Source organism: Streptomyces sp. NPDC101227 (assembly GCF_044767545.1).
Lineage (GTDB): Bacteria > Actinomycetota > Actinomycetes > Streptomycetales > Streptomycetaceae > Streptomyces.
The window spans coordinates 458,599-569,410 of record NZ_JBIWOD010000005.1; the positions used below are offsets into that span (position 1 = coordinate 458,599).

Here is a 110,812-nt window from a genome sequence, read left to right on the forward strand (position 1 = left end):
TCCCCCCGCTTTGTGTGTTTGGGGGGGGGGCGGGGCTAGGGCCCCCCCCCCCATTAATCCTAACTCCCCCCCCCACACCCCGCCCCCGCGCCCCGCCCCCCCCCCCCGGGCCCGATGATGTTTCCGGGGTCAGGTAATTCCACCGGGGAGTCTGGGCAGTGTGGGCAGGCCCGGGAGATCGGGGGCCGGCAGCCCGCCGAGGGTAATGCTGGCGATGACGTTCACCAGTGCGGTGACGCTGTTCGCCGCCGCACTGGTGATGGTGGCCGGGTCGCCCGCCGAAATCGCGTTGAGCAGGGCATCGGCCTTTGTCTGGAGCCCGGTCAGGGACTCGGCCCGCAGATCGGCGGCCGTCTTTCCGGTGCCGGATCGCGAACCGTTGTCGGGCTGTGAGACGGACGGCGTCGAGGGAGTTGCGGCGGAGGCCTGCTGGGCGGCGCTGATGGCATTCCTGATGGCCGTGGTGTGGGTGCTGAGGAGATCCGCGGGCAGCTTTCCGCCGTCGGCGGCCGCCAGGACGTCATTGATCAGGTCGGTCACCGGCTTGAGCACTCCGGCGATATCGTCCAGGTTTTTGACCTGGTCCTTGAGGGCATCGGTGTTCGGCAGCGGAGCCCGGTGCGCGCGGGCGACGTCGGAACGGTGCGGGGCGTCGCCCATGGATGCGATGGCCTCTCCCGCGGCACCCAGGGCGAGGGCTCCGCACGCGGCGGCGGAGATGAGCAGACCGGCCTTTCGGGAGATACGCATGGCGGGTTCCTTTCCCGTGGTGTGCGCAGGAGCCGAGCGGTGCGCGGGTCTCAGCGTCACCCTGCGAAGGGTTTTGACGGTCTGCAAGATCTGCTGCGGCAGATGGGCGAGCCGCCATCGCAATGAATCCGGGGGCCCGGGTGACGGGGTGACGCCTTATGGGCCGGAGCAATTCCATCTGTTCGGGTGATGGTGCGGAACTCGCGCCCGTTTGGCGGGTTGGTCGAAGAGGGCTCCCGTATCGGGAGTTCCTGCTCCCGAAGGGTAATTGCGCGATGAAGAGGATGAGGGCGGGCGCCGCCGTGGCGTCGGCGCCGGTCGGGATCTCCGAGGCGGCCGCGCCGCAGACGGTGGCGAGCGGTGACCGGCACCGCAACCACTGACGGTCACGCGGCGCCGCCGGGGTTCGGCGGCCGGCCGAGCGGGTCCGGCGGGCCGCTCGGCCTGGGCCGCCCGGCCAGGCGGTCGCCGGCAGCGCCGGACGACTCGGCCGCGCGCCGTCGTCTCCGCGTCGCCGGGCGGACTGCGGCTGGAAGCCGCCCGGCGGTCGTACGACGGGTCGTGTGGATCAACGGAGGAAACCCGTGTCCGGCACGGGAAGGATCGTTCTTTCGCCCGTTGGTGGAGACCCTTCCGCCCGGGGGTTCGACGTGGCCTTGGGGTGCGGTTCGGGTGCGGTGGGTGATCCGGGAGCCCGTACGGCCCGAAGCTGGCAAAATTACATAAAGGGCGTAAATAGCATCCGCAATGGGAAGCCGCAAAGGCAGGCCGTGAAGGCGAAGAAGGCAAAGCCGCAACGAAGGCAAGCCGCAACGGCAAGCCGCAAAGCCGACTGATCGGTGAGGTGTGGGCCATGCGTATCGCACTGGCGCAGACGGACTGCGTGCTGGGTGAGGTGCCGGAGAATCTCGACATCGCCCAGGAGCAGATCAAGCAGGCGGCGGACCAGGGCGCCGATCTCGTCGTCTTTCCCGAACTGAGCCTGCACGGCTACCACTTGGGTGTGCTCAAGCGCGATACCTCCATCGAAGCGCGCGATTCCCGGCTGCTGGAGCTGAGCATTCTCGGGCCCGATGTGCTGGTCGGCCTGCATGAACACACCAGCCTGCGGGCGTACAACACCTCGGCGTACTACGCGGACGGTGCGCTGGTGCATGCGCACCGCAAGCTCTACCTGCCCAATTACCTTGCGTGGGAGGAGCGCAAGCATGTCAGCCCGGGGCAGTCGATGCGTGCGTACGACCTGACGAAGTCGCCGAGCGGTGGGCGGGGCGCCACCCTGGTGTGCAATGACGCGTGGCAGCCGGTGCTGCCGTGGCTGGCGGTGCAGGACGGCGCCGAGGTGCTGTTCGTGCCGACCAACAGCGCGGCGAGTCTGGATCCGGAGGCGATGGACACCATCGCGTACTGGGACACCCTGCTCGCCTATACGGCCAAGATGCTGCAGTGCTGGGTGGTGTTCGTGAACCGGGTGGGGAACGAGCACGGCGCCACGTTCTGGGGCGGTTCGCGGGTGGTGGATCCTCGGGGGACGGTGGTGGCGCAGGCGCCCAGATGGGAGCCCGGGCTGGTCACCGTCGAAATCGATCCCTCCGAGGCGCGCCGGCAGCGGCGCGCGGTGCCGCTGGTGGCCGAGGCCCGGCTGGGGCTGGTCGACCGCGAGGTGCGGCGGCTGATCGACGAGGGCGGGGACCACTAGGTCGTGTCCGATGGGTCATGGCCGGGCGCGCGGTCGGCGCCCGCGGTCCGTCAGTGGCCGGGGGCGGATTCCGGGCGGGGCGTTTCGGCCGGGCGCTCGTCCTTGAGGGCCTTGGCCTCGGACTTGAGGATGCGCATCGACCGGCCGAGGCCGCGCGCCATGTCGGGTAGCTTCTTCGAGCCGAAGAGCAGCACGAGGGCCGCGATGATCAGGAAGAGGTGCCAGGGCTCGAAGGCGTTGCGGAGCATGCGGCGCTCGCTTTCGTCGGGGGTGCCTGGGGCGGTCTGCCCAGTATGACCCGAACGGCCCGGCCGCCCGGTCCAGGGTGCGCACCTGGGTCCGGACGGCCGGTCGCGGCTACCAGCTGGACTTGCGCACGCCCGGCAGGTAGCCCTGGTGAGCCTGTTCCCGCAGGCGTACGCGAGAGAGCCCGAAGGCGCGGAAGTAGCCGCGCGGGCGGCCGTCGACGCTGTCGCGGTTACGGACCCGGGTGGCGCTGGCGTCCCGCGGCTGGCGGGAGAGCTCGCGCCGGGCGGCGAGGCGCTCCTCCTGGGGCGTCCGCGGATTGCGGATGAGGGCCTTGAGGAGGGCCCGCCGGGCGGCGTAGCGGGCGACCGTGGCGCGTCGCTTCTCGTTCTTGGCGATCTTGCTCTGCTTGGCCATCAGACCTTCTCCCCCCGGGCGCGGATCCGGGCGACGGCCGCTTCGATCCCGATCGTGTCGACGGTCTTGACGGCCCGTGCGCTGAGCGTGAGCCGGATGTGCCGGCCCTCGCTCTCCAGCCAGTAGCGCTTGCGCTGGATGTTGGGGTCGAAGCGGCGCGAGGTGCGGCGGTGTGAGTGGGAGATGGAGTTGCCGAAGCCGGGCTTGCGGCCGGTCAGCTGGCAGTGGGCGGACAAGGTGCGTTCCCTCCGGTGGTCGGGGCCCCCGCTGGGGCCTTATTGAAAATGGAAACCATTTACGTATACTACCTGGCATGGCCCGCAACGAACTACGCCCGGTCGTCAAGCTCCGCTCCACCGCCGGCACCGGCTACACCTACGTCACCCGCAAGAACCGCCGTAACGACCCCGACCGGCTGGAGCTGCGCAAGTACGACCCGGTCGCCGGGCGTCACGTGACCTTCCGAGAGGAGCGCTGAGGACCGCCATGAAGCCTGGAATCCACCCCGCCTACGGGCCCGTCGTCTTCCGCGACCGGGCCGCCGACTACGCCTTTCTGACGAGCTCGACGGCGACCAGTGACAAGACGGTCGTGTGGGAGGACGGGAACACCTACCCCGTCATCGACGTCGAGATCTCCTCGGCGAGCCACCCCTTCTACACGGGCACCGCCAAGGTCCTGGACACCGCGGGCCGCGTGGAGCGGTTCGAGCGCCGCTACGGCGTCACCGGCAAGCGCGGGGCCCGCTGATGGAACCGCTCAACGTCGTGCTGGTGGGCGGCCTGCACTCGGACGCGCGGCGGGCCGCCGTCGAGCGCCTGCTGCGCGCCGTGCCCGGCAGCGTCGCCCTCCACCACGACCTCGCCTCGGCGGCGGACGGCACCGTCCGCCGCACCGTCCGCGACGCCGGCGGCACGCTCGGCACCGGCGAGGCGCCGCTGGTCAACGACTGCGCCTGCTGCGCGCTGCGCGAGGACCTGGTGCCCGAGCTGGAGCGGCTGGCCGGGGGCGGGACCTGCCGGCTGGCGATCGTGGAGCTGTGGGACTCGGTCGAGCCGAAGGCGATGGCCGAGGTGGTCACCGCCTGCGGCAGCGAGAACCTCGCGCTGACGGGGGTGATCACGGCCGTCGACCCGGCGCTGCTGCTCCCGTACCTGGGGTGCGGCGACGACCTCGCCGAGGCGGGGCTCGCGGCCGCCGCCTCCGACCGGCGCACCGTAGCCGACACCTGGGCGCGGCAGCTGGAGTACGCGCCGGTGCTGGCGATCGCCGAGGGGGAGGAGCCGGCCGAGCCCGTGGACCTCGCCCTGCTGGCGCAGCTGCATCCCACGGTGCGCCAAGTGGCCGTCGAGTCAGGAGAGTTGGCGGCCGTTGCGATGGCCGGATTCGATGTGGAGGCGGCCGCCGCGCGGCAGCACCCGGCCTGTGCGCTGCTGCCGCAGGAGGCCGACGCGCAGGGCGTCGGCACGCTCGTATGGCAGCACACCCGGCCGTTCCACCCCGGGCGGCTCTACGCCGCGCTGGAGGACCTGACCTGTGCGGCGGCGCGCAGCCGGGGCCGGTTCTGGCTGGCCGACCGGCCGGACAGCCTGCTGTCCTGGGACGCGGCGGGCGGCGCGCTGTGCCTGGAGAACGCCGGGCCGTGGCTGGCCTCGCTCCCGGACGCGGCCTGGGAGATGGTGCCGCCGGTGCGCCGGGCCGCCGCCGCGCTGGACTGGCACCCCGAGAACGGCGACCGCGCCCAGCATCTGGTCTTCACCTCGCCCGGACTGGACCGCGAGGGGCTGACGTCCCTGCTGGAATCCTGCCTGCTGACCGACGCCGAGTACGCGGGCGGTCCGCCGGCCTGGAAGAGCCTGCCGGCCGCCTTCGACGAGCTGCTCGACCCGGTCTCGTAGGGCGGGCCGGAAACCGAAACCGGCCGTAGTTCCGTACGGATCCGGTCCCGCGGGAGCTGTGACGCGCCCGCACCGCCCGGGCGGTCCGCAGAGCCGGTGAAGCCCCGGCTGCCCGTGTAGCCCCGGCTGCCCGTGAAGCCCTCGCCCACTACCCGTGAATCCCGCAGCACCCATGAAGGAATCCCCCATGCCCCGTCGGCCCGACCCCCGCCGCAAGACCACGCCCCGCCCCAATCCGCTGGACGCGGCGGGCATCACCTACATCGACTACAAGGACACCGATCTGCTGCGGAAGTTCCTCTCCGACCGCGGCAAGATCCGCAGCCGCCGGGTCACCCGGGTCACCGCGCAGCAGCAGCGCCGGCTGGCCCGCGCGATCAAGAACGCCCGGGAGATGGCGCTGCTGCCGTACGCCTCCCGGTGACCTGGCCCGGGCGGCGTCGCGCGGCTTCCGTGTCGTGCGGGAGGGGCTGACCAACGGGTCCGCCACGTGGGCACGGGGAGTTGCCGGGGGCGTGGGCGAGGGCGGCCGATCGCGGACTTCGCCGCACGCCCCGCGCCCGCCGCGGAACGCTCTCCGCGGCCGGTCGAGGGCATTGCCGAGTGGGAACGGGACGTGCCACCGCGTCATGCGGAACGGCCGCCGGTCGATTGTGACGGAGGGTTCGGGGAAGGCGCTCGACGAGCTGTGACCGGGGCGGCACGCGCTGTCGTGCACGTGCATCTGCGCATGCATCTGCATGTGAACACAGCTATGATCCCCGGCAGTTGACGCCCTTTCTCACTGGGAGAGCCCTGTGCCCCACGCATACAACGGCATGGCCGCAACGGATCTCCGCGATGTGGCCTGGCAGAAGAGCCGGCACAGCAATTCCCAGGGTTCCTGCGTGGAATTCGCGAAGCTTCCCGGCGGTGAGATCGCGGTACGCAACTCCCGCTTCCCGGACGGCCCGGCGCTCATCTACACGCCGGCCGAGATCGCGGCGATGCTGCTCGGCGTCAAGGACGGGGAATTCGACCACCTCGTCAGCGAATAGGCGCGCACGACAAAGGCCCCGTCCGGGCTGGGCGCCTTCAGGGGCCGCCGGGCAGGGCCTTGCATGCGTGCACCGGGGTGCGGTTCTCCGCTCTCGCCGGTCTCTCGAGTTCTCCCGTTCCGGTTCCGGCGCTACGGCAGCCGGAACTGGGCCCACACGATCTTGCCGTGCATCGCGCCGGTGAGCCGGTGCCAGCCCCAGCTGTCGCTGAAGGATTCCACCAGGTAGAGCCCGCGCCCCGATTCCGCGGCCGAGTCGGCCTCTCCGGCGACCGGTGACGCGTCGCTGGGGTCGCGTACGGCACAGATGAGCCGGGAGGACCAGCGCATCAGGTGCAGCCGGGCGGGCGCGGCGCCGCCGCCGGCCTCCGGCATGCGGGGCTCCGGGACCCGGGCCTCCGGGGCGAGTGGCTCCGTGGCGAGGATCGCATGCCGCAGGGCGTTGGTGACGAGCTCGGAGACGACCAGGGCGACCCCGTCGAAGAGTTCGTCCAGATCCCAGTCCTGGAGGGTGTCGCGAGTGAACTTCCGTGCACCGCCGACCGATTCGTACCGCGGCGGGAGCGTGCAGGACACGGATCCGGAGACGGACAAGGGGTCGACGGGAGGAAGGCCCTGCCATAACGGCTCGAGCATGGTCAAAACCCTGGTCCCCATGCGAGGCACTCCTGGCGTTCGCGGACGTCATGATCCTGGCCGGTCAGCCGGATCTGGCGGATCTTTCACGAGCGAGCATGCGTGCGACGCCTATCGTTCCCAATGGTCACGACAGATGCAAGGGCAGATGCACGTGCACGCGCGGTAATTGCGTAGAACCGGGCGGTATCGGGCCGATTTTTTCTCCGACGCGGTGTGGAGGCCTTGCGGGGAAGTCACATATCAGTAACCGCACGAGCACTCAACGAAGCGCGAACGTGGCAGACTGCGGCGCACCATTGGACGGGGTGGGGTCACAGGAGGGTCTGAGAGGTGTCCGAAGGTGAGTCGAGCGGGTCGGTGGTGCGGCGCATCCTGCTGGGGGCGCAGCTCCGCAGGCTTCGTGAATCGCGCGGCATAACCCGTGAGGCGGCCGGCTACTCGATCCGTGCGTCGGAATCCAAGATCAGTCGCATGGAATTGGGGCGGGTGAGCTTCAAGGCGCGGGATGTGGAGGATCTGCTCTCGCTGTACGGGGTCGGGGACGAGCAGGAGCGCGATGCGCTGCTCTCCCTCGCCCGGGAGGCCAATGCGACGGGCTGGTGGCACAGTTACACCGATGTGCTGCCCGGCTGGTTCCAGACATATGTCGGCCTGGAGGGTTCGACGTCCGTCATTCGCAACTACGAAGTCCAGTTCGTACATGGGCTGTTGCAGACGGAGGGGTATGCGCATGCGGTCGTCAAGAGCGGCATGCCCGGCGCCGGCACCGCCGAGATAGAACGGCGCGTCGCGCTGCGGCTGGAGCGGCAGAAGCTGCTGGTGGCCGAGCAGCCGGCGGAATTCCACTGTGTGCTGGACGAGGCGGCGCTGCGTCGCCCGTACGGTGACCGCGCGGTCATGCGGGACCAGTTGCGGCATCTGATCGATCTGTCCGAGCGGCCGAATGTGCACCTCCAGGTCATGCCGTTCAGCTTCGGCGGGCATGCGGCGGAGAGCGGCGCGTTCACCATGCTCGGATTCCCGGAGTCGGGTCTGCCGGACGTCGTCTATCTGGAACAGCTGACCAGCGCGCTGTACGTGGACAAGCCGGAGGAAGTGGCGCAGTACGCGCGGGCGATGGACCGCCTCCAGGGAGACGGGCCGAATCCGGCCGAGACCCGCGACCTGTTGCGTGGTCTACTCCAACTCATGTGACGCGTGAGTAGGATGAAAAACCATCAGGAGTCAGCACCCCACAATGCGGCGCCCTGAGCGCCCTGTTCTCCAGATCGGGATGGCATGTCCTACTTCGACGAGTTGGCGTATCAGTTCATCGACGGCGAGTGGCGCTCGGGCAGCGGCTCTTGGGACATCGTCGATTTCAATCCCTACAACGGCGAAAAGCTGTCCTCCATAACCGTCGCCACGGTCGAGGAAGTCGATCAGGCGTATCGCGCCGCCGAGCGCGCCCAGCGGGAATGGGGCACGACCAATCCCTACACCCGGCGGCTGGTCTTCGAGCGGGCGCTGCGGATCATCGACGACCGCGAGGAAGAGCTGGGCGCGGCGATCGCCGCGGAGGTCGGCGGGACCCTGGCCAAGGTGGGCTTCGAGCTGCATCTCGTACGGGAATTCCTGCGCGAGGCGATGCAGCTGGCGCTGCGCGCCGAGGGCCGGATTCTGCCCTCGCCCATTGACGGCAAGGAGAACCGTCTCTACCGGCTTCCGGTCGGTGTCGTGGGTGTCATCTCGCCCTTCAACTTCCCGTTCCTCCTGTCGATCAAGTCCGTCGCGCCGGCCCTCGCGCTGGGGAACGCCGTTGTCCTCAAGCCGCACCAGAACACCCCGATCTGCGGCGGCGGGCTGGTCGCGAGGATCTTCGAGGAGGCCGGGCTGCCGGCCGGGCTGCTGAATGTCGTGGTCACCGACATCGCGGAGATCGGGGACGCGCTGATCGAGCACCCGGTGCCCAAGACCATCTCCTTCACCGGCTCGGAGAAGGTCGGCCGCCATGTCGCGACGGTCGCCGCCGCCAACTTCAAGCACTCGATCCTGGAACTGGGTGGCAACAGCGCGCTGGTCGTCCTGGACGACGCCGATATCGACTACGCCGTGGACGCCGCCGTCTTCAGCCGCTTCGTTCACCAGGGCCAGGTCTGCATGGCCGCCAACCGCGTGCTGGTGGACCGCGCCGTGGAGCGGGAGTTCACCGAGAAGTTCGTCGCCAAGGTCGCGTCCCTGAAGGTGGGCGACCCGACGGATCCGGGGACCCACATCGGGCCGCTGATCAACGAGGGCCAGGCCGAGGCCATCGCCGCCCTGGTGGACCGGGCGGTCGCCGACGGCGCCGCCGCGCTCGTTCACGGTGAGACCCGGGGCACGCTGGTGGGACCGAGCGTGCTCAGCGGTCTGCCCGAGGACTCCCCGCTCCTCACCCAGGAGATCTTCGGCCCGGTCGTCCTGCTGATTCCCTTCGACGGTGACGACGAGGCCGTACGGCTCACCAACGCCACGCCGTACGGGCTCAGCGGCGCCGTGCACACCGCGGACATCGAGCGCGGGGTGCGGTTCGCCAAGCGCATCGACACCGGGATGATCCACATCAACGACGGCACGGTGCACGACGAGCCGATCGTGCCGTTCGGCGGCGAGAAGAGTTCCGGGGTGGGGCGGCTGAACGGCGACGCGATGGTGGAGGCGTTCACGACGACGAAGTGGATCTCCATTCAGCACGGCCGGTCGCAATTCCCGTTCTGAGTCCGGCTTTTGAGCGTCTAGGACGTGAACCGTCCTAGACGCTCCCTAGTGTGTGGGGTGTCGGAAGGCGGGCGGCAGGAGGCCACCCGCCGGTGGACGCCACGAAAGGCGGCTTCATGCCCACTTACGTTCCTGCCGAGGCCGACGGTGACGAGCGCGGCGCACTGCTGGGCTTTCTGGAGGCGCAGCGCGGCGGACTGCGGCGGGCGGTCCTGGGGGTCGGCGATGAGCAGGCGACCCAGCGGCCGAGCGCCAGTGAGCTGTCGCTGTTCGGGCTGGTCAAGCATGTCGCGGAGGTCGAGCAGGGCTGGGTCGCGATGGCCCAGGGGCGCCCGCACCCCCGGAGCCCGGAGACCTATCACCTGAGTTTCGAGCGGGAGGGCGACGAGACGCTGGCCGGCCTGCTGGCGTTCTGGGACGACGTCGCGCGGGACACGGAGAAGTTCATCCGCTCCGTGCCGAGCCTGAACGACACCTTCCCGCTGCCGGAGGCGCCCTGGTTCCCGCCGAACGCCCGGCAGTCGATGCGCTGGCTCGTGCTGCATCTGATCGAGGAGGCCGCCCGGCACGCCGGTCACGCCGACATCGTCCGCGAGTCCCTCGACGGCAAGACGGCCTTCGCGCTGGTGGACGAGGAGCAGACGGCGCGGGAGGGGTAACGGCCGGCCGGGGGAGTGGGATGGCAGGCGGGGGATATGGGTGCGCGCTTCGCCCCCGTCAACTCCCTTGTCGCTGTGGGGAGTTAGGTGCCATCCGCCGTACGTGCCACTTCTCGGCCGCCCTCGTGCCCCGGTCTCGTCAGGCCGGGGTGAACGGCCGGACGAGGTGCGTCTGATCAAAGTGGAATAGCTCAGTCCGTCGATGGTCGGGGCCGTCTAGTCTGTGGGCAGGACGGCTGTGAGGGATTGAGGAGACGATGTCGGCGATCCGGCTGCTGGTGTTGGGCGCCGTGCGGCAGCACGGGCGGGCGCACGGCTATCAGGTGCGCAACGACCTGGAGTACTGGGGCGCCCACGAGTGGTCCAACGCCAAGCCGGGCTCGATCTATCACGCGCTCAAGCAGATGGCGAAGCAAGGGCTGCTGCTCGCCCATGACGTCGCGCCCAGCACCGCCGGCGGCCCGCCCCGTACCGAATACGAGCTGACTGAGGCGGGCGAGGCGGAGTTCTTCACGCTGCTGCGCGCGGCGCTCTCGCGGCACGACCAGAAGGCCGATGTGCTGAGCGCCGGCATCGGTTTTCTGCTGGATCTGCCCCGGGCCGAGGCGGTGACGCTGCTCAAGGAGCGGGTGCGCGGCCTGGAGGAGTGGCGGAGCACGGTCACCGAGTACTACACGCCCGAGGGAGGGCCCGGTCAGCTGGGCCACATCGGCGAGATCATGAACATGTGGGTGTGCTCCGCGGACAGCGGCGCGGCCTGGACCCGTGGGCTGATCGAGCGGATCGAGGGCGGGGCGTATGTCTTCGCGGGGGAGGGGGAGCCGTTCGTGGGGGTGTTGGCGGAGGGGCAGAAGAACCCGTACGCGACGGGGGACGTGCATCCCGGGGACGGCCGCTGAGCCGGTCCCCGGACCCGCTGTGAGCCCACCGTGCGGCCACCGGGAACCCGCTGTGAATCCGCTGTGAGGACGATCACGCGGGGGGCGGCTGTCCGGCGTGCAACCTTCGAGGGAAATCGCGGGTCATGTACGCGTACAGCCGTATCGCGGAGGGCATCGCGGCGGCCGCTTTGACTCCCGAAGAAGGTCTCGATGAAGCTTCACCGCACTCTGGCGACCGCAGTGGTCACCGCCGTCATGGGGCCCGTGGCACTGCTCGCGGCGACCGCCGCCCATGCGACGGGGGAGGAGCCGGCCGCCACGGCCAAGCCGTCCGCGTCCGCGTCCGCCGAGCCGAGCGCCGCCGAGTCGGCCGTGCCGAGCGGTGAGCCGTCCCCCGCGTACACCCGCCCGACCTTCTGTTCCGGCATCCCCGACGAGGACCGCGGCAAGACGGGGCTGCGCGGCCTCCCGGGCAAGATCGTCGCGGGATCGGGCTGGCACGAGTTCACCTATCGCGTGCGCAACGTGTCCAAGGTCAAGGTGATGGAGATCGACGTCGACCTCGATCTCGGCACCGCGGACCCGAAGATCAATGACGTCTCCGAGCTGGTCGTCACGGTCGACTGGTTCAACCCGGCCACCGGCAAGTGGAAGCCCATCGAGGGAGGCGGCGCCGGGGTCTTCGACAACCACGAGTTCGCCACCCTCAAGAACATCGAGCCGGGCCGGTACGCGGACGCCAAGATGCGGATCAAGATCGGCAAGAAGGCCAAGGCGGGCTCCGGCTACTTCTTCACCACCGGCCATTCGTACGGCGAGGACGGCCAGTGCGGCTTTGACGAGATCAGCCGGTTCGACTTCCACGTCCTGGCCGCCGGCAGCAAGCCCGGCAAGGTGACGGATGCCAAGGTCAAGCCGGGGAAGGCGGGCACGCACGGGCAGGCGGGGACGCCGGGCAAGCCCGGAACGGCCGGCCGCAAGGGCGCCGCGGGCCACACGGGCGCCGCGGGCACCGCGGGCGCCGCGGGGAACAAGCCCGGCGCGCTCGGCTCCGAGACCCCGGTCGACGGCAAGCTCGCCGCGACCGGTTCCTCCGACGCGCTGCCGACCGTCGCCGCCATCGGTGGCGCAGCGGTCCTCGCGGGTGCCGGGGCGGTTTTCGTCGTGCGGCGGCGCCGGGAAGGTTCCGGCGCATAGGCCGTAGGGAACGCGGGGCCGGCGGCGTCAGCGGGAGTCGTCGGCCCGCGCCCGGCGGGCGCGGCGCAGCATGATGACGGCCGCGCCCATCGCCAGCGTCCCGGCGCCGGCGCCGATGACCGCCATGGGCGGGATGCCCCCGCTGCCGGCGTCGTCCTGCCCCGGCTTGTCGGCGTGGTGTCCGGGTGCCGCCGTCACGACGATGCCGTTGCTGCGCTTGACCCGCCCGTGGTGGCTGACGACCGTCACGGGATAGCTGCCGCCGTCCAGGTCGGACCGGATCCGGGCCGAACCGTAGAAACGCGGGTCGTCGCCGTCGCCGGCTTTGCTGTCGTCCCGCTTCAGCCGTACCGGCCCCTCGAACGCCGGGGAGGTCGCGGTCAGTCGCTCCTCCTCACCCGGGTCGGGCGAACCGTCCCGCCACACCACCTGCATCCGGCCGCCGGCCTTGACGCGGAAGTGGCGGCCGGATACCTCGATGTCGCCGCGCTTCCGGTAGAACTCGGGGCCGCGCCCCTTGCCTGTGTAGTCGTAGTCGCCGGGGCGGGAGGCCCGTACCTTGAGCCGGCCCTCGTCGATCACCTGCCCCTTCGGGCCGGTCAGCACCACCTTGTACGTACCGTCCTTGGCGTCCGGCCGCACGTCCGGCGCCGCCTCGAACATCCGCGGCAGGTGCCAGTAGCCGCCGTTCTCGTCATGCTTGAGCGGGACGGGCGCCTTGAATGCCTTCGAGCGCACCGTGAAGGACGTGCCGGTCTCCCCCGGGTACAGATCGTCGTAGGACAGGCCGACCGGCGCGCCGGGGCGCTGCCCGTCCAGATCGCCGGTCACCTCGAACGACGGCCGGGGCGCGGCCACCACGTGGACCGTGCCCCGCTCCGTGACGCGTCCGGCGATCTCGACCGTGAGCGGGTAGGCGCCGGGTCCGGTCTTCATCGCGATCGCGGCCCGCGCGCGGTAGCTGAGGCCCCAGGCGGACTCCATCATCGGGTCCTGGTGGTAGGCGAGCCGGAGGGGGTGGGAGAAGGCCGGGGAGCTCACGACGATCTTCTCGTGCCGGGTTCTGACGCCGGTCACCTCGAGGTCGACGAGCTGGCCGGGCCGCTCGCCGGTGCTCTGGAACATCAGCTGCGGCTTCTTCTTGGCGTGGCTGCCGTCGTCGGCCGCCGCAACGCCCGGCGCACCGGTGCCGCACACCGCCATCGCGCCGCATGTCGCGGCAACCGTGATGCGCAACCAGCCCACGACGCTGCCCCCTTGATCCGGTTTCCCGGAAAGAGGTGGGTAGCGCCCGATTGGTTGCTTCGCGCCCGCCGGTCGTCGCCCGTCGCCCGCTGTCCGACTCATGCCGGACGGAAGGCGGTCAGTGGTGGAACGCCGTCGCCACGCCTTCCGGCCGTTGCAGCGGGCCGGGCTGCTGCCGGAGTTCGGGCAGGAGCTGTTCCAGGTCGGAGAGGAAGAGGTCGGCGAGGTCCTGGGAGAAGCCGTTGCGGCAGACGACGCGCAGGACGGAGAGGTCCTCGCGGTTCGGGGGGAAGGTGTAGGCGGGGAGCAGCCAGCCGCGTTCCTTCATGCGCCGGGAGACGTCGAAGACGTCGAAGGCCTTGATGTCGTCGGCCGTGGTGAAGGCGAAGACGGGCAGTTCGTCGCCGCGGGTGAGGAGGCGGAAGTCGCCCAGCGCATCGATCCGTTCGGCCATCGAGCGGGCCACATCGCGCGTCGCCTGCTGTACGGCGCGGTAGCCCTCCCGGCCCAGCCGCAGGAACGTGTAGTACTGGGCGGCGACCTGGGCGCCGGGGCGGGAGAAGTTCAGGGCGAAGGTCGGCATGTCGCCGCCCAGGTAGTTGACGCGGAAGACCAGCTCCTCGGGCAGGGCTTCGGCGTCGCGCCACAGCGCCCAGCCGACGCCGGGGTAGACCAGGCCGTACTTGTGCCCGGAGGTGTTGATCGAGGCGACCCGTGGCAGCCGGAAGTCCCACTTCAGGGCCGGGTCGAGGAACGGCGCGATCATGGCGCCGGACGCGCCGTCGACGTGCACCGGGATGTTCCAGCCCGTGCGTTCCTGGAGCTCGTCGAGGGCGGCGCAGATGTCGGCCACCGGCTCGTAGGACCCGTCGAAGGTCGAGCCGAGGATGGCGACGACGCCGATGGTGTTCTCGTCGCAGAGTTCGACGGCGGTCTCCGCGTCGAGGTGGAAGCGGTCGCCTTCCATCGGGACCTGGCGCGCCTCGACCTCCCAGAAGTTGCAGAACTTCTCCCAGCAGACCTGGACGTTGGCGCCCATGATGAGGTTGGGCCGGGCCTGACCCGGATAGCGGTCCTGGTTGCGCTGCATCCAGCGCCGCTTCAGGGCCATCCCGGCCAGCATGCAGGCCTCGCTCGACCCGGTGGTGGAGCAGCCGACGGTGGAGGACGGGTCGGGCGCGTGCCACAGGTCGGCGAGCATGGCCACGCACCGTCGCTCCAGCTCGGCGGTGCGCGGGTACTCGTCCTTGTCGATCATGTTCTTGTCGCGGCAGTCGGCCATCAGGATGCCGGCCTGCGGCTCCATCCAGGTCGTGACGAAGGTCGCGAGGTTGAGCCGGGAATTGCCGTCCAGCATCAGCTCGTCGTGGACGAACTGGTAGGCGGTGTGCGGGGGGACCGGGCCGTCGGGCAGCGTGTGCCGCGGGGGCGAGGCGGTCATGCCCGAGACCGGATCGGCCTCGCCGTAGAAGGGGTTGACCGAGTGGCCGGCGGTCCGCCGGTCGCTTTCGGTTGCGCCTTTGTGGAGGGTCATGGTCCGCCGTCCGTCCGTCCGTGAGCTAGGGGTCAACTGGCCTGCGACAGGCCGGACTTGATCGCCCGGGTGAATTTCACGACGCGCCTCGCCTGGATGCGCGCGGCGGTACGGGCCTCGTCGTCGACCGGGACGTCCGGGCCGCCGACGTGCGAGGTGCCGTACGGATTGCCGTCGGTGAACTTCGCGGCGTCGGTGTATCCGGGGGTGACGAGGATGCCGCCGAAGTGGTGGATGGTCTGGTAGAGCGCGAGGAGGGTCGATTCCTGGCCGCCGTGCTTGGTCGCGGACGCGGTGAACCCGCTGTAGACCTTGTCGGCCAGATGGCCCTGCTGCCAGTGGCCGCCCAGGGTGTCCAGGAACTGCTTGAGCTGCGAGGACACATTGCCGAAGCGGGTGGGCGTACCGAGGATCACCGCGTCCGCCCAGAGGATGTCCTCGGGCCTGGCCTCCAGGATGTCGGCCGTCGCCCTGGCGTTCGCCGCCCACGCCGGATTGGCGTCGATGGCCACCTGTGGCGCCAGCTCGGCGGCCCGGCGCAGCTCCACCCCCGCCCCCTCGTGCTCGGCGGTGTCCGCGATCACCCGGGCGAGCTCCGCGACGGTGCCGGTCGAGGAGTAGTAGATGACGGCCACGTGCACCGGCGGGGGGTGGGACGGCGGCGGGTCCGGGGACATGGGTACCTCCTCGCCCCCGACGATAGGGGCACAGCGGAAGCCCGGCCTCCAGGATTCGGCCAGAGGGGCGGACGCCCTGGGCGGCCCTCGCCGCGCCCCGTACGGCCGGGCGTGGAAGTCAGCGGGCGGCCGGCTCGCCGGTGACCGCCGGGCGCACCTTGGTGAGCATCAGGTCGAGGAACCGGTCGGGGCGGCGGAAGGACGCGAAGTGGCTCGCGTCCTCGATGAGCGCGAACTCCTTGACCGGGGCGGTGACGTCGTCGAAGAACCGCCGGGCCCCCTCGGGCGGGGTGAGGACATCGCGCTCGCCCTGGAAGACGAAGAACGGGATGCGGAACGCGGTGCCCTCGGCCCATTCGTCGATCGTCACGCACTCGGGCGCGATGCGCTCGGAGTAGGTCATGCCCTTCAGGTAGGTGTGCAGCTCGCGGAGGGTGTGCAGCGGGGAGAACCACAGCGAGCGGATCACCACGGTCTTCATGGTGTCGTAGGTCAGCGGGTCGGAGGTGACGAGGAGCTTGTTGTACGTGGTCCACTGCTCGGTGCTCCAGGCCGACTTGTCGGGACCCAGCGCGGTGACGGCGGCGAGCTCCTTGCGCTTGCCCGCCGTCCGCAGCCGGTCCACCAGCGCGTGGTACGCCGCGCGCTCGCGGCCGCCGGCGTTGACGTTCTGGTCGGTGCCGACGTAGGCGGAGTACAGCTCGGGGTGGCTGCGGGCCAGGCGCAGCCCGAGGACGGAACCCAGGGAGTTGGCGACCAGCAGGACCTTCTCGACGCCGAGCCGGGCGCGGAGGTGCTCGGTGACCTCGAGGGCGTCGCGCCGGAGCCGCTCCAGACTCATCTCGCCCTGTCCGTCCGGGCCGGTGCGGCCGAAGGTCTTGGCCGCGCCGCGCAGGTCCCAGCGCACGAGGGTGAAGTGCCGCTCCCAGGCGCGGGTGCGCGGGGTGAAGACGAGGTTGGAGGCGCCGGGGCCGCCGTGGATCTCGAGGATCACCGGGTTGCGGAGGTCCTCGCCGCGGATCGAGATCCACTGGTCGATGCCGCCGATACGGACGAGGCCGGCCTCGTCGATGCCGTTCGGGGTGGTGATGCGGAGCTTCTTGGCGTGGGCGGCGCGCTTGAGCTGCCGGTAGCCCAGCAGGCCGGCCGGGGGCGCGGCGAGGACGGTGGCGGAGGCGAGGGCGAGGATGCCGAGCATGAGTGAGTGTTCCCCCTAAACTGTTTATGACGTAAGCGGTGACGTTTAAGGTATATACAGTTGGTGGGGGTGTCAACGCGTCAACCACCCCGCGCCGCAGCACCGACAGTGAGGACCGTCATGGCCAAGGAGAAAGCGCGCGACCTGCGCACGAGCGTGGCGCTGCTGTGGGGCGAGCAGGACCAGCCCACCCGCGGCCCCAAGCCCAGCCTCACCCCGCGCCGCATCGCCGAGGCCGCCGTGGCCCTTGCCGACGCCGAGGGGCTGGACGCCGTCTCGATGAACAAGGTCGCCGCCGAGTTCGGCGTCTCGGCGATGGCCCTTTACCGCTATGTGCCCGGCAAGGCCGAACTCGTCGAGCTGATGGTCGAGGCCGTCAGCTCGGAGCGCCCCGACCTCACGGCCGCGGGCCCCGGCTGGCGGCCCCGGCTGGAGGAATGGGCCCGCCGGTCATGGGCCGTCTACCGGGCCCACCCCTGGCTGCTCGCGGCCACCGCGATGCGCCGCCAGGTCATGGGGCCGGGCCAGCTCGCCTGGCTGGACGCCGCGCTCGCCGCCATGGAACCGACCGCCCTGACGGCCGCCCAGCGCCACCAGGTCTTCCTCCTGATCGTCGGGCTGGTGCGCAACCTCGCCCAGCAGCGGGCCGACTTCGACGAGGAGCACAACCGGGAGTGGAACCGCCTCACCGGCGAACTGCTCGACCGTCACGCCGACAGCTTCCCCGCCCTGACCAGGGCCATCGCGCAGGGCGCCTTCGCGCCGCCGCCGGTCGACCCGCTCGACTTCGGCCTGGAGCGCATCCTCGACGGCGTGCAGGCGCTCATCGACGACGCGGAGGCAGACTCGACGCCCGGTGGGGGCGCGAAGACGTAGGACCGGCGGGCCCCTCGCCGCTGCTCTTTCCCTACCCCACGAGGGCGCGGGTCAGCTTCATCAGGCGGGCGCGGGCGTGGGCGTCGTAGGCCTGCTCGTGGGCCCGCGCGTCGGTGAATCGGTCGAAGTAGCGGCCCGTGGTGGTCGCCAGGTCCGGGTCGGTGAGCAGGCGAACGGTCGGCCGTACGCCCTCGTCGATGCCGGTCACCGGTGTCAGTCCGTACTCGCGCACCCCGTCGGTGTCCATCAGATGTGCCGGGTGCAGCGTGTTGACCGTGACGCCGGTGCCGTCGAGCTCGGCGGCCAGCTCGAACGTCGCCATGATCAGGGCGAGTTTGCTGCGGCAGTAGGCGCGCAGGCCCTCGTAGTCCCGCTCCAGCATGACGTTGTCGAAGTCGATGGCTTCCTGCCCTATCGAGGCGACATTGACGACGCGGGCGGGCGCCGAGGCGATGAGCAGCGGCAGCAGATCGCGGGTGAGGGCGTACGGGGCGAGGAGGTTCACCGCGAAGCGGAGTTCGTGCCCCTGCCGGCTCAGCTCGCGCTGGAGCGGCTCGGCGCCGCCGCCCGCGACGGCGTTGTTGATCAGCCCGTCGAGCCGGGGCTCGGCCGCGCGGATCTCCGCGACCATCGCGTGCACCTGGTCGAGGTCGGCCAGGTCGGCGAGGTAGGTGCGGACGGTGGCGTTCGGGGCGGCGGCCCGTACCTCGGCCGCGACGGCGTCGAGGCGTGCCTGGTTGCGGCCGTGCAGCAGGACGGTGCCGCCGCGCGCGGCCAGCTCCAGGGCGAGGCCACGGCCCATGCCCTGGGTCGCGCCGGTGATCAGTGTGGTGGGTTGGCTGCTCATGCGGCCAGTGTGGCGGCTGGGCACGGTGATCGATCCGAGGGTTAGCTCGCACCGCGCCCGGCGCGGCGAGGCTGACGCTCGTCACCGCGACGCCCGAGGCGTCGGCGTCGGGCGACCCAGCGGCAGAACTCCGTCCCGAGTCCCAGCAGCAACACCCCGCAGAGCGCGGCGGCGACCAGCGACTGCGATACGCCGGTCACCGGCAGACCGGCCCGGAAGGCGGCAACGGCGGCCAACGCCAGGCCGGCAGGTCCCGCCGTCAGCACCAGCCAGAGCCGTACCGCCGCGCCCGGTACGGGCTTTCCCTCGGCGGCCCATATCTTGACGCTGCCCCAGAACCAGAAGGCGACCAGGGCCGCCACCTCAAGCGCCGCGAGCGCGACACCCAGCAAAACGTCCACGGCCCACGTGAGCATGCCGCTCCCCATCCCCTCGCGGGACTCACCGACGATGGCCCCCGCGATGTTCCACGGGGGCCATGCTCGTCGGATGCGCCCAATGGGCTTCAGGCGCCCGGCAGTTCGGCGTCCTTGACGGCGGTGACGAAGGACGACCAGCCGGCGGCCGAGAAGACGAGCGCCGGGCCGTGCGGGTCTTCCTTGCTGTCGCGGACGGGGACGAGGCCGGGGAGGTCGTCGCGGACCTCCACGCAGTCGCCGCCGTCGGGGTTGCTGTAGCTGCTCTTGCGCCAGGTGGCAGAGCTCAGGTCAGGGCTGTTGCTGCGCTTCATCTCTGTATCCCCTTGCCGCTTCTTCGATCAGGGCCAGGGACGCCTCGGGCGGCAGTGCGGCGGCCCTGAGCAGATCGTACGACCTTCGATACTCCGTCACGAGCGGTGGATAGTCGATGACTTGCCCGCTGTGAACGTTCTCGGTGTAGACCAGCGGCGCCGCGTCGGGGAAGGTTACGACCTTCATGAAACCCATCATGAGTGGGGCCGTGGCGGCTGTGACCGGAAGGATCTGCAAAAAGCTCTGCGTCGATTGGATTATTTCGACGATGTGCTCCAGCTGCTCGGCCATCAGCTCGGGTGGTAGCAGGGGGGTGCGGATCATTGCCTCAGACAGGATGCCCCAGTACATGGGGCGGATCTCATGCTTCCAGAGCTCTGCGCGCGCGACCCTCGCGTGCACAAGCTGCTCGACCTTCTCGGGCTTCAGCCACGGTTTTCCGGTCTTCGCTACCTTCCGGGCGTAGGGGTCGGTTTGCAGCAGTCCGGGGATGAGCGCGGGAGCCCAGTCCTCAATCGTCGCGGCGTGCTGCTCCATCTCCGCGACATCTGCGAAGTACTCCGCAATGCCGGACTGACGTGCCTTCGCTGCATCTTTACAGCGACGCTCGAAGAACCCATTTGTCTCGAGCTTCTTGTCGACGTGGACGGCCAGGTCCACCGGCATCCGCCGCTCCCCCCGCTCAATCTGGCTGAGAAACGAGAGGCCGCGGAAGCTGCCTTCCACTAACTGTTCGAGCGTGAGTCCCGCGGTTTCCCTCAGATAGCGCAACTCGGCGCCGTAGAAGCAGGGAACACTCGCTGATGCGTCGGGATCCTTGCGAGGAGGCATCGTTCACCACCCAACTTGCTGGATTGCCGTGCGCAACCCAATTGCCTTCCACGCTGCGTGGGTTGACCTCACGCTGTAAGGGACTCGTCACAATGTGCACAGGAAGGCGTACGACGCATGTCCGACCCTCACGAGGACGTCCATCAGAGTGCAGAGCTGCTTCTCGCCGCGCTCCAGGCCAACGGCATCACGCTGCCGTCGCTCGGTATCGATCTGCCGAGCCTCGCGGGCAGCTACGGCGTCCCGCTCGTCGCCCTCGGGAATTGCAATGCGGCCACCGCCCGCAAGCTGGCCGAGGCGCTCCGTAGAGCCGCCGGGAAGTAGCAGGCAAAGACCCCCGCGACCGCTGGCACCGGCCCGGGGGCATGGCCATCAACTAGTCAGGAGAAGACGGCATGACCGACCTTAGCCGGATGCTCTTCGAGACGCTGCTGCGTTGGTTAATTCCCGGTCGCGGACAGCATCGGGCGCTCAACGGGCCGACGACCGGCACCCGTTGGCGGGTGGAGGTGCCGCCGGGGCGGCGCCGTCTCGTCTGTGTGCGCCGGGTGCCGCCCGCGCTGCTCGTGATGTGCAGCGCGGACAGCCGGCTCGTACGGCCCTATGTGCTCAGCGATGACGAATGGCGGGAGCTGCGGGCGCGGCACGTCAGGCGGGAGGAGCTGACGGAGAACGTCCGGCGGCTCAACCGGTGGTCGTCCGGGGGCGGCGGGCGCCGCCAGGACCTGTCCTAGCTGCTCGCGCTGGCCAGCGACAGTTTCGCGGCGAAACCGAGAAAGGCCGCTCCGGCGCCCGCGGAGAGCCCGGCCGTCAGCTTGCGGCGGCGGCGGAAGGTGGCGGCCAGGTACGTACCGCTGAAGATCAGGATCGAGAGGTACGTGAAGCTGAAGAGCTGGGCCCAGGCGCCGAGCGTGACGAACGACAGGACCGGGTGGGCGTAGGACGGGTCCACGAACTGCACGAAGAAGGAGATGAAGAAGAGGATCGCCTTGGGGTTGAGGAGGCTGATCACCAGGGCCCGGCGGTACGGGCGCTCGATCGTCTCCTTGGGCTCGGCGGGCTTCCCGGCGCGCTCCGCCCGGCGGGCCTCGCGGCCGCGCCACAGGGCCCAGGCGCCGCGCAGCATCCCGACCGCCAGCCAGGTCAGATAGCCCGCGCCGGCGAATTTCACGATCGTGAAGAGGACCGGCGTGGTCTGGAGGAGCGAGGCCACCCCGCCGGCCGACAGGGTCATCAGGACCGTGTCGCCGCACAGGACGCCGAGCGCGGCGCGGTAGGCGATGCGCGGGCCGCGCCGGGCCGCCACGGAGACGACGTACAGCGAATTCGGGCCCGGAAGCAGAATGATCAGCGCGAGGCCCACCAGATAGGTGGACAGATCCGTTATCCCCAGCATGTGCGGCAGGATCTCACCCGCCGAGACGTCACCTCACCGGTTTTTCAGCATGCGGACTTGCACCTCACGCGGCGTGAGGACACATCGTGGAGTGCGTACGGAGCACGGCCCGAAAAGGAAAGGGCGCGGAAGTGAGCTATTCGGTGGGGCAGGTGGCGGGGTTCGCCGGCGTCACGGTGCGGACCCTGCACCACTACGACGAGATCGGACTGCTGGTGCCCAGTGAGCGGAATCACGCCGGGCACCGCCGCTACGGCGAGGACGATCTCGACCGGCTGCAGCAGATTCTGTTCTACCGGGAGCTCGGCTTTCCGCTCGACGAGGTCGCGGTCCTCCTGGACGATCCGGACGCGGACCCGCAGGAACATCTGCGGCGCCAGCACGACCTGCTGAGCACACGGATCGGCAGACTCCAGGAAATGGCCGCCGCCGTCGAACACGCGATGGAGGCACGCAGGATGAATGTACGGCTCACACCGGAGGAGAAGTTCGAGGTGTTCGGGGACTTCGACCCGGATGCCCATCAGGAGGAAGTGGCGCAGCGCTGGGGCGGCACCGATGCGTACAAGGAGTCGCAGCGGCGGACGGCCTCGTACACGAAGGACGACTGGAAGCGGCTGACGGCGGAATTCGACGCCATTCACCGGAAGATGGCCGACCTGCTCGCGCAGGGGGTCCCGGCGGATTCCGAGGCGGCGATGGACGTGGCGGAGGAGCACCGGCAATTCATTTCCGGGGCGCACTACGACTGCACGTACGAGATGCACACGGGGCTGGGTGACATGTACGTGGCCGATGAGCGGTTCACGGCCACGTATGAGGCGATCCGGCCAGGGCTCGCCGTCTATATGCGGGACGCGATGCTGGCCAACGGCATCCGGCACGCGTGAGAGGTGGGTGCGGGGGTCAGCCCTGCGGGCTGAGCACCACTGCCGTCCCGTAGGCGCAGACCTCCGTGCCCACGTCCGCGGCCTCCGTGACATCGAAGCGGAACATCAGCACCGCATTCGCGCCGCGCGAGCGGGCCTGCTCGATCAGGCGGTCCATCGCCTGGTTGCGGGTCTCGACGAGGGTCTTGGTCAGGCCCCGCAGCTCGCCGCCGATCATCGACTTCAGGCCGGCGCCGATCTGGCTGCCCAGGTGCCGGGAGCGCACGGTCAGGCCGAAGACCTCGCCGATGACGCGGTCCACGTGAAACCCCGGAATATCGTTCGTCGTGACCACCAGGACGTCGGACGCGGAGTGCTGTCCACCGCCGTACTCCTCGATGCCCATAGGGGTGCACCTCCTTGTGGCCAGGATCACCCGGTGCCGGGGGTGCTGCCAGCCGGCGGGCCGGGGGAGCGCGCGACTGGAACCATGGCCGGTCACCCGGCGTTGATAGCTTTGGGCCGCACACAGCGCCTGCATCCCCGTCGCACCCCGTGTCGCACCGCACGATCCGGCGCCCTCGACCCTGGAGCCTTCACCCCGTGAATACTCTCGCGCTCGGCCCCCAATGGCTGGACCCGGACTATCTGATCGGTACGTTCGGCCTGATCGGCGTACTGGTCATCGTCTTCGCGGAATCCGGCCTGCTGATCGGCTTCTTCCTGCCGGGCGACGCCCTGCTGTTCACCACGGGACTCCTGGTGACGACGCACAAGATGGACTGGCCGCTGTGGCTGGTGTGCGGGCTGATCTTCCTCGCCGCGTGCCTCGGTGACCAGGTGGGCTATCTCTTCGGCCGGAAGGTCGGGCCGTCGCTGTTCAAGCGCCCGGATTCGCGGCTCTTCAAGCAAGAAAACGTTGAGAAAGCGCACGAATTCTTCGAGAAGTACGGCCCCAAGTCGCTGATCCTGGCCCGCTTCGTGCCGATCGTGCGCACGTTCACGCCGATCATCGCCGGCGTGAGCCGGATGAACTACCGCTCCTTCATCACCTTCAACCTCATCGGCGGTGCGCTGTGGGGCGTGGGTGTGACGGTGCTGGGCGCGCTGCTCGGCAACATCCCGTTCGTGCACAAGAACATCGAGGCGATCCTGATCGCGATCGTGCTGGTGTCCGTCGTGCCGATCGCCATCGAGTACCTCCGCGCCCGCGGCAAGGCCAAGAAGGCGGCCGCCGCGGCGGGCGAGTACGGCGGCCAGGCCCTCCACCAGGCCGCCGACCGGCCGCAGGGCGGCGGCGCCGAGGGACGCCGGGGCCGGCACGCCAAGCGCTGACGCCGCCGTCCGGGACGCCGTCCCGGCCCTGCGCTCGCGCCCCGCTCCCCGCGTACCGCTGACCGACACCCACCCACCCGTGTGCTGACCGCACGCGGCATCAGGCATTGTGTCCCTGACGGTAGGTAGGAGGCGTACGAGGAGCGAGCAGAGTGGCGTCGGACCCACAGCGCGGCCAGCGCGGCACCAGCGGTACGGGCAGCAACGGCAGCGGCCCAGGGGACCAGGGCGGTCCCGAGGGCAAGCCGCAGTCGGACGAGGCGCACAGCGCCTTCACGCCGCCGCTGGGGGTGCCGTATCCGCCCCTCCCGGAGGACGAACATCCCACCTCCGAATTCGCCCTGCCGACGGGGCTGCGTCCGGAGGCGCAGCCCGAGCAGGAGGGATCGGCGTTCGCGCCGCCCGGCAGCACCACCGGCCAGACCCCCTTGCCGGTCGGCGCCACCGCCATGAGCGCCTTCACCCCGCCGCACGGCATACCGACCATCCGTCTCACCAAGGAAGCCCCTTGGCAGGACCGGATGCGCACGATGCTGCGGATGCCGGTCTACGAGCGGCCGGTTCCCGAGCGGCTGGAGCGCCCCGAAGAGGAGACCGGGCCTGCCATTCCCCGTGTGCTCGACCTGACCCTGCGTATCGGCGAGATCCTGCTGGCCGGTGGCGAGGGCGCCGAGGACGTCGAGGCGGCGATGTTCGGCGTCGCGCACGCCTACGGGCTGGAGCGGGTCGAGCCGACCGTCACCTTCACGCTGCTGTCGATCTCGTACCAGCCGTCGCTGGTGGACGACCCGCTCACGGCCAGCCGGACCGTGCGGCGCCGCGGCGTCGACTACAACCGACTCTCGGCCGTTTTCCGGCTCGTCGCCGAGATCACCTCCGAAGGCCTCACCCTCGAAGAGGCCTACCGCGGCCTCGCCGAGATCCGCCGTAACCGCCACCCGTACCCGAGCTGGGCGCTGACGCTGTCCTCCGGGCTGCTGTCCGGCGCCGCCTCGATGCTGGTCGGCGGCGGGGCGCTGGTGTTCTTCGCGGCCGCGGTGGGCTCGATGCTGGGCGACCGGCTGGCGTGGCTGGCGTCCGGGCGCGGGCTGCCGGAGTTCTACCAGTTCGTGGTCGCGGCGATGCCGCCCGCCGCGGTGGGTCTGGCCTTCGGCCTGGCGCACTCCACTGTGCAGGCCTCCGCGGTGATCACCGGTGGGCTCTTCGCGCTGATCCCGGGACGGGCGCTGGTCGCCGGCGTCCAGGACGGCCTGACCGGCTACTACATCACCGCCGCCGCCCGCCTTCTGGAAGTCGGCTATCTGGTCGTCGGCATCGTCGTCGGCGTGCTCTCCGTGCTCTACGTCGGGCTCCAGCTCAACCCCGCCCTCAAGCACCTCAACCCGGAACAGGCGTTCAAGCTCTACAACCAGCCGCTGGTGCAGATCATGGCGTCGATGCTGCTGGCGCTGGCGTTCTGCGTGCTGCTCCAGCAGGAACGTCACACCGTGGCCTTCGCGACGATAAACGGCGGCGTCGCCTGGATCGTCTACGGCGCCCTCGCGGTCACCGCCGACTTCAACGAGGTGCCCTCCACCGCCATCGCCGCCGGTCTCGTCGGCCTCTTCGGCCAGCTGCTGTCCCGCTACCGCTACGCGTCCGCGCTGCCGTACGTCACGGCGGCCATCGGCCCGTTGCTGCCCGGTAGCGCCACGTATTTCGGCCTGCTGAACTTCGCCCAGGGCCACCTGATCGACGGCTTCTCCTCGCTCATCAAGGCGGCCTCGCTCGCACTGGCCATCGCGGTGGGGGTCAACCTCGGCGGCGAGGTGGCCCGGCTGTTCCTGCGGGCTCCGGGCGCCGAGGAGGCGGGCGGCCGCCGGGCGGCGAAGCGGACGCGCGGGTTCTAGGCCGACGGCCCAGCGGCCCCGGATACGCGAACGGGCGGCACCCACTCACATGGGTGCCGCCCGTTCGTGTGTTTTCCGTACGACGTGCGCGTACGAAAATCAGGGCACAGCGGGGGGCGTACGACGGCCCCGGAAAGCCGCCGACAGTCGCCTCACCGACTGCCTCAGTGGGCGCCGCCCTGAGCCTCGAGGCGCTTGTACGAGGCCTCGATCTCGGCTTCGGCGTCGGCGCGGCCGACCCAGTCGGCGCCCTCGACGGACTTGCCGGGCTCCAGGTCCTTGTAGACCTCGAAGAAGTGCTGGATCTCCAGGCGGTCGAACTCCGAAACGTGGTGGATATCGCGCAGGTGCTCCACGCGCGGGTCGGACGCGGGCACGCACAGCAGCTTGTCGTCGCCGCCGGCCTCGTCCGTCATCCGGAACATACCGATGGCGCGGCACTTCACCAGAACGCCCGGGAACGTGGGCTCGTCGAGCAGCACGAGCGCGTCCAGCGGGTCGCCGTCCTCGCCCAGCGTGCCCTCGACAAAGCCGTAGTCGGCCGGGTAGACGGTCGAGGTGAACAGGTGGCGGTCCAGTCGGATGCGACCGGTCTCGTGGTCCACCTCGTACTTGTTCCGCGAACCCTTCGGGATCTCGATGCAGACGTCGAACTCCACGGGTGGCTCCTCCATGATCAGCACATACTTCTGGTGATTAAGTGTCCCTCACGCTGGTGTGTGATCGCGAAAGGGGCTGGTCCGAGGTGCCGGAGACCAGGTCGTGGCAGGTCAGGTGGGTCGGCTGGAGCCGGTCCGCGGTGCGGGTGGTGGCCGGTGCGGGCCGGGGTGCCGCCGAGTTCGTGGCCGATGAATGGTTCTTCGCGCGCCAGTGGTGGCGGCGGACCCCGCCGCAGCAGAAGCGGACGTGGCGGCTGACCGCCGTGTCCGCCGTGACCGGTCTCGCGGTCGCGGGCGGCGCGATCGCGGTGGCCGGTCCCTGGGACTCGGGCCAGCGTACGGCCGAACGCAGGCTCGCGGCCGCCGCCATGGACGGCGCGGGCGGCGGGCACCGAGATGCGGCCGGGCGGCCCGTGCCCCACGCGCCGCCCGTGCTGCCCGCCCTGGGCGGCCCGGTGCCCACCGGCCGCGGCGCCGCACCCGTACCGACCGACGCCGGTCTGGCCGACGCCCTCGCGCCGCTCCTCAAGGCCCGCGAACTCGGCCCGCTGCGCAGCGCCTCCGTCGTGGACGTCGCCACCGGCCGCGAGGTCTTCGGCGCCAAACAGGGCGCGCCCACCACCCCCGCCTCCACTGTGAAGCTCGCCACCGCCGTAGCCGCGCTCTCCCTGCTGGGCCCCGACCACCGCATCGACACCACGGTCGTGGCCGACGGCACCCACCGCATCGTCCTCGTCGGCGGCGGCGACCCCACCCTCACCGCCCGAGCACCGCAGCGGGGCCCCGGCGACCACCCCGCGAACCTGCGGGCCCTGGCCGACGGCACCGCCCGCGCCCTCAAGCAGCGCAAGGCCACCAAGGTCACGCTGGCCTACGACACCTCGGCCTACTCGGGCCCGGTCCTGCACCCCATCGGCCCCAACGAGAACCTCGCCCCCGTCAGCCCCCTCATGGCCGACGAGGCCCGCCTGAACGCCACCGACCACGGCACCGCCCCCCGCGCCGGCGACCCCGCGTCCGCCGCCGCCCGCACCTTCGCCCACCTCCTCCACGACCGCGGCATCATCGTCGCCGGCACCCCGAAGCGGGCCAGGGCCGCCAAGAAGGCCCAGCGCCTCGCCGCCGTCCACTCCCTCCCGCTCTCCGCCCTCGTCGAGCGGATGCTCACCTACAGCGACAACGACATCGCCGAGGCCCTGGCCCGCCAGACCGCCCTTGCCTCCGGGGAACCCGCCAGCTTCGAGGGCGCCGGAAAGGCCGTCCACAAGGCCCTCGCCGCCCGGCGCCTCCCGCTCGGCGGAGCCGCCTTCAAGGACGGCAGCGGCCTCAACCGCGACGACAAGGTCTCCGCCGCCCTCCTCTCCCACCTCCTCCTGGCCGCCTCCGCCCCCGACAAGCCGACCCTGCGCCCCGTGGTCACCGGCCTCCCCGTGGCCGCCTTCACCGGCACCCTCAGCAGCCGCTACGCCCAGACCCCCGGAGCCGGCGCCGTACGAGCCAAAACCGGCACCCTCACCGGCGTGAACACCCTGGCCGGAACGGTCGTGGACGCCGACGGCCGTCTCCTGGTCTTCGCCTTCATGACCAGCGGCACAACGGACCCCCAGGGCGCCCAGAGGGCCCTCGACCGGCTCGCGTCGACGGTGGCCAACTGCGGTTGCCGGTAGCCGGTTCGCTGCGCTTTGCCTGGGCCGTACGTTGTTGGCTGTCCCGCCGTGGGTGGTTGTGCGCCGTTGCGCCTGCGGCGGGCGTGGGTTTGTTGGGTGCGGTGACGGCCCTACACGGCTTCGCCGCTACGGTCCGTCCCCTCCCGTGGGTGGGGGGTGTCTTGTGGGGGCGGGCGCTGAGTTGACCGTTTCCCACCGTGGATCCACAGGGTGTGGCTGACCGTCTACGTACGCCCCCACGGTTTTCTCCCACCCCCAACGGGGAGGGGCCGGGCCGCAGGACGGAGTCCGGAGGCCCGGTCCCGCAGCCGAACAGCCCCGCGCAAGCGGCACCAGCCCGCCGCAGGCGCCACGGCGGCAAACCCCCACGACGGGGCAGCCGAACGCATCGGCCCAGGCAAAGCGCAGCGAACAGGCAGCGAATCGGCTACCCCCAAGCCAGGCGCCCCCGTACGGTGAACCCATGACGAGCATCGGTGGAACCGAGATGGTCGACTGGAACCTCGCGGTGGCAACTGCGACCCGCCTCGTGCGACCCGGCCCAGAGGTGAGCCGCGACGAGGCGCGGGCGATCGTCGCCGAACTGCGAAGGCATGCCAAGTCCTCCGAACTGCACGTCCGGGAATTCACCGGCCTGGCACAGCCGGGCGTGGCCGACGGCGCGCCCCATGACACCCCGGTCCTGGTCGTGGACCGGCCCGGCTGGATCAAGGCGAACGTCGCGGGCTTCCGCGCCGTGCTCAAGCCGCTCCTGGCCAAGATGGAGGACCGCCGTGCCACCGTCCCCGGCGGCGGCGTGCTCGGCGCCGTCGGCGGCAAGGTGACCGGCGTGGAACTCGGCATGCTGCTGTCGTTCCTGGCTTCCCGCGTCCTCGGCCAGTTCGAGACCTTCGCCCCCGCCTCCCAGGATCTGCCCGCCTCGGCGCAGGGTGGCCGGCTGCTCCTCGTGGCGCCCAACATCGTCCACGTGGAGCGGGAGCTCGAAGTGGACCCGCACGACTTCCGCCTGTGGGTCTGCCTCCACGAGGAGACCCACCGCACCCAGTTCACGGCGGTGCCCTGGCTGCGCGACCACATCGAGGGCGAGATCCAGTCATTCCTCGGCGAGACCGACATCGACCCGGGCACCCTCCTGGAGCGGCTGCGCGAGGCCGCCCAGTCGCTGGCCGGCGCCAAGCCCGAGGGCGAGGAGGGCGACGACGGCAGCCACTCCCTGGTCGACGTGGTCCAGACTCCGGCGCAGCGCGAGATCCTCGGCCGCCTCACCGCCGTGATGTCCCTGCTCGAGGGCCACGCGGACTTCGTGATGGACGGCGTCGGACCCGACGTCGTGCCGTCCGTCGCCGAGATCCGCGAGAAGTTCCAGAAGCGCCGGGCCAGCGGCGCGGGCCGGCTCGACCAGGCGCTGCGTAAACTGCTCGGGCTGGACGCCAAGCTGCGTCAGTACCGCGACGGTGAGCGTTTTGTGCGGGCCGTCGTCGAGGAGGTCGGCATGGACGGTTTCAACCGCGTGTGGACGTCGCCCAACACCCTCCCCACCAAGCAGGAGATCGCCAAACCGGCGGACTGGATCGCGCGGGTGCATCGCAAGGCGGACGGAGCGCCGTAAGCGATCCGTACCCGACGGGCGCGCCACGCGGCAGAAGAGCGCCCCTTCAATCACCCGTCTGAGGGACCGTGGTCCATGGATAGGCGTGCAATGCTCGGGGAACCTCCCGCCTCTGTCACCATCTAGGCACTCTGTGTGATGGCGACGGCGTGACCAACAACACGACGCCGCTGTCCGCGCCCGAGGCTCCCAGCTGAACGATTGGAAACGGACATGGGTCCCCATCCAGCGGTCGCCGCGATACGCCTGGCGGTCCGCCGCGTACTCCACGACGTACTCAACCACCACCTCGCGCAGGGCCTGCACGACTCCCCGCTCGTGCTCGTCGCCTGTTCCGGCGGCGCCGACTCCATGGCGCTCGCCTCCGCCCTGGCCTTCGAAGCCCCCAAACTGGGCGTCCGGGCCGGCGGCGTCACCGTCGACCACGGCCTTCAGGAAGGCTCCGGCCTCCGTGCCGCCGAGGTCGCCCTCCGGCTGCGGGGCCTGCGGCTCGATCCCGTGGAGACCGTCACCGTCCAGGTGGGCAGGGAGGGAGGTCCGGAGGCCGCCGCCCGCGATGCCCGTTACGCCGCCCTCGACGCCGCCGCGGAACGCCACGGCGCCGCCGCGGTCCTCCTTGGCCACACCCGCGACGACCAGGCGGAAACGGTGCTCCTCGGCTTGGCCCGCGGTTCCGGGACCCGCTCGCTGTCCGGGATGGCCGCGACCAGCGGAACGGACGGCCGCTACCGCCGCCCGTTCCTCGACGTCGACCGTCAGACCGCCCGCAAGGCCTGTCTGATGCAGTCGCTGCCCGTCTGGGACGACCCCCACAACACCGACCCCGCGTACACCCGCTCACGACTGCGTCACGAAGGGCTGCCCGCGCTGGAGAAGGCGCTCGGCAAGGGCGTCGTCGAGGCGCTCGCCCGTACTGCCCAGCTCTCCCGTGACGACGCCGACGCGCTGGACGCCTGGGCCGCCGACGCCGAGGCCGCGGTGTTCGACGACGCCGGTGCGCTCGACGTCGCGGTGCTCTTCGCGCTGCCCCCCGCGGTACGCCGCCGGGTGCTGCGCCGGGCCGTCATCGCGGCCGGTTCGCCGGCCGGGTCGCTCTTCGCCCGCCACATCGAAGAAGTGGACCGGCTGATCACCGCCTGGCGGGGCCAGGGGGCCATCAACCTCCCCGGGCGCGTCGGAGTCCGCCGGCAGGGTGGCAGACTGGTGATTCGGCAGGGCTGAGCCGGCCGGTCAGGAACACCGAACCGAGCGAGAGTGGCACGGGTGGACGACAAGGACATGGGCACCGACCTTCAGTCGGTACTCATCACCAAAGAAGAGATCGACGCGAAGCTGGCCGAGCTGGCCGCGAAGATCGACGCGGAGTACGCGGGCAAGGACCTGCTCATCGTCGGTGTCCTCAAGGGCGCGGTGATGGTGATGGCGGATCTGGCGCGCGCGCTGTCCACCCCCGTCACGATGGACTGGATGGCCGTGTCCTCCTACGGCGCGGGCACCCAGTCCTCCGGCGTGGTCCGCATCCTCAAGGACCTCGACACCGACATCAAGGGCAAGCACGTCCTGATCGTCGAGGACATCATCGACTCCGGCCTGACGCTGTCGTGGCTGCTGTCGAACCTCGGCTCCCGCGAACCGGCCTCCCTCGAGGTCTGCACGCTGCTGCGCAAGCCGGACGCGGCCAAGGTCGCCATCGACGTGAAGTGGATCGGCTTCGACATTCCCAACGAATTCGTCGTCGGATACGGCCTGGACTTCGCGGAGAAGTACCGCAACCTGCCGTTCGTCGGTACCCTCGCGCCACACGTTTACGGCGGCTGAACACGCGCCGGCGTCGTTGCCGGGCCCCGGCCGCGGTGGCCGGGGCGGGGCCGGGTCCGGCCTCTGACACCCGTCGGGAACCCTTCGCGGTTCCCCGGCGTTGGAGCAGGGAGAACGGAATCCCGGGCCGCATTGTTCACCGTGGGCGGCAGCCTCGGGCGACAATGCTGGGGTACCGTCCGAAGGCAGTTCTTTTTTCGGGCCAGTAATACACCGTACGCACGACCAGCCCTCCCAAGGGCGTTGTGCCTCACTGTGGCAGGAGGGACGGGGCCTCAAGCGGCTCCGTATGGATGGACGTGAAGCGATACTTCCGTGGGCCGGTCATGTGGATCGTGCTGGCCGTCCTCGCCGTGGTCGTGTTGATGCAGGTCGTCGGCTCGTCCGGCGGCTACAAGACGGTGGACACCGGTCAGGTCGTCAAGGCGATCGCTGACAACAAGGTGAAGTCCGCCGAGCTGACGACCGGTGACGAGAACAAGATCAAGATTGAGCTGTCGGGCTCCAACAAGATTGAGGGCTCCAACAAGCTCCAGGCGAGCTACATCGGCGACCAGGGCGTCGACCTGGCCAAGAACCTTCAGGCCAAGTACCAGACCGGCGACATCAAGGACGGGTACACCGTCTCGCCGTCGAAGCAGAACCCGTTCGTCGGCGTGCTGCTCTCGCTGCTCCCCTTCGTCCTCATCGTGGTCGTCTTCCTGTTCCTGATGAATCAGATGCAGGGCGGCGGCTCCCGGGTGATGAACTTCGGGAAGTCGAAGGCGAAGCTGATCACCAAGGACACTCCCAAGACGACCTTCACGGACGTCGCGGGGGCGGACGAGGCGGTCGAGGAACTCCACGAGATCAAGGAATTCCTCCAGGAGCCGGCGAAGTTCCAGGCCGTCGGCGCCAAGATCCCCAAGGGCGTGCTGCTGTACGGCCCGCCCGGCACCGGCAAGACGCTCCTCGCGCGTGCCGTCGCCGGTGAGGCGGGGGTCCCCTTCTACTCGATCTCCGGTTCCGACTTCGTCGAGATGTTCGTCGGTGTCGGTGCCTCCCGGGTCCGCGACCTCTTCGAGCAGGCCAAGGCGAACGCCCCGGCGATCGTCTTCGTCGACGAGATCGACGCCGTCGGCCGGCACCGCGGTGCGGGTCTCGGCGGTGGCCACGACGAGCGCGAGCAGACCCTCAACCAGCTCCTCGTCGAGATGGACGGTTTTGACGTCAAGGGCGGCGTGATCCTGATCGCCGCCACCAACCGTCCGGACATCCTCGACCCGGCGCTGCTGCGCCCCGGCCGTTTCGACCGGCAGATCGCCGTCGACCGCCCGGACATGCAGGGCCGTCTGGAGATCCTCAAGGTCCACCAGAAGGGCAAGCCGGTCGCGCCGGACGTCGACCTCTCGGCCGTCGCCAAGCGCACCCCCGGCTTCACCGGTGCCGATCTGTCGAACGTCCTCAACGAAGCGGCGCTGCTGACCGCTCGTAGCGACGCGAAGCTGATCAACAACCACTTCCTGGACGAGGCGATCGACCGCGTCGTGGCCGGACCGCAGAAGCGGACCCGGATCATGTCCGAGAAGGAGAAGAAGATCACCGCGTACCACGAGGGCGGGCACGCCCTGGTCGCGGCGGCTTCCCCGAACTCCGACCCGGTGCACAAGATCACGATCCTGTCCCGCGGCCGGGCCCTGGGCTACACCATGGTCCTGCCGGACGAGGACAAGTACTCCACCACCCGCAACGAAATGCTCGACCAGCTGGCGTACATGCTGGGCGGGCGCGCGGCGGAGGAGCTGGTCTTCCACGACCCGACCACCGGCGCCGCGAACGACATCGAGAAGGCCACCGCAACGGCCCGCGCGATGGTCACGCAGTACGGCATGACCGAGCGGCTCGGCGCGATCAAGTTCGGCACGGACAACTCCGAGCCGTTCCTGGGCCGTGAGATGGGTCACCAGCGCGACTACTCCGAAGAGGTCGCCGCGCTGGTCGACGAGGAGGTCAAGAAGCTCATCGAGACCGCCCACAACGAAGCGTGGGAGATCCTCGTCGAGAACCGCGACATCCTCGACAACCTCGTGCTGACGCTCCTGGAGAAGGAGACGCTCGGCAAGGAGGAGATCGCCGAGGTCTTCAAGCACGTCGTCAAGCGGCCGGCCCGCCCGGCGTGGACGGGCTCCTCGCGTCGTACGCCTTCCAGCCGCCCGCCGGTGCTCTCCCCCAAGGAGCTCGCCCCGGCCAACGGCTCGGTGCAGACCAGTGCCACGGTCTCCATCGACAAGGCGGAAGCCCCCGAGGAGACCACCCCGGAGAGCTGATCCGTACGCCGGTACGGCATGCCCGTACCGGACCCGGAATGGATGCCGTGCCCCACAGGTTCTAGCCTGGGGGGCGCGGCATTCCGCGTTTCAGGCGGGCGCCGGAGCGGGCGCAGAGAGAACGAGGCACCAAATGACCGACCCCGTGTCGCTGGACAGCGACGGCAAGATCGGCACCTTCGACGAGAAGCGTGCCGAGAACGCCGTGCGCGAGCTGCTCATCGCGGTCGGGGAGGACCCGGACCGCGAGGGGCTGCTGGAGACCCCGGCGCGGGTGGCGCGGGCGTACAAGGAGATCCTGGCGGGTCTGTGGCAGGCCCCCGAGGACGTTCTGACCACGACGTTCGACCTCGGTCATGACGAGCTGGTCCTGGTCAAGGACATCGAGATCGTGAGCCTGTGCGAGCACCATCTCCTGCCCTTCCACGGCGTGGCGCACGTCGGGTACGTCCCGGCCGAGAACGGCAAGATCACCGGTCTGTCCAAGCTCGCCCGTCTGGTCGACGTCTATGCCCGCCGCCCTCAGGTGCAGGAACGCCTCACGACGCAGATCGCGGACTCGCTGATGCGGATCCTCGAAGCGCGCGGCGCGATCGTGGTGGTCGAGGCCGAGCACATGTGCATGTCGGTGCGCGGAATCCGCAAGCCCGGGGCCAAGACGACCACGTCGGCGGTGCGCGGCCAGCTGCGTGACGCCTCGACCCGGGCCGAGGCGATGAGCCTGATAATGGCGCGATAGCCGGATTGTCAGTGGTGGGCGATACCGTCCTTGATCGGTAGATTGACCGCTGATCAAGGGGGATCGTCATGCGGGGTGGGCCGCCGGCGGGCCGTTGCCCTGCCGCCCGGTCGACGGGCCTCCGGCGAGTGGGCCGGCGAGCGAGCGGGCGGCGCGTGTCGCGGCGCGCGTCAGGCGGTGAGATGCCCGCCCAGCCACTCCAGCGCGGCGGGGATTTCGCGGCGCCAGGTGTTGAAGTTGTGGCCGCCGCTGTCGAGGATGATCGACGAAATGCGGGTGGGCGACTTCGTCTGCTGGATGAAGCGCAGGGTCTGGTGGTAGTTGCTCTCGCCCTGCTTGCTGGTGGTGACCAGCAGGTTCACCGGCGGGGCGGGGCGGTGGCGCTGGCGCCACAGGAGGTTGTTCTCGCGGGCCAGCTGGGGGTCGCCGCCGAAGAGGTCGCCGGTCGTGGCGTCCAGGGGGGCCTTGTACGCGCCGGAGAGGGCGACGGCGGTGGAGTACGCCCCGGGGTGGCGCATCGTCATTTTCAGGGCGCAGTAGCCGCCGGTGGAGTCGCCGATGACGCCCCAGTTCTTGGCCTTGGTGCCGACGCGGTAGTGCTCGGCGATATTCGTGCGCAGATCCTGGGTGAAGAAAGTCTCGGTCTGCGGGCCGCCCGGGACGTCCACGCATTCGGTGTCGCGGGGCGGGGCGACCGTCGGCCGCATCATCACCAGGATGGTCGGCTGCATTTTGTGCTGCTTGAGCAGGTCGTGCTGGGTTTGGGGGAAATCCAGCTTTTTGAACAGTGCCTCGGCGGTTCCCGGGTAGCCGGTGAGCACCACGGCTGCCGGGAATTTCTTTTTCGCGTACTTCTTCTGGAAATACTGCGGCGGCAGATACACATATGCTGGGCTGCCGATCTTGGATCGCTCACCGCGGACCAAGACCTTGTCGACTCGGCCGCCCTTTGTGGGCCGGGAGGCGCCGGCGATGCTGATCCGCTGGGTGCCGAGCATCTGGAGCTTGGTGCCGTTCGGTCCGGTCTCGTAATTCGTGACCACGCCCGGCTGCTGTTCCTGGCCGAAGAGGTCGGCCCAAGAGGCATAGAAACCGAAGGAATTGTTGGCGACGAGGCCAATGGTGGCGAAGAGGGATATCTGGGTGGCCAGCAGCAGACCTATCCGGCCGAGGACGGAGCGCCAGTTCCCCTTGGACAGACGAGGCCAGAGCCAGATCGTGAGGACGAAGAGTGCTACCGCGACGAGGACGGCAAGCAGCAGCACTTTCTTGCTGGTGAGGCCCATGAGGTGCTTTCTGCCGGGCGGCCGGTCCAGCCGGGCCGCTGGTGGAACCCCGAGCCCTGAAACGCCGTCATACAGGGCGCAAAAAGTCCAGATGCTGCGACTAGGCTCGCACGTTCTCTCGACCGGGGCGACGGGAAAGTGATGTCTGACAGGCTAGATGGCGAAAAGTCGGAGACGGTTGCGTGGCGCACGCCACGCTGGCTCCGAGGCCCGCGGCCGGAAAAGGTCCCCGGCTTCGTCGGTACGGCCGGCGTGGTCGTCGGTCTGCTGAACCTGGCGGCCGGTGTCTTTCCCCGGTTCCGGCACAGCAAGATGCACGCCATGGCCGAGGTGCTGCCCGGGGCCGTGAGCCCGCTGGCGGCCGCCGCGTCCATCGTCGTGGGCATCCTGCTGCTCCTGCTGGCGCACGGGCTCAAACGGCGTAAACGGCGGGCCTGGGTCGCGGCTGTGGCGCTGCTTCCGGTGGGAATCGCCGCTCAGCTCGTATATCGCCACTCCATTTTCGGAGCGGTGCTCTCGCTCGTGTTGCTGGCGTTCCTGGTGTGGCATCGCAAGGAGTTCGCGGCCCTGCCCGACCCGCGCAGCCGCTGGAAGGCCGTGGCCAACTTCGTCGTGCTCGGCGGCGCGAGCTTCGCCATCGGCATGGTGATCGTCAGCTCCCACCCCCACAAGACCATCGGCTCGCCGTCCTTCTGGGAGCGCAGCGAGCACGTCCTGTGGGGCCTGTTCGGCTTCGAGGGCCCCGTCGCCTACACCCAGGGCGTCGACTACACCGTCGGCTACTCCCTCGGCGCCCTCGGCCTGCTGACCGTCGCCACCACCGCCTACCTCGCCTTCCGCCCCGAGCACCCCGTCGCCCGCCTCACCGAGGACGACGAACAGCGGCTGCGCGAGCTGCTCGCCAAGCACGGCGCCCGCGACTCGCTCGGCTACTTCGCGCTGCGCCGCGACAAGGGCGCCGTCTTCTCCCCGACCGGCAAGGCCGCCGTCTGCTACCGGGTGATCTCCGGCGTGATGCTCGCCAGCGGCGACCCGATCGGCGATGTCGAGGCCTGGCCCGGCGCCATCGAGCGCTTCATGGAGGAGGCGCGGGCGCACTCCTGGACGCCCGCGGTCACCGGCTGCAGCGAGACCGGCGGCCAGGTGTGGACCCGGGAGACCGGCATGGACGCCCTCGAGCTCGGCGACGAGGCCATCGTGGACGTGGCCGACTTCACCCTCAGCGGCCGCGCGATGCGCAACGTCCGCCAGATGGTCAAGCGCATCGAGCGCAACGGCTACGAGACCCGGGTGCGGCGGGTGCGCGACCTGGAGCCCGAGGAGCTGGCCCGTGTCCAGGCCGCCGCCAACGCCTGGCGCGACACCGACACCGAGCGCGGCTTCTCCATGGCGCTCGGCCGGATCGACGCGGAGGCCGACGGCGACGCGGTGATCGCCACCGCCCACCTGGCCCCCGCCGAGGGCGAGGAGCCCGGCCCGTACGGGGACCTCAAGGCCATGCAGCACTACGTCCCCTGGGGCGACAGCGGCATCTCGCTGGAGCTGATGCGCCGCGACCGCAGCGCCGACCCCGGCATGAACGAGCTGCTGATCGTCGCCGCGCTGCAGGCCGCACCCGACCTGAAGATCAAGCAGGTGTCGCTGAACTTCGCCGTCTTCCGCTCCTCCCTGGAGCGCGGCGAGAAGCTCGGCGCCGGGCCCGTCATCCGGATCTGGCGCGGCATGCTGATCTTCCTGTCGCGCTGGTACCAGATCGAGTCGCTGTACAAGTTCAACGACAAGTTCCGGCCGCGCTGGGAGCCCCGCTTCGTGGTGTTCCGCAACAGCCGCGACATCCCCCGGATCGGCCTGGCGGCGCTGCAGGCCGAGGGCTATCTGGAGCTGAGCCTGCCGCGCGTACTGCGGCGGACGAAGACCGCCGAGCCGCGCCCGTGCGCCCATGCGACGGAGCGGGTGCAGGCTCCGGAGGCGGTCGAGACCGCCGCGTAACAGGCGGCGCGGGGCGGTCCGGGCGGCGGCGCGAAGCGGCGTGCCGGCCGCCCCGCACTCCCTGCCGACGGCCACAATCCGGCCGGTCGGCACACGGCCTAGGCTGGTGTCATGAGTACCTTGCGTGGCCGGGTGGCCGGATTGCCGGACTGGGACCGCTGCGCGGTGATGGGCGTCGTCAATGTGACGCCCGATTCGTTCTCCGACGGTGGCGAGTGGTTCGACACCGAACTCGCCGTCAAACACGGCCTCGACCTGGTGGCGCAGGGCGCCGACCTGGTGGACGTCGGCGGCGAGTCGACCCGGCCGGGCGCGGCCCGGGTGGACGAGGCCGAGGAGCTGCGCCGGGTCGTGCCCGTCGTACGGGAACTGGCCGCGGCCGGCGCCGTGGTCTCCGTCGACACGATGCGGGCGTCCGTCGCCGAGGCGGCCGTGGCGGCCGGGGCGCGGCTGGTCAACGACGTCAGCGCGGGCGGCGCCGACCCGGCGATGATCCCGGTGGTGGCCGCCTCCCACGTCCCGTTCGTCGTCATGCACTGGCGCGGCCAGTCCATCGACATGAACAACCGCGCCGTCTACGGGGACGTGGTCCGCGAGGTCGTCGACGAGCTGGGGCAGTCCCTGGAGCGCGCGGTGTCCGGCGGCATCGACCCGGACCGGATCGTCATCGACCCGGGGCTGGGCTTCGCCAAGGACGCCGGGCACGATCTGGCGCTGGTGGCCCGGCTGGCCCGGTTGCGGGCGCTGGGCCGTCCTCTCCTGGTGGCCGCATCGAGGAAACGGTTCCTGGGCAGGGTGCTGGCGGGCGGCGAGGGAGCCGCCCCGCCGCCCGCGAGGGAGCGGGACGCGGCCACGGCCGCGGTGTCGGCGATCGTGGCGCGAGAGGGGGCCTGGGCGGTGCGGGTGCATGAGGTGCGGGCGAGCGCGGACGCGGTACGGGTGGCCCGCGCGGTGGAAGCCGCGGTGGGCGTGACCGGTACGGCCGATACGACCGGCACGGCAGATACGACGGATACGACGGCGAACGCGACGGGAGCGGCGTGAGCGGCTTGGGCCCACAAACGGACATCGAGCTGGTCGAGCAGGCGAATACGACCCTGTACGAGACCATCGAGCGCGGCGATCACGAGGCGCTGTCCGAGCTGTGGCTCGACGGTCAGGTGAGTGTGGTGCACCCGGGGTGGCCGGTGTTGCGCGGGCGCGGCGAGGTGCTGCGCTCGTACGCGCTGATCATGGCCAACACCGAGTACATCCAGTTCTTTCTGACGGATGTGGAGATCGACGTCATCGGGGACACCGCGCTGGTGACGTGCACCGAGAACATCCTCAGCGGCGGTCCGGCCGAGGACGACGGCACGGTGGGGCCGCTGATCGGCCAGCTCGTCGTGGCGACGAACGTCTTCAAGCGCACGGAGGACGGCTGGCGGGTGTGGTCGCACCACGGGTCGCCGGTGCTGGCGGACCGCGAGGACGACGAGGACGACGAGGACGGCGACGAGGACGTGGACGGCGACGAGAACGGCCCGGTGGGCGGGGCCGGGGCGCCGGGCGGGGTCTGAACGAGGGCGGTCCGGGCCGGCCGGGGCGGGCCCGGACCGCCCGCCGTCTGCCGTCCCGGGGGCCGTACGCAGCGGCCCCTCGGGTACGTCAGCGGGGCGGCCCGGGGGCACCCGTTCGAGCCAAGTGCGGCACGGGTAGGGGTGGGGTGCGGGCAGAGGGGTAAGAGGTCGCGCGGATGACCTCTCGCGGTTTGCTAGCAGCAGTCCGGGGACTTGTCCATAGCCCCCTTGGGCGAGCATGTCAGTGCTCGCAGGTAGATTCGACTGTGGGGCAGTGTGCCGGACGAGTCCGGGGCGTGCCCGAAATCGGATGAGCAGTGGCGCCGACGGTGCCAGTGGACCAGTGGGAGTGATTCGCGTGGATCGTGTCGCGCTGCGTGGGCTGAAGGCCCGAGGACACCACGGGGTGTTTCCCCGGGAGCGCGAGGAAGGCCAGACCTTCATCGTCGACCTGGTGCTCGGCCTGGACACCCGCCCCGCCGCGGCGTCCGACGACCTCGCGAAGACCGTGCACTACGGCATCGTGGCCGAGGAGGTGGTGGCCGTTGTGGAGGGCGAGCCGGTCGACCTGATCGAGACCCTCGCGGAGCGGATCGCCGATCAGTGCCTCAAGCACGAGGGGGTTCAGGAAGTGGAGGTGGTGGTGCACAAGCCGGATGCTCCGATCACCGTCCCCTTCGACGACGTGACCATCACCATCACCCGGAGTGCCGCATGAATCCCACCTCTCACCCGACCACCGCCCCGGACGGCGTCGCCGCCCAGCGCGTCCATCAGGGCGACCCGACCGTACAGCCGGTGCCCGCCTCCGTCGTGGAGCAGGTGGACGCCGCGGATGTGACGCTGTCCAATCCCAAACGCGCCGTGATCTCGCTCGGGAGCAACCTCGGCAACCGCCTGGAGACCCTTCAGGGCGCCATCGACGCGCTGGAGGACACCCCCGGCCTGCGGGTCAAGGCCGTCTCCCCGGTGTACGAGACCGAGCCGTGGGGCGTGGACCCCGACTCCCAGCCCTCGTACTTCAACGCCGTGGTGCTGATCAAGACAACCTTGCCGCCGGAGTCCCTCCTGGAGCGCGGGCACGCCATCGAGGAAGCCTTCGAGCGGGTGCGCGACGAGCGCTGGGGCCCGCGCACGATCGACGTCGACATCCTGGCGTACCAGGACGTGATCTCCGACGATCCCCGGCTGACGCTGCCGCACCCGCGGGCCCATGAGCGCGCGTTCGTCCTGGTGCCGTGGCACGACGTGGACCCGTCGGCCGAGGTCCCCGGGCGCGGCGCGGTGGCCGAATTGCTGTCGTCGGTCGGCACCGCCGGCGTGACGCCGCGCATGGACCTGGAACTGCGGCTGCCTGAGTAGTCGTTAGGGTTACGGATCGGTCGCCGGCGACGATGCGTAGACGGTGGTTCCGTACGGCATGGATGCCTATGGATGCGCATGGGTGCCGATGAGGCGTGCCGGTGTGTACGAGGGCGTGCCAGGGCTTATGGGTGCGTGCGAGCGCGCATGAGTGCGCGTGAAGGTGTACGGAACGGACAGGTGGCCAGAACGGCAGGGATGGCCAGAACGGCACGAGGGGCGATGGCTCGGTGAAGCAGCTACACATCAAGGTGCTGGTCGGGCTGTTTCTGGCGGCGGGGGTGCTGGCCTGGGGAGGCGCCCGGCTGTGGGACTCGTTCGGCACCCTGCCGAGCGTCCCGGTGGCCGCGCCGATCGTGTTGGCGCTGATCGCCGCCGTGCTCGCCGCCACGGCGTTCTCCATCCGGTCGCGGCTGCGCGCGCAGCGCGAGCGCCGGCCGGGCGCCAAGGGCGTGGATCCCCTGGTGGCCGCTCGCGCGGTGGTCTTCGGCCAGGCCAGCGCACTGGTGGCGGCGCTGGTCGCCGGGCTGTACGGCGGCGTCGGCGTCTTCCTGCTGACCTCCGGCCTCGATGTCGCCCCGCGCCGGGAACAGGCGATCTACGCCGGTTTCTCGGTCCTGGCGGGCGCGGCCGTGGTGATCGCCGCGGTCTTCCTGGAGCGGGTCTGCAAGCTCCCCGAGGGCGAGGACGACCACGACCACCCCGGAGCTTCGCGGGCGTAGCGGGGCCCCCGGGGCCGAACGGGTAGGCCGTGTGCCCGGCCGTCCGTCGGCTCAGACGGTTTCGGGCCCTCGCAACGCGCGTCGACGTGGCGCGCGCACCGGTCCACGAACGTCCGCGGCCCTCGTCCGAGCGGCCGCTCCACGGTGTCCGCCCGGAATCCGGCGGTGTCGGCGCGCGCATGAGGGTGAAGCCTTCTCGAGCGCCCTGGCGAAGGTCCACCGGGTGGCGAGCGCTACTGGGCGAGCCCGTCGATTGCGGCGGCTCGGGCGGCGCCTGACACTCATACGCACCTCCGGCCCGGCGCTGCCCCGCCCGGCCCGCGCCCGGTCAGCCTCCCGGGACCGTATCGAGCGCGACCTTGCCGCGCGGGATGTTCGAGGCGTCCGCGGTGGTGGCGCGGCGCAGTGCCGCGTGCAGCCGGGCAGGGGTGAGGACCCCGAGGAACCGGTCGCCGTCCTGCACGGCGATCCAGCCGGCGTCGTGCTGGAGCATCGTGCTGAGCGCCTGCCGGAGCGGCGCGCCGAGCGTCAGCCGGGCATCCATCCGCCGGGCGTGATCGCGGACCGTTGAGCCGTCCGTGCCCGCGAGCGCCGCGGCCGGGACCCAGCCGTACGGGGACTCGTCGGCGTCCAGGACGACGGCCCAGGGGGCGCCGTCCGCGGACAGCCGGCCGGCGGCGCGGGCCGCCGGGTCGTCGAGGTGCACCACCGGCGGGTGTTCGAGGTCGCCGGCCTCGACGGGGGTGACGGACAGCCGCTTCAGCCCGCGGTCCGCGCCGACGAATTCGGCGGTATACGGGGTGGCGGGGGCGCCCAGGACGGTCGCCGGGGTGTCGAACTGCTCGATGCGCCCGGCCCCGTAGACGGCGATCCGGTCGCCGAGCCGGACCGCCTCCTCGATGTCATGGGTGACGAAGAGGACCGTTTTGCGGAGGGCGGACTGCAGCTCCAGGAAGGCGTTCTGGAGGTGTTCGCGGACGACCGGGTCGACGGCGCCGAACGGCTCGTCCATGAGGAGGACGGGCGGGTCGGCGGCGAGCGCGCGGGCCACGCCGACGCGCTGGCGCTGGCCGCCGGAGAGCTGGTCGGGGTAGCGGTCGCCGTATGTCGACGGGTCCAGGCCGACCAGATCGAGGAGTTCGGCGGCGCGGGCGCGGGCCTCCTTGCGCGGCCGGCCCAGCAGGTGCGGGACGGTGGCGGTGTTGTCCAGGACGGTCTTGTGGGGGAAGAGGCCGACCTGCTGGATGACATAGCCGATGCGGCGGCGCAGGGAGACGGGGTCGACGGCGGATATGTCCTCGCCGTCGAGCAGGATGCGGCCGCTGGTGGGTTCGATGAGCCGGTTCACCATCTTCATCGTCGTCGTCTTGCCGCAGCCCGACGGCCCGACGAGCGTGACGAGTTCGCCCTCGGCGACCTCGAAGGAGAGGTCGTCGACGGCGGTGGTGCCGTCCGGATAGTTCTTGGTGACGTGCTCGAAGCGGATCATGCTTCCCCCAGGTGTGGACGGTTCCATTGTGAACGGGCGGTCATGAACGCGGTGTTGCGGGGCCATGGCGATGCGGCTGGTGAGGGGCGCGGCCGGGGCGATTGTCAGTGGCGGGGGTTAGGGTCGCAGACGGTCACCGGAATCAGCAGCGGAGTTCGGGGCGGGGGAGGTGATGACGGTGAGCGGAGCGATGGCCATGACGGCCATGGCCACGAGCGCGACGACCACGAGCGCGAAGGTCACGGCGGCCGCGGCGACCGGGACGGGCGCGACGGCGGGGCCGGGCGGTGGGAGCTGTCTGACGGCCAATGACTGGATCTGCGGTGAGTATGTCCGCACCCGCAGCCAGGAGTTGCTGGACGCGACCCTCCAGCACATCGGTATCACGGCCGTGTCCGTGCTGATCGGGCTGCTGATCGCCTTTCCGCTGGCGCTGATCGCCCGGCGCTCGCGGGCCGCGGCCGGGCCGGTCCTGGGGCTGACGACGGTGCTCTATACGGTGCCGTCGCTGGCGATGTTCGCCCTGCTGACGCCGGTCTTCGGGATATCGGTCGCGGTGGTGGTCACGGGCCTGGTGCTGTATTCGCTGACGATTCTGGTGCGCAACATCCTCGCCGGTCTGCAGGCGGTGCCCGCCGAGGTGCGGGAGGCCGCCCGCGGGATGGGATACGGCTCGGCGCGGCTGCTGTTCGAGGTGGAACTCCCGCTCGCGCTGCCGGCGGTGGTGGCCGGCCTCCGCATCGCCACGGTCTCGACGGTGGCGATGACCACCATCGGCTCCGTCGTCGGCTACGGCGGCCTGGGCAATCTCATAGCCAGCGGCATGGAGGGCTTCTTCAAGGCCGAAGTCCTGACGGCGTCGGTGCTGTGCGTGGTGCTTGCGCTGGTGGCCGACGGGCTGCTGATGGTGCTGCAGCGGCTGCTGACGCCGTGGACGCGGGCGCAGAAGCGGGCGAGGGCCGGGGCGTGGCGCGGGGCGCGCACGGTGAAGACGGCGGGGGGCTGAGCTCATGGGGGCGATCGGCGGCGCGTGGCAGTGGCTGATGACGGGTGCCAACTGGGCCGGGGAGAAGGGGGTGTGGCACCGCCTGGGCGAGCATCTGTGGCTCAGCGGGCTGTGCCTGGTCATCGCCTGCCTGATAGCCCTGCCGGTGGCGCTGTGGCTCGGGCATCTGGGCAAGGGCGGGGCGCTCGCGGTCAATGTCTCCAACGTGGGCCGGGCGGTGCCGACGTACGCGGTCCTGGTGCTGCTGACGCTCGGTCCGCTGGGCACCCAGGGGGACTGGCCCACGGTCATCGCGCTGGTGCTGTTCGCGGTGCCGCCGCTGCTGACCAACGCCTACCTGGGCATGCGGGAGGCGGACCGCGATGTGGTCGAGGCGGCCCGGGGGATGGGCATGTCGGGGCCGCAGCTGCTGCTACGGGTCGAGATACCGCTCGCCTATCCGCTGATCATGACGGGCATACGGTCGGCCACGGTGCAGGTGGTGGCGACCGCGACGCTGGCCGCGCTGGCGGGTGGTGGCGGCCTGGGCCGGATCATCACGGCGGGCTTCGGCAACTACGACACCGCGCAGGTGGTCGCGGGCGCGCTGCTGGTGGCCGTACTGGCGCTGGCCGTTGAGGGGGCGCTGGTAGTGGCGGACCGGGCGTGCGACCCGATGCGGGGGCGGCGGCGTGCGGGACGTGGCGGGCGTGCGGGAAGTGCGGGACGTGGGGGCCGTGGCGGGTTTGCTGCGGCCGCGGGCGAGGCGTCGAGTACGGCCTCGCACGCGGAGGCGGAGGAGGGGCAGGGCGACGATGTGGTCCCGGTACGGAAACTCCCCTGACACCGGATCCCGGCCTTGCGATGCTGCCGCCGCAGGGACCGGCGCAACGCACCGGCACGACGCATCGGGCCTCACCGGGCCGGACCGGGTCGCGCTCGGCCGCATCCGCTGCCGGCCCGGCCCCGCCAGGCCTTATCCGGCGTTATCCGGCCTGAGCCGACCCCGGCCGACCTTCGCCGGGCGTCGGCGGGCCTCAGCCGGTCTCAGCCGGTCCCGGCCGGTCCCGGCCGGTCCCAGCGATCTCATCCGACGTCATCCGAATGGACTGAATGGTGAATTCCATGAGCAGCAAGTCGCGCGCCGCGCGCACCGCGCTTGTCGCGGGGACAGTGATCGCTCTGACGGCCGGGCTGGCCGCGTGCCAGGGCCAGAGCCTGGAGGACAAGGGCGGTAAGAACAAGGGCGGCGGGAAGGGCGAGATCGTCGTCGGCTCGGCCGGTTTCACCGAGTCGAAGGTGCTCGCCGAGATCTATTCCAAGATCCTTATTGACGCCGGATACCAAGCGCGGGTTCAGACGCTGGCCAATCGCGAGCTGTATGAACCGGCTCTGGAGAAGGGTCAGATCGACGTCGTTCCGGAATACGCCTCCACGCTCGCCGAATTCCTCAACGCCAAGAAGAACGGCGCCAAGGCGAAGCCGGTGGCCTCCAGCGACATCGGCAAGACCGTGACGGCGCTCGAGAAGCTCGCCGGTCCCTACGGTCTCAAGGTGCTGCCGGCCGGCTCGGCCACCGACCAGAACGCCTTCGCCGTCACCAAGGAATTCGCCGCCGAGCACAAGCTGAAGACGCTCTCCGATCTCGGCCGGTCGAAGCAGAAGATCAAGCTCGCTTCGGGGGAGGAGTGCGAGACCCGGGTGTTCTGCAAGCCGGGCCTGGAGCGGACGTACGGCATCGACATCACCGGCCTCGACCCCAAGGGCGTGGGGTCACCGCAGGCCAAGCAGGCGGTCAAGGACGGCGCGGACCAACTGGTGCTGACCACCACCACGGACGCCACGCTCGACAACTTCGGACTGGTCCTTCTCCAGGACGACAAGAAGCTTCAGAACGCCGACAATGTGCTGCCGGTGGTGAATGCCAAGTCCGCCGGTGACAAGGAGATCGCGGCGGCGCTCGGCAAGCTCACGCGTACGCTCACCACCGAGGACTTGATCAACTTGAACCGCAAAGTTGATGCCGAGCGGCTCAAGCCCGGGGATGTCGCGCAGGCATATTTGGAGTCCAAGGGACTGCTCAGGAAGTAACCACCCAGAAACGGATTCGCGTGCGGGGCCCCATAGGTCCCGCACGCACGGTAAGTTTCTGGCCATGCCACGAGGACGCCACCGCCATTCACCACCCCTCCACCGGCTGCTTCCTCCGTCGACGGTCGCCGGTGCGTCGATTGCGTGCGCCGCCGGCGCGTGGTTTGTCGGCGACGATCTGGTGCAGCGGGTACTCGCCGCGGGTGCGGCGGCCGCCGCAATCGGCGGCGCGGTCCTTCTGCGGACCTGGGACCGTAAGGCCGGAAAGCGGGTCGCCGAACTCACCCGCGCCCGAGTGCGCGACGAGTGGCGCACCGAGGAGCGGATAGCCGAGCTCGAAACGGATGTCGAGGAGTCCCGCGAGATCCGCACCGGCCTGGATGCCAAATTGCGTGCCAAGCGCGCCGAATTGGCCCGGCTGCGAAGCGAGCACGCCGAACTGCTGCGCCGTTATGCGACCGCGGAGACCGAGCGGGCCAGCGCCCTGGAGGGACGCCGGCTGCTCGCCATCGAGGCGGCGGTTCCGGCGCGTGCGCTGGCGGCGGCCGCCGAGCGCCGCCCGGCGACCACCCCTCCCGCTTCTGCTTCCCCCTCTTCCTCTTCCCCCTCCTCTTCCGTTCCCGCCCCCGCCTCTGCCCCGTCGCCCGCCCCCGCCATGTACGCGCAGGCGGACCAGGCGCTGCGGCGGCTGGCCCGTAACGCGGCCCGGCAGCGGAACGGCGGGCGCGACGGCGCCGCCCGGCGCGAGGGTGCCCGGGACGGTGAGGACCGCCGGGGGAATTCCGAGGCGGCCGTCACCTCGGCGCTCCGCCGGGTCCCGGCCGCCGCCGCTGCCGTGGCACCGCACCGCCCCGCCGCGTCCCGCATGCTGGGCGGCTTCGACTTCTTCGGCAACGCCGCCTCCGTACCGCCCCGGCAGCTGACCGCGCCGCTGGAGGACGACCTGGCGGACGTCGTCGGCGACGAGGCCCTGGCCGAGCACTCGGCGCACGCCGGGGCCCGGCTGACGGCCCCGGCCGGTGCGACGGCCGGCGAGCCGGCTGCGGGCGATACGGGTGCGGGCGCCGCGGCCGGCGGCGATGTGGCTGACGCTCAAGCGGCTGACGGTCAGGCGGGTGACCGTACGGCCCCCGGCCGCAAGGGGCCTGACGGCGCGACGACCGACGGCGTGGGCGAGGTCATCGACCTGACCGTGCACGACGAGACCGAGCAGCTCGACCTCGCCGCACTGCGCACCGCCATCTCGTAGGCCGGACGGCGCCGCGTACAACGGCAGGGGCCGCCGACGGCATACGGCCGGAAACGGCCCGCCATGAAAGCAACGCGGCACAAAATACGACACGAGTGATTTTCCTATTCCCCTGAGCGCGCGCCGAGTGGCAGGATGCGGCTCCCTTCACCACTGGTCTGAGACCGGTGTGAGGCCACCCTGGGGACGGAGCATCGATGAAGCTTTTCGGGGGCAGCACGGTCCGGCGCAGGGGAGTCGGCCTTGCGCTGGCCGCTTCCACGGTGGCGCTCGCCGTCATCCTTCCCGCCGCCCCGGCCCAGGCCGCGAGCGGCCCGTCGGGGATAACGGCGAAGGGTGCCTACCTCCTGGACAGCGGGCGGAACCGGACGCTGTGGGGGAAGGCCGCGGACACCCGCCGCGAGATGGCCAGCACCACCAAGGTGATGACGGCGATCGTGGTCCTCGAGACCCGCGGTGTGAACCTGAACAAGCGGGTCACCGTCAAGAAGGCCTACCGCGACTACGTCGCCCGCTATGGAGCCAGCACCGCCGACCTGCGCACCGGCGACAAGCTGACCGTACGTCAGCTGCTGTACGGGCTGATGCTGCCGTCCGGCTGCGACGCCGGGTACGCGCTCGCCGACACCTTCGGCAGCGGCCGTACGACGGCGCGGCGGACCCAGTCCTTCATCGCCAAGATGAACGCGCGGGCCAGGTCGCTGGGGCTGAGCCGCACCCACTACGACTCGTTCGACGGCATTGCCCACGGCCGCAACTACACCACGCCCCGGGACCTGGTCCGGCTCGCCCGGCACGCGATGCGCAACCGCACCTTCGCCGCCATGGTGAAGGCGCCCCGCACCCGCCAGAAGGCGGCCAACGTCAACCGCACCTACACCTGGTACAACACCAACACGCTGCTGGGCTCCTACCGGGGTGCCCTCGGCATCAAGACCGGTGCCGGCAGCCGGGCGGGCTACTGCCTGGTCTTCGCGGCCCAGCGCGGCAAGCGGACGGTCGTGGGCGCCGTCCTCAACGACCCGTACCGGTTCCGGGACGCGGCGAGGATGCTCGATTTCGCCTTCCGCGCCAAGTGATGGCTACCGGTGACGGCTACCGGATGACCGTGGCCGCCTGAAAGCGACCGCCGGAAAGCCGCCAGCGCACCGGCGGCGAGGCGGAAGTTGTCCACAAGGTGTGGACGGTGCCCCGTGCCGGGCGGCCCGGCTACTTGTCGATGTCCCCGACGACGAAGAACAGCGAGCCGAGGATGGCCACCATGTCCGCCACCAGCGTGCCCGGCAGCAGTTCGGTCAGCGCCTGGATGTTGTTGTACGACGCCGAGCGCAGCTTGAGGCGGTACGGCGTCTTCTCGCCCTTCGAGACGAGGTAGTAGCCGTTGATGCCGAGCGGGTTCTCGGTCCAGGCGTAGGTCGCGCCCTCCGGCGCCTTCAGGACCTTGGGCAGTCGCTGGTTGATCGGGCCCGGCGGCAGGTCCGCGAGGCGGTCCAGGCAGGCATCGGCGAGGTCGAGGGAGTTGTGGCTCTGGTCCAGGAGGCACTCGAAGCGGGCCAGGCAGTCGCCCTCCTGGCGGGTGACGACCTTGAGGGTCGAGCCGAGGTCGCCGTACGCGAGGTACGGCTCGTCGCGCCGCAGGTCGAAGTCGACGCCGGAGGCGCGGGCGATCGGCCCGGAGACGCCGTAGGCGTGGACCGCTTCGGGCGTGAGCCGGCCGATGCCGCGGGTGCGGCCGCGGAAGATCTCGTTGCCCAGGACCAGGTTGTCGAAGACGTCCATCCGGGAGCGGACATCGGCGACGGCGTGCCGGGCGCGGCCGAGCCAGCCGGCCGGCAGGTCCTCCTTGAGCCCGCCGACGCGGTTGAACATGTAGTGCATCCGGCCGCCGGAGATCTCCTCCATGACGTTCTGGAGCTCTTCGCGCTCGCGGAACGCGTGGAAGACGGGCGTGATCCCGCCCAGCTCCAGGGGGTAGGAGCCGAGGAACATCAGGTGGTTGAGGACGCGGTTCAGCTCGGCGAGCAGCGTGCGCGTCCACACGGCGCGCTCGGGGACCTCCATGCCGAGCATCCGCTCCACGGCCATCACGACGCCGAGCTCGTTGGAGAAGGCCGACAGCCAGTCGTGGCGGTTGGCGAGCATGATGATCTGGCGGTAGTCGCGGGCCTCGAAGAGCTTCTCCGCGCCGCGGTGCATATAGCCGATCACCGGCTCGGCGTGCTGGATGCGCTCGCCGTCCAGCACGAGGCGCAACCGCAGCACGCCGTGCGTGGAGGGGTGCTGCGGGCCGATGTTCAGCACCATGTCGGTGCTCTCCGCCGCGCCGCCGATGCCGACCGTCGTCTCCGTCATGGGGACAGTCTCGCAAAAGGCCGCCCCAGGGGACGCCCTGGCCCTCAGCCGTCCCACTCCTTGAACAGCGCCGCGTCCTCGACGGCCGCGGTACACGCCTCGCCCACCGGCTCCAGGAGCCAGCCGAAGGCGCCCAGCCCCGCCGGGTCGGTCAGCTCGGCGGCCGCCCCGGCCGCGCCGAGGGCCCGTACGTACGCGGCCGGGTCGGTGGTGGCCAGGGCGAGCGGGGGGCGGCGCCCGGCCACGCCGAGGGCGTGCAGCGCCGCGCGCTGGGTCAGCAGGCGCGCCGACGGCCGCCCGGCACACGCATCCAGCGCCACATGCGCCGTGATGTCGCAGCCGCCGTCCGGCACCGGCCGCACCTCCCGCCCCTCCCGGAAGCCGGTGAGCGTCCCGAACGGCGGCCGGTCCGTCCGCCGGTGCGCGTAATCGGCGGCGACCGCGAGCCCGCCCCGCAGCGTACGGACGGCCCGCGCCCAGGCGGCGTCCCGCGGCCGGCCGATCTCCGCCCGAAGTCCGGGGGACCCGGCCGCCCGCCACCACCGCGCCAGCCACTCCGCGTCCGCCCCGGTCACCGGCTCGCCCAGCCGCTCCGTACCGTCGGCCCGTACGAGCACCCGCCGCGGCACCCCGTCCGCATCCGTCTCGACGACATCGAGCGGCACATTGTCCAGCCACTCGTTGGCGAACAGCAGCCCGGTGAGCGAGCCCTCCGCGGGCAGTTCGGCGCGCCATTCGATGCGCGGATCGAGGCCCTCGGGGCGGGCGGCGAGCTCAACGGCGTACGGGCGCACCCGCGCGCCCACCGCCTCCGGCAGCGCGCCCAGGACGCCCGTCAGCAGCTCGCCGCGCCCCGCGCCCACATCGACCAGCGCCAGCTCCCGCGGATGGCCCAGTGCGGCGTCCACGCGGACGAGGAGGGCGGCGACGGCACCGGCGTACAGCGGGGAGGCGTGGACGGAGGTGCGGAAGTGGCCGGCCGGGCCGGGGCCGCCGGGGCGGGTGTAGAAGCCGTCCGGGCCGTACAGCGCCCGTTCCGTCGCATCCCGCCAGCCCCGCCACTCGTTCGTCACCCGCCCCACGTTACGGGCGGCCGGCGCGGACTCCGGGGCCGGCTCCGGGGCACCGTCCGCAGGGCTGATGCGCCGGCGCCTCCGGTCTCCACCTTGGGGAGTACGCCCAGCGCACAGGATCGCTCCTCCGGTTGACTCATACACCTATTCGCTCTGCCTACGCTGGGTTACGTGCAGCGTCTCTACGACTTTCTCCGCAGACACCCGACGGGAGTGGACAGCTTCTGGGCCGTCCTCCTGTTCGGGTTCAGCTGCCTTTGGGTCGTGGGCGAGCTCCACGGCGGCCGGCAGATCGTCGGCGCGCTCTGCACGGTCGGCCTCTGCCTCGTCATCGCGCTGCGCCGCAAGGCCCCCGTGCAGATGCTGCTGCTGACGGCGGCCATAGGCGTCGTCCAGCTGATCTTCGGCGTCATACCGTATCCGGCCGATTTCGCGATGTTCGTGATCACTTACACCGTCGCATCCGGCCCCGTCCGCTGGGCCTCCCGCTGCGCCCTCGCCGGTGCGCTCCTGGGGCCCGCGCTCTCCGTATGGCGCTATGCGGACGAGCCCGCCCGCCGGCCGGTGTGGGAATCGCTGTTCTTCATGGTGCTGCTCACGGTGCCGTTCGTCCTCGCCTGGGTGCTCGGCGACTCCATGCGCACCCGCCGCGCCTATTGGGCGCAGCTGGAGGAGAAGGCCGCCCGGCTGGAGAAGGAGCGCGAGGCGCAGTCCCGGATCGCGGTCGCCGCCGAGCGCGCCCGGATCGCGCGCGAGCTCCATGACGTCGTTGCGCACAACGTCTCGGTGATGGTCGTCCAGGCGGACGGCGCCGCGTACGTCCTCGATGCCGCACCCGAGCAGACCCGGCAGGCCCTGGAGACGATCTCCGGTACGGGCCGGCAGGCGCTGGCCGAAATGCGCCGTCTGCTGGGCGTGCTCCGTACCGGCGAACAGCCCGAGGGCGGCGAATATGTGCCGCAGCCGGGCGTCGACCAGCTCGCCGACCTCATCGAGCAGGTGCGGGGCGCCGGACTGCCCGTCGACTTCCGGGTGGAGGGCGAGTCGCGCCCGCTGCCCAGCAGCGTCGAGCTGACCGCGTACCGCATCGTCCAGGAAGCGCTCACCAACACCCGCAAGCACGGCGGCGCGGACGTCGGCGCCACCGTCCGCCTCGCCTACCGCGACAACGACCTCGATCTGCTCGTCGAGGATGACGGGCGGGGCGCGCAGCACGAGCTCTACGAAGAGGGCGGGGCGGACGGCCTGGGCCACGGCCTGATCGGGATGCGTGAACGGGTCGGCATGGTGGGCGGCAGCCTGACTGCGGGGCCGCGGCCGGGGGGCGGCTTCCGGATCAGCGCCGTGCTGCCCTTGAAGCCGGAGAGGTGAGGGGAGGCGCGCGCCGTGACTGCGTCCGCGCCCGACCGCTCTCGTCCCGCCGACCGCTAGCGTCCGCCCGTTGACCCGGACCGCTCCGTACCCTGTAGCCCCACAGTTGAAGGGATCTCCCCGCCATGACCATCCGTGTGATGCTCGTCGATGACCAGGCGCTGCTGCGCACCGGCTTCCGGATGGTGCTGGCCGCGCAGCCCGACATGGAGGTCGTCGCGGAGGCGGGGGACGGGGTGCAGGCCCTGGAGGTGCTGCGCTCCACCCAGGTCGATGTGATCCTCATGGACGTGCGCATGCCGCATCTGGACGGGGTGGAGGCGACCCGGCGGATCTGCGAGAACGGGCAGAAGGAAGACGCGCCGAAGGTCCTCATCCTGACCACCTTCGACCTCGACGAATACGCCTTCTCCGCGCTGAAGGCCGGGGCCAGCGGCTTCATGCTCAAGGATGTGCCGCCGGGCGAACTCCTCGCCGCGATCCGGGCGGTGCACAGCGGCGACGCGGTCGTCGCGCCGTCCACCACCCGGCGCCTCCTCGACCGCTTCACGCCGATGCTGCCCGCCACCGGCGCCGAGTCGGCCCGGCCCGAGCTGGAACGGCTGACGGAGCGGGAGCGGGAGGTGCTGCTGCTGGTCGCGCAGGGACTGTCGAACGGCGAGATCGCGGCGCGGCTGGTGCTGTCGGAGGCCACGGTCAAGACGCACGTGGGCCGGATCCTGACGAAGCTGAGCCTGCGGGACCGGGTGCAGGCGGTGGTCCTCGCGTACGAGACGGGGCTGGTGCGGGCCGGGGGCGGGACGGGGGCGTAGGCCGGCCGGGGGCGGGGGGACCGGCCGGGCCGGTCCCGGCCGGTGACGCCCTCGAACCTTCCGTCAGCGCAGCACGCCTTCCAGGAAGTCGCTGCCCAGCCGGGCCACCACCTGGAGGTCGAGCTGGTGCAGCACGTACCGTCCGCGGCGCCGGGTCTGGATCAGACCGGCCTTCTTCAGCGTCGCGATGTGCCGCGACACCTCCGGCGAGGTGATCCCGAAGGTCGTCGCCAGCTCCCCGGTCGTATGCGGCCCGCGCGACAGCGTGCGGCACAGCCGCATCCGCATCGGATGGCCCAGCGCCTCCAGCCGCTGCTGCACGACCTCCAGCGTGGCCGGCGCCGCCAACTCCGGGCCGGCGACCGGGTACTGGAGCACGGGGCGCCAGCCCGGGGCGTGGCTGAACACCAGATGAGGCCAGCCGAAGGACGTCGGCAGGAAGGTGACACCGGGGTCGGCGGGGCTCGCGTACGCCGTCGTACGGCCCACGGCCAGCTTGTCCAGCAGGATGCGGGTACCGCCGCCGTCGCCCTGGGTCTCGTCCAGGGTGAGTGCCGCCGAGGTCGCGGACAGCGTCTCGGCCAGGCCCTTGTGGCGCAGCAGCTCGGTCTTGTGCCGGGCGTCGGCGGCCAGTTGGATGCCCACCCGGCGCCAGATGTCGCCGAAGAAGGCTTCCTCGCAGTCCTCGAAGAGGCGGCGCAGCCACTCCCGCAGGCCGTCGGGGTCGGTGAGCATCCGGTCCGTGAACGCCGCCTGCCGCGGGCCGCGCGCGGCGGCCATCTCCCGTACGCGGGCCCGCTCGTCGGCGTCGACCAGGGGTGATGGGGTGACGCGGGTGTACGTGGACGAGCAGCTGATCTCGAAAGCGGCGGCCACGAACCGCTCGTCGTCGATCTTGTCCAGCTCGTCCAGCTCTTCCGCGAGCGTCGCCCCGGGGCGGGCCGGCAGCAGGATGTCGGACCGCGCGGACCGCCACAGGAAGTCCGCCTCGCACAGCCGGTCGGCCAGGTCGGTTTTCAGCCCCGCGTTGGTCGCGGTGACCCAGCCGTGCAGCCCGGGGTGGTGCCCCGGCTCGGACAGCGCATGGAGCGCGGCGCTCAGTTCCGCCAAGGGGGAGGGGGCGAAGACGATGCGCTCCGGCGGCAGTCCGGTGATGTCGATGACGTTGGCCATGTGCCCATCATGCGCGAGGCCGCGACCTGCACGGTCATCGATTGACGGCTCCCGTCAATCGATGCGCCCCGGGCCCTGCGGCGGCCCCACAGTGAGCCGTATGAACGCCAGCCAGCAGCACCTGCTCGATGCCTACCGCGCCGCCCAGCAGGGCCAGGAACCCCCCGTCGCACCGGGCGCCGCCACCGTCCGCACGCTCGGCGAGATCCGGCAGTGGCGACGCTTCCAGGCCGTCGTCACGGACCCGGCCGATCGCCTCCCGGCCCGGGTCGGGCGGGCCGTACGGAGGGTGTGGGAGGCCGGGGCGGCACTGCTCAACCGCCGGCCTCCCGCACCCGCGCCAGGAACTCCGCAAGGGCCGCCCGCACCTCCTTGGGCGTCCACTCCAGGGACGACGGCCCGATCGCCATTTCCGTCAGCGACAGGCCAGGAGGGCCTGCGCCGTCCGGCGTGAACCAGTACCGGAACAGCGTCGTCCGGGTCTCCTCCGCCAGCCGCACCCCGGCCTCGTTGAGGACCTCGGGAGGATAGGGCAGCCACACCTGGAACTCATGGGTGTGCGGGGTCGCCGGATGCACCCGGGACCACGGCAGGCCCGCCTCGGCCAGGCCGTCGCCGAGCGCTCGTGCGACGACCTTCGCGTGGGCCACGTACTCCGGCAGCCGCGGCAGCACGCGGTCCAGGCCCGTGAGGGCGGCCAGCGCGGCCGGCCACTGCTGGAACAGCTGGCCGCCGTAGCGGTGCCGCCAGGCGCGGGCCTCCTCGACGAAGTCCTCCGGGCCCGCCAGGGCGGCACCCGATATGCCGCCCAGCGACTTGTAGAACGAGACATAGACGCTGTCCGCGAGGGCGGCAATCTCCGGCAGCGAACGCCCGAAGTGGGCGGTGCACTCCCACAGGCGCGCGCCGTCGAAGTGGACCACCGCGTCGCGGTCCCGTGCGGCGGCCACCGTGGCCTCCAGGTCCGCCCACTGCGGGAGGACGAATCCCGGTTCCCGCAGCGGCAGTTCGACGGCAAGGGTGCCGAACGGCTCGTCCAGGTCGCGTATTTCAGCGGCCGTCGGCAGCCGTGGCGCGCGCGTCGGATGCACCATGCGCAGCCCGCTGACCACCGCATAGGCGTCGCGTTCGTGCACCTTCAGATGGGAGAGGGGGTGCCCGGCGACCGTCCCGCTGCCCGTACGCCCCGCCCAGCAGCGCAGCGCGACCTGCTGCGCCATCGTGCCGGTCGGGAAGAAGGCGGCGGCCTCGGTGCCCAGGACCTCGGCGGTGCGGCGCTCCAGCTCGCTCACGATGCCGTCGCCGTAGGTGTCCGTCCAGTTGTCCAGGTCGTACGAGGCGGGGGCGTCGGCGAGCAGCCGGTCCAGGCGCTCGCGGACCGTCACGCCCGACGGGCCGTCCGCCAGCATCCGCTCCGAACCGCGCCACGCCGCGATCAGCCGCACCCGCTCCGCGGAACGGCCACCGGACCCGCCCCCGGACCCCGCCCCGGCCCCGACGTCGTCGGGCCCCTGCTCCGCCGCACCGGCCCCCGCGTCCGGCTTCCGTGTGCCTGTCTCCACGGCCCCCACCTGCCTTTCCATCCGTCACCGTGCTTCAGTCCGTGCGGCACCGGTCCGTGCGCCACCGGTCCGTGCGTGCAGCCCCCGTCTGCATTCCCGGTCCCTCGCGGTCCCTCGCGGTCCCTCGCAGTCCGTTCGTGCCGACGTCCGGATCATGGCGTAGATCCTCGCGGGCCCGCGACCCCTGTGGATAAAGTTGTGGATAACCCGCTGGGCGGTGTGCGGAGTGGGACCCGTCTCATCCTTCGTGCGGCCCTCCAGGCGGCCGGAAACACTCGCGTAGCATGGCGAGGAATCGTCCGGTACCCCCCGCGGACTGGAACGGAAGGCCATCGCCGCGTGAATGCAATCCCACCCCTCGAGGCCCAGGACCGCCCCGCCCGGCTCACCGTCGGAGTCGTCGGCGCGGGCCGTGTCGGGCCCGCCCTCGCCGCGTCGTTGCAGCTCGCCGGGCATCGCCCGGTCGCCGTATCGGGGGTCTCCGACGCCTCCGTACGCCGCGCCGCCGACCTGCTGCCCGACGTCCCACTGGTCACCCCGGCCGAGGTGCTCGCCCGCGCCGACCTCGTGCTGCTGACCGTCCCCGACGACGCCCTCGCCGGCCTGGTGCGCGGCCTCGCCGAGACCGGTGCCGTACGGCCGGGCCAGCTGCTGGTGCACACCTCCGGGCGGTACGGCGCGGCCGTGCTCGACCCGGCCACCCGCGCCGGCGCGCTGCCCCTCGCGCTGCACCCCGCCATGACGTTCACCGGCACCTCTGTGGACGTCCAGCGGCTGGCCGGGTGCTCGTTCGGGGTGACCGCGCCCGACGAGCTGCGGATGGCGGCCGAGGCGCTGGTCATCGAGATGGGCGGGGAGCCCGAGTGGATCGCGGAGTCGGCCCGTCCGCTCTACCACGCGGCGCTCGCCATCGGCGCGAACCACCTGGTCACCCTCGTGGCGCAGTCGATGGAGCTGCTGCGCACCGCGGGTGTCGCGGCCCCGGACCGGATGCTCGGCCCGCTGCTCGGCGCGGCCCTGGACAACGCGCTGCGCTCGGGCGACGCCGCCCTGACCGGGCCGGTCGCGCGCGGAGACGCGGGTACGGTCGCCGCGCACGTCGCGGAGCTGCGCCGGCACGCCCCGGGAAGCGTCGCCGGGTATCTGGCGATGGCCCGTACGACCGCGGACCGGGCGCTCGCCCACGGCCTGCTCAAGCCGGAACTGGCCGAGGACCTGCTCGTCGTGCTCGCCGGGCCCGCGCCGGACCGGCCCGGCAACGGCCCCGGCGACGGCCCCGACGAGGGTTCGGAAACCGGCCCCGACAACGGCCCCCACCCCGACAACAACGGCCCCGCCGGAGGCGACCGATGACCCCCTCGCCCCCGTCCACCCACCTCCTCCACACCGCCGCCGCCCTCCGCGATCTCCCCCGGCGCACCGGCCCCCGCGCCGTCGTCATGACCATGGGCGCGCTGCACGAGGGGCACGCCACCCTGATCCGCACCGCCCGGGAGAGGGTCGGCGCGGAGGGGCAGGTCGTGGTCACGGTCTTCGTCAATCCGCTGCAGTTCGGGGCGGGCGAGGACCTGGACCGCTACCCCCGCACCCTGGACGCGGATGTGGCGCTGGCCGCCGAGGCGGGCGCGGACGTGGTGTTCGCACCGTCCGCCGACGAGGTTTACCCGGGCGGCGAGCCGCAGATCAGGATCGCCGCGGGCCCGATGGCCACCCTCCTGGAAGGCGCCAGCCGCCCCGGCCACTTCGACGGCGTGCTCACCGTCGTCGCCAAGCTGCTGCACCTGACGGCGCCCGACATCGCCTTCTACGGGGAGAAGGACGCCCAGCAGCTGGCCGTCATCACGCGGATGGCCGCCGATCTGAACTTCCCCGTCCGGATCGTGGGCGTGCCGACGGTCCGCGAGGACGACGGCCTGGCCCTCTCCAGCCGCAACCGTTACCTCTCCGCGCCCGAACGCCGCACCGCGCTCGCGCTGTCCGCCGCGCTGTTCGCGGCCCGCGACCGGCTCGCGGCGGAAGAGGCGCTGCGCGCCCGCGCCGCCTCCGCCGGTCACCCCGTACAGGACCGTGCCGCGGCGCTGGCCGCCCTCGGTGAGGACCGGGCCGCCGCGGACGCGCACGCCGTCGCCTATGCCGCCGCCGGCCCGCCGCACGGCCCGTCCGTGGCCCGCGCCGCGGCCGGTGCGGTCCTGACGGACGCGGCTCACCTGGACCCGCCGCTCGAGCTGGACTACCTGGCGCTGGTCGATCCGTCGGACTTCACCGAGGTCGCGGACGCGTACGAGGGCGAGGCGGTCCTCGCGGTCGCCGCCAGGGTCGGCACCACCCGCCTCATCGACAACATCCGCCTCGTGTTCCGCCCGGCGGGAGGCGCGGCGGACGCCCCCGCAGCGCCGCACCACGCGGCCGCCGCCGGGACCGGCGCAGCCGCCGACGGCCCCGCCGCGACCATGCCCCCACGCCCCACCACCACTCCCCAAGGCCCCCTCGGAGCGCCCCGATGACCGCCACAGGAACCAGCCCCGGCCAGGCGATAGCCCCCGGCACCGCCCCAGCCCCCGGCATACGCCTGACCGCTCCCGCCCCGGGCTGGTCCATCGACGCGGACGTCGTCGTGGTGGGCTCCGGGGTGGCCGGGCTGACCGCGGCCCTGCGCTGCGCCGCCGCCGGCCGCCGCACGGTCGTCGTCACCAAGGCCCGGCTCGACGACGGCTCCACCCGCTGGGCCCAGGGCGGCATCGCCGCGGCCCTCGGCGACGGCGACACCCCCGAGCAGCACCTGGCCGACACCCTCGTCGCGGGCGCCGGGCTGTGCGACGAGCCGGCGGTACGGGCCCTGGTCACCGAAGGGCCGGACGCCGTGCACCGGCTGATCGCCGCCGGCGCCCGCTTCGACACCGCCCCCGGCAGCGACGAGATAGCGCTCACCCGTGAGGGCGGCCACCACCGCCGCCGCATCATCCATGCGGGCGGCGACGCCACCGGGGCCGAGGTCTCCCGCGCCCTGGTCGAGGCGGTCCGCGACGCCGGGCTGCGCACCATTGAGAACGCCCTCGTCCTCGACCTGCTCACCGACGCCGACGGCAATGCCTCCGGCGTCACCCTGCACGTCATGGGGGAAGGGCAGCACGACGGGGTCGGTGCGGTGCACGCCCCGGCGGTGGTCCTCGCCACCGGGGGCATGGGGCAGGTCTTCTCCGCCACCACCAACCCGCCTGTCTCCACCGGCGACGGCGTGGCGCTGGCGCTGCGCGCCGGAGCCGAGGTCTCCGACCTCGAATTCGTCCAATTCCACCCCACCGTCCTGTACTTGGGGCCGGACGCGGAGGGCCAGCAGCCGCTGATCTCCGAGGCGGTACGGGGCGAGGGTGCTCACCTGGTCGACGCCGACGGCACCCGCTTCATGGTCGGGCAGCACGAACTGGCCGAGCTGGCGCCGCGCGACATCGTCGCCAAGGCGATCACGCGGCAGGCGCACGAACAGGGCGTCGATCACATGTACTTGGACGCCCGGCACTTCGGCGCCGAGATGTGGGAACACCGCTTCCCGACCATCCTCGCCGCCTGCCGCGCCCACGGCATCGACCCCGTCACCGAGCCGATCCCGGTCGCCCCGGCCGCCCACCACGCCTCCGGTGGCGTCCGTACGGACCTGCAAGGGCGCACCACCGTGCCCGGCCTCTACGCCTGCGGCGAGGTCGCCTGCACCGGCGTCCACGGAGCCAACCGCCTGGCCTCCAACTCCCTCCTGGAGGGGCTGGTGTTCGCGGAGCGCATCGCCGAGGACATCGCCGCGCACCCCGTGCGGCAGCCCGGGGAACACCGGCTGCCCGCCGGGTCTCCTGTGCCGCTGCTGCCGCCCGAGGCGCGCTTCGAGATCCAGCGGATCATGACCAGGGGCGCCGGCGTCCTGCGGTCCGAGGCGAGCCTGGCGGAGGCCTCCGTCGCGCTCAACCGGATGACCGAACGGGTCCGCACCGAGTCCGATGAGGGCAAGGCGGCCGAGCCCGGCGTGGAAGCATGGGAGGCCACGAACCTTCTGCTGGTCGCGCGGGTGCTGGTCGCCAGTGCCGGCAGGCGCGAGGAGACCCGCGGCTGCCACTGGCGCGAGGACCACCCCGACCGGGACGACGCGTCCTGGCAGCGCCACGCCCTGACCACCCACCGTCCGCCGCACACCCTGGTCCACCGCGCCACGGACACCGCCGACTTCCCCGCCACCCAGCCCGAAACGGAGCCGAACCCGTGAGCAGCACCCCCAACGACCTCCCCCTCCTCCAGATCGGTGGGCCCTCCAACGGCGCCCCCACCGGCGGCGGCTGCGGCGATGCCTGCGGCTGCGCCGGCGGCGACGACGGCTCGTACGAGCTGGACCCGCTGAGCTGTGGCCTCGACCCCGACCTGGCCGCGCTCCTGGTGGCCGCCGGCCTCGACCCCGTACAGGTCGAGGACATCGCGCACATGGCCGTCGAGGAGGACCTCGACCAGGGCGTGGACGTCACCACCGTGGCCACCATCCCCGAAGACGCGGTCGCCACCGGCGACTTCACGGCCCGCGAGGCCGGTACGGTCGCCGGGCTGCGGATCGCCGAGGCGGTGCTGTCCATCGTGTGCACCGACGAGTTCGCGGTCGAGCGGCACGTCGAGGACGGCGACCGGGTCGAGGCCGGCACGAAGCTGCTCTCCGTCACGACGCGCACCCGCGACCTGCTCACCGCCGAGCGCAGCGCGCTGAACCTCCTGTGCCGGCTGTCGGGCATCGCGACCGCCACCCGCGCCTGGGCGGACGTCCTGGAGGGCACCAAGGCCAAGGTCCGCGACACCCGGAAGACGACGCCCGGACTGCGCGCCCTGGAGAAGTTCGCGGTGCGCTGCGGCGGCGGCGTCAACCACCGGATGTCGCTGTCGGACGCGGCGCTGATCAAGGACAACCATGTCGTCGCCGCCGGCGGCGTGGCCGCGGCGTTCAAGGCCGTACGGGAGGAGTTCCCGGGTCTGGCCATCGAGGTGGAGGTCGACCGGATCGACCAGATCCCGCCGATCCTCGCCGAGGGCGCCGATCTCGTCCTCCTCGACAACTTCACGCCGGAGCAGACCAAGGAGGCCGTGGAGCTGGTCGCGGGCCGCGCGATGCTGGAGTCCTCCGGCCGCCTGACCCTCGCCAACGCCCGCACCTACGCGGACACCGGCATCGACTACCTGGCCGTCGGCGCGCTCACCCACTCCTCCCCGATCCTCGACATCGGCCTTGACCTGCGCGAGGACGACGGCGAGGCCGCGGACGGCAACCAGGACGAGGGCCGCTGACCGCCATGCTGCTCACCATCGACGTCGGCAACACACACACCGTCCTCGGCCTCTTCGACGGCGAGGAGATCGTCGAGCACTGGCGGATCTCCACCGACGCCCGCCGCACCGCCGACGAGCTGGCCGTGCTCCTCCAGGGCCTGATGGGCATGCACCCCCTCCTCGGCGACGATCTGGGCGACGGCATCGAGGGCATCTCCATCTGCTCCACCGTCCCCTCCGTGCTGCACGAGCTGCGCGAGGTCACCCGCCGCTATTACGGCGACGTCCCGGCCGTCCTCGTCGAACCCGGCGTGAAGACGGGCGTGCCGGTCCTCATGGACAACCCCAAGGAGGTCGGCGCCGACCGGATCATCAACTCCCTGGCGGCCGTCGAGCTCTACGGAGGCCCGGCGATCGTCGTGGACTTCGGTACGGCCACCACCTTCGACGCGGTCAGCGCGCGCGGCGAATACGTCGGCGGCGTGATCGCGCCGGGCATCGAGATCTCGGTGGACGCGCTGGGCGTCAAGGGCGCCCAGCTCCGCAAGATCGAGCTGGCCCGGCCGCGCAGCGTCATCGGCAAGAACACCGTCGAGGCGATGCAGTCCGGCATCCTCTACGGCTTCGCGGGCCAGGTGGACGGCGTGGTGCAGCGGATGGCGCGGGAGCTGGCCGATGACCCGGACGAGGTGACGGTGATCGCCACCGGGGGCCTGGCCCCGATGGTGCTCGGCGAGTCCTCGGTGATCGACGCACACGAGCCCTGGCTCACCCTGATCGGCCTGCGGCTGGTGTACGAGCGGAACATCGCCCGGTCCTGACGCATCTGGCTCCGGTCCTGACGTCGGACCCCGCCCGGTTCTGACGCCGGGCATTGCCGGGGCCCGAGGAGTTCGTTCCGGTACGGCCAGCCGCGCCATCGTGCGCGAATTAAGCGGCTTTTGTCCGAAACGGTCGTAAAGTCGCCGCATGCCTATGCCAAACGGATCCCGCGGCGGCATGACGTTCAGCGCCGATGAGCTGCGCGTGCTCCGTCGCGCTCTCGCCCATGCCCTGCAGTCAGCCACTTTGGTGGACCGCGCCGTCCCGCTCGGCACCGCCCTCCAGTGGCCGGAGGACATCCAGGAATACCTCCGGCTGGCCGAGGCGGTGGACGAGGCGGTCCGCGAAGGCGGCCGGCTGCGCGCCTTCCTGCTCGCCGACCTCGCCCGCTACCGCGAGACCCTGCCCGGTTCGGCCGCCGGCTACCTCGCCCACCTCAAGGAGGCGCTGACGGCCGGCTACGTCCCCGGCCCCGCCGACCTCGCCGCCCTGCGCTCCCTCGTCGCGCGGCGCACCGGAGCCGCCGAGGGCGAGCGCCGCGCCACCTTGCTGCGCCACTGCGAGCAGCTGGCCGAGCGCTCCGTGCGGGCCCGGCTGCGCGCCCTGCCCGGCGGGCGCGCGGCGCACGAGCCGGAGCGTGCGCCGGAGTCCGAGCCGGAGCCCGAACCTGCGGCCGAGCCCAAGCGGCGGCCGCAGCCCGCCCCGCGGCCCGCGCCCGGTTCCCCGCGCCCGGACCGCCCGATCCCGACTCCCGGCGAGGTCTTCCCGCCCCGCCGCAAGCCCGCCCCGCCCCCCGAGACCCGCACCGCCTGAGCGCTGCGTACTCTGGAATCTCACGCCCCAAAGGAGGCCATACGCCATGGATTACCTCGCAGCGCTGACCCCGCCCGTAGTGATGGCCGTGGCCTTCACCGCGCTGATCGTGACGATCGTCAAGAGCCAGGGCGGCCCCAACAAGGCCAAGGAGGACGCCGCCGCGGACGCCCTGCTGGCCCGCGCGGAGTCCGCTTCGGAGCCCAAGGCGCACGGCGTCTGACCGCCCCGCCGCCTATTCGGCGGTGTGCGCGCACGGTACGGCCCGGGAATGACCGTCTCGGGCCGTACCTCCTTTTTCCGGCCCAAACGCAACGAGATCAACCGGCATTCACGACATCTCCCACTATTGTTCTTGTGTGCCGAGACCATTGGGTGATCTGGAAGACGCGGTGATGACGCGGGTCTGGGAGTGGAACCGCCCGGTCACCGTTCGAGAAGTCCTGGAAGATCTCCAGAAGGAACGGTCGATCGCCTACACGACGGTCATGACCGTATTGGACAACCTTCATCAGAAGGGCTGGGTCCGCCGCGAAGCAGAAGGCCGCGCCTATCGATATGAGGCGGTCTCCACTCGTGCCGCCTACTCGGCCGCACTGATGAACGAAGCGTGGTCCGCGAGTGACAACCCCGCGGCCGCTCTTGTGGCCTTCTTCGACATGATGTCGCCGGAACAACGGCATGCTCTGCGCGATGCCGTACGGATGGTGCAGATCGACGATCCCGAGAGCACCGAGCGCACCGAACGGACCGCTCCTGAACAGGCGCCGGAAGCGGGAACGGAAGCGGCATCGGAAGCGGGATCGGAACAGCCCTCTCAAGCCGGAACGGAACAAGCACCGCAAGCGGCGCAAGAACGCGCATCCGGCGAAGGCGATGAACCCGAGGCGGGCACCACGGAGGCGGGGCGATAGCGTCCCGGCATGCCCGTGCATTCAAAAGGCCTCACCGTCCGTCGTGCCCGGACCAGCGATGTCCCGGCGGTACGCCGTCTCATCGACTCCTACTCACGAGACGGCATCCTGCTCGACAAAGCCACCGTCACGCTTTACGAGGACATCCAGGAGTTCTGGGTCGCCGAGCGCGATGAAGACGCCGAGGTCGTCGGCTGCGGTGCACTCCATGTGATGTGGGAAGACCTGGCCGAAGTGCGCACACTGGCGGTGGATCCGCAGCTCAAGGGCTCGGGAGTGGGCCACCAAGTCCTCGCCAAGCTGCTGAGCACCGCGCGCTGGCTCGGAGTGCGGCGCATTTTCTGTCTCACCTTCGAAGTCGACTTCTTCACCAAGCACGGCTTCGTGGAGATCGGCGAGACTCCGGTAGACGGTGATGTCTACAGCGAGCTGCTGCGTTCCTATGACGAGGGCGTTGCCGAGTTCCTCGGGCTCGAACGAGTGAAGCCCAACACCCTGGGTAACAGCCGGATGCTTCTGCACCTGTGATCAGTGTTCTATGTCCGAATCGCTCCCCTATCTCATGGGTACGGAAGCATGTGTTCCCCGCTCTGCGGGCAAGTGAACCCTACCCAAGGGTTTGTGTTTTTCCCGGAAAAGCGGTTTGCTTTCCGTCGTAATCCACATTCGATGAAAGGGAAACCGGTGGCACAGAAGGTTCAGGTTCTTCTTGTCGACGACCTCGACGGCGGCGAGGCCGACGAGACCGTGACGTTCTCTCTCGACGGCAAGTCCTACGAGATCGACCTCACCGTCGCCAACGCCGAGAAGCTTCGTGAGTCGCTCGCTGACTTCGTGAAGGCCGGCCGTCGTACGGGTGGGCGCGCTGCGGGCCGTGGCAAGGCGCGTGCCGCTTCCGCCGGCGGCTCCGGGGACACCGCGAAGATCCGCGCCTGGGCGAAGGAGAACGGCTACAACGTGAATGACCGTGGCCGCGTCCCCGCCGACATTCGCGAGGCATTTGAGAAGGCCAACGGCTGATCGCCGTCAGCGCGATCCGATTGGCCTTTACGAGCACGCAGCAACCGGGCACGGTGGCACTCCGTTGCCGCCGCGCTCACCAGCCGAATGAGGTCGGGGGCGCCCCCAACGTCTCCGATTCCTGCTCCGATCCCCGTGGTGGGCAGGGAATTCTCCGCCGCGCGCCCCGGCCGGGGAGGTCGCAACCATCCTGCGGCCTCCCGAGCGCCGAATCCCCGCGATGACGGTTCTCCGGCAGCGGAGTACGTGGGGACGGCCGGTGCGGGCATCCGCTCTCCGGCCCCGCGTGCACCGAGATCCGGTGCGAGCGCACCCCACTCGAGCCATTCCAGGATTTCCGGGAGTTCCTCGGCGCCGCCGGCCGCGATGAGCATGAGCAATTTCGGCCGTTCAATGCGGCGATTTCCGTCGCGCCCGGCCCGCAACAGTGCGACCGGACCCGTACCCGGCAGCCGCCGCAGTACGGCCCGCCCCGCGTCCGCCGGCATCTCCAGGACGTCGAAGCGCTGCCCCACCAGCAGCTCCACCGGCTCCGTGCCGGTGGTCGGCCAGCTCATCTCTTCCTCGTACCACCGGCGGACGGCGGCAAGAGGGCTGCGGGGTCGCGGAAGCGCGCGGGCCATATCCGGTGCAACTCCCCGAAACCCAGGAAGTTACGCTGGGTCGAAGTATGGATACGTACCGTAGCCGGACCGGCGTGCGGCGGCGCATCCGGCGGCGCGTGGATGTTCGCCCGTAGCGGATGGAAGCGGCCCGCGCTGCATGGAGTGTCAGTGGCAGCGGGTAAGACAGTCACAGTGGGAAGAGACCGTGTGACCGGCGCTCAAGGCGCTCTGCTCCGGTTGATGGCGGGATGCGGCGGGCGTGTCGGCAAGCGGCGCGTTCGCCACGGGCGTAGTGGCGAAGAGCGTATATGCCTGGCCTGCGGGAACATCGTCTCGCACCATCGAGTTGGAGCAGATGTCAGCTGTTCGGCAGTAAATTTCCCCGCCGGAGCGGGGGTGATCCGGACGGGTGTCGGCAGTTGGAATGAGCTGTCCCGCCCCGCGGGACTAGCATGCGGAAGGACAGGGAGGGGATCGTCCCCGATCTTTCTGACCGCTCTGAGGAGCGATTAACGATGTTCGAGAGGTTCACCGACCGCGCGCGGCGGGTTGTCGTCCTGGCTCAGGAAGAAGCCCGGATGCTCAACCACAACTACATCGGCACCGAGCACATCCTCCTGGGCCTGATCCATGAGGGTGAGGGTGTCGCCGCTAAGGCCCTGGAGAGCCTCGGGATTTCGCTCGAGGCGGTCCGCCAGCAGGTGGAGGAGATCATCGGGCAGGGCCAGCAGGCTCCGTCCGGGCACATCCCCTTCACCCCCCGTGCCAAGAAGGTCCTGGAGCTGTCGCTCCGCGAGGCCCTCCAGCTCGGCCACAACTACATCGGTACGGAGCACATCCTGCTCGGCCTGATCCGCGAGGGCGAGGGCGTCGCAGCCCAGGTCCTGGTGAAGCTGGGCGCCGATCTCAACCGGGTGCGGCAGCAGGTCATCCAGCTGCTCTCCGGCTACCAGGGCAAGGAAGCCGCCACGGCAGGCGGCCCCGCCGAGGGCACGCCCTCGACGTCGCTCGTCCTGGACCAGTTCGGCCGCAACCTCACGCAGGCCGCTCGCGAGACCAAGCTCGACCCGGTCATCGGGCGCGAGAAGGAAATCGAGCGGGTCATGCAGGTGCTCTCCCGCCGTACGAAGAACAACCCGGTCCTCATCGGCGAGCCCGGCGTCGGCAAGACGGCGGTCGTCGAAGGACTGGCGCAGGCCATCGTCAAGGGCGAGGTGCCCGAGACCCTCAAGGACAAGCACCTCTACACCCTCGACCTCGGCGCCCTGGTCGCCGGCTCCCGCTACCGCGGTGACTTCGAGGAACGCCTGAAGAAGGTCCTCAAGGAGATCCGCACCCGCGGCGACATCATCCTGTTCATCGACGAGCTCCACACCCTGGTGGGTGCGGGCGCCGCCGAGGGCGCGATCGACGCCGCCAGCATCCTCAAGCCCATGCTGGCGCGAGGCGAGCTGCAGACCATCGGTGCCACGACGCTCGACGAGTACCGCAAGCACCTGGAGAAGGACGCGGCCCTCGAGCGCCGCTTCCAGCCGATCCAGGTCGCGGAGCCGTCGCTGCCCCACACCATCGAGATCCTCAAGGGCCTGCGGGACCGCTACGAGGCGCACCACCGCGTCTCCATCACGGACTCCGCCCTGGTCGCGGCGGCCACTCTGGCCGACCGCTACATCTCCGACCGCTTCCTGCCGGACAAGGCGATCGACCTGATCGACGAGGCCGGCTCCCGCATGCGGATCCGCCGCATGACCGCTCCGCCGGACCTGCGCGAATTCGACGAGAAGATCGCCGATGTGCGCCGGGAGAAGGAGTCCGCGATCGATTCGCAGGACTTCGAGATGGCCGCGGGCCTGCGCGACAAGGAGAAGCAGCTCCTGGCCGCGAAGACCAAGCGGGAGAAGGAGTGGAAGGCCGGCGACATGGACGTCGTCGCCGAGGTGGATGAGGAGCTGATCGCCGAGGTCCTGGCGACGGCGACGGGCATCCCGGTCTTCAAGCTGACCGAGGAGGAGTCGAGCCGCCTGCTGCGCATGGAGGACGAGCTCCACAAGCGCGTCATCGGCCAGAAGGACGCCATCAAGGCGCTCTCCCAGGCCATCCGCCGTACCCGTGCCGGCCTGAAGGACCCGAAGCGCCCCGGCGGTTCGTTCATCTTCGCGGGCCCGTCCGGTGTCGGTAAGACGGAGCTGTCCAAGACGCTCGCCGAATTCCTTTTCGGTGACGAGGACGCGCTGATCTCCCTCGACATGTCGGAGTTCAGCGAGAAGCACACGGTCTCGCGGCTGTTCGGTTCGCCTCCCGGTTACGTCGGCTACGAAGAGGGCGGCCAACTCACCGAGAAGGTGCGCCGCAAGCCGTTCTCCGTCGTGCTCTTCGACGAGGTCGAGAAGGCCCACCCGGACATCTTCAACTCCCTGTTGCAGATCCTGGAGGACGGTCGCCTGACCGACTCCCAAGGCCGGGTCGTGGACTTCAAGAACACGGTCATCATCATGACGACCAACCTCGGCACGCGGGACATCTCCAAGGGCTTCAACCTCGGCTTCGCGGCCCAGGGCGACACGAAGTCCAGCTACGAGCGGATGAAGAACAAGGTCAACGAAGAGCTCAAGCAGCACTTCCGCCCCGAGTTCCTCAACCGTGTCGACGACACCGTCGTCTTCCACCAGCTGACCGAGGAAGACATCATCCAGATCGTCGACCTCATGATCGCCAAGGTGGACGAGCGGCTCAAGGACCGCGACATGGGCATCGAGCTCAGCGGCGAGGCCAAGTCGCTGCTGGCCAAGCGCGGGTACGACCCGGTGCTCGGCGCCCGTCCGCTGCGCCGCACGATCCAGCGCGAGATCGAGGACGCCCTCTCGGAGAAGATCCTCTTCAGCGAGCTGCGTCCGGGCCACATCGTGGTCGTCGACGTCGAGGGCGAGGGTGACACCGCCAAGTTCACCTTCCGCGGCGAGGAGAAGTCGGCGCTGCCCGACGCCCCGCCGATCGAGTCCGCCACCGGCGGCTCGGGCCCGAACCTGAGCAAGGACGCGTAAGGCGCCCCGTCCGACGGGAACGTCGGACGGAAACGTCATACGGGAACTGCCCCGGAACCGCTTGCGGTTCCGGGGCAGTTTTCGTTGAGCGGGCGGTGGGTGGGGGTGGGGGGTAGGGGAGGCGGGGCCACTAGGGGGTGGGCGAACGGATCCCCTAGGGGACACGGACGCCCCCTGCGGGTCCACAACGTCGGGGTGACGGATAGTTATTCCCGTTGGGCGCAACGTGATTGAGGGGGCGGGAGAGGCTCGGCCGGTCGGCCGGTCTTCCGGTCAGCCAGTTAGTTGGTCCGCCGGTCCGCCGAGCTACCAGCGCCGGCCGGTCGGCTCCGGTGCGTCGGCGTCGAGGGCGGCTAGAGCTGGAGGACGCGGATGCCGTCGGGGACGCCCGTTACCGGGGGGATGCGGCGGCCGATCTGGAGGGTGTCCAGCTTGGGGAAGGCCGACAGCCACTCCATGGAGACGCCCAGGTCATAGGCGAGCCAGAGGCGGGTGAGGCCGTCGGCCGGGGCGATGCCCTCGATCAGCTGGTCCGGCGTGAAGTGCCCGGAGATCCGCAGATGCGGACGGCCGCCCAGCCGGCGCAGCGCATGCAATTCCCCGATATCCGCCACCGGGAAATACAGCTCGGCCGGTTCCAGATGGGCGATGATCTCGCGGGCGTAGCGGGCGGTGTCGTAATGCCGCCAGGCCCCGGCGAGCTGCGCCCGTACGGCGTGGTGCGGGTGGTCGCGCAGCCCCGCCAGATAGTCGATCGCCATGTCGTCCGCGATGGAGGTGGCGGTGATGGCGAGGAGATACGCCTCGTCGTCGGAGGCGTGGGCGGGGTCGGGGAGCATTTCCAGGACGATCGGCCCGATCCAGCCCAGGGCGCGGGCCGCGGACGGGGTGCCGGGCCGCACCATGTCCCGGGTGAAGCGCTGCACGCGCGCCCGGACCGCCGGGTCCAGCTCGGTGGCGTGTTCCAGGCAGGCGGCCGCCAGCAGCTTGCGGTGCCGGGCCTCGGCCGCCCGGACGGCCGCGTGCGGGGCCAGCAGGCCGTCCAGGAGCGCCGCGCACTCGTCGGGCCGGGCCAGGGCCACGGCCATCCGTATGACGTCCTCCCAGGCGTCGTGGTGGGCGTGGTCGAGGAGCAGCGCGAAGTCGTGCCGCTGGACGGTCGCGCGCGCGGAGAGATAGTCCTGGAAGGTGCGGTGGACGAAGTCGACGGTGCCGGGGGTCGGCTCGCGCAGCAGTCCGGTGCGGTTGAGGAGATGGCGGAAGACCTCTTCGGGGCCGCCTTGGCGGGCGGCGTCGGGTATGGCCGGCAGATGCTCGGCGAGGGTCGCGATGGCGGTGTCCCGGTCCATCTCCGAACGCCCGTTGATCAGCATCCAGTGGGCGAGCTTCTGCAGCAGCTGGATCTTGGGCTGCCGGGTCAGCTCGACGCCGTCGGTGGCCACCATCGCCCGCTCCCGGTCGCGGCGCTCCAGCAGCATCGACAGCGCGGCGTCGTAGAGGTCCTTGCGCCCGTTGGGCAGATATCCGCGCCGGTCGCGGTGCAGGGCGCACAGCAGCCCGCACATCAGCGGATTGGTGGCGAGCCGGCCCAGGTCGCGGGTGATGCGTACGGCGTTGAGCAGCGTGTGCTCGTAGTGCCCGAGCCGGTCGAGGTCGGCGGGGTTCTGCTGGGCGGCGGCCCGGTGCCAGCGCTGGATGAACGCGGCGACGTCCTCCCGGCTCATGGGCGCCAGGGAGAGCTCGGTGAAGCCCTCGGCGGCGAGCCAGTTGTCCGGTACGGCGGAGGGGCGGGAGGTGACGACGCAGACCGTGCCCGGGTAGCGGGCGGTCCAGTCGCGGAGGCGTTCGCGCACCTCCTCGCGGGCGCTCTCGGGCGCTTCGTCGATCCCGTCGATGAGGAGGAGGGCGCGGCCCTGGCTCAGGACGCGCTCGGCCCAGCCGGGTGGCTGGGTGGCCGCGTCGGGGGAGCCGGTGGCGGCCAGGAAGGCGGCCGGTTCGGGGAAGCCGTCGCGGGCGAAGCGGCGTACGGGCAGCAGGAAGGGCACCCGGCCGCGGAGCCCGGCGAGGGCTTCGGGCAGCTCGTCGCGGGCGGTGGCGACGGTCAGCCACTGGAGGAGGGTCGTCTTGCCGGAGCCGGCGACGCCGCGGATGAGGATGCGGGGGCGGTCGGCGAGGGCCTGTTCGGCGGGGGTCGGGGGCTCGTCGCCCGCGGACTGGGTGGCCGGGTCCGGCTCGCACTGGAGGCCCAGGTAGGCGGCGTCCAGGGGCCAGCTGTCGGGGGAGTGGGCGAGGTCGATGCCGAAGATGGTGAGGTGGTTGTGGGTGGTGGCGGTGGAGTGGGCGTAGTGGCTTTCGAAGGTGGAGTCGGGGTCGGTGGTGTGGGGGGTGATGTGGGTGGGCTCCATGGGGTTCCCCGTAGTGGCTGTGGTCAGGTGCGGGGGCGCGGGTAGAGGGTGAGGCTGATGTGGGGTGGGAGCGAGCCGGGGTTGGTGGGGTGGAGGTAGGAGAGGTAGATCTCCCGGAGGTCGGGGAGGGCGGCCAGAGGGGGGAGGGTGATGGGGTCGCCGGTCATGCCGTACAGCTGGAGCTTCCGCAGGTGGGGGAAGGCCGGGAGGACGGTGTGCAGGATGCGGAGCAGTTCGGGGACGGGGCGGTGGTGTGTGTTGAGGAGGCTGAGTTCGTTCACCTGCGGGAGCTGAAGGCCAGGCGGAACGTGCGGTCCGCTGCCTCCGGTTTCCAGACCGAGCGAAAGACTCTCCAGCGTGGCGAGGCCGGCGAGGGCGCGCCATTGATCACCGGTGAAGTCGTCGGCCATTCGGCGCAGTTGGAGGTGTGTCACGTAGGGCCAGGACGCTACGTGGGTGAAGTCGGAGCCGACCGGGTGCCACAGGATCAGCGTCTTGAGCGGGGCGTCCGCGGGGAGGAGCGTCAGGGCTTCCGGTGGGAGCGGGGCGCTGAGCAGCAGGTTGTCGAGGTGGCGCAGGCGGTCGATTCCCCGCGGGATGCGCACCCCGCTGGATTCGCCACCGCTGACGGACAGCTGCCGCAGGGGCAGGTCCGCGAGCGCGGAAACGCTCTCCACCGCGGGGCAGTTCTGGAGGTTCAGCGATTCCAGCGCCCGGAACTCCCGGAGGAAGCCGAGGTCGTTCATCTCCGGGTTGTCCATGAGGGTCAGGCGCGTGAGGGACCGCCGGTTCAGGCCGTCGAGGAGCGCCCGAGCGGTCACGGGGCCCGTGACGCTGAGGGACGGCCGTTCGCCGAGGGTCTTGAGGGCGGCCATCTCGGCGGGGGTGGTGACGGTGAGCTGCTCGTGGTGCGGTAGATGCCGGAGGACCTCCTCGGCATAGCTTTCCGTGTCGAACGACGGCCAGGAGAGCGCCATTTGGAATCGCACGTTGGGGGAGGGGTGCTCCCGGAACGCCTTCACCACTTCCTGAGCGGCGGGCGAGCCGATCCGCGCGGCGGTCGCCACCACCTCCCTCGCCTCGTCGTCGTCCAGGCCCTCCGGCCCCGGCAGCAGCTCCAGGGCCAGCGGTCCCACCTCGGCGAGCAGCTCCGATTCCTCGCGGCTGCGCGGCGGCAGGATCGACTTCGCGCGTGCCTGCACCTCTTCCCGTACGGCCGGATCCAGCTCGGTGGCGTGTTCCAGGCAGGCCACGGCGAGCAGATGGACGCGCAGGCGGGTGCGGGTGCTGCGGATGCCGTCGCCGTGGGCGATCATCGCCCGCAGGATCTCCGCGCGTTCGCGTGGCCTGGCGTGTGCCACCGCCATCCGGATCACGTCTTCCCACTGGGAGTCGACGGAGTGCTCCACCAGCAGTCCGAAGTCGCCCTCCTCGACGGCGGCCCTGGCTCCCAGGTAGTCCTGGAAGGTGCGGTGGATGAAGTCGACCGCCCCGGGGGTGGGTTCGCGTAGCAGCCCGCAGCGCAGCAGCAGGTGACGGAAGACGGCCGCGGAGTTGCCCTGTGCCGCCGCCGCGGGCACCGACGGCAGCGCGTCGCCGATGATCCGCTCCGCCCGTTCGCGGACCAGTTCCGTGCGGCCGTTGCGGATCAGCCAGTAGGCGAGCCGCTGCAGCAGCTGCACCTGCGGCTCGTCGGCCAGTTCGATGCCGGTGGGCGCGCCCATGTCCCGTTCCCGGTCGCGGCGGGAGAGCAGCATCCCCAGCGCGGCGTCGTACAACTCCTTGCGCCCGTGCGGGAGATAGCCGCGCCGGTCGCGGTGGAGCGCGCAGATCAGCCCGCACATGAGGGGGTTGGTGGCCAGCTGGCCGAGGTCCTGTTTGGTGCGGACGGCGGTGAGCAGGGACTGCTCGTACGCGTCGAGGCGGTCGGTGTCGTCGGCGTCCTCCCGCGCCGCTGCGTGCCAGCGGCCGATGAACGCGGTCACTTCCTCGCGGCCCATCGGCGTCAGCGTCAGCTCGTCGAAGCCGTCGGCGGCGAGCCAGTCCTCGCGTACGGCGGAGGGGCGGGTGGTGACGAGCCAGAGGTTGTCCGGGAACGCGTCCAGCAGGTCGCGCAGCCAGTTGCGGGCGGGCCGGCGCTCGCCCTCGGGGATCTCGTCCAGGCCGTCGACCAGGAGGAGGCCGCGGCCGGAGGTCAGGACGCGCTCGGCCCAGCCGTCGGGCTGGGCGCCGGAGACCGGGCAGCCGACGGCGGACAGGAAGCGGTCGGGGGTGGGCAGGGCGGCGCCGGAGCGGGTGAGGGTGCGTAAGGGGAGGACGAAGGGGATGCGGCCGTGGAGGTGGGGGAGGGGGGTGTCGGCGGGGTCCTTGGCGCAGGAGACGGCCAGCCACTGGATGAGGGTGCTCTTGCCGGAGCCGGCGACGCCGCGCAGCAGGACCCGGTCGAAGTCGGCGAGGGCCTGGTCGGCGGGTTGCGGGGGCCGGGGCGGGGGGCCCTGAAGAGCGTCGACGCCGGTGATGTCCCTGGTCAGCGGCGTCCGCCCGGCCGTCGCGCCGAGGCTCAGATAGGCGGAGTCCAGCGGCCAGCGGTCCGGGGAGTGGGCCAGATCGATGCCGTAGATGGTCAGCCGGCTGTGCTTGCGGGCGATGTAGGTGAGATAGCTCCGCTCGAAGGCGGTGTCGGCGGTGCGCGGCGACGGATGGCCCGCGAGCAAGGAGTCGATCTTGGCGATCGCGCCGTCCAGGCTCCGGCTCTGCTCGACGAGGGTGCGGGCCACGAACGTCGACCGCTGGGTGAAGAAGTGCACGATGTGCAGGCAGGCCGTGCCGAGCAGGGTGTGGTGGAGCAGCTCGGCGTCCCGGGTGAGGCCGCGGGTGGCGTGCGGGGCGGCGGCCATCAGGTGGTCCGCGAGGACGCTGTGGCCGAGGAGGACGGCCTGTACGTCGTCCATGGCGAGTTCGCCGAGGCCGCTCAGTGTGGTGGCCAGGGCATCGGCCACGGCCGTTTCCTCGTCCTCGGGGAACGGGCGCTCGCCGGGGCGGGCGGTGCGTAAGGACCTGGACACCAGCTCCGCCGCGAGTTTGTGCAGGTCTTTGGCGGTGAGGGTGCGTTTCTCGCCTTTGAAGGACACCAGGCCGGAAATCCGTACGGGCCCGGAGGCGAGCCCGGCGCCCGGCCCCTCCTTGACGAACAGCTGCTTCACGAGGGGCGCGACCACGCTCGAGGCGAGCCGTATGCCGAGTGCTGACGGTTCCATCGTGCGGGCGGCCTCCCCCGTGGCTGCTGATGTCGTCGCAGCCAGGCTACGCGTCCGGGGGCGCACGGGTGGGCAATTCGCGTAATTCTCGGGATTTCAGGTAACCCGCGTCACGTTGCCCAGGTCACAAAGAAAGCCGTGGATCTTATTCGGCGGTGACATGGCGCACACGGTATTTGCGGCCTACTAGAGGAATTAGGGGAGCGGTCCGGCCGCGCGACCGGGGGTTTGCCGTATGGAGCGGCCGGTGACCGGCGGTAGTTGCGGCCTGAGGGAAAGCCCAGGTCAGATGCTCTGTTGGGGTGCCATGGCGCCGTCGGAGGGCGGGTTCCGTCGCCTCGCAATGGCCTGAATTACACCTGTCCTGATACGAGATCGGGTAGTAGCAGGGGCCGCTTGGCGGGTCGTCGAATGCGGGTTACCAATGAATGGCCAACCCGGTCCGCAGCCGGGAGAAGCCAATCAATTCTTGATTCCAGATCGCTGGAGGAAAACCCGCATGTCCAAGTTCACCGCCATTCGTAATTCCAAGAACTCCGCGAAGAAGTCCGTGCTGCGCAATCGCGTCGCCGTTGTGGCCGGCGGTCTCGGTATAGCCGCCGCGCTGGGCGCCGGTGTCGCCAACGCCGCCGAGTCGGGTCTGATGAGCCTGTCCTCGAACATCGGCACCACGGTCAGCAACCAGGCCGCCGCGCAGGCCAAGGCCGTCAAGGACGCGAAGGTGGCCGCGGCGAAGGCCAAGGCGAAGGCCGTGCAGGCCCGGAAGGACGCGGCCAAGAAGGCCGAGGCCTGGGTCAAGCCGGTCGACGCGTACACGCTGGGCGAGCCGTTCGGCATCGCCGGCAGCCACTGGTCGCACAAGCACAGTGGCCAGGACTTCGTCGTGCCGACCGGCACCCAGGTCCACGCCGTGCATCACGGCACCGTGGTCAAGGCCGGCCCCTGGGGCGGCGGCGACGGCCCGGCGTACGGCAACGCCGTCGTGATCCAGCATGAGAACGGCACGTACACCCAGTACGCGCACCTCTCACAGATTCAGGTTCAGGTCGGCCAGCAGGTCGTCACGGGCCAGCAGATCGGGCTCTCCGGCAGCACCGGTAACTCCACCGGCCCGCACCTGCACTTCGAGGTCCGCACCGGTCCCGACTACGGGACGGGCGTCGAGCCGACCGGATTCCTGCGGGCTCACGGCGATTCCGTCTGAGCTGAATCCGGCCGGACTGGCCGGCGGTTCGGCGGGTTTGCCGCCGTGACCAGTTCTGTGGCGACCTCGAGGATGGCCTTGCGCTTCTCCTCGGGGTCGCCTTCGAGGCTCTGCATCGCGAACATGCCCGCGTGGATGGAGAACAGCGCCGTGATGCAGCGCACCTGATCCGTCAGCTCCGCATCGGGCTCCCTGAGCAGACCGAAGAGGGCGTGCATGCGCTCCTTGAAGGTGTCGCCGATGGCGAGGTCCCGTACGGTCGCCTGGTTTTCCTGCATGAAGCGGAAGAGGGGTTCGGCGTTGCGCAGCGATTCGCTGTAGCGGCGGATCACTTCCTGCTTGGTGGCGGCGGTGCGGGGCTGCGTCCCGGCCCAGGCGATCAGCTCGTCGATCGGACCGCGCAGGTCCTCGAACAGGCTGATGACGATGTCTTCCTTGGTCTTGAAGTGGTAGTACAGCGCCGCCTTGGTGACCTCGAGCTGCTCGGCGATCTCGCGCAGCGAGGTCTTCTCGTAGCCCTGCTCGGAGAACAGTCCCAGAGCGACGTCCTGAATGCGCTGGCGGGTGTTCCCCCGGCGCGTGTGCGGTGTGCTCATGGAGTTCTCCTGCGTGGTTGCTGCGTGGTTGTCGCTGGTCGGAGGGCTGCCCGGAGGGGTGCCAAAGAAACTTACTTGACGCCCGGCTAGTTAGCCGCTTACCTTTCCCACTGTACTGAACTAGCCGGGCGGCAAGTAAGTAGGAGTACGGGAGTGAGGACGGGGATGTCGCAGAAAGCGGCCCCAGCGGGGGACAAACAGGCAGCAATACCCAGCGCGGCGGACGGGGGGAAGCGGCCCGCCAGCGTGCGGGTCGTGCTGTTCGCGCTGATGATCGCGATGCTGCTCGCGATGCTGGACAACATGATCGTGGGTACGGCGATGCCCACCATCGTCGGCGAGCTGGGCGGCATGGACCACCTGTCCTGGGTGGTCACCGCGTACACGCTCGCCACCGCCGCGTCGACCCCGATCTGGGGCAAGCTCGGCGACATGTACGGACGCAAGGGCGCCTTCCTGACGTCCATCGTCCTCTTCCTGATCGGCTCCGCGCTGTCCGGCATGGCCCAGGACATGAGCCAGCTGATCGGCTTCCGCGCCGTCCAGGGCCTGGGCGCGGGCGGTCTGATGGTCGGCGTGATGGCGATCATCGGCGATCTGATTCCGCCGCGGGAGCGCGGCAAGTACCAGGGCATGATGGCCGGCGTCATGGCCGTCGCGATGGTCGGCGGTCCGCTGGTCGGCGGCACCATCACCGACCACCTCGGCTGGCGCTGGACCTTCTACATCAACCTGCCGCTCGGCGCGATCGCGCTCGCCATGGTCACCGCCGTACTGCATCTGCCCAAGAAGCGGGCCCGCGGCCGGATCGACTATCTGGGCTCGGCGCTGCTGACCATCGGCATCACCGCGCTCGTGCTGATCACCACCTGGGGCGGGACCGAGTACGACTGGCTCTCCGGGCAGATCCTCGGCCTCGGCGCGGTCGGCGTCGTCGCGCTGGTGGCCTTCGTCTTCGTGGAGCGCAAGGTCAGCGAGCCGGTGCTGCCGCTGCACATCTTCCGCAACGGCAACTTCTCGCTCATCACCGTCATCGGCTTCCTGGTCGGCTTCGTGATGTTCGGGTCGATGACCTTCCTGCCGCTGTTCCAGCAGAGCGTGCAGGGCGCCTCGGCCACCAACTCGGGGCTGCTGCTCCTGCCGCTGATGGGCGGCCTGCTGGTGGTCTCGCTGATCGCGGGCCGGGTGACCACCCAGACCGGCAAGTACAAGATCTTCGTCGTCGGCGGCGGGGCGCTGCTCACGGCCGGGCTGGCGCTGCTGTCCCTGATGGACACCGAGACCACCCGGCTCACCTCCAGCCTGTACATGATCGTGCTGGGCGCCGGTATGGGCTTCCTGATGCAGACCACGATGCTGGTCGCGCAGAACAGCGTCGAGATGAAGGACCTGGGCGTCGGCTCCTCGTCGGCCACCCTCTTCCGTACGATCGGCGGCTCCTTCGGCGTCGCGATCCTCGGCGCGATCTTCACCAACCAGGTGACGGCGACGATGGTCGAACGGCTCGGCAAGGCCGGCGGGAAGATGACCGGCGGCGGCGCCCAGATGGACCCGAAGAACCTGTCCAAGCTCCCCCCGCCGATCAAGGACGCGTATGCGCACGCGGTGGCCAGCGGCTCCCACCAGGTCTTCCTGTGGGGCGCGGTGATCAGCGTCATCGGCTTCGCGGCGGCCTGGTTCCTCAAGGAGATCCCGCTGCGGGGCGGCCCGGCGGCCAAGTCGCCGGAGGCCCCGGGAACGGACGCGGATGCGGATGCGGCGGCGGCCGCGGAGCGGATGCCGGTGGTGGAGGCCGTCTGATTCGGCCCCGCCCGTCGGCGCACGGAACGGCCCCCCCTGGTGCGGGGGCCGTTCCCGTATGTGCGGAGTGCGGAGTGCGGAGCGCCGGTCAGGCGCCGTGCGGGTCAACGTCCTTGACGGCCGACACGAACGCCGACCAGCCGTCGGCCGGGATGACGAGCACCGGCCCGTGCGGGTCCTTGCTGTCGCGGACGGGGACGAGGCCGGGGAGGTCGTCGCGGACCTCGATGCATTCGCCGCCCTCAGCATTGCTGTAGCTGCTCTTGCGCCAGGTGGCGGCCCCGAGGAAACCCTCGGCTACCTCGATGCAGTTGCCGCCGGTGGCGTTGCTGTAGCTGCTCTTGCGCCAGAACGCATTACTCAAGTCGAGCCCTGTGCTTGCCATTTCGGTAGTCCTCTGCCGCTTCTTTGATCAGAGTCAGGGACGTCGCAGGTGGCAGTGCAGCGGCCCTGAGCAGATCGTACGACTCCCGGTACTGCTTCACGAGCGGTGGATAGTCGATGAGTTGGCCGGTGTGCAGGCTCTCCGCGTACACCACTGGAGCCGCGTCGACGAAGTCCATGACCCGCAGCTCACCCGTCATGAATGCGTGGATGCCATCGGATTCCGGGAGGATCTGCAGAATGGAGTGCGTGGTCTCGACCACCTCCGCGATGTGCTCCAGCAGTGCCGCCATCTGCTCGTTCGGGAGAGTCCGACGGCGGATCAGTGACTCATCAAGGATCGCCCAGAACTTCGGGGCGTTCTCACCCTCGAAGACTGCCGCGCGAGACATTCGGGCGGCAACCCGTTTTTCGACCTCTTCGTCCGATGCCCGAGGCATTCCGGTCCGTACGACGGTGCGGGTGTAATCCGGCGTCTGCAGCAGACCGGGAACGAGCATCGGCGCCCACTCCTCGATGGTCTCCGCGCGCTGCTCCATCTCCAGGACGTCCGCGAAGTACTCCGCATGCCCGCCCTTGCGCGCCTTCTGTGCGTCTTCGCACCGGCGCTCGAAAAAGCCGTTCGTCCCCAGCACGTTGTCGACGTGGACGGCCAGATCCATCGGCATCGCCCGCTCGCCCCGCTCGATCTGGCTGAGGAACGAGAGGCCGCGGAAGCTGCCCTCCACCAACTGTTCCAGCGTCAGTCCCGCTGCTTCTCTCAGGTAGCGCAACTCGGCGCCGTAGAAACACGGGACGCTCATCGAAGCGTCGGGATCTTTCCGAGGAGGCATAACTCACCGCCGCTGCTTGCAGGTTGCCCGGCGCAACCCCGTTCCCCCGCACGCTACGCGGACCCACTCCCCTCCGTGACGGGTTGTGGACAACCCGTAGCCGCTCAGGCGACCCAGTGCGGCCGGCGGGTGGCGGCGGAGGAGGGGAGGCCGTCGGCGAGGGCGGTGGCCATGCGGTGTACGGCCTCGCGCAGGGCGTCGGGCGGGGTGGTGTACGGGATGCGGAGGCGCTGTTCGAAGACGCCGGGGTCGCTGGCGAAGTGGGCGCCGCCCTCGATCCGTACGCCGTAGTCCAGCGCCCGTTCGGTCAGTGGGGAGGCGATGGGCTCGCCCATGTCGGCCCACAGGGACAGGCCGCCGGGCGGCAGTTGCCAGGTCCACTGCGGGAGGTGTTCGGTCAGTGCGGCGGCCAGCGCGGCGCGTTGGGTGCGCAGCTGGTCCAGGCGGGACGGCAGCAGTTCCTCCAGTCGCGCCAGGAGGTCGAGGGCCAGGAGCTGGTCCAGGACCGAGCCGCCCATGTCGGCGGCGACCCGCTGGCCGGCGAGTTCGGTGACCAGCTGCGAGGGGGCGCGCAGCCAGCCGATGCGCAGGCCGCCCCAGTGGGTCTTGCTCATCGAGCCGATGGTGATGACCTGGCCGCTCCCGCCGGGTGCGGCGTGGGAGGCGAAGGGCGGTGCGGCGGGGACGTCGAGGGCGAGGTCGGCCAGGGTCTCGTCGATGACCAGCCAGGTGCCGGAGCGCTGGGCGGCGCGCAGGATGCGGACGCGCTCGTGGTCGGGCATGAGGCAGCCCGTCGGATTGTGGAAGTCCGGGATCAAATAGGCGAGTTGGGGCACCACCTGGCGCAGGGTCGATTCGATGATCTCGATGTCCCAGCCGGTTTCGGTCACCGGGACCGAGGCGGTGCGGAGGCGGGCGCGGCGCATCGCGTCCAGTGCGTTCGGGTAGGACGGATTCTCGACCACGACCCGGTCGCCGGGTCCGCACAGGAGCCCCAGGATCAGCGTGAGCGCGTGCTGAGCGCCGGAGGTCACCAGGATCTGGTCGGGCATGGTGGCCAGCCCCCGCCGGGTGAACCGCTCGGCGATGGCGGCGCGGAGTTCGGGCAGGCCGTACGGGTGGTAGCCGGGCGTGGGCGCGTGCTCGGCCAGCTGGGGGGCGACCCGGGCGAGCGCGTCGCTGAGTACCTGCTCCGGCAGTCCGGGGGCGGCCATGGACAGGTCGATTGCCGTGTCCGGCGGGCCGAGGGCTCGTGTGACGCGGCTGGGGGTACGGCCTTCGGGGAGGGCCGTCCAGGTGCCGGAGCCCTGGCGGCTGCGCGCATAGCCGCTCTCGCGCAGCAGGTCGTACATGGCGGTGACGGTGGCCCTGCTGGTGTTCAGGGCGGTGGCCAGTTCCCGTTCGGCGGGGAGCCTGACGTGCAGCGCGATCCGTCCGTCCAGGATCAACGCGCCCATCGCCCGGGCCAGATGACGGTAGGCGGGCCGTGCCTCCGCGGGGTCGGGCAGCAGGGCGGCGAGCTGCCGGCTCCCCAGGGTCCGGCCGCTGCGGTCCGTCCTGGCCGCCGCCGGCGGGATCCGATGCGCGTCGGCCATGCCACTCTCCCCGGATTGGCCATGCTGTCTGGGCCAATCACTGTACAGACTCGCCGCCAATGGCCTGGAAAGGCCCGAGCACCCCGGTGGCGTCGGCATGGAGCAGGAGATCGAGGACCGAAGTACCCGCCCGGAGGTCCTGCCTCCCCTCACCTACGTTCCCCTGGGTGAGCGTCCGCTGCGTCGTCTTCCCCAACTGCTCATCGGGCTCGCCCTGTACGGATTCAGCCTCTCGGTCATGGTCCGGGCGGCGCTGGGCGTCAACCCGTGGAGCGTCCTGTACGAGGGGGTGGCGCGGCACACCTCCCTGAGCTTCGGCACGATCAGCGCCGTCCTGGGTGTGCTCGTGCTCCTGCTCTGGATCCCCCTCAGGCAGCGGCCGACGCTCGGCACCTTCGCCAACATCGTCGTCCTGGCGCTCGCATCGGATCTCGGCCTCGCGCTCATCCCCGCGCACCTCGGCCTCCCGGCCCGGGGCGGCCTGCTCGTCGGGGGCGTCCTGCTCAACGGACTGTCCGTCGCCGTCTACGTCGGAGCGCGCTTCGGACCCGGGCCCCGGGACGGGCTGATGACCGGTGCGTCCGCCGCAACCGGGCGTTCCCTGCGGTTCGTCCGCACCCTGATCGAGATCACCGTGCTCGCCGTGGGCGGGCTGCTCGGGGGGAGCGTGGGCGTCGGCACGGTGCTGTACGCGGTCGCGGTCGGACCGGTCACCCAGTTCTTCCTGGTCCGGTTCGTGTACAGGAGCGCCGGGAGCCGGGCCGTCGGCGAGCGAAGGCCTCGGCGGGCCGGGGCCCTTGGCGAGCCGGGTCTCAGCGCTCGGGAAGGTGGATGACGGGGAAGCTGCCCGTACTCGTCGGCGCGTTCTCCGGCAGCCACAGCACCGACACCGCGCCCGTCGAGTCGTCCGCCAGCTCGTCGGCGTTGCGGAAGGTGAGGCGGGCGCCGAGGACGCGGGCCTGGCCGGCGGCGATGGTCAGGCCGAGGCCGTGGCCGCGGCCGGCGCGGTCGCTGCTGCCGGTGCGGAAGCGGCTCGGGCCCTCACGGAGCAGCGCTTCGGGGAAGCCGGGGCCGTGGTCGCGGACGCGCAGGACGCGGCCCTCGACGGTGACCTCGATGGGCGGCTTGCCGTGCCGGGACGCGTTGGCGATCAGGTTGCCGAGGATGCGTTCCAGGCGGCGCGGGTCGGTGGTGACGTCCGCGTCGCGCACGATCTCGACGGTGACGTCCTGGCTGAGGGCGCGGACGCGGCGGCTGACGAATTCGCCCAGCGCGACGTCCTGGAGCTCGGCGCGCTCGGCGTAGCCGTCGAGGCGGGCCACTTCGAGGACGTCCTCGACGAGGGTGCGCAGCGCCTGGGCGCGGTCGCGTACGAGCTCGGAGGGGCGGCCGGGGGGCAGGAGTTCCGCGGCGGTGAGGAGGCCGGTCACCGGGGTGCGGAGCTCGTGGGCGATGTCGGCGGTGACGCGGCGTTCGGCCTCGATGCGCTGCTGGAGGGCGTCGGACATGGCGTCCACGGCCCAGGCCAGATCGTCGGTCTCGTCGCGGACCCGGCCGCCGACCTCGTCGCGGATGCGGACCGAGGTGTCGCCCTCGGCGAGCTTGCCCGCGGCGGCGGCCGCCTTGCGCAGCCGCTGGGAGAGCCGCCCGCCGATCAGTACGCCCAGTGCGCAGCCGCCGACGACGACCGCGGACGAGCCGATCAGCAGCGCCCGGTCCAGGTCGTCCAGGACGGTGAAGCGGTCGAAGAAGGGGTCGTGCAGGGACAGCACCTGGCCGTTGCCGAGCGGGGTGGCCGCCCACACCTCGGGCGCGTGCTCCCCGTCGTCCTGGACGTAGGTGGCCCGCTCGCCCTCGGCGATCTCCTTCTTGAGGGGCTCCGGCAGCGCCGGGTCGTCGATGCGGGCGCCGAACTGGAGGCGGTTGCTCGACCGGAAGATCTTCTCGGTGAAGTTGAGCCGCTCGACCTGCACGTCGCGGCTGCTGTCGAGCATGGAGTGCCGGGCGGCGTTGTGCACGACAAGGCTCAGCGCGATCGCGACCAGCGCTCCTACGAGCGCGATCGCCGCGCTGAGCTTCCATCTCAGACCCGTGCGCAGGGCCAGCCTGACCACCGGGGGTGTCAGCCTCTCAGCTTGTAACCGAAGCCGCGGACCGTCTCGATCCGGTCCTGGCCGATCTTGCCGCGCAGCCGCTGGACGTGGACGTCGACGACGCGGGTGTCGCCGCCCCAGCCGTAGTCCCAGACCCGCTCCAGGAGGCGGTCGCGGGAGAGGACCGTACCAGGGGCGTTGGAGAATTCGAGCAGCAGTCGCATTTCGGTGGGGGTGAGGGCGACGTTCTCGCCGGCCTTGCGGACCTCCATGCCCTCGGTGTCCACCTCGAGGTCGCCGAAGCGCAGAACGGCCTCGGCGGGCCCGTCCCCGTCCGACGCGCCGCCGTTGTTGCCGTCCGGGCCGCTGGCGTGGCCGAAGCGGCGCAGTACGGCGCGGATCCGGGCGACCAGAACGGCGCCGTCGAAGGGCTTGGTGACGTAGTCGTCGGCGCCGGCCTCCAGGCCGAGGACCACATCGATGGAGTCGGCGCGCGCCGAGAGCATGATCACCGGGACCGTGGACTCGTCGCGGATGCGGCGGCACAGGCTGACGCCGTCCAGGCCCGGCACCATCACATCGAGCAGGGCGATGTCCGGGCGGTCGGCGCGGAACGCCTCCAGCCCGGCCAGCCCGTCGGGCATGGCGGTGACCACGAAGCCGTCCCGTTCCAGGGCGAGCTGGGTGGCCTCGCGGATCACGTCGTCGTCCTCGACGAAGAGCACATGGGTGTCGGCCATGCCGTTGTCTCAACCCTCCGATCCCGTGCCGTCGACGGGCACGGGCGCGTCATCGACGGTGGTCTTGCTGTAGTCGGTGTGGGACTTCTCGCCGTACGGGGTGAAGCGGTCGTCCGACCAGCGGTACGTCAGGACGTCCTCGCCCGATGGGCAGCACACCTGGTCATCGGCGTCATAGGTCTGCACGGAGACCTCCAGGCCTCCCTTGTTGACCCCGGCGGAGACCGACGGCTGCTCATTGCGGTACACGTTGTCATACCCGCCGTCGCTCTGTTTACGGAACACATAGGCGCCGAGGCCGACGGAGTCCGCGCAGGTCATGACGTTGATGATGACGTCGGGGGCCTTGTTGCCGGTGAGGGAGGCATAGGTCACCTCGACCGGGTACTCGTCCGCCGCGCAGGGCTTGGCGAGGGACTTCTTCACATCCGTGCCGACCTTGGGGTCGTGCTTGAGCAGCTCGACCGCGTCGACCTTCTTGTAGCGGCCGGCCGGGGAGGGAACGGGGGAGGCGCTCACCGCGCCCTTGGGTGCGGGCGTGCCGGTGGCCGAGCCCTCGGTCCGTACGCCGTCGCCACCGGGATTGCATCCGGCCAGCAAAAGGCCGACGGCGGCCACCCCCGCCGTGGCCGCGCCGCCTTTGGTCAACCCCCCGGTCAACCTGTTCCTGGACAATCCGCTCCTGCTCACCGTGCCGCTCGCACAGCCGCTGGTCCCGCCGCTGCTCGTGTGGAGATTGTCGCGCGGGATGCTGTGAGCCGTACCGCGCGTGCCGTAGGCCTTCCTCAGGATGCCCGAGCCTCGGCTCAGGCCGCGCACCGCTCCCGGTCCCGGTCGCCGCGCTCCAGCATCCGCGCGTCGATGTCGCGCATCTCCAGCTCCTGGCGGAGCCGGGCGAGCGCCCGGTGCAGCGTGCTCTTGACCGTCCCGGTGGACATGCCCAGCGCCGCCGCGGTTTCCTCCGTACTCATCTGCTCCCAGTGTCGCAGCACGACGACGCTGCGCTGCTTGGGCGCCAGCACGCCGAGGATGTCCATCAGCAGGGCCCGGTCGGCGCGCTGCTCGGAGCCGTCGTCGACGCTCGCGTCGGGGAGCTGCTCGGTGGGCACCTCCTCCAGCTTGCGGGCGCGCCACCACTCCGTACGGGTGTTGATCATGACGCGGCGGAGGTAGGCGTCGGCCAGCGACTTGTCCGCGATGCCGTCCCAGCGGCCGTAGGTGCGGACCAGGGCCGTCTGGAGCAGGTCCTGGGCGTCGACAGGGTCCGGCACCAGGCGCCGGGCGCTGCGCAGCAGGGCCTCCTGCCGCGTACGCACATACTCTTCGAAGTCCAGTACCTTGCCGCCGCTGGTCGCCATCTCCGACGCCTCCGATCCGCTTGCGTTCCCCACGTTGACTGCGCTGGCGGTCATCTCCAGCACGAGGAAGACGCTACGGAGGGGGTGTTGCGACGTAATGTGCGTCGCCCCCACAGCGAATGCACGGAAAACCTGCGGTTGTGTAACAGCCCGCCAGGGGTCATACCTTGGGCGGACGCCGGGCCGCTGCGGGTCATACTCCGGGGGGACAAGGGCACCCGCCGAAAGGTCTACGGCCCCAATCAAGCGCATTCAAGCCAGATTGGGGCCGTTTTCAGTCACATGGTGACGACTTCGGTCGTTACGCGTGCGGCAGCCGGTACCGGCCCCCGCCCAGCGGCTCCACCAGACCGTCCGAGACCAGCCCGTCCAGCGCACGGGCGCGCTGCACCGGCTCGTCCCACACCGCGTCCAGCACCTGCTGCGGCACCGGCGCCACCGCCTCCCGCAGCACGGCCAGCAGCTTGCCGCGCACCTGGCGGTCGGTGCCGGCGTACGTCTGGGTGCGCCGCGGCGGCCCCTCGTGCGCCGGCGACCCGGCCAGCCGCCAGGCGCACTGCGCCGCGATCGGGCAGCGGTGGCACTCCGGGCCGCGCGCCGTGCACACCAGGGCGCCCAGCTCCATCGTGGCCGCCGCCCAGCGCGCCGCCAGCTGCTCGTCCTCGGGCAGCAGGGCGCGGGCGAGCTTGCGCTCGGCGGCCGTGGTGGCGTTCGGCGGGTACTGGCAGCCGCTGACCGCGCGGGCGAACACCCGGCGCACATTGGTGTCCAGCACCGCGTGCCGCTGCCGGTACGCGAAGGACGCCACGGCCGCGGCGGTGTACTCGCCGACGCCGGGCAGCGCCAGCAACTGGCCGTGCTCGCGCGGAACGTCACCCCCGTGCCGCTCCTGTATGGCGGACGCGGCCGCGTGCAGCCGCAGCGCGCGCCGTGGATAGCCGAGGCGGCCCCAGGCGCGCACCGCCTCGCCCGGCGCCTCGGCGGCCAGGTTGGCGGGGCGCGGCCAGCGGGCCAGCCACTGCTCGTACACCGGCAGCACTCGGCTGACCGGCGTCTGCTGCAGCATGAACTCGCTGACCATCACGCCCCAGGCACCCGCCTCGGGGCGGCGCCAGGGAAGATCACGGGCGTGCTCGTCGAACCAGTCGGTGACCGGGCCGTGCAGCGCGGTCCCGTCGGCGGCCTCCGCGGCCGAAGCGGCGGAGGTGGTCTCGGCGGCGGCGGTCATGGCAGTGGATGTGGCAGGCGTCGAAGTCATGGCACCACCGATCCTGGCACGCTCACGCCCGCCCAAGAAACGCCCGGGCCCCGTGCCGCCCGCGCCCACTCGCACGCGGGACGGCCCGGTACGTACGGGTGGCCGCTACCGGCGGTACGCGGGGAAGCGGTCGGGAGGGAGTCAGGAGGGGGCCAGGAGCGAATCACAAGGCAATCAAGAGGGGGCAGGAAGGAAGAGGATGTGGTCATGAGCGAAGAAAATGCGGTCACAAAGGACAGCGCCTGCCCGGCGGACATCCGCCGGGCGCTGGCCGCCCATACGACGATGACCTTGGCGTATGTGGACGCGGACGGGCCGCAGGCGGCCGCGGTGCTGTACGCGCCGGACGTGGACGCGGGACCGGTCCTCTACTTCGTCACCTCGACCGGCACCCGCCACGGCCGGGCCCTGGCCGGGCCCGCGCCCGCGACCGGCGGCACGCGCGTCGCCTTCACCGCACAGCGCGACGGCCAGGAGTGGAGCGGACTGACCGGCCTTCAGGGGCGGGGCCACTGCCGGCCACTGGGGGACGACGAGCGGGCGGCGGGCTGGCGCGTCTACACCGAACGCTTCCCCTTCGTCGCCGACAGCGAGCCGCTGCGCGCGGCCCTGGAGCGGACGACGCTGTGGGAGCTGCGTCCGGACTGGCTGCGGCTGATCGACAACGGCCGGGGATTCGGGCACAAGGAGGAGTGGCGGCGCGCCGGGGCCCCGTAACCGGCGTTCATGACCAGGAGGCCGGCCGTTCGCGGGGGTACTCACGCGCTCGGCCGCGGGATCTCCCTGCCGTTCCTCCCGCGGTTCCTCCCGCGGTTCCTTCTGCGGCTCCTCCCGCGGTTCCTTCGCGGGGAAATCCGCCGCGTCATGCGCGCGCCCTTCACCTGACCGTTCGCAAGGTCGTTTTCGGTGCGCAAACGTCCGGAACGCGCGGCGCGCGGCACATCGGGTGTGATCGGGCCGGATCGGGCGGCAATGCCCCATGCCGGGTCCCCGACGGGCCGTTTCCGGGCCGATGATGGGAAAAGTTGCAGCGTCATGCGGCGGGTACTGGCCGGTCTGCGCGCCGATCTCTCGTAGAGTTTCCGCGTGGGATCACTGCGCAATCCGATCGGGCCGCTTCCCTCCTCCATCTACTGGCGGCGGAGGGCCGTTGCGCTGGCCATCGTCGCACTGCTCGCCCTCATGGTGGTGTGGGTCCTCAACATGGGCGGGGACGCCGAGCAGGCCGGCGGCAAGGAAGGCAAGGGCAAGGCGCACGGCTCGGGGCCGGCGACCTCCATCACGCCGGGGCCCTCCGGCAGCGGGCCGGCGATCAGTCAAAAGCCGGGCGGACGCGGGGGATCGGGCGGCGGCGAGTCGGGATCGGACGGCTCGGGCGGTGCGGGCGGATCGGACGACGGCGACAAGGGTTCCGGCGGCGGTTCGGATGCCGGCGGCCCGGACGGCGGGCCCATCGGTCACGGCACGGGCGGCAAGCTCGTACCGGCCGGCTCCTCGCTCCTCAACTGCACCACCAGCGGCGCCGAGTTGACGCTCCGCAGCGTCAAGGACACCTACAAGCCGGGTGAGAAGCCGGAGTTCGAGCTGACGGTCAAGAACTCCGCGGGCTCCGCCTGCAAGGTCGACCTGGGCCGTAAGGCCGCGGTGCTGACGATCAAGGACTCCGCGGGCGATGACCGGGTGTGGGCCTCCAACGACTGCCCCGCCGGCACCAGCCCCGCCCTCCTGAAGGTCCCGGCGAAGGGCTCCGTGGAGCGCACCGTCGAGTGGGACCGGCGGGCCAGCGCCCCGCAGTGCGCGACCCCGAGCGCGGCGGCGGTGCCGGCCGGGAAGTACGTCATCGAGGCGAAGGTGCCGGGGCTGGATCCGGCGGAGGCGAAGTTCACGCTCGCCAAGGGCTGAGCGGGCCCCCCGGGGGGCCGGACCGACGGTGGCCGCGAGGGGCGGCCACCGCCATGCGAGGCGCCGGGTTCAGACGTACCGCTGCGGCCTCAGGCGTACCGCTGGGTCAGACGTACCGCTCCAGGATCGACGACTCCGCCAGGCGCGACAGGCCCTCGCGGACCGAGCGGGCGCGGGCCTCGCCGACGCCGTCGACGGCCTGGAGGTCGTCCACGCTGGCCGCGAGCAGCTTCTGAAGGCCGCCGAAGTGGTCGACGAGGCGGTCGATGACCGTGCCGGGCAGGCGGGGGACCTTCGCCAGGAGGCGGAAGCCGCGCGGGGAGACCGCGGAGTCCAGGGTCTCGGGGGCGCCGCTGTAACCCAATGCGCGGGCCACGGCGGGGAGTTCGAGGAGCTCGGTGTGGCTGAGCGAGTCCAGTTCGGCGAGCGCCTCGGCGACCGTGCGGGAGCGCTTGGCGGTCGGCTCGGGGACGTAGTCGCGGACGACCAGCTCGCGCTCGGGCTCCACGCCGGCGATCAGCTCGTCCAGCTGGAGGGAGAGGAGGCGGCCGTCGGTGCCGAGCTCGACGACGTACTCGGCGATCTCCGTGGCGATGCGGCGGACCATCTCCAGGCGCTGGGCGACGGCGGTGACGTCGCGGACCGTGACGAGGTCCTCGATCTCGAGGGCGGAGAGGGTGCCGGCGACCTCGTCCAGGCGGAGCTTGTAGCGCTCCAGGGTCGCCAGGGCCTGGTTGGCGCGGGAGAGGATCGCCGCCGATTCCTCCAGGACGCGGCGCTCGCCGTCCACGTACAGGGCGATCAGGCGCATCGACTGGCTGACCGAGACCACCGGGAAGCCCGCCTGGATGGAGACGCGCTGGGCCGTGCGGTGACGGGTGCCGGTCTCCTCCGTGGGGATGGAGGCGTCCGGGACGAGCTGGACGCCGGCCCGCAGGATCTTGGTGATGTCCTTGTCGAGGACGAGGGCGCCGTCGAGCTTGCACAGTTCGCGCAGGCGGGTGGCGGTGAATTCGACGTCGAGGACGAAGCCGCCGGTACACATCGACTCGACGGTCTTGTCCCAGCCGAGGACGATCAGGCCGCCCGTATTGCCGCGCAGGACGCGCTCGAGGCCGTCGCGCAGGGCCGTACCGGGCGCGACGGCGCTCAGTGTGGCGCGCATCAGGCGATCGGTGCCGGAGCTCCCGGACCTGCCGGGAGCCGATGCCCGGTCGTTGGCTGCCACTGCACTCCTCCGTCGCAAGGTCAATCGGTCCGCAGGCCGCCCGGCCCGTGCTGGGGTGACGTACTCAGCGAGGGTACGCCGGGATCACAGTCGGTAACGCGACTGCGGTGACGGGCGAGACCAGGGCAAAGTCTACCGGCGTTACTCCTGATCCTGTGGTGCCTCCCGCCGCACCCGCTTGGGCAGCACGCTCAGCGCCTGTCCGACGTCGGCGACCTCGAGCACCCGCATTCCGTCGGGGATCTTGCCGGGGTCGGAGGGGACCAGGGCGTGGGTGAAGCCGAGCCGGGCCGCCTCCGACAGCCGGCGCTGGACGCCGGTGACGCGTCTGACCTCGCCCGCGAGGCCCACCTCGCCGATGGCGACCAGGTTCTTCGGCAGCGGGGTGTCGCTGGCGGCGCTGGCCAGCGCGAGGGCGACGGCGAGGTCGGCGGCGGGCTCGGTCAGCTTCACGCCGCCGACGGTCGCGCTGTAGATGTCCCGCTTGCCCAGGGCGCTGATCCGGCCGCGCTGCTCCAGGACGGCCAGCATCATCGAGACGCGGGAGGTCTCCAGGCCGGAGGTCGTGCGCCGGGGGGAGGGGATCTGGGAGTCGACGGTCAGCGCCTGGACCTCGGCGACCAGGGGGCGGCGGCCCTCCAGGGTGACCGTCAGGCACGTACCGGGCACCGGCTCGTCGCGGCGGGTCAGGAACAGGCCGGAGGGGTCGGCGAGGCCGATGATCCCCTCGTCGTGCAGCTCGAAGCAGCCCACCTCGTCGGTGGTGCCGTAGCGGTTCTTGACGCCCCGGACCAGGCGGAGACGGGCATGGCGGTCGCCCTCGAACTGGAGGACCACGTCGACCAGGTGCTCCAGGAGGCGGGGGCCCGCGATGGCGCCGTCCTTGGTGACATGGCCCACCAGGAGGGTGGCCATGCCGCGCTCCTTGGACGCCCGGATCAACGCGCCGGCCACTTCGCGGACCTGGGCCATACCGCCCGGCGCCCCGTCGATCTCGGGGGAGGCGACGGTCTGGACGGAGTCGAGGACGAGCAGGGACGGCTTGACCGTGTCCAGATGGCCGAGGACGGCGGACAGGTCGGTCTCGGCGGCGAGGTAGAGATCGTCGTGGAGGGCGCCGATGCGGTCGGCGCGCAGCCGTACCTGGCTCGCGGACTCCTCGCCCGTGACGTAGAGCGTGCGGTGATCGCCGCTCGCGGCCTTGGCGGCGACGTCCAGGAGGAGCGTGGACTTGCCGACGCCCGGCTCGCCCGCCAGGAGGACGACGGCGCCGGGGACCAGCCCGCCGCCCAGTACGCGGTCCAGCTCGGGCACGCCCGTGGAGCGTGCGGTGGCCTGCCTGCCGTCGACCTGGGCGATGGGCACCGCGGCGGTGGTGACCCGGCCGGGCGCGGTCGTACGCACCGCGGGGGCGCCGCCGAACTCCTCGACCGTGCCCCACGCCTGGCACTCGGGGCAGCGGCCGAGCCACTTCGCGGTGGTCCAGCCGCACTCGGTGCAACGGTAGGAGGGGCGCTCCTTGGCCGACGTTTTACGGGTTGCCATGGGGTCACCGTATCGGCGGGCACTGACAATGCCCGGCCCCACCGCCGGTTGGGCCGACCGGGTGGCGCGCGCGGGGCGGGACGGGTGGCTGGTGTCCCCTTTTGAGGGAGATGGTCACCCGTAAGGGTTAAAACTGTCCAAGGGGAGCGAGAGCGGCTGCATCATCCGCCTACCGTCGCCGGGTGATGAGCAGCAGGCTTGAGCACCCCACGCACACCACCGGCGCACACCGGTCGCGCAGCCCGCAGCCCCAGGAACGCGCCGAGCGCATGGAGCGTTACGACGCCTTTCTGGACGGACTGTTCACGTACTGCCTGTCGGTGCTGTGCGAGCACGACGCGGCGACGGCGGTGCTCGGCGAGACGCTGGCGCTCGCCGAGCGCCACCACGGCCGCCGCCCGGCGAGCCCGGACCTCTACCGTCCCTGGCTCTACGCGCTGGCCCGCTGGGCCTGCCTGCGCCGCCTCGCCGACCTCCCCCAAGCACCTTCGACAAGCTCCGGTGCAGGGGGGACCCCCATCGCACCGGGTGGCGAGGCGCCCGCCGACGCCGAGGCCCGGCAGCGCGAACTCGCCGCGCTGGCCTGGCCGGAGGCCGCCGGCACGACCCCCGAGCAGCGCGAGGCGCTGGAGCTGTCGGTACGCCATCGCCTCCCGGCGGGCGAGGTCGCCGCGGTGCTCGGCGCCGAACCGGCCGCCACCCGCGTGCTGCTGGCCGCCGCCTGCTGCGAGGTCGAGCGGACCCGGGCCGCGCTGGCGGTTGTCGAACGCGGCCGCTGCCCCGAGGTCGCCCAGCTCGCGACCGACACGCAGATGCTCCTGGGCGCGGCGCTCCGCCGGGAGCTGGTGCGGCATGTGGACGACTGCCGCGAGTGCCGTCGGACGGCGGAGCGGGCCACCGCCATCGGCCCCTGGCCGGGTACCGAGCCCGCCTCCCCCGGCTCGCTGCCGCTGGTCGCCGCGCCGCGGGCGGCGGTGGCCGTGGCGATGGCGGCGGCCCGGCGGTCGCGGTCGGGGCGCGCGGAGGGGGTGGCGGGCGCGGGCGTGGCTGCGGGTGCCGGGCGCGCGGGCAGAGCCAACGGGGCAAACGGTTCTCCTCGCTATGACCGCAGCGGATTCCCCGCCGCCCCCACCGACCGGGCCGCCCGCCGCCGCCGACTGCGCAACCGGGCGCTGACCAGCACCGTCGTCGCCACCGTGCTCGCGGCGCCGATGCTGGCCGTATGGGCCGCGTACCGCCAGGCCCCGGCGACCGAGGAGGCGACGGACGATGTGCCCGCGGTGACGGCCAACGAGTCCGGCGGCAAGGACGGCCGGCTGGGCGGCCGCCCGTACGAGAACGCCGGCAACGCCCGGACGACCCCCGGCCCGGCCCTCGCGCCGCGCGACCCGGCGTCCGATGTGTCGGTCCAGGTGATCGGCGCGGACGGCACCCCGCTGGACCCGACCGACCCGGCCCGGAGCCGGTCGGGTCCGGGCCGGCTGACCGTGACGGCGCAGCCGAGCGGCGAGATGACGGTCATCACGCTCAGCGCGTCCGGCGGCACCCCGGTGCGCTGGACGGCGTCGGCCGGTGCGCCCTGGCTCCAGATGAGCCATACGGCCGGGGTGCTGCGGCCGGGGGAGTCCACGACGATCACGGTCTACGTCGATCACGACCGGGAGCCCGAGGGCCACTGGAGGACCCGTATCGCGATCGAGCCCGGCGGCACCGCCGTCACGATGGAGGGCTACGGCGTGAGCGACCCCGACCCGGTCCCGGGCGACCCCTCGCCCACCGACCCGGCCCCCACCCCGCCCCCTTCGTCGCCGACGCCCACGCCGACCCCCACGCCGACGCCGAGCCCCACCGATTCGACACCGCCGCCGACCCCGACCACGCAGCCGTCGACGACGACCAATCCCGCCCGCTGATCGCCAGGGGCCGGGCGAGACCGTTGGACGGTCGGGCGCCGACGCCTGGGCTTCGACCGCCAACACCCCGTCCCCGTCCGGGAATACCGCACCGCCCCGCCACGTTGTGGCCCTGCAGGGGGCCCATGCGTCCCCTAGGTGATCCGTTCGCACGCCCCCTAGGGCCGCCACCTCACGGCCGCCCCCGCCCCCCCCGGCCGCCCCCGCGCCTACTTCTTCGAGCCCGCCTTCGCGTCCGCCGCCTTCGCGTCCGCCGACTTCGCACCCACCGGCTTCGGGTCCGCCGGATGCGGTGCCATCGGCAGCGTCGCCGCCAGCCGCTCCTCGCACAGTTCGGCGAGCTTGGCGTAGCCCTTCTTGCCCATCAGCTCGGTCAGCTCCGGCTTGTACGTGACGTAGACGGGGTCGCCCGCGCCGTGTGCCGAGGTCGCCGAGGTGCACCACCAGTGCAGGTCGTGGCCGCCCGGACCCCAGCCGCGCCGGTCGTACTCGCCGATCGTCACCTGGAGGATCTGGGTGTCGTCGGGCCGGTCGATCCAGTCGTAGGTGCGCCGGATGGGCAGCTGCCAGCACACGTCCGGCTTGGTCTCCAGCGGCTCGCGGCCCTCGCGCAGCGCGAGGATGTGCAGCGAGCAGCCCGCGCCGGCGGCGAAGCCGGGGCGGTTCTGGAAGATGCACGAGCCCTGCCAGCGGCGGGTCTGCCGCTCGCCGTCCTCGTCCTCCTCGGTCCAGCCGGTCGTCGTACCGACGTCGTGGAACTGCCACAGGTCGGGCGTGAGACGCGCCACATGCGTCGCCACCCGCTCCTCGTCCTCCTCGTCCGAGAAGTGCGCGCCGAGCGTGCAGCACCCGTCGTCCGCGCGGCCGGCCTGGATACCCTGGCAGCCGCTGCCGAAGATGCAGGTCCAGCGCGAGGTCAGCCAGGTCAGGTCGCAGCGGAAAAGCTGCTCGTCATCGGCCGGGTCGGGGAAGGTGACCCAGGCGCGAGCGAAGTCGAGGCCCACCTCGTCGGGCGACGCCCCGGCCGCCACGGCCTTTTCCTGCTTGGTGTGCTTTGTCTTCTTCGCCTTTTTCGTCTTAGCCACGACTCCAGCCTAAGGCGGCTGACAAGAGTTACCGGCCGCGGCAGTAGGTTTCCCCGTATGAGACTCGGTGTCCTCGATGTGGGTTCGAATACGGTCCATCTCCTGGTGGTGGACGCACACCCCGGCGCGCGCCCGCTGCCCGCCTACTCGCACAAGGCGGAACTGCGCCTTGCCGAACTCCTCGACGACGGCGCCATAAGCGACCACGGGGTGGAGCGGCTGGTGGCCACCGTCCTGGAGGCGGTCCAGGTGGCCGAGGACAAGGGCGTCGAGGAAGTGCTGCCGTTCGCCACGTCCGCGGTCCGCGAGGCCACCAACAGCGAGGACGTGCTGCGCCGGGTCGCCGTGGAGACCGGCGTCGAGCTGCGGGTGCTGTCCGGCCAGGACGAGGCGCGGCTCACCTTTCTCGCCGCCCGCCGGTGGCTGGGCTGGTCCTCGGGGCGGCTGCTCGTACTGGACATCGGCGGGGGCTCGCTGGAGATCGCGTACGGCCTGGACGAGGAGCCGGACGTGGCGGCCTCCCTGCCGCTCGGCGCGGGCCGGCTGACCGGTCGCGATCTGCCCGGCGACCCGCCGGACCCGGAGGACGTACGGGCGCTGCGGCGCCGGGTACGGGCCGAGATCGCCCGGGTGGTGAGCGATTTCACGCGCTTCGGAACGCCCGACCATGTCGTCGGCACCTCCAAGACCTTCCGGCAGCTGGCCCGGATCGCGGGTGCGGCGCGCTCGGCGGAGGGCCTGTACGTCCAGCGGGAGCTGACGCGTAAGCGGCTGGAGGAGTGGGTGCCGCGGCTGGTGGGGATGTCGGCGCGGGAGCGGGCCGAGCTGCCCGGGGTGTCCGAGGGACGCTCCCGGCAGCTGCTGGCCGGGGCGCTGGTCGCGGAGGCGGCGATGGACCTGTTCGGGGTGGAGACGCTGGACATCTGCCCGTGGGCGCTGCGCGAGGGCGTCATCCTGCGGCGGCTGGATCATCTGCCGCCCCCGGCGACGGAGTGAGCGCGGCGGCCCGGACCTCCTGCCCGGTGCACAGCCACGGCCCGTACGCTGTCCCTCGTGACAGAGCCAGTGGTGCGCATCCCCGATGCGAAGGTCGCCCTGTCCACGGCCTCGGTGTATCCGGAGTCGACGGCGACGGCCTTCGAGATCGCCGCGCGCCTGGGCTACGACGGCGTCGAGGTCATGGTGTGGACCGATCCGGTCAGCCAGGACATCGAGGCGCTGCGCCGGCTGTCGGACTACCACGGGGTGCCGGTGCTGGCCGTGCACGCGCCGTGTCTGCTGATCACGCAGCGGGTGTGGTCCACCGACCCCTGGGTCAAGCTCCAGCGGGCCCGCAGCGCCGCGGAGAAGCTGGGCGCCTCGACGGTGGTGGTGCACCCGCCGTTCCGGTGGCAGCGCAGCTACGCCCGGGAGTTCGTGCGCGGTGTGTGGCGGATGGAGCACGAGACGGATGTGAAGTTCGCCGTCGAGAACATGTACCCGTGGCGCTACCGGGACCGCGAGATGCTGGCGTACGCACCGGACTGGGACCCGACCAACGACGACTACCGCCACTTCACCGTCGATCTCTCGCACACCGCCACCGCGCGCAATGACGCGCTGGAGATGGTGGAGCGGATGGGCGACCGGCTGGCGCATGTCCATCTGGCCGACGGCAACGGCTCCGCCAAGGACGAGCATCTGGTGCCGGGCCGCGGCAGTCAGCCGTGCGCCGATGTGCTGGAGCGGCTGGCCGCCACCGGTTTCGAGGGGCATGTGGTCGTCGAGGTCAACACCCGCCGGGCGATGTCCGCGGCCGAACGCGAGGCCGACCTCGCCGAGGCGCTGGCCTTCACCCGGCTGCATCTCGCGTCGCCCACCTGGGTGCCGGGGTCGTGAGCGAGCGCAGCGGGGGAACGGTGGAAGGGTGCGCGGCGCGCGCGGGCGAGGCGGAGCGCGGCGAGGCGTCGGCATGAGCGGTACGGAGCCCGCGAAGCCCACCCGCCGCCGCGGCCGCCCGGCCCGCGCCGAGGCTGCCGAAGGGCCCGGCGCCCGCGAGCGGATCCTGGCCGCGGCCCGTACGGAATTCGCCGAGCGCGGCTACGACAAGACCTCGGTACGGGCCATCGCCAAGGCGGCCGGGGTGGACGCCGCCCTGGTGCACCACTACTTCGGCACCAAGGAGCAGGTCTTCGCGGCGGCCATCGAGCTGTCCTTCGCGCCCGCGCTGACCATGCCGGACGCGATCGCGGGCGGCGGCGCGGCCGGGGCGGGGGAGCGGATGGCCCGCTTCATGTTCGGCATCTGGGAGAACCCGGTCAGCCGCCCGCCGCTGCTGGCGATCATGCGCTCCGCGCTGACCAACGACACCGCGGCGGCGGTGCTGCGCGGGCTGGTGGAGCGCCGTCTGCTCCAGCGGGTGGCGGGCGAACTGCACGTACCCGACCCGGAGTTCCGGGCGCAGCTGGCCGCGAGCCATCTGATCGGGATCGCCATGCTGCGCTACGTGGTCAAGATGGAGCCGATGGCGTCCGCGGACCTGGAGGAGATCGTCGCGATGGTGGCGCCGACGCTCGAGAGGTATCTGACCGCCTCCTAGGGCGTGTCCGCAGGGTGTGTCCGCGGGGCCTGTCCGGCGGATCATGGCCGGGCCGGAGGGGCCTCATCCGGAGGCCGTCAGACGGCGGGCCTCAACCGGAGGCCCTCCGACGGCGGGCCGGAGCCGGCCCGTCAGCGCGAGAAAGGCGACGAACGCCCCGAGGACGATCCAGCCGGGCCATCCTGCGATTCCCATGTGCAGGGGATCCAGCGCGGCACGGGGATCGGCGAACTCCTTGATCATCCCCACGCTCGCCGTACTCATGAACGCATGGCCGATGACGGCGGGGACGACGGAGCCCGAGCGCAGTCGCAGCCAGGTGAAGACGGGCAGGACGAGGACGCAGCTCACCAGCATCGCGGGCACCGACACGTACCAGGGCCGCCCCGGGTACTGCCCGCCCATCAGCAGCGTGGGCAGGTGCCACAGGGCGAAGGCGGCACCGGTGACCACGTACGCCCGCACCAGGGCCGCGCGGCCGCCGTCCCCTGCGAGGCGGGGGAAGAGATAGCCCTGCCAGCCCAGTTCCTCGCCGAAGAACAGCGGAAGGGACAGCAGCAGGTCCAGCGCGGCCGCACCCGCCCACGTACCGAGCTCGTCCCCGTGCAGCCCGTCGAAGGGGTAGCGGCCGGCCAGGGTGCTGAGGGCCAGGGCCGCCGCGGTGAGGCCGGCGGGGACCGCCAGGGCCATCAGGCATGCCCGTACCGCCCGCCCCCAGGGTCGGGGCCACCGCAGGGCGAGGGCGTCCCGCACCCGTCCGCCGCGCTCGACCCAGCGGACGACGAGGATCGCGGCGAGCGCCGGGGCGAACATCGCGGCCGCGATGCACGCCTGCTCCAGCGCACCGGGGTCCTGCCGCGCGTCGCCGCGCTGGAAGCCGCCGGCCAGGAGCGGCGCCATGGCCGCCCACATGCCGGCGTAGGCCACACCGAGGTAGACGAGCAGGCCGCGGCGCCTGCTCCTGGGAGGCATGCGCGGGCTTTCGAGAGGCAGCGGTAACGGCCCCGTGGAGAACGTCATGCCGCGACGCTACGAGGCGGCGCGGCGGCGAAGAATCCGGCCGGCCCCACCCTCTTCACGGGGGATTTCCTCACCCCGCTTCCGGGGATTCGCCGCATCGGGGCGCGGATTCCGCGAGGCGCGGCGCTGTCCGCACTCCGGTCAGGCATCTCACATACCGGAGTCGGTGTCCGGATCTTGGATCAAGAGCGTAACCTCGGGATCAGCTGCTGTATGGCCTGTCGTATGGCGCCGCTGCCGTACGTACGTATCCCGAGGGAGTGACCATCGTGCCCGAGCTGAGGTCCCGCACCGTTACCCATGGCCGCAACATGGCGGGCGCCCGCGCCCTTATGCGGGCCTCCGGTGTAGCGGGCTCGGACATCGGTAAGCCGATCATCGCGGTCGCCAACTCCTTCACGGAGTTCGTGCCCGGACACACCCACCTCGCCCCGGTCGGCCGGATCGTCTCCGACGCCATCCTGGCCGCGGGCGCCGTGCCCCGTGAGTTCAACACCATCGCGGTCGACGACGGCATCGCCATGGGCCACGGCGGCATGCTGTACTCCCTCCCCTCCCGCGACCTGATCGCGGACTCGGTGGAGTACATGGTCGAGGCGCACTGCGCCGACGCGCTGATCTGCATCTCCAACTGCGACAAGATCACCCCCGGCATGCTGATGGCCGCGATGCGCCTCAACATCCCGGTCGTCTTCGTCTCCGGCGGCCCCATGGAGGCCGGCCAGGCCACCCTCGTCGACGGCACGGTCCGCAAGCTCGACCTGATCGACGCCATGGTCGACGCCGCCAACGACAGCGTCTCGGACGCGGACGTCCTCCGCATCGAGGAGAACGCCTGCCCCACCTGCGGTTCCTGTTCCGGCATGTTCACCGCCAACTCCATGAACTGCCTGACCGAGGCCATCGGCCTCTCCCTCCCCGGCAACGGCTCGGTGCTCGCCACCCACACCGCCCGCCGCGCGCTGTACGAGAACGCCGGCCGGACGGTCGTGGAGATCACCAAGCGCTACTACGAGGACGGCGACGAGTCCGTCCTGCCGCGCAACATCGCCACCCAGGCCGCCTTCGAGAACGCCATGGCCCTCGACATCGCCATGGGCGGCTCCACGAACACGATCCTGCACCTGCTGGCCGCCGCCCAGGAGGCCGAGCTGGACTACGACCTCAAGGACATCGACGCCGTTTCCCGTCGCGTCCCGTGCCTGGCCAAGGTCGCCCCGAACGTCGCCCCCGGCGGCACGTACTACATGGAGGACGTGCACCGCGCCGGCGGCATCCCCGCCATCCTCGGCGAGCTCTACCGCGGCGGCCTCCTCAACGAGGACGTGCACTCCGTCCACTCCGGCTCGCTCGCCGAACACATCAAGACCTGGGACGTGCGCGGCGGTTCCCCGTCCGGCGAGGCCGTCGAACTGTGGCACGCGGCCCCCGGCTGCCAGCGCTCCGCGACCGCCTTCTCGCAGTCCGAGCGCTGGGACTCGCTCGACGTGGACGCCGAGGGCGGCTGCATCCGCTCCGTCGAGCACGCCTACTCCCAGGACGGCGGCCTCGCGGTCCTCAAGGGCAACATCGCCGAGGACGGCTGCGTCGTGAAGACCGCCGGCGTCGACGAGTCCATCTGGACCTTCGAAGGACCCGCCGTGGTCTGCGAGTCCCAGGACGAGGCCGTCGACAAGATCCTCACCAAGCAGGTCAAGGAAGGCGACGTCGTCGTCATCCGCTACGAGGGCCCCAAGGGCGGCCCCGGCATGCAGGAGATGCTCTACCCGACGTCCTTCCTCAAGGGCCGCGGCCTGGGCAAGGCCTGCGCACTGGTCACCGACGGCCGCTTCTCCGGCGGCACCTCCGGCCTCTCCATCGGCCACGCCTCGCCCGAGGCGGCCTCCGGCGGCACCATCGCCCTCGTCGAGGACGGCGACCGCATCCGCATCGACATCCCGCACCGCTCCATCGAGCTCCTCGTCGACGACGCCACCCTGGCCGCCCGCCGCGAGGCGCTGGGCGGCGTCTACGCCCCCAAGAACCGCGAACGCAAGGTCTCGGCGGCACTGCGGGCATACGCGGCGATGGCCACCAGCGCGGACAAGGGCGCGGTGCGGGACGTGAGCAAGCTCGGCTGAACACGCTGACGCAAATGAGCCCCCACGGAAGTGGGGGCTCATTTCCGTTGGCGGTCCGTCAGACGCGGGGCAGCTCCGCGCCCTTCACGGCCGTGACGAACGATGACCAGGATGATGCCTCGAAGATGAGCGCCGGGCCGTGGGGGCTCTTGCTGTCGCGTACGGGGACGATGGCGGGGACGTTGTCGGCGATCTCGATGCACGCGCCGCCGTCTTGGTTGCTGTGGCTCGACTTGCGCCAGTTGGCGGCCGCGAGGAAGTCGTGGGAGACCTCGACACAGGCGCCGCCGTCCGGATTGCTGTAGCTCGACTTGCGCCAGGTGACGGTGCTCAGGTCGATGGCTCGCACGGCACTTCCTCCAACATCCGCATGACGAACTTCCGCGATTCGTCCGGGCTCAACGCCCGGTCCCGCACCGAATCGTACGCGCGTTGCAGTCGCTCAACAGCCCCGGTTTCCTCGATGAGTTCGCCATGATGGGCATTCTCGGTATAAGCCACGGCGAGGCCGTTCGACAGCCGTAGGAAGATCACGTCTGTGCTGACCAGGCTATGCGGACCAGAGCCATGAGGCAGCACATGAAGGATGACGTTGGCACGCTCGGATGCCTCAACCAGGTACTCCAGCTGCTTGCGCCATGGGCGTGCATCGTGCAGCACGGCCTCCGACAGGATGGTGCGGAAGGGCGGCGCATCTTCGCCCATCAGTAGCTCGCGGCGTCCTATGCGCGCTTCGATCTGTCGCGTCAGTTCCTCCCCCTTGGTGCCGCCCACTTCGAGCACCGCACTTGCGTAGTCGTCCGTCTGAAGCAGCCCATGGACCGTGCTCACCCCGAAGTGCCACAGGCTTACTGCTTCGCGTTCCAGAGTCATGTACCGCCGATACCGCTCCTTGAACTGCGTAGGATCCGCCGCCGCCAACTCCCACAGCGCCAGCAGCAGTCCAGGCGTCCCATAGTGCTGGTCGAGCGCCTCGGCGACCTCGGGGCTTCCGATTGTCTGGCCGCGCTCCATCTTTCCGAAGAGGGACGCGTCCCAGCCCAGCGCCTTGCCCAGCTGCCGCAGGCTTTCCCCGCGGTGCGTGCGCAGTAATCGCAGTTCCTCCGCGAAGCGTCGGCGCGGGTCCGTGCTGCGTCCGGTGACGGCGCTTCTCGGCGGCATGGCGGCCTCCTCCGGGGAAGGTGTGGAACTAACGACCCAGGGCGAGGAACTAGGACCCGCAATTGGAGGGTTGTGCCCTTTCGCCGGTCCATTCTCGTAATGGCCGGACCACTCACGGTAGTCAGCGTCCGGTGTGCGATGCAGGGAAACGGCGATCGGGAGCGGCACCAAATGACCACAGAACCCCACAGCGAGGCGCAGGCGGCGTGTGAAGAGCTGGCCGCCGCACTCCAGCAGGTCGGCATCGTGCTGCCGTCACTCGGAGTCGATCCGGTCTGGCTGAGTCACGTACAGCCCCGCGCGCTGGTCGAGTTGGGGCGCTGCAATCTGGAGACGGCCCACCGGCTGATCGCCGTGATCAGGAAAGCGGCGGAGCGGTGAGCGGGCGGTGGCTCGTACGGGCCGTGTGCGCGCTGTTCTTCCCCGCGTACGGGAGGCACCGCGCCGCAGCCGTAACGGAGTCGGAGCCGGGGGCTGCACCCGGCCCCCGGCACCGTCGGCGGCTGCCGCGGCACAAGAGTCCGTACGCGCGCGATGCGGCCGGCGGGGGCCTGTTCATGGACACCCCGCGGCTCGTGCGGCCGTATATCCCGGCCCCGTACGTCTCGCCGGCCTGTCACATCGGGACGCACGCGACCTGTGACAAGGGCACGCCGGAGGTCGAGATCACCCTGGTCCCCGGCGTTCGGTGGGAGATCTGTTCCTGTCGCTGTCATGCGGAGGGTGCCGACGCCGTCGTCGGCGCCGGCACCCACTGGGGCGCCGCGTCCCCTGCCGCCGGGGGCCGCGGCGCCGCGCGTCACCAGCGGGAGGGGTCCTTCGTCTGTGCGGCGAAGACGGTTCCGTCGGGCGCCGAGGCGAAGACCCGGCCGTGGTGGGCGTCCACCACCGGAGCGGGCAGGGTTTCGAGGTAGCCGTTGTGCCGGTCGGCCGCCAGGCGGGGCGAGGTCTGGCCGAGCAGCGCGCCGGTGCGGGTGTCGACGGCCAGCAGACGGCCGTCCGCCGCGGTGAAGTAGAGCCGGTTGTCGCTCAGTACGGGCGCCGAGGCGCGGCTGACCGACGTCTCGGTGCTCCACTTCCGTTCGCCGACGGCCTGGAGGGAGCCGCCCTCGGCGAGGACGTAGACCGTCTCGCCGTGGACCGCGGCCGTCACCGTGCCGTCCAGCGGGGTGGCCAGCGGGATCCGGCGTGGGTGGCCGGTGCGCGGGTCGTAGCGGACGACGGCGATGGTGGTGAAGGGCTGCTCGGGGGTGGCGGCGGTGAAGTAGAGGGCGCCGGAGGAGCCGACGCCGGCGGGCGTCAGCGAGCCGGGCAGCCGCCGCGCCCAGCGGACCGCGCCGTCCTTCAGGGAGATCGCGGTGATCTGGGTGCCCTTGCTGTCGGGGGTGAGGTCGACGGCGTAGACGGTGCGCGGGTCGCCGTAGGAGAAGAGCGTCGCCGGGGTGTGGGCGGGGTAGCGCTTGCGCCAGCGTTGCCGGTGGGTGGCGGAATCCAGCGCGGTCACCGTGCCGTCGCCGGCGCACAGCAGTACCCGGTCGCCGATGACGGCCGCCCCGCCCTCGTATCCGGACAGGTCCTGGCTCCAGCGCGTGACGCCCTTCCCCTTGGCCGTCGGATCGAGCGCCTCCAGCCGCTTGCTGTCGGCAGTCCAGACGTACAGCAGCCCGCCGGACAGCACCGGTGCCGTGGGGGGCGTGTCGGTGCGGGGCACGACCTTGCCGTCGCGGTGCCAGGACACCCGCCCGGTGGCGGCATCGAAGCGGCCGGCCCGCAGCCCGGACAGCGAGCAGAAGACCGCACCCGAGCCGGCCGCGCAGAACGGCATCTCGGAGCGGTGGCCGTCGGGACGATGGGCGACCGTGGTGTGCCAGGGGCGGATTTCGGCCTCGGCCTGCGGCGCACGGGTCTGGAGCCCGGCGTCGTCGCCGGGCGACAGTGCCCGTACGCCGACGAAGGCGCCGGCGCCGGTGATCAGCAGCGCCACCGCCGCCCACACCGGCCAGCGGCGCCTCGTCCTTCCCGCGCCGCCGTCCGCTTCCGGCCCGGTCCGTCCGGCCGGTCCGGCGCGCCCGCCCCGTCCGTTGCCTCCGTTGCGTCCGTTCCGTCCGGTCTCCTCGGGCGGGTCCGGCGGCCGGGCCGTACGGGCGCGGACGTGGGTGGCCTCGGCGGGGGACGGGGCGGAGTCGGTGCCCGCCGGCTGCCGCTGGGCCGGTATGCGCGCGGACGTGGAGACCGGCGGGCGCCCGGACGCCGAGGGCACCCTGGGCACCGGGGGCAGGCCGAGATCCAGCTCCGTGTGGATCTCGGTGTGCAGCAGCTCCATCAGCTCGCCGGGCGTCGGCCGGTCCTCCGGATCCTTCGCCAGACAGCTCTCGATCAGCGGCGCCAGCTCCTGAGGCACGCCCGTCAGATCCGCCTCGTCATGCACCACCTGGTACGCCACCAGATACGGGCTCTCCGAGTCGAACGGCCCGCTCCCGGTGGCGGCATGCACCAGCACCGAACCCAGCGCGAACACATCCGCCGCCGGGCCCACCTCGCGCGGCCGCTGGAACTGCTCGGGTGCCATGAACGGCGGGGTGCCGATCAACTTGCCGGTCTCGGTGCGCATTTCGCTGTCCGACGGCCGGGAGATACCGAAATCGATGACCTTCGGGCCGTCGGCGGCCAGCAGTACATTCGACGGCTTCAGATCGCGGTGCACGACGCCGGCGCGGTGGATGTCGCGCAGCGCCTCGGCGAGTCCGGCGGCCAGCTTCCGCACCTCGTTGGGTGCCAGCGGCCCATTCCGTTTCACATGGTCGGAAAGGGTGGGGCCGGGAATGTGGAGGGTCGCCATCCAGGGCCGTTCGGCATCCGGATCGGCATCCACGACGGGCGCCGTAAAGGCCCCGCTGACCCGGCGCGCGGCCGCCACTTCCTGCCGGAACCGCCCCCGGAACTCCGAGTCCTGGGCGAACTCGGCATGAATGACCTTGACGGCTAGCGACAGTCCGGAAGAAGAGCGCGCGACATGCACCACGCCCATACCGCCGGAGCCCAGCCGTGCCTCCAGGCGATATTGACCGGCGTATTCCGGACGCTCCGCTTCCGGGTCGGCCCCGGAATCACGCAGCGGCGGCATTGTTCCACCCCCGTGTCCTACCTGTGCAATTCGGTCGCAGGTGCGACGCGCGGAGCCTAGTCGATGGCACGTGCGAGATGAACGAGGCTTGCTAGCGTGCGCGTTGCGTGTCCGAAAATGCCGAGCGCCATGGGCACCGAAGGGCGGCACTCGCATCACACGCAGCACACGCCAAACGCATATCCGCCATCCATCCACCACCTATCAACCACGTACCAACCACGCGCCGGTCACCGGCGAGTCACATACGGGGGAACAAGAAATGACCACTGAGGACCATCGGCACTTCCCGGACCTGGACGCGATCGTCGGGGACCTGGACTCCGATCCGGGCTCCGACGCAGGTGCCGAGAAGGAAGCCGCCCGGGACTCCGTCACGGATTCCGATGCGGCCGGCGCGGCCAACACCGTCACCGTCCAGGCGGCCGGCTACCGCCGCTCCTTCCAGGTCGCCCCCGGGCAGCAGGTCAAGGTCCGCAAGGGCCCCACCACCGCCGCCCCGGTCGTCCGCAAGCTGGCGGGCGGCGCCTGGATCCAGATCCGCTGCCAGCGACGCGGCCAGAAGGTCAGCGGCCCCTGCGGCACCACGGACATCTGGGACAACATCGCGCCCGGCCAGTACGTCTCCGACGCCTACGTACGCACCGGCAGCAGCGGCCCGGTCGCGCCGAGCTGCACCAGCTGAGCCGCGCCGCACCGGCCGAGGGCGGTCGGCCGCCGGGGATAATCGATGCCATGAGCGAAGCGCACAAGGCACCCGGCGGCCCGGAGCGGGACGGCGGCGCGGTCACCGGCGGCCCGCAACCCGAGGCAATCCGCTTCTTCGGCACCACCTGGGTCCACCACGACGGCGGCTACGCCCTGCGCCGCGTCGCCGTCGCGGTGGGCTCGCTCGCGCTCGCCGCCCTCGGCGCGCTCATCCTGCGCTTCGCTTTCCAGGGCCTGGAGTTCGGCAACGTCGGCCCGTTCGTCAGCGTCCTCGTCGTCGCCGGCTTCGCCGTCTGCAGCGCCCTCGCCTTCCGCCGTACCTGGGACGGCTTCGGTCGGCGCCCCGACCCTGCGAGCGAGAGCGCCGCCGACAAGTCCGCCCAGAGCCTGATGCTCATCGGCTTCATCGGCTCGCTCCTGGCCTACTTCTGCCGCAGCCTCGTCGAGGCCCCCGGCGAGAAGCTGCACCGCGCCGAGTACGACGCGGCCCGCGAGCGCCACGAACGGCGGCGGAACACCCGCACCGGCAACCCGGCCGCGAAGAAGCCCGGCCCGAAGGGCAAGAAGCGCCGCTAGGCCCCCGCCGGGCGGGCCCTAGCCCACGCCGCCGCGCCCGTACCGCTCCGCCATCGTGTGGAACACCTCCCGCGGCTCCCACCGCTCCGGGCCGACCATCCGCACCACCCCGTACGACTTGAGGTCCTCCTGCGGGGACGGACCGCCGCCGTCCGCCACCTTGCCGAACGCGGCGAAGGTGAACCACAGCGCCGTATCCACCCCCTCCTCCTCGAAGATGTCCAGCAGCTCCGTCAGATAGCGCACCTGCTCGCCCTCGTCCGGCACCGCACCCTGCGGCGGCTGCCAGGCCAGCCCGCCCAGCTCGCCCGCACCCCGGTAGGCGCAGGTGCCGTACTCGGTCACCGCGACCGGTTTGCCGTGGGCGAGGTGCCCGCGCAGCTCGTCCCGGAACGTGCCGGCGTTGTACGCGGCCCGGTACGCATCCACACCGACGACATCGAACGGCCGCCAGTCGATGGCCTCCCACGGCCCCGAGGCATAGGTGACCCGGCCACCGAACCGGCCCCGGACCACCTCGGCCACCTCCGCGAGAAATGCGTTGAGCCGTTCCTGTACGGGCCCCAGCGCCATCCACCAGTCCAGGTCGGCGGTGACCATCGCCTGCAGTCGCGCCCCGTACGTCTCCCCCGGAATGAACCCGTGGCAGAAAGCGCTCATCTCGCACCCGGCGACAAACACCACCTCGGCCCCGGCCGCCCGGACGGCCTCGGCCCGCTCCGCGCAATCCGCGAAGAACGGCAACAATTCCGCCACCCCGAGATCCACCGGAAACGGCGCGAACCACACCTCCAGCCCGGCCTCGGCGGCATACCGTGCCGCCACACCCAACCGTTCGGGATGCCCGCCCGAAATCCGTACGGCGGTGCAGTGCAACTCATCGGCGATCACCGCCATGTCCCGTTGTACGGCCCCCTCGCGGAAGCTCTTGCGGGAAAGCTCGTCACCGGGCAGAAAACCGGTGTCGTAGTTGATACCCCGTGCGCGCACATCAACCTCTTACTCTCTCCGGCCCCTCCCCGACCGCAGTGGTGAACTGCGCCGCGATGGGGACGGATTGGGCCATTCACCGCGCGGTCGGCGCGGGTATGGGCTCGAGCGGCAATTCTCAAGGCGGAGTATGTCGTACCAAACCACCGGGTCGCCGAGCTTCCCTCATTCGCGGCCCCGGCGCGGTTTTCGCGAAGCGCCCCGGCGTTTAAGTCCGGGGAATTTCCCGGAGGCCCGCGTACCGGCCGTGGGCCCCTCCGGCCGGCAATGCGCACCGGCCGGAGAGGCATGCATTTCGCAAAAATTCCGGTCCGGTCCCCGACCTCCCAGGCAGGATGACCCGTATGCCCCAGAAGCCCCACCAACACCACCAGTCCCGGTCCACCGCCGCCACCCACGCCGCCCGATCCCGCTCCTTCGACGCGGTGGCCGCCCAGTACGCGGCATCCCGCCCCGGCTACCCCCCGGAGCTCTTCGACGCGATCGAGGAGCGGTCCGGCCGCTCCCTCGAGGGAGCCCGGGTGCTCGACGTCGGCGCCGGCACCGGCATCGCCACCCGGCTGCTGGCCGCCCGCGGCGCCGAGGTCACGGCCGTGGAACCGGGCCCCGGCATGGCCGCCCAGCTGCGCGCCGACCTCCCCGGCACCCCGCTGGTCCGCGCGAGCGGCGACGCCCTGCCCTTCTCCGACGCCGCGGCCTTCGACCTCGTCTGCTACGCCCAGGCCTGGCACTGGACCGACCCGGCCCGCTCGGTCCCGGAGGCGATGCGGGTGCTCCGCCCCGGCGGCGCGCTCGCCCTGTGGTGGAACACCCCCCACCGGGAGACCGGCTGGGCCGCTGACCAGGACGCCCGGCTCGCCCGGCGGCTGCCCGGCTACGACCGCCACCGCATCACGGACGACCCCGACACCCTGTTCCGCAGCCACGGCCTGCGCCCCGCGTTCCGGGCGGCCGACTGGACCCGGCCGGTGCCCCTCGACACCCACCTCGCCATGCTCGGCAGCCACTCCCAGCTCGCCGTCGCCGACGACAGCACCGTCGCCGCCATCCTGGAGGACGAACGCGCCGCCCTCCTGGACGTCTTCCCCGACGGCATCGTCCAGGAGGAGTACGGGGTCGACCTCACGGTCACAGTCCGTCCGGCCGGGTCGTCCTAAGAGCGACGAAGGCACCGCGAGGCCAACACGCCGGATGAGCGGGACGGGCCGGCGGGCCGTATGACCAGGACGAGGCAGTTGAGCCCGACGAGCCGGACGAGCCGGACGAGCCGGACGAGCCGGATGAGCCGGACGACGCAGAGGAGCACACCGTGACGGACGCACACGACCCCCAGGACATACCCGGCGGCGACCGCCTCGCCCGCTTCGAGGAGCAGCGAAGCCGCCTCTGGGCCGTCGCCTACCGGATCATGGGCACCGTCAGCGACGCCGACGACGCCGTCCAGGAGACCTGGCTGCGCTGGCAGGCGCTGCCCGACGACCCGCCGGTCGCCAACCCGCGCGGCTATCTCACCACCGTGGTCAGCCGCATCTGTTACGACCTGCTGGGCTCGGCCCGCGCCCGCCGCGAGCTCTACGTCGGGCCCTGGCTCCCGGAGCCGCTGCTCGCCGACGCCGACGCCACCGGGGTCGCCCCCGAGGACCGGGTCACCCTCGATGAATCCGTCGGCATGGCCCTGATGGCCGTTCTGGAGCGCCTCACCCCCGCCGAGCGCACCGCGTTCATCCTCCACGACGTCTTCGCGGTCACCTTCCCCGAGATCGCCGAGGCGGTCGGCCGCACCACGGAATCCGTCCGTCAACTGGCCTCCCGCGCCCGCAAGAAGGTCCGCGCCGAGGCCCCGCGCCGCACCGTCGACCGGGCGGAACACCAGCGCACCGTCGAGGCGTTCCTGTCCGCCGTCATGGGCGGCGATTTCGACGCGCTGCTCTCCCTGCTCGACCCCGAGGTCATCTGGCGCTCCGACGGTGGCGGCAAGGTGACCGCGGCCCGCCGCCCGGTCCTGGGCCGCGAAAAGGTCGCCCGCTACGCGCTCGGCCTGGTCGCCCGCACCTTCGACCCGGCGACGATGCGGGTCGCGCTGCGGGACGTCAACGGCGCCACCGGCCTGGTCTACGCCGACGCCGAGGGCAGCCAGGAGGGCGTCCTCGCCTTCACCGTCCACGAGGGCCGGATCACGGAGGTGGACGCCGTCATCAACCCCGACAAGCTCGGCCACCTGGACTTCGACCGGCTGTGAGGAGACGGGCCTGCCGACGCCCGGAGGCGTGCCTCAGAACGTCCGGTCCGGCTTGCCCTTGCCGTACAGCCAGACGTCGAAGAGGTCCGTCAGGTCCTTGTCGGTCCGCTCCTGGCAGAAGGCGATGAAGTCCGCCGCATCGGCGTTGCCGTAGCGGTACTTGGCGGGCCATTCCTTGAGGATCTTGAAGAAGGTCTTGTCGCCGACGGCGTCCCGCAGCTGCTGGAGGACCATCGCGCCGCGGTAGTAGACGGGGTCGGCGGTGACGTTCTCGGGCTTGCCGGGCTTGCCCGGCGGGAACTCCCAGAGGGGGTCCTTCGCGCCCTTCTTGTACAGCGCGTCGAACTGCTGCTGAGGCGTCTTGCCGCCCTCGCGCTGCTCCCACAGCCACTCGGTGTAGGTCGCGAAGCTCTCGTTGAGCCACGCGTCCTGCCAGGTCTTCGGCGTGACCGAATCGCCGAACCACTGGTGGGACATCTCGTGCACCACGGTCACGGTGTCCGGCGCCCCCGCGTAGATCGGCTTGGTCTGGCTCTCCAGGGCCTCCCAGTCGACCCGCTCCGGGGTGTTGTCGACGATCGCGCCCGCGGAGCGGAAGGGATAGGGGCCGAACAGCCCCCGCTCCCACTTGATGATCTCCGGCAGCCTGCTCAGCGCCTCCTCGCTGTCGGCCTCCTCCGCCGGGTCCACCGCCTCGTACAGCGGCAGCCCGTCGGGCATCCGGTCGACGGTGAAGCGGAAACGCCCGATGCCGGCGGTCGCCAGGTAGCTGGCCATCGGCTGGCCGTTGTGCCAGACGAACGTCGTGCGGCCCTTGGCGGTCTTCTGCGACCGCAGCTCCCCGTTGGCGACGGCCGTGTAGCCCTCCGGCACGGTGATCGTGAAGTCATAAGTGGCCTTGTCGCCGGGGTGGTTGTTGCCCGGGAACCAGGCCATGGACCCCTCGGGTTCCCCGGCGACAAAGGCGCCGTCGGGGGTCTTGACCCACCCCTCCGACGACTCGTCCGGGTCCGTCACCTCCTGCGGGGTTCCGTTGTACGTGACGGTGGTCCGGAACGTCGCACCCTTCCTGAGCCCCGTGGCCGGCGTGACCCGCAGCTTGTGCCCCTTGCGGGAGAAGGTGGCGTCCTCGCCGCCGACCTGCACGCCGGACACCTTCAGCCCCTGCAGATCGAGGGTGAACGTCGTCAGGTTCTGGGTGGCCTCGGCGGTGATCCGGGCGGTCGCGTCCAGATGCCGCTTCTTGACGTCGTAGTCGAGGGCGAGCCCGTAGTGGGTGACCTGGTAGCCGCCGTTGCCGAGCGCCGGGAAGAGGGGATCGCCGACCCCGCCGGCGCCCGCCTTTCCCTTGAAGGGCGCCGATCCCGTGCAGGACGACAGGAGCAGGGCGACGGACAACGCGGCGGTCGCACCGCAGTAGCGCAGGGGCCGGCGGGTCGTCACAGCACTCCTCGGGTCGGGGACCGGTTGGTGATCAACAAGTTCCCCGACCCTACGGTCATTTCCGCCCGTACGCCGTTCCTTTCCGTTTAGCGGCTGTTATGGAGCGATGCGTTCCGTCCCGGGCGGCGCTGCTCGGACCAGTTGCCGAGGGCGGCCGCGCAGGCGTGGTCCAAGTGCCGCAGCCCGGACAGGTCCAGCTCGATCTCCCGGTCCCGGGGCAGCGCCTCCAACTGGTCGAGCAGTTTCGGCAGCCGCAGGAAGGTGGCATGCCCGACCGCCCGTACGCGAAGCGGCCGGCCGGACGGGGGAGTCTCCCCGGCCTCCTCCATGCCCGCGATCTCCAGGTGGACGTGCGAGGTCTCCCACGCCGACTTGGCGACCGCCATCAGCAGCCCCAGGAGCACCCCCTCGAACATGTTGGTCGCGACTATCGCCAGCGCCGTCGCCGCCAGCACCACGGCCTCGCCCCGGTGCTCGCGCCACAGCGGGCGCAGATCGCGCACCGGGATCAGCTTCCAGCCCGCATGCACCAGGACGCCGGCCAGCGCCGCGACCGGAACCAGACCCAGGGCCGCCGGAAAGGCCGCCGCGAACACCAGCAGCCAGACACCGTGCAGCACCCGCGAGGCCTTGGTCCGCGCGCCCGCCCGCACATTGGCGGAGCTCCGTACGATCACGGCGGTCATCGGCAGCGCCCCGAGCAGCCCGCACGCCGCATTGCCCGCACCCTGCGCCATCAGTTCCTTGTCGTACTCGGTACGCGGCCCGTCGTGCAGCCGGTCCACCGCCGCCGCGCTGAACAGCGACTCCGCCGAAGCGATCAGCGCGAACGCCAGCACCGTGCCCAGCGCGCCGACGATCGCCCCCGCCTCCGCCAGCCGGGCGAAGTCCGCGCCGCCCGGCGGCTGTACGGCCTCCAGCAGCCCCTGCACTTCGACCCGTGCCACCGGAAGGTCCAGGACGAACACGACCCCCGTCGCCAGCACCACCGCCACCAGCGGAGCGGGCAGCACCTCCGCCGCCCGCCGCCAGCGCGGCCACAGCAGCAGCACACAGATGGTCGCCACGCCCACCGCCAGCGCCGTCAGCCCCGGCCCGGACCCGGCGGTCTCGGCCGCGAGTCCCGGCAGGCCGGCCACATTGGCCGGACCGTTTCCGGGCGCCTTGGCATCCATCAGCACGTACAACTGACCGGCGATCAGCACCAGTCCGATGCCCGCCAGCATCCCCTGCACCACCGCAACGGAAATGGCGCGGAACCACCGCCCCAGCCGCAGCGCCCCCATGGCCAGCTGGAGCACCCCGGCCGCCAGCACCAACGCCCCCAGGGCGCCGAGCCCGTACTCCTTCACGGCCTCGTAGACCAGCACGGTCAGCCCGGCGGCCGGCCCGCTGACCTGGAGACTGCTGCCGGGCAGCAGCCCCGTGAGCAGCCCCCCGACGATTCCGGTGATCAGCCCCAGCTCGGCCGGTACCCCGGAGGCGACGGCCACTCCCACGCACAACGGGACGGCGACCAGAAAGACGACGAGCGAGGCGGTGAAGTCGGCCCGCCAGGTGGCGAACGGCCGGGGGGACCTGCGCGGGGACAACCGTTGGGGCGTGTGCGTCGAGCGGCGCCCGGCTATGCGGGCCGAAATGCGCGGGAACATCTGCCGGGATTTCTGCATGAGAGTGCCTCCAGCGTGACGAGA

General features: G+C 71.2%; 106 protein-coding genes. 62 read left to right on the plus strand and 44 right to left on the minus strand.

Annotation, left to right across the window (positions count from 1 at the left end; genetic code table 11):
* Positions 1-129: 129 nt before the first annotated feature.
* Complete coding sequence (locus ACIRPT_RS14475; protein ID WP_403826856.1) at positions 130-750, minus strand: hypothetical protein; 621 nt, start codon at positions 748-750, stop codon at positions 130-132.
* An 853-nt stretch (positions 751-1,603) separates the two neighbouring features.
* Between ACIRPT_RS14475 and ACIRPT_RS14480 the strand changes: the two genes are divergently transcribed.
* On the plus strand, positions 1,604-2,449 hold the full coding sequence (locus ACIRPT_RS14480; RefSeq protein ID WP_403826859.1) for a nitrilase-related carbon-nitrogen hydrolase: 846 nt from the start codon (positions 1,604-1,606) through the stop codon (positions 2,447-2,449).
* Positions 2,450-2,499: 50 nt separating this feature from the next.
* Here the strand turns inward: ACIRPT_RS14480 and tatA are convergent, their stop codons facing one another.
* The 3 genes from tatA to rpmB all read right to left on the minus strand — a co-directional run bounded on the left by tatA (position 2,500) and on the right by rpmB (position 3,348).
* Entirely contained in the window at positions 2,500-2,697 is a 198-nt protein-coding gene (gene tatA, locus ACIRPT_RS14485; RefSeq protein ID WP_403498889.1) for a Sec-independent protein translocase subunit TatA, read from the minus strand.
* Between the two features lie 109 nt (positions 2,698-2,806).
* A complete protein-coding gene (rpsN, locus tag ACIRPT_RS14490; RefSeq protein ID WP_403826862.1) occupies positions 2,807-3,112 on the minus strand; it encodes a 30S ribosomal protein S14 in 306 nt (101 codons plus the stop codon).
* Entirely contained in the window at positions 3,112-3,348 is a 237-nt protein-coding gene (gene rpmB / locus ACIRPT_RS14495) for a 50S ribosomal protein L28 (protein ID WP_403826865.1), read from the minus strand. Before rpmB ends, rpsN begins: the two co-directional genes overlap by 1 nt.
* Positions 3,349-3,425: 77 nt before the next feature.
* Here rpmB and rpmG point away from each other — a divergent pair, with 77 nt between their 5' ends.
* The 5 genes from rpmG (at position 3,426) to ACIRPT_RS14520 (ending at position 6,047) form a co-directional block, all read left to right on the plus strand.
* The gene (gene rpmG / locus ACIRPT_RS14500; protein ID WP_052861459.1) at positions 3,426-3,590 is read left to right on the plus strand and encodes a 50S ribosomal protein L33; all 165 of its coding nucleotides are present in this window, start codon (positions 3,426-3,428) and stop codon (positions 3,588-3,590) included.
* A gap of 8 nt (positions 3,591-3,598) precedes the next feature.
* On the plus strand, positions 3,599-3,862 hold the full coding sequence (locus ACIRPT_RS14505; protein ID WP_403826869.1) for a type B 50S ribosomal protein L31: 264 nt from the start codon (positions 3,599-3,601) through the stop codon (positions 3,860-3,862).
* Positions 3,862-5,010: a CobW family GTP-binding protein gene (locus tag ACIRPT_RS14510; RefSeq protein ID WP_403826872.1), complete on the plus strand. Its 1,149-nt coding sequence runs from the start codon at positions 3,862-3,864 to the stop codon at positions 5,008-5,010. Before ACIRPT_RS14505 ends, ACIRPT_RS14510 begins: the two co-directional genes overlap by 1 nt.
* Before the next feature lie 187 nt (positions 5,011-5,197).
* Entirely contained in the window at positions 5,198-5,434 is a 237-nt protein-coding gene (rpsR, locus tag ACIRPT_RS14515) for a 30S ribosomal protein S18 (RefSeq protein WP_403826875.1), read from the plus strand.
* Between the two features lie 373 nt (positions 5,435-5,807).
* Positions 5,808-6,047: a DUF397 domain-containing protein gene (locus ACIRPT_RS14520; protein WP_403826877.1), complete on the plus strand. Its 240-nt coding sequence runs from the start codon at positions 5,808-5,810 to the stop codon at positions 6,045-6,047.
* A 131-nt stretch (positions 6,048-6,178) separates the two neighbouring features.
* Here ACIRPT_RS14520 and ACIRPT_RS14525 read toward each other — a convergent pair whose 3' ends face one another.
* On the minus strand, positions 6,179-6,682 hold the full coding sequence (locus ACIRPT_RS14525; protein ID WP_403826880.1) for an ATP-binding protein: 504 nt from the start codon (positions 6,680-6,682) through the stop codon (positions 6,179-6,181).
* 333 nt (positions 6,683-7,015) lie between these two features.
* Between ACIRPT_RS14525 and ACIRPT_RS14530 the strand changes: the two genes are divergently transcribed.
* From ACIRPT_RS14530 to ACIRPT_RS14550, 5 genes are all read left to right on the plus strand, one after another.
* Positions 7,016-7,879, plus strand: a complete 864-nt coding sequence (locus ACIRPT_RS14530; protein WP_403826882.1) for a helix-turn-helix domain-containing protein — start codon at positions 7,016-7,018, stop codon at positions 7,877-7,879.
* Positions 7,880-7,963: 84 nt separating this feature from the next.
* A complete protein-coding gene (locus ACIRPT_RS14535) occupies positions 7,964-9,421 on the plus strand; it encodes an aldehyde dehydrogenase family protein (RefSeq protein WP_403826884.1) in 1,458 nt (485 codons plus the stop codon).
* A 116-nt stretch (positions 9,422-9,537) separates the two neighbouring features.
* Positions 9,538-10,080: a DinB family protein gene (locus ACIRPT_RS14540; RefSeq protein ID WP_403827097.1), complete on the plus strand. Its 543-nt coding sequence runs from the start codon at positions 9,538-9,540 to the stop codon at positions 10,078-10,080.
* A 257-nt stretch (positions 10,081-10,337) separates the two neighbouring features.
* Positions 10,338-10,979: a PadR family transcriptional regulator gene (locus tag ACIRPT_RS14545; RefSeq protein WP_403826887.1), complete on the plus strand. Its 642-nt coding sequence runs from the start codon at positions 10,338-10,340 to the stop codon at positions 10,977-10,979.
* 192 nt (positions 10,980-11,171) lie between these two features.
* Entirely contained in the window at positions 11,172-12,158 is a 987-nt protein-coding gene (locus ACIRPT_RS14550; protein WP_403826889.1) for an LAETG motif-containing sortase-dependent surface protein, read from the plus strand.
* Positions 12,159-12,185: 27 nt separating this feature from the next.
* Here the strand turns inward: ACIRPT_RS14550 and ACIRPT_RS14555 are convergent, their stop codons facing one another.
* From ACIRPT_RS14555 to ACIRPT_RS14570, 4 genes are all read right to left on the minus strand, one after another.
* The gene (locus ACIRPT_RS14555) at positions 12,186-13,403 is read right to left on the minus strand and encodes a hypothetical protein (RefSeq protein ID WP_403826892.1); all 1,218 of its coding nucleotides are present in this window, start codon (positions 13,401-13,403) and stop codon (positions 12,186-12,188) included.
* A 118-nt stretch (positions 13,404-13,521) separates the two neighbouring features.
* Complete coding sequence (locus ACIRPT_RS14560) at positions 13,522-14,937, minus strand: glutamate decarboxylase (RefSeq protein ID WP_403826895.1); 1,416 nt, start codon at positions 14,935-14,937, stop codon at positions 13,522-13,524.
* Positions 14,938-14,969: 32 nt separating this feature from the next.
* Positions 14,970-15,614, minus strand: coding sequence for an NAD(P)H:quinone oxidoreductase (gene wrbA, locus ACIRPT_RS14565; RefSeq protein ID WP_403826898.1), 645 nt, complete (start codon positions 15,612-15,614; stop codon positions 14,970-14,972).
* Positions 15,615-15,732: 118 nt separating this feature from the next.
* Positions 15,733-16,812 (minus strand): alpha/beta fold hydrolase, encoded by a 1,080-nt coding sequence (locus ACIRPT_RS14570; RefSeq protein ID WP_403826900.1) that lies wholly within the window; start codon positions 16,810-16,812, stop codon positions 15,733-15,735.
* Between the two features lie 120 nt (positions 16,813-16,932).
* On the opposite strand from ACIRPT_RS14570, the gene ACIRPT_RS14575 reads away from it, so the two are divergent.
* The gene (locus tag ACIRPT_RS14575) at positions 16,933-17,688 is read left to right on the plus strand and encodes a TetR/AcrR family transcriptional regulator (RefSeq protein WP_403826903.1); all 756 of its coding nucleotides are present in this window, start codon (positions 16,933-16,935) and stop codon (positions 17,686-17,688) included.
* A gap of 31 nt (positions 17,689-17,719) precedes the next feature.
* Here ACIRPT_RS14575 and ACIRPT_RS14580 read toward each other — a convergent pair whose 3' ends face one another.
* From ACIRPT_RS14580 to ACIRPT_RS14595, 4 genes are all read right to left on the minus strand, one after another.
* Positions 17,720-18,535 (minus strand): SDR family NAD(P)-dependent oxidoreductase, encoded by an 816-nt coding sequence (locus ACIRPT_RS14580; RefSeq protein ID WP_403826906.1) that lies wholly within the window; start codon positions 18,533-18,535, stop codon positions 17,720-17,722.
* A 41-nt stretch (positions 18,536-18,576) separates the two neighbouring features.
* Positions 18,577-18,951, minus strand: coding sequence for a DUF6234 family protein (locus ACIRPT_RS14585; protein ID WP_403826908.1), 375 nt, complete (start codon positions 18,949-18,951; stop codon positions 18,577-18,579).
* A gap of 89 nt (positions 18,952-19,040) precedes the next feature.
* Positions 19,041-19,265, minus strand: a complete 225-nt coding sequence (locus tag ACIRPT_RS14590) for a DUF397 domain-containing protein (protein ID WP_403826911.1) — start codon at positions 19,263-19,265, stop codon at positions 19,041-19,043.
* Entirely contained in the window at positions 19,243-20,097 is an 855-nt protein-coding gene (locus ACIRPT_RS14595; RefSeq protein ID WP_403826914.1) for a helix-turn-helix domain-containing protein, read from the minus strand. Before ACIRPT_RS14595 ends, ACIRPT_RS14590 begins: the two co-directional genes overlap by 23 nt.
* A 117-nt stretch (positions 20,098-20,214) precedes the next feature.
* On the opposite strand from ACIRPT_RS14595, the gene ACIRPT_RS14600 reads away from it, so the two are divergent.
* Positions 20,215-20,421 carry a hypothetical protein gene (locus ACIRPT_RS14600; protein ID WP_403498853.1) on the plus strand — a complete coding sequence of 69 codons (207 nt, stop codon included), beginning with the start codon at positions 20,215-20,217 and terminating at the stop codon, positions 20,419-20,421.
* A gap of 71 nt (positions 20,422-20,492) precedes the next feature.
* Complete coding sequence (locus tag ACIRPT_RS14605; protein WP_403498852.1) at positions 20,493-20,831, plus strand: hypothetical protein; 339 nt, start codon at positions 20,493-20,495, stop codon at positions 20,829-20,831.
* Here ACIRPT_RS14605 and leuE read toward each other — a convergent pair.
* Positions 20,828-21,493, minus strand: a complete 666-nt coding sequence (gene leuE / locus ACIRPT_RS14610; RefSeq protein ID WP_403498851.1) for a leucine efflux protein LeuE — start codon at positions 21,491-21,493, stop codon at positions 20,828-20,830. The two genes, ACIRPT_RS14605 and leuE, sit on opposite strands and share 4 nt — an antisense overlap.
* A gap of 131 nt (positions 21,494-21,624) precedes the next feature.
* Between leuE and ACIRPT_RS14615 the strand changes: the two genes are divergently transcribed.
* Positions 21,625-22,383 (plus strand): MerR family transcriptional regulator, encoded by a 759-nt coding sequence (locus tag ACIRPT_RS14615; RefSeq protein WP_403498849.1) that lies wholly within the window; start codon positions 21,625-21,627, stop codon positions 22,381-22,383.
* 16 nt (positions 22,384-22,399) lie between these two features.
* Here the strand turns inward: ACIRPT_RS14615 and ACIRPT_RS14620 are convergent, their stop codons facing one another.
* Positions 22,400-22,768 (minus strand): YbjQ family protein, encoded by a 369-nt coding sequence (locus ACIRPT_RS14620; RefSeq protein WP_403498847.1) that lies wholly within the window; start codon positions 22,766-22,768, stop codon positions 22,400-22,402.
* Positions 22,769-22,965: 197 nt separating this feature from the next.
* On the opposite strand from ACIRPT_RS14620, the gene ACIRPT_RS14625 reads away from it, so the two are divergent.
* On the plus strand, positions 22,966-23,697 hold the full coding sequence (locus ACIRPT_RS14625; protein ID WP_403498845.1) for a DedA family protein: 732 nt from the start codon (positions 22,966-22,968) through the stop codon (positions 23,695-23,697).
* 152 nt (positions 23,698-23,849) lie between these two features.
* On the plus strand, positions 23,850-25,586 hold the full coding sequence (locus ACIRPT_RS14630) for a threonine/serine exporter family protein (protein ID WP_403498844.1): 1,737 nt from the start codon (positions 23,850-23,852) through the stop codon (positions 25,584-25,586).
* Between the two features lie 164 nt (positions 25,587-25,750).
* On the opposite strand, the gene ACIRPT_RS14635 is transcribed toward ACIRPT_RS14630, so the two are convergent.
* Entirely contained in the window at positions 25,751-26,245 is a 495-nt protein-coding gene (locus ACIRPT_RS14635; RefSeq protein ID WP_053922704.1) for an inorganic diphosphatase, read from the minus strand.
* 86 nt (positions 26,246-26,331) lie between these two features.
* Between ACIRPT_RS14635 and dacB the strand changes: the two genes are divergently transcribed.
* The 6 genes from dacB (at position 26,332) to folE (ending at position 34,384) form a co-directional block, all read left to right on the plus strand.
* Positions 26,332-27,912: a D-alanyl-D-alanine carboxypeptidase/D-alanyl-D-alanine-endopeptidase gene (dacB, locus tag ACIRPT_RS14640; protein ID WP_403498842.1), complete on the plus strand. Its 1,581-nt coding sequence runs from the start codon at positions 26,332-26,334 to the stop codon at positions 27,910-27,912.
* A gap of 463 nt (positions 27,913-28,375) precedes the next feature.
* Positions 28,376-29,521: a zinc-dependent metalloprotease gene (locus tag ACIRPT_RS14645; RefSeq protein ID WP_403826921.1), complete on the plus strand. Its 1,146-nt coding sequence runs from the start codon at positions 28,376-28,378 to the stop codon at positions 29,519-29,521.
* A 213-nt stretch (positions 29,522-29,734) separates the two neighbouring features.
* Positions 29,735-30,742 carry a tRNA lysidine(34) synthetase TilS gene (gene tilS / locus ACIRPT_RS14650; RefSeq protein ID WP_403826924.1) on the plus strand — a complete coding sequence of 336 codons (1,008 nt, stop codon included), beginning with the start codon at positions 29,735-29,737 and terminating at the stop codon, positions 30,740-30,742.
* A gap of 57 nt (positions 30,743-30,799) precedes the next feature.
* A complete protein-coding gene (gene hpt / locus ACIRPT_RS14655) occupies positions 30,800-31,339 on the plus strand; it encodes a hypoxanthine phosphoribosyltransferase (protein ID WP_362703440.1) in 540 nt (179 codons plus the stop codon).
* 293 nt (positions 31,340-31,632) lie between these two features.
* Positions 31,633-33,645, plus strand: a complete 2,013-nt coding sequence (gene ftsH, locus ACIRPT_RS14660) for an ATP-dependent zinc metalloprotease FtsH (RefSeq protein WP_403498837.1) — start codon at positions 31,633-31,635, stop codon at positions 33,643-33,645.
* Positions 33,646-33,778: 133 nt separating this feature from the next.
* Positions 33,779-34,384, plus strand: coding sequence for a GTP cyclohydrolase I FolE (gene folE / locus ACIRPT_RS14665; RefSeq protein ID WP_403498836.1), 606 nt, complete (start codon positions 33,779-33,781; stop codon positions 34,382-34,384).
* A 170-nt stretch (positions 34,385-34,554) separates the two neighbouring features.
* Here the strand turns inward: folE and ACIRPT_RS14670 are convergent, their stop codons facing one another.
* Entirely contained in the window at positions 34,555-35,670 is a 1,116-nt protein-coding gene (locus tag ACIRPT_RS14670) for an alpha/beta hydrolase (protein ID WP_403498835.1), read from the minus strand.
* Between the two features lie 141 nt (positions 35,671-35,811).
* Here ACIRPT_RS14670 and ACIRPT_RS14675 point away from each other — a divergent pair, with 141 nt between their 5' ends.
* The 6 genes from ACIRPT_RS14675 (at position 35,812) to ACIRPT_RS14700 (ending at position 41,302) form a co-directional block, all read left to right on the plus strand.
* The gene (locus ACIRPT_RS14675; protein WP_403498833.1) at positions 35,812-37,659 is read left to right on the plus strand and encodes a phosphatidylglycerol lysyltransferase domain-containing protein; all 1,848 of its coding nucleotides are present in this window, start codon (positions 35,812-35,814) and stop codon (positions 37,657-37,659) included.
* Between the two features lie 111 nt (positions 37,660-37,770).
* Entirely contained in the window at positions 37,771-38,703 is a 933-nt protein-coding gene (folP, locus tag ACIRPT_RS14680) for a dihydropteroate synthase (protein ID WP_403498832.1), read from the plus strand.
* A gap of 5 nt (positions 38,704-38,708) precedes the next feature.
* Positions 38,709-39,218 (plus strand): nuclear transport factor 2 family protein, encoded by a 510-nt coding sequence (locus ACIRPT_RS14685; protein WP_403500590.1) that lies wholly within the window; start codon positions 38,709-38,711, stop codon positions 39,216-39,218.
* A gap of 358 nt (positions 39,219-39,576) precedes the next feature.
* A complete protein-coding gene (folB, locus tag ACIRPT_RS14690; protein WP_403498830.1) occupies positions 39,577-39,936 on the plus strand; it encodes a dihydroneopterin aldolase in 360 nt (119 codons plus the stop codon).
* A complete protein-coding gene (gene folK / locus ACIRPT_RS14695; RefSeq protein ID WP_403498828.1) occupies positions 39,933-40,580 on the plus strand; it encodes a 2-amino-4-hydroxy-6-hydroxymethyldihydropteridine diphosphokinase in 648 nt (215 codons plus the stop codon). The genes folB and folK overlap by 4 nt, the downstream gene beginning before the upstream one ends.
* A 230-nt stretch (positions 40,581-40,810) precedes the next feature.
* On the plus strand, positions 40,811-41,302 hold the full coding sequence (locus ACIRPT_RS14700; protein ID WP_403498827.1) for a DUF3180 domain-containing protein: 492 nt from the start codon (positions 40,811-40,813) through the stop codon (positions 41,300-41,302).
* A 328-nt stretch (positions 41,303-41,630) separates the two neighbouring features.
* On the opposite strand, the gene ACIRPT_RS14705 is transcribed toward ACIRPT_RS14700, so the two are convergent.
* Positions 41,631-42,791 (minus strand): ABC transporter ATP-binding protein, encoded by a 1,161-nt coding sequence (locus ACIRPT_RS14705; protein ID WP_403826932.1) that lies wholly within the window; start codon positions 42,789-42,791, stop codon positions 41,631-41,633.
* Positions 42,792-42,969: 178 nt separating this feature from the next.
* Between ACIRPT_RS14705 and ACIRPT_RS14710 the strand changes: the two genes are divergently transcribed.
* The 5 genes from ACIRPT_RS14710 (at position 42,970) to ACIRPT_RS14730 (ending at position 48,195) form a co-directional block, all read left to right on the plus strand.
* Positions 42,970-43,797, plus strand: a complete 828-nt coding sequence (locus ACIRPT_RS14710; RefSeq protein ID WP_403826935.1) for an ABC transporter permease — start codon at positions 42,970-42,972, stop codon at positions 43,795-43,797.
* A 4-nt stretch (positions 43,798-43,801) separates the two neighbouring features.
* Positions 43,802-44,620 (plus strand): ABC transporter permease, encoded by an 819-nt coding sequence (locus ACIRPT_RS14715; protein ID WP_403826938.1) that lies wholly within the window; start codon positions 43,802-43,804, stop codon positions 44,618-44,620.
* Positions 44,621-44,901: 281 nt separating this feature from the next.
* Positions 44,902-45,867 (plus strand): ABC transporter substrate-binding protein, encoded by a 966-nt coding sequence (locus tag ACIRPT_RS14720; RefSeq protein WP_403826941.1) that lies wholly within the window; start codon positions 44,902-44,904, stop codon positions 45,865-45,867.
* Between the two features lie 64 nt (positions 45,868-45,931).
* Positions 45,932-47,116: a hypothetical protein gene (locus ACIRPT_RS14725; protein ID WP_403826944.1), complete on the plus strand. Its 1,185-nt coding sequence runs from the start codon at positions 45,932-45,934 to the stop codon at positions 47,114-47,116.
* Between the two features lie 197 nt (positions 47,117-47,313).
* Positions 47,314-48,195 (plus strand): D-alanyl-D-alanine carboxypeptidase family protein, encoded by an 882-nt coding sequence (locus tag ACIRPT_RS14730; protein WP_403826947.1) that lies wholly within the window; start codon positions 47,314-47,316, stop codon positions 48,193-48,195.
* Between the two features lie 130 nt (positions 48,196-48,325).
* Here ACIRPT_RS14730 and ACIRPT_RS14735 read toward each other — a convergent pair whose 3' ends face one another.
* Both ACIRPT_RS14735 and ACIRPT_RS14740 read right to left on the minus strand, forming a co-directional pair.
* Positions 48,326-49,468 (minus strand): NADH-quinone oxidoreductase subunit D, encoded by a 1,143-nt coding sequence (locus tag ACIRPT_RS14735; RefSeq protein ID WP_403826950.1) that lies wholly within the window; start codon positions 49,466-49,468, stop codon positions 48,326-48,328.
* Positions 49,469-49,512: 44 nt separating this feature from the next.
* Entirely contained in the window at positions 49,513-50,541 is a 1,029-nt protein-coding gene (locus ACIRPT_RS14740; protein WP_403826953.1) for an SAM-dependent methyltransferase, read from the minus strand.
* 171 nt (positions 50,542-50,712) lie between these two features.
* On the opposite strand from ACIRPT_RS14740, the gene ACIRPT_RS14745 reads away from it, so the two are divergent.
* Together ACIRPT_RS14745 and ACIRPT_RS14750 are read left to right on the plus strand one after the other, a co-directional pair.
* Positions 50,713-51,912, plus strand: a complete 1,200-nt coding sequence (locus ACIRPT_RS14745; protein WP_403498815.1) for a sensor histidine kinase — start codon at positions 50,713-50,715, stop codon at positions 51,910-51,912.
* Positions 51,913-52,037: 125 nt separating this feature from the next.
* Entirely contained in the window at positions 52,038-52,724 is a 687-nt protein-coding gene (locus tag ACIRPT_RS14750) for a response regulator (protein ID WP_403826956.1), read from the plus strand.
* Positions 52,725-52,787: 63 nt separating this feature from the next.
* Here the strand turns inward: ACIRPT_RS14750 and ACIRPT_RS14755 are convergent, their stop codons facing one another.
* Positions 52,788-53,897, minus strand: a complete 1,110-nt coding sequence (locus ACIRPT_RS14755; RefSeq protein ID WP_403826959.1) for a DUF5937 family protein — start codon at positions 53,895-53,897, stop codon at positions 52,788-52,790.
* Positions 53,898-54,211: 314 nt separating this feature from the next.
* A complete protein-coding gene (locus ACIRPT_RS14760) occupies positions 54,212-55,480 on the minus strand; it encodes a threonine aldolase family protein (protein ID WP_403826962.1) in 1,269 nt (422 codons plus the stop codon).
* 318 nt (positions 55,481-55,798) lie between these two features.
* Between ACIRPT_RS14760 and ACIRPT_RS14765 the strand changes: the two genes are divergently transcribed.
* The 10 genes from ACIRPT_RS14765 (at position 55,799) to ACIRPT_RS14810 (ending at position 64,317) form a co-directional block, all read left to right on the plus strand.
* Complete coding sequence (locus ACIRPT_RS14765; protein ID WP_403826965.1) at positions 55,799-56,812, plus strand: Rossmann-like and DUF2520 domain-containing protein; 1,014 nt, start codon at positions 55,799-55,801, stop codon at positions 56,810-56,812.
* Positions 56,809-57,963, plus strand: coding sequence for a pantoate--beta-alanine ligase (gene panC, locus ACIRPT_RS14770; protein ID WP_403826967.1), 1,155 nt, complete (start codon positions 56,809-56,811; stop codon positions 57,961-57,963). Before ACIRPT_RS14765 ends, panC begins: the two co-directional genes overlap by 4 nt.
* A complete protein-coding gene (locus tag ACIRPT_RS14775) occupies positions 57,960-59,708 on the plus strand; it encodes an L-aspartate oxidase (protein WP_403826969.1) in 1,749 nt (582 codons plus the stop codon). The genes panC and ACIRPT_RS14775 overlap by 4 nt, the downstream gene beginning before the upstream one ends.
* Positions 59,705-60,766: a carboxylating nicotinate-nucleotide diphosphorylase gene (nadC, locus tag ACIRPT_RS14780; protein WP_403826971.1), complete on the plus strand. Its 1,062-nt coding sequence runs from the start codon at positions 59,705-59,707 to the stop codon at positions 60,764-60,766. Before ACIRPT_RS14775 ends, nadC begins: the two co-directional genes overlap by 4 nt.
* 5 nt (positions 60,767-60,771) lie before the next feature.
* Entirely contained in the window at positions 60,772-61,569 is a 798-nt protein-coding gene (locus ACIRPT_RS14785) for a type III pantothenate kinase (protein WP_403498800.1), read from the plus strand.
* A gap of 148 nt (positions 61,570-61,717) precedes the next feature.
* Positions 61,718-62,383 (plus strand): hypothetical protein, encoded by a 666-nt coding sequence (locus ACIRPT_RS14790; RefSeq protein WP_403826973.1) that lies wholly within the window; start codon positions 61,718-61,720, stop codon positions 62,381-62,383.
* A 46-nt stretch (positions 62,384-62,429) separates the two neighbouring features.
* The gene (locus tag ACIRPT_RS14795) at positions 62,430-62,606 is read left to right on the plus strand and encodes a hypothetical protein (protein ID WP_403826975.1); all 177 of its coding nucleotides are present in this window, start codon (positions 62,430-62,432) and stop codon (positions 62,604-62,606) included.
* A 172-nt stretch (positions 62,607-62,778) separates the two neighbouring features.
* Complete coding sequence (locus ACIRPT_RS14800; protein ID WP_403827100.1) at positions 62,779-63,297, plus strand: BlaI/MecI/CopY family transcriptional regulator; 519 nt, start codon at positions 62,779-62,781, stop codon at positions 63,295-63,297.
* Positions 63,298-63,306: 9 nt separating this feature from the next.
* Positions 63,307-63,825, plus strand: coding sequence for an amino-acid N-acetyltransferase (locus ACIRPT_RS14805; RefSeq protein WP_403826977.1), 519 nt, complete (start codon positions 63,307-63,309; stop codon positions 63,823-63,825).
* A 156-nt stretch (positions 63,826-63,981) separates the two neighbouring features.
* A complete protein-coding gene (locus ACIRPT_RS14810) occupies positions 63,982-64,317 on the plus strand; it encodes an Lsr2 family protein (RefSeq protein WP_403500581.1) in 336 nt (111 codons plus the stop codon).
* On the opposite strand, the gene ACIRPT_RS14815 is transcribed toward ACIRPT_RS14810, so the two are convergent.
* On the minus strand, positions 64,248-64,940 hold the full coding sequence (locus ACIRPT_RS14815) for an SCO3374 family protein (protein WP_403826979.1): 693 nt from the start codon (positions 64,938-64,940) through the stop codon (positions 64,248-64,250). The genes ACIRPT_RS14810 and ACIRPT_RS14815 overlap by 70 nt on opposite strands.
* Positions 64,941-65,437: 497 nt before the next feature.
* Here ACIRPT_RS14815 and ACIRPT_RS14820 point away from each other — a divergent pair, with 497 nt between their 5' ends.
* Positions 65,438-67,963, plus strand: coding sequence for an ATP-dependent Clp protease ATP-binding subunit (locus tag ACIRPT_RS14820; RefSeq protein WP_403498792.1), 2,526 nt, complete (start codon positions 65,438-65,440; stop codon positions 67,961-67,963).
* A 353-nt stretch (positions 67,964-68,316) separates the two neighbouring features.
* On the opposite strand, the gene ACIRPT_RS14825 is transcribed toward ACIRPT_RS14820, so the two are convergent.
* Both ACIRPT_RS14825 and ACIRPT_RS14830 read right to left on the minus strand, forming a co-directional pair.
* Positions 68,317-70,368: an NACHT domain-containing protein gene (locus ACIRPT_RS14825; RefSeq protein WP_403826981.1), complete on the minus strand. Its 2,052-nt coding sequence runs from the start codon at positions 70,366-70,368 to the stop codon at positions 68,317-68,319.
* Between the two features lie 23 nt (positions 70,369-70,391).
* Positions 70,392-73,625 carry an NACHT domain-containing protein gene (locus ACIRPT_RS14830; protein ID WP_403826983.1) on the minus strand — a complete coding sequence of 1,078 codons (3,234 nt, stop codon included), beginning with the start codon at positions 73,623-73,625 and terminating at the stop codon, positions 70,392-70,394.
* Between the two features lie 499 nt (positions 73,626-74,124).
* On the opposite strand from ACIRPT_RS14830, the gene ACIRPT_RS14835 reads away from it, so the two are divergent.
* Entirely contained in the window at positions 74,125-74,829 is a 705-nt protein-coding gene (locus ACIRPT_RS14835) for a M23 family metallopeptidase (RefSeq protein WP_403826985.1), read from the plus strand.
* Here the strand turns inward: ACIRPT_RS14835 and ACIRPT_RS14840 are convergent.
* A complete protein-coding gene (locus ACIRPT_RS14840; RefSeq protein ID WP_403498785.1) occupies positions 74,811-75,425 on the minus strand; it encodes a TetR/AcrR family transcriptional regulator in 615 nt (204 codons plus the stop codon). The two genes, ACIRPT_RS14835 and ACIRPT_RS14840, sit on opposite strands and share 19 nt — an antisense overlap.
* Before the next feature lie 165 nt (positions 75,426-75,590).
* Here ACIRPT_RS14840 and ACIRPT_RS14845 point away from each other — a divergent pair, with 165 nt between their 5' ends.
* Positions 75,591-77,225: an MDR family MFS transporter gene (locus tag ACIRPT_RS14845; protein WP_403826987.1), complete on the plus strand. Its 1,635-nt coding sequence runs from the start codon at positions 75,591-75,593 to the stop codon at positions 77,223-77,225.
* A gap of 88 nt (positions 77,226-77,313) precedes the next feature.
* On the opposite strand, the gene ACIRPT_RS14850 is transcribed toward ACIRPT_RS14845, so the two are convergent.
* The 3 genes from ACIRPT_RS14850 to ACIRPT_RS14860 all read right to left on the minus strand — a co-directional run bounded on the left by ACIRPT_RS14850 (position 77,314) and on the right by ACIRPT_RS14860 (position 80,037).
* Positions 77,314-77,610 (minus strand): DUF397 domain-containing protein, encoded by a 297-nt coding sequence (locus tag ACIRPT_RS14850; protein ID WP_403826989.1) that lies wholly within the window; start codon positions 77,608-77,610, stop codon positions 77,314-77,316.
* Entirely contained in the window at positions 77,582-78,442 is an 861-nt protein-coding gene (locus ACIRPT_RS14855) for a helix-turn-helix domain-containing protein (RefSeq protein WP_403826991.1), read from the minus strand. The genes ACIRPT_RS14850 and ACIRPT_RS14855 overlap by 29 nt, the downstream gene beginning before the upstream one ends.
* A 104-nt stretch (positions 78,443-78,546) precedes the next feature.
* Positions 78,547-80,037 (minus strand): PLP-dependent aminotransferase family protein, encoded by a 1,491-nt coding sequence (locus ACIRPT_RS14860; RefSeq protein ID WP_403826993.1) that lies wholly within the window; start codon positions 80,035-80,037, stop codon positions 78,547-78,549.
* 97 nt (positions 80,038-80,134) lie between these two features.
* On the opposite strand from ACIRPT_RS14860, the gene ACIRPT_RS14865 reads away from it, so the two are divergent.
* On the plus strand, positions 80,135-80,872 hold the full coding sequence (locus ACIRPT_RS14865; protein ID WP_403826995.1) for a YitT family protein: 738 nt from the start codon (positions 80,135-80,137) through the stop codon (positions 80,870-80,872).
* Here ACIRPT_RS14865 and cseC read toward each other — a convergent pair.
* The 5 genes from cseC to ACIRPT_RS14890 all read right to left on the minus strand — a co-directional run bounded on the left by cseC (position 80,850) and on the right by ACIRPT_RS14890 (position 85,486).
* Complete coding sequence (cseC, locus tag ACIRPT_RS14870; RefSeq protein WP_403826997.1) at positions 80,850-82,151, minus strand: two-component system sensor histidine kinase CseC; 1,302 nt, start codon at positions 82,149-82,151, stop codon at positions 80,850-80,852. The two genes, ACIRPT_RS14865 and cseC, sit on opposite strands and share 23 nt — an antisense overlap.
* Positions 82,152-82,159: 8 nt before the next feature.
* Positions 82,160-82,870, minus strand: a complete 711-nt coding sequence (gene cseB, locus ACIRPT_RS14875; protein WP_403826999.1) for a two-component system response regulator CseB — start codon at positions 82,868-82,870, stop codon at positions 82,160-82,162.
* A gap of 9 nt (positions 82,871-82,879) precedes the next feature.
* Positions 82,880-83,518 carry a hypothetical protein gene (locus ACIRPT_RS14880; RefSeq protein WP_403827001.1) on the minus strand — a complete coding sequence of 213 codons (639 nt, stop codon included), beginning with the start codon at positions 83,516-83,518 and terminating at the stop codon, positions 82,880-82,882.
* Between the two features lie 158 nt (positions 83,519-83,676).
* The gene (locus ACIRPT_RS14885) at positions 83,677-84,228 is read right to left on the minus strand and encodes a SigE family RNA polymerase sigma factor (RefSeq protein ID WP_403498771.1); all 552 of its coding nucleotides are present in this window, start codon (positions 84,226-84,228) and stop codon (positions 83,677-83,679) included.
* Positions 84,229-84,529: 301 nt separating this feature from the next.
* Positions 84,530-85,486, minus strand: a complete 957-nt coding sequence (locus tag ACIRPT_RS14890; RefSeq protein ID WP_403498769.1) for an A/G-specific adenine glycosylase — start codon at positions 85,484-85,486, stop codon at positions 84,530-84,532.
* Between the two features lie 207 nt (positions 85,487-85,693).
* On the opposite strand from ACIRPT_RS14890, the gene ACIRPT_RS14895 reads away from it, so the two are divergent.
* Both ACIRPT_RS14895 and ACIRPT_RS14900 read left to right on the plus strand, forming a co-directional pair.
* Positions 85,694-86,203 carry a pyridoxamine 5'-phosphate oxidase family protein gene (locus tag ACIRPT_RS14895; protein WP_403827003.1) on the plus strand — a complete coding sequence of 170 codons (510 nt, stop codon included), beginning with the start codon at positions 85,694-85,696 and terminating at the stop codon, positions 86,201-86,203.
* Positions 86,204-86,572: 369 nt separating this feature from the next.
* On the plus strand, positions 86,573-87,388 hold the full coding sequence (locus ACIRPT_RS14900) for a hypothetical protein (RefSeq protein ID WP_403827005.1): 816 nt from the start codon (positions 86,573-86,575) through the stop codon (positions 87,386-87,388).
* A 106-nt stretch (positions 87,389-87,494) separates the two neighbouring features.
* Here the strand turns inward: ACIRPT_RS14900 and disA are convergent, their stop codons facing one another.
* Both disA and radA read right to left on the minus strand, forming a co-directional pair.
* Positions 87,495-88,616 carry a DNA integrity scanning diadenylate cyclase DisA gene (disA, locus tag ACIRPT_RS14905; RefSeq protein ID WP_403827007.1) on the minus strand — a complete coding sequence of 374 codons (1,122 nt, stop codon included), beginning with the start codon at positions 88,614-88,616 and terminating at the stop codon, positions 87,495-87,497.
* A 141-nt stretch (positions 88,617-88,757) separates the two neighbouring features.
* Positions 88,758-90,161, minus strand: a complete 1,404-nt coding sequence (gene radA / locus ACIRPT_RS14910; protein WP_403498763.1) for a DNA repair protein RadA — start codon at positions 90,159-90,161, stop codon at positions 88,758-88,760.
* 185 nt (positions 90,162-90,346) lie between these two features.
* Here radA and ACIRPT_RS14915 point away from each other — a divergent pair, with 185 nt between their 5' ends.
* Complete coding sequence (locus ACIRPT_RS14915; protein ID WP_403827009.1) at positions 90,347-92,074, plus strand: sigma-70 family RNA polymerase sigma factor; 1,728 nt, start codon at positions 90,347-90,349, stop codon at positions 92,072-92,074.
* Between the two features lie 209 nt (positions 92,075-92,283).
* On the opposite strand, the gene ACIRPT_RS14920 is transcribed toward ACIRPT_RS14915, so the two are convergent.
* Entirely contained in the window at positions 92,284-93,159 is an 876-nt protein-coding gene (locus ACIRPT_RS14920; RefSeq protein ID WP_403827011.1) for a hypothetical protein, read from the minus strand.
* A gap of 57 nt (positions 93,160-93,216) precedes the next feature.
* Here ACIRPT_RS14920 and ACIRPT_RS14925 point away from each other — a divergent pair, with 57 nt between their 5' ends.
* The 3 genes from ACIRPT_RS14925 to ACIRPT_RS14935 all read left to right on the plus strand — a co-directional run bounded on the left by ACIRPT_RS14925 (position 93,217) and on the right by ACIRPT_RS14935 (position 95,737).
* Positions 93,217-94,155, plus strand: a complete 939-nt coding sequence (locus ACIRPT_RS14925; RefSeq protein WP_403498758.1) for a Ppx/GppA family phosphatase — start codon at positions 93,217-93,219, stop codon at positions 94,153-94,155.
* A 57-nt stretch (positions 94,156-94,212) separates the two neighbouring features.
* Complete coding sequence (locus ACIRPT_RS14930; RefSeq protein ID WP_403498756.1) at positions 94,213-95,037, plus strand: sugar phosphate isomerase/epimerase family protein; 825 nt, start codon at positions 94,213-94,215, stop codon at positions 95,035-95,037.
* A gap of 73 nt (positions 95,038-95,110) precedes the next feature.
* Positions 95,111-95,737 carry a TetR family transcriptional regulator gene (locus ACIRPT_RS14935; protein WP_403827014.1) on the plus strand — a complete coding sequence of 209 codons (627 nt, stop codon included), beginning with the start codon at positions 95,111-95,113 and terminating at the stop codon, positions 95,735-95,737.
* 63 nt (positions 95,738-95,800) lie between these two features.
* Here ACIRPT_RS14935 and ACIRPT_RS14940 read toward each other — a convergent pair whose 3' ends face one another.
* The gene (locus tag ACIRPT_RS14940) at positions 95,801-96,709 is read right to left on the minus strand and encodes a CPBP family intramembrane glutamic endopeptidase (RefSeq protein ID WP_403827016.1); all 909 of its coding nucleotides are present in this window, start codon (positions 96,707-96,709) and stop codon (positions 95,801-95,803) included.
* Between the two features lie 317 nt (positions 96,710-97,026).
* On the opposite strand from ACIRPT_RS14940, the gene ilvD reads away from it, so the two are divergent.
* Entirely contained in the window at positions 97,027-98,877 is a 1,851-nt protein-coding gene (gene ilvD, locus ACIRPT_RS14945) for a dihydroxy-acid dehydratase (protein ID WP_403827018.1), read from the plus strand.
* A gap of 58 nt (positions 98,878-98,935) precedes the next feature.
* On the opposite strand, the gene ACIRPT_RS14950 is transcribed toward ilvD, so the two are convergent.
* A complete protein-coding gene (locus tag ACIRPT_RS14950) occupies positions 98,936-99,226 on the minus strand; it encodes a DUF397 domain-containing protein (RefSeq protein WP_403827020.1) in 291 nt (96 codons plus the stop codon).
* Positions 99,208-100,038: a helix-turn-helix domain-containing protein gene (locus ACIRPT_RS14955; RefSeq protein WP_403827022.1), complete on the minus strand. Its 831-nt coding sequence runs from the start codon at positions 100,036-100,038 to the stop codon at positions 99,208-99,210. Before ACIRPT_RS14955 ends, ACIRPT_RS14950 begins: the two co-directional genes overlap by 19 nt.
* Before the next feature lie 171 nt (positions 100,039-100,209).
* Here ACIRPT_RS14955 and ACIRPT_RS14960 point away from each other — a divergent pair, with 171 nt between their 5' ends.
* Positions 100,210-100,419, plus strand: a complete 210-nt coding sequence (locus tag ACIRPT_RS14960; protein WP_403498747.1) for a hypothetical protein — start codon at positions 100,210-100,212, stop codon at positions 100,417-100,419.
* A 418-nt stretch (positions 100,420-100,837) separates the two neighbouring features.
* Here ACIRPT_RS14960 and ACIRPT_RS14965 read toward each other — a convergent pair whose 3' ends face one another.
* Complete coding sequence (locus ACIRPT_RS14965) at positions 100,838-103,162, minus strand: PQQ-binding-like beta-propeller repeat protein (RefSeq protein WP_403827024.1); 2,325 nt, start codon at positions 103,160-103,162, stop codon at positions 100,838-100,840.
* Positions 103,163-103,424: 262 nt separating this feature from the next.
* On the opposite strand from ACIRPT_RS14965, the gene ACIRPT_RS14970 reads away from it, so the two are divergent.
* Positions 103,425-103,847 carry a hypothetical protein gene (locus tag ACIRPT_RS14970; protein ID WP_403827026.1) on the plus strand — a complete coding sequence of 141 codons (423 nt, stop codon included), beginning with the start codon at positions 103,425-103,427 and terminating at the stop codon, positions 103,845-103,847.
* Positions 103,848-103,897: 50 nt separating this feature from the next.
* On the plus strand, positions 103,898-104,446 hold the full coding sequence (locus tag ACIRPT_RS14975) for a hypothetical protein (RefSeq protein WP_403827028.1): 549 nt from the start codon (positions 103,898-103,900) through the stop codon (positions 104,444-104,446).
* Between the two features lie 18 nt (positions 104,447-104,464).
* Here ACIRPT_RS14975 and ACIRPT_RS14980 read toward each other — a convergent pair whose 3' ends face one another.
* Positions 104,465-105,436: a hypothetical protein gene (locus ACIRPT_RS14980; protein ID WP_403827030.1), complete on the minus strand. Its 972-nt coding sequence runs from the start codon at positions 105,434-105,436 to the stop codon at positions 104,465-104,467.
* 344 nt (positions 105,437-105,780) lie between these two features.
* On the opposite strand from ACIRPT_RS14980, the gene ACIRPT_RS14985 reads away from it, so the two are divergent.
* The gene (locus ACIRPT_RS14985; RefSeq protein WP_403827032.1) at positions 105,781-106,593 is read left to right on the plus strand and encodes a class I SAM-dependent methyltransferase; all 813 of its coding nucleotides are present in this window, start codon (positions 105,781-105,783) and stop codon (positions 106,591-106,593) included.
* Positions 106,594-106,745: 152 nt separating this feature from the next.
* Positions 106,746-107,675: an RNA polymerase sigma factor SigJ gene (gene sigJ / locus ACIRPT_RS14990; protein ID WP_403827034.1), complete on the plus strand. Its 930-nt coding sequence runs from the start codon at positions 106,746-106,748 to the stop codon at positions 107,673-107,675.
* A 33-nt stretch (positions 107,676-107,708) separates the two neighbouring features.
* Here sigJ and ACIRPT_RS14995 read toward each other — a convergent pair whose 3' ends face one another.
* Entirely contained in the window at positions 107,709-109,118 is a 1,410-nt protein-coding gene (locus tag ACIRPT_RS14995; RefSeq protein ID WP_403827036.1) for a M1 family metallopeptidase, read from the minus strand.
* Positions 109,119-109,204: 86 nt separating this feature from the next.
* Entirely contained in the window at positions 109,205-110,788 is a 1,584-nt protein-coding gene (locus tag ACIRPT_RS15000; protein ID WP_403827038.1) for a SulP family inorganic anion transporter, read from the minus strand.
* Positions 110,789-110,812 lie beyond the last annotated feature (24 nt).

What these genes read in the sequence shown, in the direction of transcription:
- ACIRPT_RS14705 (WP_403826932.1), bottom strand. Translation starts at nt 42,791, where the DNA reads ATGATCCGCTTCGAGCACGTCACCAAGAACTATCCGGACGGCACCACC.
- ACIRPT_RS14585 (WP_403826908.1), bottom strand. Translation starts at nt 18,951, where the DNA reads ATGCTCACGTGGGCCGTGGACGTTTTGCTGGGTGTCGCGCTCGCGGCG.
- ACIRPT_RS14845 (WP_403826987.1), top strand. Translation starts at nt 75,591, where the DNA reads ATGTCGCAGAAAGCGGCCCCAGCGGGGGACAAACAGGCAGCAATACCC.
- ACIRPT_RS14865 (WP_403826995.1), top strand. Translation starts at nt 80,135, where the DNA reads ATGGAGCAGGAGATCGAGGACCGAAGTACCCGCCCGGAGGTCCTGCCT.
- ACIRPT_RS14645 (WP_403826921.1), top strand. Translation starts at nt 28,376, where the DNA reads ATGACGAGCATCGGTGGAACCGAGATGGTCGACTGGAACCTCGCGGTG.
- ACIRPT_RS14545 (WP_403826887.1), top strand. Translation starts at nt 10,338, where the DNA reads ATGTCGGCGATCCGGCTGCTGGTGTTGGGCGCCGTGCGGCAGCACGGG.
- ACIRPT_RS14830 (WP_403826983.1), bottom strand. Translation starts at nt 73,625, where the DNA reads ATGGAACCGTCAGCACTCGGCATACGGCTCGCCTCGAGCGTGGTCGCG.
- ACIRPT_RS14850 (WP_403826989.1), bottom strand. Translation starts at nt 77,610, where the DNA reads ATGGCAAGCACAGGGCTCGACTTGAGTAATGCGTTCTGGCGCAAGAGC.
- ACIRPT_RS14720 (WP_403826941.1), top strand. Translation starts at nt 44,902, where the DNA reads ATGAGCAGCAAGTCGCGCGCCGCGCGCACCGCGCTTGTCGCGGGGACA.
- ACIRPT_RS14590 (WP_403826911.1), bottom strand. Translation starts at nt 19,265, where the DNA reads ATGAAGCGCAGCAACAGCCCTGACCTGAGCTCTGCCACCTGGCGCAAG.
- ACIRPT_RS14675 (WP_403498833.1), top strand. Translation starts at nt 35,812, where the DNA reads ATGTCTGACAGGCTAGATGGCGAAAAGTCGGAGACGGTTGCGTGGCGC.
- ACIRPT_RS14940 (WP_403827016.1), bottom strand. Translation starts at nt 96,709, where the DNA reads ATGCCTCCCAGGAGCAGGCGCCGCGGCCTGCTCGTCTACCTCGGTGTG.
- ACIRPT_RS14775 (WP_403826969.1), top strand. Translation starts at nt 57,960, where the DNA reads ATGACCGCCACAGGAACCAGCCCCGGCCAGGCGATAGCCCCCGGCACC.
- ACIRPT_RS14790 (WP_403826973.1), top strand. Translation starts at nt 61,718, where the DNA reads ATGCCTATGCCAAACGGATCCCGCGGCGGCATGACGTTCAGCGCCGAT.
- ACIRPT_RS14510 (WP_403826872.1), top strand. Translation starts at nt 3,862, where the DNA reads ATGGAACCGCTCAACGTCGTGCTGGTGGGCGGCCTGCACTCGGACGCG.
- panC (WP_403826967.1), top strand. Translation starts at nt 56,809, where the DNA reads ATGACCCCCTCGCCCCCGTCCACCCACCTCCTCCACACCGCCGCCGCC.
- ACIRPT_RS14955 (WP_403827022.1), bottom strand. Translation starts at nt 100,038, where the DNA reads ATGCCGCCGAGAAGCGCCGTCACCGGACGCAGCACGGACCCGCGCCGA.
- ACIRPT_RS14550 (WP_403826889.1), top strand. Translation starts at nt 11,172, where the DNA reads ATGAAGCTTCACCGCACTCTGGCGACCGCAGTGGTCACCGCCGTCATG.
- ACIRPT_RS14890 (WP_403498769.1), bottom strand. Translation starts at nt 85,486, where the DNA reads ATGACTTCGACGCCTGCCACATCCACTGCCATGACCGCCGCCGCCGAG.
- ACIRPT_RS14715 (WP_403826938.1), top strand. Translation starts at nt 43,802, where the DNA reads ATGGGGGCGATCGGCGGCGCGTGGCAGTGGCTGATGACGGGTGCCAAC.
- ACIRPT_RS14540 (WP_403827097.1), top strand. Translation starts at nt 9,538, where the DNA reads ATGCCCACTTACGTTCCTGCCGAGGCCGACGGTGACGAGCGCGGCGCA.
- ACIRPT_RS14970 (WP_403827026.1), top strand. Translation starts at nt 103,425, where the DNA reads ATGACCACTGAGGACCATCGGCACTTCCCGGACCTGGACGCGATCGTC.
- ACIRPT_RS14855 (WP_403826991.1), bottom strand. Translation starts at nt 78,442, where the DNA reads ATGCCTCCTCGGAAAGATCCCGACGCTTCGATGAGCGTCCCGTGTTTC.
- rpsR (WP_403826875.1), top strand. Translation starts at nt 5,198, where the DNA reads ATGCCCCGTCGGCCCGACCCCCGCCGCAAGACCACGCCCCGCCCCAAT.
- ACIRPT_RS14535 (WP_403826884.1), top strand. Translation starts at nt 7,964, where the DNA reads ATGTCCTACTTCGACGAGTTGGCGTATCAGTTCATCGACGGCGAGTGG.
- ACIRPT_RS14730 (WP_403826947.1), top strand. Translation starts at nt 47,314, where the DNA reads ATGAAGCTTTTCGGGGGCAGCACGGTCCGGCGCAGGGGAGTCGGCCTT.
- ACIRPT_RS14725 (WP_403826944.1), top strand. Translation starts at nt 45,932, where the DNA reads ATGCCACGAGGACGCCACCGCCATTCACCACCCCTCCACCGGCTGCTT.
- folP (WP_403498832.1), top strand. Translation starts at nt 37,771, where the DNA reads ATGAGTACCTTGCGTGGCCGGGTGGCCGGATTGCCGGACTGGGACCGC.
- ACIRPT_RS14620 (WP_403498847.1), bottom strand. Translation starts at nt 22,768, where the DNA reads ATGGGCATCGAGGAGTACGGCGGTGGACAGCACTCCGCGTCCGACGTC.
- ACIRPT_RS14965 (WP_403827024.1), bottom strand. Translation starts at nt 103,162, where the DNA reads ATGCCGCCGCTGCGTGATTCCGGGGCCGACCCGGAAGCGGAGCGTCCG.
- ACIRPT_RS14860 (WP_403826993.1), bottom strand. Translation starts at nt 80,037, where the DNA reads ATGGCCGACGCGCATCGGATCCCGCCGGCGGCGGCCAGGACGGACCGC.
- ACIRPT_RS14605 (WP_403498852.1), top strand. Translation starts at nt 20,493, where the DNA reads ATGACCGACCTTAGCCGGATGCTCTTCGAGACGCTGCTGCGTTGGTTA.
- ACIRPT_RS14560 (WP_403826895.1), bottom strand. Translation starts at nt 14,937, where the DNA reads ATGACCCTCCACAAAGGCGCAACCGAAAGCGACCGGCGGACCGCCGGC.
- ACIRPT_RS14825 (WP_403826981.1), bottom strand. Translation starts at nt 70,368, where the DNA reads ATGGAGCCCACCCACATCACCCCCCACACCACCGACCCCGACTCCACC.
- tilS (WP_403826924.1), top strand. Translation starts at nt 29,735, where the DNA reads ATGGGTCCCCATCCAGCGGTCGCCGCGATACGCCTGGCGGTCCGCCGC.
- ACIRPT_RS14785 (WP_403498800.1), top strand. Translation starts at nt 60,772, where the DNA reads ATGCTGCTCACCATCGACGTCGGCAACACACACACCGTCCTCGGCCTC.
- ACIRPT_RS14985 (WP_403827032.1), top strand. Translation starts at nt 105,781, where the DNA reads ATGCCCCAGAAGCCCCACCAACACCACCAGTCCCGGTCCACCGCCGCC.
- ACIRPT_RS14760 (WP_403826962.1), bottom strand. Translation starts at nt 55,480, where the DNA reads ATGGAAAGGCAGGTGGGGGCCGTGGAGACAGGCACACGGAAGCCGGAC.
- ACIRPT_RS14525 (WP_403826880.1), bottom strand. Translation starts at nt 6,682, where the DNA reads ATGCTCGAGCCGTTATGGCAGGGCCTTCCTCCCGTCGACCCCTTGTCC.
- folK (WP_403498828.1), top strand. Translation starts at nt 39,933, where the DNA reads ATGAATCCCACCTCTCACCCGACCACCGCCCCGGACGGCGTCGCCGCC.
- ACIRPT_RS14580 (WP_403826906.1), bottom strand. Translation starts at nt 18,535, where the DNA reads ATGAGCAGCCAACCCACCACACTGATCACCGGCGCGACCCAGGGCATG.
- ACIRPT_RS14835 (WP_403826985.1), top strand. Translation starts at nt 74,125, where the DNA reads ATGTCCAAGTTCACCGCCATTCGTAATTCCAAGAACTCCGCGAAGAAG.
- ACIRPT_RS14840 (WP_403498785.1), bottom strand. Translation starts at nt 75,425, where the DNA reads ATGAGCACACCGCACACGCGCCGGGGGAACACCCGCCAGCGCATTCAG.
- ACIRPT_RS14795 (WP_403826975.1), top strand. Translation starts at nt 62,430, where the DNA reads ATGGATTACCTCGCAGCGCTGACCCCGCCCGTAGTGATGGCCGTGGCC.
- ACIRPT_RS14800 (WP_403827100.1), top strand. Translation starts at nt 62,779, where the DNA reads ATGACGCGGGTCTGGGAGTGGAACCGCCCGGTCACCGTTCGAGAAGTC.
- ACIRPT_RS14915 (WP_403827009.1), top strand. Translation starts at nt 90,347, where the DNA reads ATGAGCAGCAGGCTTGAGCACCCCACGCACACCACCGGCGCACACCGG.
- ACIRPT_RS14670 (WP_403498835.1), bottom strand. Translation starts at nt 35,670, where the DNA reads ATGGGCCTCACCAGCAAGAAAGTGCTGCTGCTTGCCGTCCTCGTCGCG.
- leuE (WP_403498851.1), bottom strand. Translation starts at nt 21,493, where the DNA reads ATGCTGGGGATAACGGATCTGTCCACCTATCTGGTGGGCCTCGCGCTG.
- ACIRPT_RS14750 (WP_403826956.1), top strand. Translation starts at nt 52,038, where the DNA reads ATGACCATCCGTGTGATGCTCGTCGATGACCAGGCGCTGCTGCGCACC.
- ACIRPT_RS14975 (WP_403827028.1), top strand. Translation starts at nt 103,898, where the DNA reads ATGAGCGAAGCGCACAAGGCACCCGGCGGCCCGGAGCGGGACGGCGGC.
- ACIRPT_RS14885 (WP_403498771.1), bottom strand. Translation starts at nt 84,228, where the DNA reads ATGGCGACCAGCGGCGGCAAGGTACTGGACTTCGAAGAGTATGTGCGT.
- ACIRPT_RS14935 (WP_403827014.1), top strand. Translation starts at nt 95,111, where the DNA reads ATGAGCGGTACGGAGCCCGCGAAGCCCACCCGCCGCCGCGGCCGCCCG.
- ACIRPT_RS14805 (WP_403826977.1), top strand. Translation starts at nt 63,307, where the DNA reads ATGCCCGTGCATTCAAAAGGCCTCACCGTCCGTCGTGCCCGGACCAGC.
- ACIRPT_RS14815 (WP_403826979.1), bottom strand. Translation starts at nt 64,940, where the DNA reads ATGGCCCGCGCGCTTCCGCGACCCCGCAGCCCTCTTGCCGCCGTCCGC.
- ACIRPT_RS15000 (WP_403827038.1), bottom strand. Translation starts at nt 110,788, where the DNA reads ATGCAGAAATCCCGGCAGATGTTCCCGCGCATTTCGGCCCGCATAGCC.
- ACIRPT_RS14505 (WP_403826869.1), top strand. Translation starts at nt 3,599, where the DNA reads ATGAAGCCTGGAATCCACCCCGCCTACGGGCCCGTCGTCTTCCGCGAC.
- ACIRPT_RS14925 (WP_403498758.1), top strand. Translation starts at nt 93,217, where the DNA reads ATGAGACTCGGTGTCCTCGATGTGGGTTCGAATACGGTCCATCTCCTG.
- ACIRPT_RS14575 (WP_403826903.1), top strand. Translation starts at nt 16,933, where the DNA reads ATGGCCAAGGAGAAAGCGCGCGACCTGCGCACGAGCGTGGCGCTGCTG.
- ftsH (WP_403498837.1), top strand. Translation starts at nt 31,633, where the DNA reads ATGGACGTGAAGCGATACTTCCGTGGGCCGGTCATGTGGATCGTGCTG.
- ACIRPT_RS14595 (WP_403826914.1), bottom strand. Translation starts at nt 20,097, where the DNA reads ATGCCTCCTCGCAAGGATCCCGACGCATCAGCGAGTGTTCCCTGCTTC.
- folE (WP_403498836.1), top strand. Translation starts at nt 33,779, where the DNA reads ATGACCGACCCCGTGTCGCTGGACAGCGACGGCAAGATCGGCACCTTC.
- ACIRPT_RS14475 (WP_403826856.1), bottom strand. Translation starts at nt 750, where the DNA reads ATGCGTATCTCCCGAAAGGCCGGTCTGCTCATCTCCGCCGCCGCGTGC.
- ACIRPT_RS14895 (WP_403827003.1), top strand. Translation starts at nt 85,694, where the DNA reads ATGAGCGAAGAAAATGCGGTCACAAAGGACAGCGCCTGCCCGGCGGAC.
- cseB (WP_403826999.1), bottom strand. Translation starts at nt 82,870, where the DNA reads ATGGCCGACACCCATGTGCTCTTCGTCGAGGACGACGACGTGATCCGC.
- ACIRPT_RS14820 (WP_403498792.1), top strand. Translation starts at nt 65,438, where the DNA reads ATGTTCGAGAGGTTCACCGACCGCGCGCGGCGGGTTGTCGTCCTGGCT.
- ACIRPT_RS14600 (WP_403498853.1), top strand. Translation starts at nt 20,215, where the DNA reads ATGTCCGACCCTCACGAGGACGTCCATCAGAGTGCAGAGCTGCTTCTC.
- ACIRPT_RS14480 (WP_403826859.1), top strand. Translation starts at nt 1,604, where the DNA reads ATGCGTATCGCACTGGCGCAGACGGACTGCGTGCTGGGTGAGGTGCCG.
- rpmG (WP_052861459.1), top strand. Translation starts at nt 3,426, where the DNA reads ATGGCCCGCAACGAACTACGCCCGGTCGTCAAGCTCCGCTCCACCGCC.
- wrbA (WP_403826898.1), bottom strand. Translation starts at nt 15,614, where the DNA reads ATGTCCCCGGACCCGCCGCCGTCCCACCCCCCGCCGGTGCACGTGGCC.
- hpt (WP_362703440.1), top strand. Translation starts at nt 30,800, where the DNA reads ATGGGCACCGACCTTCAGTCGGTACTCATCACCAAAGAAGAGATCGAC.
- rpsN (WP_403826862.1), bottom strand. Translation starts at nt 3,112, where the DNA reads ATGGCCAAGCAGAGCAAGATCGCCAAGAACGAGAAGCGACGCGCCACG.
- ACIRPT_RS14570 (WP_403826900.1), bottom strand. Translation starts at nt 16,812, where the DNA reads ATGCTCGGCATCCTCGCCCTCGCCTCCGCCACCGTCCTCGCCGCGCCC.
- radA (WP_403498763.1), bottom strand. Translation starts at nt 90,161, where the DNA reads ATGGCAACCCGTAAAACGTCGGCCAAGGAGCGCCCCTCCTACCGTTGC.
- tatA (WP_403498889.1), bottom strand. Translation starts at nt 2,697, where the DNA reads ATGCTCCGCAACGCCTTCGAGCCCTGGCACCTCTTCCTGATCATCGCG.
- ACIRPT_RS14755 (WP_403826959.1), bottom strand. Translation starts at nt 53,897, where the DNA reads ATGGCCAACGTCATCGACATCACCGGACTGCCGCCGGAGCGCATCGTC.
- ACIRPT_RS14960 (WP_403498747.1), top strand. Translation starts at nt 100,210, where the DNA reads ATGACCACAGAACCCCACAGCGAGGCGCAGGCGGCGTGTGAAGAGCTG.
- ACIRPT_RS14735 (WP_403826950.1), bottom strand. Translation starts at nt 49,468, where the DNA reads ATGACGGAGACGACGGTCGGCATCGGCGGCGCGGCGGAGAGCACCGAC.